The organism is Neptunicoccus sediminis, assembly GCF_001719615.1.
Classification (GTDB): Bacteria; Pseudomonadota; Alphaproteobacteria; order Rhodobacterales; family Rhodobacteraceae; genus Amylibacter; species Amylibacter sediminis.
On the sequence record NZ_MDVX01000011.1, the window covers coordinates 1 to 113,227 of the forward strand.

At 58.5% G+C, this 113,227-nt stretch carries 118 protein-coding genes and 1 riboswitch (1 of these 119 cut by a window edge); of the genes, 59 read left to right on the top strand and 59 right to left on the bottom strand.

What is annotated here, in order from left to right; all coding sequences use genetic code 11:
* The 11 genes from BFV97_RS11085 to BFV97_RS11135 all read right to left on the bottom strand — a co-directional run.
* Window positions 1-1,212: GMC family oxidoreductase (locus BFV97_RS11085; protein WP_245667712.1), on the bottom strand; the 1,212-nt coding region annotated here is incomplete at its 3' end.
* Between the two features lie 345 nt (window positions 1,213-1,557).
* Window positions 1,558-2,331: a hydroxypyruvate isomerase family protein gene (locus BFV97_RS11090; RefSeq protein ID WP_245667713.1), complete on the bottom strand. Its 774-nt coding sequence runs from the start codon at window positions 2,329-2,331 to the stop codon at window positions 1,558-1,560.
* Complete coding sequence (otnC, locus tag BFV97_RS11095) at window positions 2,328-2,975, bottom strand: 3-oxo-tetronate 4-phosphate decarboxylase (protein WP_069300444.1); 648 nt, start codon at window positions 2,973-2,975, stop codon at window positions 2,328-2,330. The genes BFV97_RS11090 and otnC overlap by 4 nt, the downstream gene beginning before the upstream one ends.
* A complete protein-coding gene (otnK, locus tag BFV97_RS11100; RefSeq protein ID WP_069300445.1) occupies window positions 2,975-4,210 on the bottom strand; it encodes a 3-oxo-tetronate kinase in 1,236 nt (411 codons plus the stop codon). Before otnK ends, otnC begins: the two co-directional genes overlap by 1 nt.
* Window positions 4,210-5,094: an L-threonate dehydrogenase gene (ltnD, locus tag BFV97_RS11105; RefSeq protein WP_069300446.1), complete on the bottom strand. Its 885-nt coding sequence runs from the start codon at window positions 5,092-5,094 to the stop codon at window positions 4,210-4,212. Before ltnD ends, otnK begins: the two co-directional genes overlap by 1 nt.
* Before the next feature lie 3 nt (window positions 5,095-5,097).
* Entirely contained in the window at window positions 5,098-6,378 is a 1,281-nt protein-coding gene (locus BFV97_RS11110; protein WP_069300447.1) for a TRAP transporter large permease, read from the bottom strand.
* Window positions 6,375-6,881 carry a TRAP transporter small permease gene (locus tag BFV97_RS11115; protein ID WP_069300448.1) on the bottom strand — a complete coding sequence of 169 codons (507 nt, stop codon included), beginning with the start codon at window positions 6,879-6,881 and terminating at the stop codon, window positions 6,375-6,377. The genes BFV97_RS11110 and BFV97_RS11115 overlap by 4 nt, the downstream gene beginning before the upstream one ends.
* Before the next feature lie 72 nt (window positions 6,882-6,953).
* The gene (locus tag BFV97_RS11120; RefSeq protein WP_069300449.1) at window positions 6,954-7,925 is read right to left on the bottom strand and encodes a TRAP transporter substrate-binding protein; all 972 of its coding nucleotides are present in this window, start codon (window positions 7,923-7,925) and stop codon (window positions 6,954-6,956) included.
* Window positions 7,926-7,999: 74 nt separating this feature from the next.
* Window positions 8,000-8,974: a D-erythronate dehydrogenase gene (gene denD, locus BFV97_RS11125; RefSeq protein WP_069300450.1), complete on the bottom strand. Its 975-nt coding sequence runs from the start codon at window positions 8,972-8,974 to the stop codon at window positions 8,000-8,002.
* Window positions 8,971-9,723 (bottom strand): FadR/GntR family transcriptional regulator, encoded by a 753-nt coding sequence (locus BFV97_RS11130; RefSeq protein WP_069300451.1) that lies wholly within the window; start codon window positions 9,721-9,723, stop codon window positions 8,971-8,973. The genes denD and BFV97_RS11130 overlap by 4 nt, the downstream gene beginning before the upstream one ends.
* A gap of 121 nt (window positions 9,724-9,844) precedes the next feature.
* Window positions 9,845-10,909: a saccharopine dehydrogenase family protein gene (locus BFV97_RS11135; RefSeq protein ID WP_069300452.1), complete on the bottom strand. Its 1,065-nt coding sequence runs from the start codon at window positions 10,907-10,909 to the stop codon at window positions 9,845-9,847.
* 156 nt (window positions 10,910-11,065) lie between these two features.
* Between BFV97_RS11135 and BFV97_RS11140 the strand changes: the two genes are divergently transcribed.
* A complete protein-coding gene (locus BFV97_RS11140) occupies window positions 11,066-11,488 on the top strand; it encodes an Lrp/AsnC family transcriptional regulator (protein ID WP_069300453.1) in 423 nt (140 codons plus the stop codon).
* A 7-nt stretch (window positions 11,489-11,495) separates the two neighbouring features.
* On the opposite strand, the gene BFV97_RS11145 is transcribed toward BFV97_RS11140, so the two are convergent.
* The 3 genes from BFV97_RS11145 to BFV97_RS11155 form a co-directional block, all read right to left on the bottom strand.
* Window positions 11,496-12,176 carry an RES family NAD+ phosphorylase gene (locus BFV97_RS11145; protein WP_245667715.1) on the bottom strand — a complete coding sequence of 227 codons (681 nt, stop codon included), beginning with the start codon at window positions 12,174-12,176 and terminating at the stop codon, window positions 11,496-11,498.
* Between the two features lie 20 nt (window positions 12,177-12,196).
* Window positions 12,197-12,607: an MbcA/ParS/Xre antitoxin family protein gene (locus BFV97_RS11150; protein ID WP_069300455.1), complete on the bottom strand. Its 411-nt coding sequence runs from the start codon at window positions 12,605-12,607 to the stop codon at window positions 12,197-12,199.
* A gap of 61 nt (window positions 12,608-12,668) precedes the next feature.
* On the bottom strand, window positions 12,669-13,943 hold the full coding sequence (locus BFV97_RS11155) for a flavin-containing monooxygenase (protein ID WP_069300456.1): 1,275 nt from the start codon (window positions 13,941-13,943) through the stop codon (window positions 12,669-12,671).
* Window positions 13,944-14,211: 268 nt separating this feature from the next.
* On the opposite strand from BFV97_RS11155, the gene BFV97_RS11160 reads away from it, so the two are divergent.
* The 10 genes from BFV97_RS11160 (at window position 14,212) to BFV97_RS11205 (ending at window position 24,519) form a co-directional block, all read left to right on the top strand.
* Complete coding sequence (locus BFV97_RS11160; protein WP_069300457.1) at window positions 14,212-14,628, top strand: RidA family protein; 417 nt, start codon at window positions 14,212-14,214, stop codon at window positions 14,626-14,628.
* The gene (locus BFV97_RS11165; protein WP_069300458.1) at window positions 14,625-15,299 is read left to right on the top strand and encodes a DUF1028 domain-containing protein; all 675 of its coding nucleotides are present in this window, start codon (window positions 14,625-14,627) and stop codon (window positions 15,297-15,299) included. The genes BFV97_RS11160 and BFV97_RS11165 overlap by 4 nt, the downstream gene beginning before the upstream one ends.
* Before the next feature lie 93 nt (window positions 15,300-15,392).
* Window positions 15,393-16,334: a LysR family transcriptional regulator gene (locus BFV97_RS11170; protein WP_069300459.1), complete on the top strand. Its 942-nt coding sequence runs from the start codon at window positions 15,393-15,395 to the stop codon at window positions 16,332-16,334.
* Window positions 16,335-16,434: 100 nt separating this feature from the next.
* Window positions 16,435-18,504 (top strand): oxidoreductase, encoded by a 2,070-nt coding sequence (locus BFV97_RS11175; protein WP_069300460.1) that lies wholly within the window; start codon window positions 16,435-16,437, stop codon window positions 18,502-18,504.
* A 241-nt stretch (window positions 18,505-18,745) separates the two neighbouring features.
* A complete protein-coding gene (locus BFV97_RS11180; protein ID WP_069300461.1) occupies window positions 18,746-19,837 on the top strand; it encodes an ABC transporter ATP-binding protein in 1,092 nt (363 codons plus the stop codon).
* Window positions 19,837-20,766, top strand: coding sequence for an ABC transporter permease (locus tag BFV97_RS11185; protein ID WP_069300462.1), 930 nt, complete (start codon window positions 19,837-19,839; stop codon window positions 20,764-20,766). Before BFV97_RS11180 ends, BFV97_RS11185 begins: the two co-directional genes overlap by 1 nt.
* Window positions 20,767-20,769: 3 nt before the next feature.
* Window positions 20,770-21,579 (top strand): ABC transporter permease, encoded by an 810-nt coding sequence (locus BFV97_RS11190; RefSeq protein ID WP_069300463.1) that lies wholly within the window; start codon window positions 20,770-20,772, stop codon window positions 21,577-21,579.
* Between the two features lie 24 nt (window positions 21,580-21,603).
* On the top strand, window positions 21,604-22,638 hold the full coding sequence (locus BFV97_RS11195; RefSeq protein WP_069300464.1) for an extracellular solute-binding protein: 1,035 nt from the start codon (window positions 21,604-21,606) through the stop codon (window positions 22,636-22,638).
* A gap of 65 nt (window positions 22,639-22,703) precedes the next feature.
* A complete protein-coding gene (locus BFV97_RS11200) occupies window positions 22,704-23,741 on the top strand; it encodes a histone deacetylase family protein (protein WP_069300465.1) in 1,038 nt (345 codons plus the stop codon).
* Window positions 23,742-23,745: 4 nt separating this feature from the next.
* On the top strand, window positions 23,746-24,519 hold the full coding sequence (locus BFV97_RS11205) for a nitrilase-related carbon-nitrogen hydrolase (protein ID WP_069300466.1): 774 nt from the start codon (window positions 23,746-23,748) through the stop codon (window positions 24,517-24,519).
* A 58-nt stretch (window positions 24,520-24,577) separates the two neighbouring features.
* Here the strand turns inward: BFV97_RS11205 and BFV97_RS11210 are convergent, their stop codons facing one another.
* Entirely contained in the window at window positions 24,578-25,006 is a 429-nt protein-coding gene (locus tag BFV97_RS11210; RefSeq protein ID WP_069300467.1) for a YqaA family protein, read from the bottom strand.
* Window positions 25,007-25,210: 204 nt separating this feature from the next.
* Between BFV97_RS11210 and BFV97_RS11215 the strand changes: the two genes are divergently transcribed.
* Complete coding sequence (locus tag BFV97_RS11215) at window positions 25,211-25,705, top strand: hypothetical protein (RefSeq protein ID WP_069300468.1); 495 nt, start codon at window positions 25,211-25,213, stop codon at window positions 25,703-25,705.
* A 3-nt stretch (window positions 25,706-25,708) separates the two neighbouring features.
* Here the strand turns inward: BFV97_RS11215 and BFV97_RS11220 are convergent, their stop codons facing one another.
* Together BFV97_RS11220 and BFV97_RS11225 are read right to left on the bottom strand one after the other, a co-directional pair.
* Window positions 25,709-27,334, bottom strand: coding sequence for a Na/Pi cotransporter family protein (locus BFV97_RS11220; protein ID WP_245667717.1), 1,626 nt, complete (start codon window positions 27,332-27,334; stop codon window positions 25,709-25,711).
* A gap of 292 nt (window positions 27,335-27,626) precedes the next feature.
* Window positions 27,627-28,316 carry a hypothetical protein gene (locus tag BFV97_RS11225; protein WP_069300470.1) on the bottom strand — a complete coding sequence of 230 codons (690 nt, stop codon included), beginning with the start codon at window positions 28,314-28,316 and terminating at the stop codon, window positions 27,627-27,629.
* 376 nt (window positions 28,317-28,692) lie between these two features.
* Here BFV97_RS11225 and BFV97_RS11230 point away from each other — a divergent pair, with 376 nt between their 5' ends.
* On the top strand, window positions 28,693-29,043 hold the full coding sequence (locus BFV97_RS11230) for a PRC-barrel domain-containing protein (RefSeq protein ID WP_069300690.1): 351 nt from the start codon (window positions 28,693-28,695) through the stop codon (window positions 29,041-29,043).
* Between the two features lie 68 nt (window positions 29,044-29,111).
* On the opposite strand, the gene BFV97_RS11235 is transcribed toward BFV97_RS11230, so the two are convergent.
* From BFV97_RS11235 to BFV97_RS11320, 18 genes are all read right to left on the bottom strand, one after another.
* Complete coding sequence (locus BFV97_RS11235; protein WP_069300471.1) at window positions 29,112-29,867, bottom strand: ABC transporter permease; 756 nt, start codon at window positions 29,865-29,867, stop codon at window positions 29,112-29,114.
* The gene (locus BFV97_RS11240) at window positions 29,864-30,589 is read right to left on the bottom strand and encodes an ABC transporter ATP-binding protein (protein WP_069300472.1); all 726 of its coding nucleotides are present in this window, start codon (window positions 30,587-30,589) and stop codon (window positions 29,864-29,866) included. The genes BFV97_RS11235 and BFV97_RS11240 overlap by 4 nt, the downstream gene beginning before the upstream one ends.
* Window positions 30,586-31,269: a thiaminase II gene (tenA, locus tag BFV97_RS11245; protein WP_069300473.1), complete on the bottom strand. Its 684-nt coding sequence runs from the start codon at window positions 31,267-31,269 to the stop codon at window positions 30,586-30,588. The genes BFV97_RS11240 and tenA overlap by 4 nt, the downstream gene beginning before the upstream one ends.
* A complete protein-coding gene (locus tag BFV97_RS11250; RefSeq protein ID WP_069300474.1) occupies window positions 31,266-32,204 on the bottom strand; it encodes an ABC transporter substrate-binding protein in 939 nt (312 codons plus the stop codon). Before BFV97_RS11250 ends, tenA begins: the two co-directional genes overlap by 4 nt.
* 4 nt (window positions 32,205-32,208) lie before the next feature.
* Window positions 32,209-33,213: a HesA/MoeB/ThiF family protein gene (locus BFV97_RS11255; RefSeq protein ID WP_069300475.1), complete on the bottom strand. Its 1,005-nt coding sequence runs from the start codon at window positions 33,211-33,213 to the stop codon at window positions 32,209-32,211.
* Complete coding sequence (locus tag BFV97_RS11260) at window positions 33,192-33,788, bottom strand: thiamine phosphate synthase (protein WP_069300476.1); 597 nt, start codon at window positions 33,786-33,788, stop codon at window positions 33,192-33,194. Before BFV97_RS11260 ends, BFV97_RS11255 begins: the two co-directional genes overlap by 22 nt.
* Window positions 33,785-34,558 carry a thiazole synthase gene (locus BFV97_RS11265; protein ID WP_069300477.1) on the bottom strand — a complete coding sequence of 258 codons (774 nt, stop codon included), beginning with the start codon at window positions 34,556-34,558 and terminating at the stop codon, window positions 33,785-33,787. Before BFV97_RS11265 ends, BFV97_RS11260 begins: the two co-directional genes overlap by 4 nt.
* Before the next feature lie 3 nt (window positions 34,559-34,561).
* Window positions 34,562-34,759: a sulfur carrier protein ThiS gene (thiS, locus tag BFV97_RS11270; protein ID WP_069300478.1), complete on the bottom strand. Its 198-nt coding sequence runs from the start codon at window positions 34,757-34,759 to the stop codon at window positions 34,562-34,564.
* The gene (locus tag BFV97_RS11275) at window positions 34,743-35,738 is read right to left on the bottom strand and encodes an FAD-dependent oxidoreductase (protein WP_069300479.1); all 996 of its coding nucleotides are present in this window, start codon (window positions 35,736-35,738) and stop codon (window positions 34,743-34,745) included. The genes thiS and BFV97_RS11275 overlap by 17 nt, the downstream gene beginning before the upstream one ends.
* Window positions 35,735-36,544 (bottom strand): bifunctional hydroxymethylpyrimidine kinase/phosphomethylpyrimidine kinase, encoded by an 810-nt coding sequence (gene thiD, locus BFV97_RS11280; protein ID WP_069300480.1) that lies wholly within the window; start codon window positions 36,542-36,544, stop codon window positions 35,735-35,737. Before thiD ends, BFV97_RS11275 begins: the two co-directional genes overlap by 4 nt.
* A gap of 62 nt (window positions 36,545-36,606) precedes the next feature.
* Window positions 36,607-36,708: riboswitch (TPP riboswitch) on the bottom strand.
* A gap of 84 nt (window positions 36,709-36,792) precedes the next feature.
* Entirely contained in the window at window positions 36,793-37,572 is a 780-nt protein-coding gene (locus BFV97_RS11285; protein ID WP_069300481.1) for an SDR family NAD(P)-dependent oxidoreductase, read from the bottom strand.
* Window positions 37,569-38,936 (bottom strand): TRAP transporter large permease, encoded by a 1,368-nt coding sequence (locus tag BFV97_RS11290; protein ID WP_069300482.1) that lies wholly within the window; start codon window positions 38,934-38,936, stop codon window positions 37,569-37,571. The genes BFV97_RS11285 and BFV97_RS11290 overlap by 4 nt, the downstream gene beginning before the upstream one ends.
* Window positions 38,924-39,475, bottom strand: a complete 552-nt coding sequence (locus BFV97_RS11295; RefSeq protein ID WP_069300483.1) for a TRAP transporter small permease subunit — start codon at window positions 39,473-39,475, stop codon at window positions 38,924-38,926. The genes BFV97_RS11290 and BFV97_RS11295 overlap by 13 nt, the downstream gene beginning before the upstream one ends.
* A gap of 66 nt (window positions 39,476-39,541) precedes the next feature.
* Window positions 39,542-40,573: a TRAP transporter substrate-binding protein gene (locus BFV97_RS11300; protein WP_069300484.1), complete on the bottom strand. Its 1,032-nt coding sequence runs from the start codon at window positions 40,571-40,573 to the stop codon at window positions 39,542-39,544.
* 44 nt (window positions 40,574-40,617) lie between these two features.
* A complete protein-coding gene (locus BFV97_RS11305; protein WP_069300485.1) occupies window positions 40,618-42,354 on the bottom strand; it encodes a thiamine pyrophosphate-binding protein in 1,737 nt (578 codons plus the stop codon).
* Complete coding sequence (locus tag BFV97_RS11310) at window positions 42,351-43,325, bottom strand: alpha-ketoacid dehydrogenase subunit beta (RefSeq protein WP_069300486.1); 975 nt, start codon at window positions 43,323-43,325, stop codon at window positions 42,351-42,353. The genes BFV97_RS11305 and BFV97_RS11310 overlap by 4 nt, the downstream gene beginning before the upstream one ends.
* On the bottom strand, window positions 43,325-44,320 hold the full coding sequence (locus tag BFV97_RS11315; protein WP_216635957.1) for a thiamine pyrophosphate-dependent dehydrogenase E1 component subunit alpha: 996 nt from the start codon (window positions 44,318-44,320) through the stop codon (window positions 43,325-43,327). The genes BFV97_RS11310 and BFV97_RS11315 overlap by 1 nt, the downstream gene beginning before the upstream one ends.
* Window positions 44,317-45,096, bottom strand: a complete 780-nt coding sequence (locus tag BFV97_RS11320) for an IclR family transcriptional regulator (RefSeq protein ID WP_069300487.1) — start codon at window positions 45,094-45,096, stop codon at window positions 44,317-44,319. The genes BFV97_RS11315 and BFV97_RS11320 overlap by 4 nt, the downstream gene beginning before the upstream one ends.
* Before the next feature lie 92 nt (window positions 45,097-45,188).
* Here BFV97_RS11320 and BFV97_RS11325 point away from each other — a divergent pair, with 92 nt between their 5' ends.
* On the top strand, window positions 45,189-45,980 hold the full coding sequence (locus BFV97_RS11325) for a hypothetical protein (RefSeq protein ID WP_069300692.1): 792 nt from the start codon (window positions 45,189-45,191) through the stop codon (window positions 45,978-45,980).
* Here the strand turns inward: BFV97_RS11325 and BFV97_RS11330 are convergent.
* The 6 genes from BFV97_RS11330 to BFV97_RS11355 are packed head-to-tail and all read right to left on the bottom strand — an operon-like array spanning window position 45,977 to window position 51,323.
* Window positions 45,977-46,756: an aldolase/citrate lyase family protein gene (locus BFV97_RS11330; protein ID WP_069300488.1), complete on the bottom strand. Its 780-nt coding sequence runs from the start codon at window positions 46,754-46,756 to the stop codon at window positions 45,977-45,979. The genes BFV97_RS11325 and BFV97_RS11330 overlap by 4 nt on opposite strands.
* Window positions 46,757-46,765: 9 nt before the next feature.
* Window positions 46,766-47,566 (bottom strand): 2-oxo-hept-4-ene-1,7-dioate hydratase, encoded by an 801-nt coding sequence (hpaH, locus tag BFV97_RS11335; protein WP_069300489.1) that lies wholly within the window; start codon window positions 47,564-47,566, stop codon window positions 46,766-46,768.
* Window positions 47,563-48,417: a fumarylacetoacetate hydrolase family protein gene (locus BFV97_RS11340; protein ID WP_069300490.1), complete on the bottom strand. Its 855-nt coding sequence runs from the start codon at window positions 48,415-48,417 to the stop codon at window positions 47,563-47,565. The genes hpaH and BFV97_RS11340 overlap by 4 nt, the downstream gene beginning before the upstream one ends.
* An 11-nt stretch (window positions 48,418-48,428) precedes the next feature.
* Window positions 48,429-49,412, bottom strand: a complete 984-nt coding sequence (gene hpaD / locus BFV97_RS11345) for a 3,4-dihydroxyphenylacetate 2,3-dioxygenase (protein WP_069300491.1) — start codon at window positions 49,410-49,412, stop codon at window positions 48,429-48,431.
* Window positions 49,412-50,923, bottom strand: coding sequence for a 5-carboxymethyl-2-hydroxymuconate semialdehyde dehydrogenase (hpaE, locus tag BFV97_RS11350; RefSeq protein ID WP_069300492.1), 1,512 nt, complete (start codon window positions 50,921-50,923; stop codon window positions 49,412-49,414). Before hpaE ends, hpaD begins: the two co-directional genes overlap by 1 nt.
* 10 nt (window positions 50,924-50,933) lie before the next feature.
* Window positions 50,934-51,323: a 5-carboxymethyl-2-hydroxymuconate Delta-isomerase gene (locus BFV97_RS11355; protein ID WP_069300493.1), complete on the bottom strand. Its 390-nt coding sequence runs from the start codon at window positions 51,321-51,323 to the stop codon at window positions 50,934-50,936.
* A gap of 196 nt (window positions 51,324-51,519) precedes the next feature.
* Between BFV97_RS11355 and BFV97_RS11360 the strand changes: the two genes are divergently transcribed.
* From BFV97_RS11360 to arsJ, 5 genes are all read left to right on the top strand, one after another.
* Window positions 51,520-51,885 carry a hypothetical protein gene (locus tag BFV97_RS11360; RefSeq protein WP_157888316.1) on the top strand — a complete coding sequence of 122 codons (366 nt, stop codon included), beginning with the start codon at window positions 51,520-51,522 and terminating at the stop codon, window positions 51,883-51,885.
* Between the two features lie 88 nt (window positions 51,886-51,973).
* On the top strand, window positions 51,974-53,398 hold the full coding sequence (locus BFV97_RS11365) for a multicopper oxidase family protein (protein ID WP_108721675.1): 1,425 nt from the start codon (window positions 51,974-51,976) through the stop codon (window positions 53,396-53,398).
* A 60-nt stretch (window positions 53,399-53,458) separates the two neighbouring features.
* Window positions 53,459-53,938: a DUF411 domain-containing protein gene (locus BFV97_RS11370; RefSeq protein WP_069300495.1), complete on the top strand. Its 480-nt coding sequence runs from the start codon at window positions 53,459-53,461 to the stop codon at window positions 53,936-53,938.
* Window positions 53,939-54,082: 144 nt separating this feature from the next.
* Window positions 54,083-55,081, top strand: a complete 999-nt coding sequence (locus BFV97_RS11375) for an ArsJ-associated glyceraldehyde-3-phosphate dehydrogenase (protein WP_069300496.1) — start codon at window positions 54,083-54,085, stop codon at window positions 55,079-55,081.
* On the top strand, window positions 55,078-56,343 hold the full coding sequence (arsJ, locus tag BFV97_RS11380; RefSeq protein ID WP_069300497.1) for an organoarsenical effux MFS transporter ArsJ: 1,266 nt from the start codon (window positions 55,078-55,080) through the stop codon (window positions 56,341-56,343). The genes BFV97_RS11375 and arsJ overlap by 4 nt, the downstream gene beginning before the upstream one ends.
* 25 nt (window positions 56,344-56,368) lie before the next feature.
* On the opposite strand, the gene BFV97_RS11385 is transcribed toward arsJ, so the two are convergent.
* Complete coding sequence (locus tag BFV97_RS11385; protein WP_069300498.1) at window positions 56,369-57,154, bottom strand: 2-keto-4-pentenoate hydratase; 786 nt, start codon at window positions 57,152-57,154, stop codon at window positions 56,369-56,371.
* Window positions 57,151-57,930 carry a hydroxypyruvate isomerase family protein gene (locus BFV97_RS11390; RefSeq protein WP_069300499.1) on the bottom strand — a complete coding sequence of 260 codons (780 nt, stop codon included), beginning with the start codon at window positions 57,928-57,930 and terminating at the stop codon, window positions 57,151-57,153. Before BFV97_RS11390 ends, BFV97_RS11385 begins: the two co-directional genes overlap by 4 nt.
* 98 nt (window positions 57,931-58,028) lie before the next feature.
* Here BFV97_RS11390 and ilvD point away from each other — a divergent pair, with 98 nt between their 5' ends.
* From ilvD to BFV97_RS11420, 6 genes are all read left to right on the top strand, one after another.
* Window positions 58,029-59,753 carry a dihydroxy-acid dehydratase gene (gene ilvD, locus BFV97_RS11395; protein ID WP_083225610.1) on the top strand — a complete coding sequence of 575 codons (1,725 nt, stop codon included), beginning with the start codon at window positions 58,029-58,031 and terminating at the stop codon, window positions 59,751-59,753.
* Window positions 59,753-60,640, top strand: coding sequence for an NAD(P)-dependent oxidoreductase (locus tag BFV97_RS11400; RefSeq protein ID WP_216635958.1), 888 nt, complete (start codon window positions 59,753-59,755; stop codon window positions 60,638-60,640). The genes ilvD and BFV97_RS11400 overlap by 1 nt, the downstream gene beginning before the upstream one ends.
* A 52-nt stretch (window positions 60,641-60,692) precedes the next feature.
* Window positions 60,693-61,739 carry a TRAP transporter substrate-binding protein gene (locus BFV97_RS11405; RefSeq protein ID WP_069300501.1) on the top strand — a complete coding sequence of 349 codons (1,047 nt, stop codon included), beginning with the start codon at window positions 60,693-60,695 and terminating at the stop codon, window positions 61,737-61,739.
* Between the two features lie 61 nt (window positions 61,740-61,800).
* Window positions 61,801-62,313, top strand: a complete 513-nt coding sequence (locus BFV97_RS11410) for a TRAP transporter small permease (protein ID WP_069300502.1) — start codon at window positions 61,801-61,803, stop codon at window positions 62,311-62,313.
* The gene (locus BFV97_RS11415; protein ID WP_069300503.1) at window positions 62,313-63,614 is read left to right on the top strand and encodes a TRAP transporter large permease; all 1,302 of its coding nucleotides are present in this window, start codon (window positions 62,313-62,315) and stop codon (window positions 63,612-63,614) included. Before BFV97_RS11410 ends, BFV97_RS11415 begins: the two co-directional genes overlap by 1 nt.
* A gap of 2 nt (window positions 63,615-63,616) precedes the next feature.
* Window positions 63,617-64,156 carry a MarR family winged helix-turn-helix transcriptional regulator gene (locus BFV97_RS11420; RefSeq protein ID WP_083225611.1) on the top strand — a complete coding sequence of 180 codons (540 nt, stop codon included), beginning with the start codon at window positions 63,617-63,619 and terminating at the stop codon, window positions 64,154-64,156.
* Window positions 64,157-64,193: 37 nt separating this feature from the next.
* Here BFV97_RS11420 and BFV97_RS11425 read toward each other — a convergent pair whose 3' ends face one another.
* From BFV97_RS11425 to BFV97_RS11435, 3 genes are read right to left on the bottom strand one after another with little or no spacing between them, the layout of a single operon-like run.
* Complete coding sequence (locus BFV97_RS11425) at window positions 64,194-65,324, bottom strand: RuBisCO large subunit C-terminal-like domain-containing protein (RefSeq protein ID WP_069300504.1); 1,131 nt, start codon at window positions 65,322-65,324, stop codon at window positions 64,194-64,196.
* Window positions 65,324-66,328 (bottom strand): transketolase family protein, encoded by a 1,005-nt coding sequence (locus BFV97_RS11430; protein WP_069300505.1) that lies wholly within the window; start codon window positions 66,326-66,328, stop codon window positions 65,324-65,326. Before BFV97_RS11430 ends, BFV97_RS11425 begins: the two co-directional genes overlap by 1 nt.
* A gap of 14 nt (window positions 66,329-66,342) precedes the next feature.
* Window positions 66,343-67,269, bottom strand: a complete 927-nt coding sequence (locus tag BFV97_RS11435) for a transketolase (protein ID WP_083225627.1) — start codon at window positions 67,267-67,269, stop codon at window positions 66,343-66,345.
* On the opposite strand from BFV97_RS11435, the gene BFV97_RS18775 reads away from it, so the two are divergent.
* Window positions 67,250-67,498, top strand: a complete 249-nt coding sequence (locus tag BFV97_RS18775) for a hypothetical protein (RefSeq protein WP_157888317.1) — start codon at window positions 67,250-67,252, stop codon at window positions 67,496-67,498. The two genes, BFV97_RS11435 and BFV97_RS18775, sit on opposite strands and share 20 nt — an antisense overlap.
* A gap of 46 nt (window positions 67,499-67,544) precedes the next feature.
* Here BFV97_RS18775 and BFV97_RS11440 read toward each other — a convergent pair whose 3' ends face one another.
* From BFV97_RS11440 to BFV97_RS11450, 3 genes are read right to left on the bottom strand one after another with little or no spacing between them, the layout of a single operon-like run.
* Complete coding sequence (locus BFV97_RS11440; RefSeq protein ID WP_069300507.1) at window positions 67,545-68,585, bottom strand: substrate-binding domain-containing protein; 1,041 nt, start codon at window positions 68,583-68,585, stop codon at window positions 67,545-67,547.
* 23 nt (window positions 68,586-68,608) lie between these two features.
* Window positions 68,609-69,625: an ABC transporter permease gene (locus tag BFV97_RS11445; RefSeq protein WP_069300508.1), complete on the bottom strand. Its 1,017-nt coding sequence runs from the start codon at window positions 69,623-69,625 to the stop codon at window positions 68,609-68,611.
* Window positions 69,626-69,627: 2 nt separating this feature from the next.
* Window positions 69,628-71,136 (bottom strand): sugar ABC transporter ATP-binding protein, encoded by a 1,509-nt coding sequence (locus BFV97_RS11450; RefSeq protein WP_069300509.1) that lies wholly within the window; start codon window positions 71,134-71,136, stop codon window positions 69,628-69,630.
* Window positions 71,137-71,284: 148 nt separating this feature from the next.
* Here BFV97_RS11450 and mtnK point away from each other — a divergent pair, with 148 nt between their 5' ends.
* From mtnK to BFV97_RS11500, 10 genes are all read left to right on the top strand, one after another.
* Entirely contained in the window at window positions 71,285-72,541 is a 1,257-nt protein-coding gene (mtnK, locus tag BFV97_RS11455) for an S-methyl-5-thioribose kinase (RefSeq protein ID WP_069300510.1), read from the top strand.
* Entirely contained in the window at window positions 72,538-73,635 is a 1,098-nt protein-coding gene (gene mtnA, locus BFV97_RS11460) for an S-methyl-5-thioribose-1-phosphate isomerase (protein ID WP_069300511.1), read from the top strand. Before mtnK ends, mtnA begins: the two co-directional genes overlap by 4 nt.
* Before the next feature lie 2 nt (window positions 73,636-73,637).
* Entirely contained in the window at window positions 73,638-74,633 is a 996-nt protein-coding gene (locus tag BFV97_RS11465) for a sugar-binding transcriptional regulator (RefSeq protein WP_245667719.1), read from the top strand.
* Entirely contained in the window at window positions 74,630-75,289 is a 660-nt protein-coding gene (locus BFV97_RS11470) for a class II aldolase/adducin family protein (protein WP_069300512.1), read from the top strand. Before BFV97_RS11465 ends, BFV97_RS11470 begins: the two co-directional genes overlap by 4 nt.
* Before the next feature lie 287 nt (window positions 75,290-75,576).
* The gene (gene dctP / locus BFV97_RS11475) at window positions 75,577-76,587 is read left to right on the top strand and encodes a TRAP transporter substrate-binding protein DctP (protein WP_069300513.1); all 1,011 of its coding nucleotides are present in this window, start codon (window positions 75,577-75,579) and stop codon (window positions 76,585-76,587) included.
* A gap of 10 nt (window positions 76,588-76,597) precedes the next feature.
* Complete coding sequence (locus BFV97_RS11480) at window positions 76,598-77,131, top strand: TRAP transporter small permease (RefSeq protein WP_245667721.1); 534 nt, start codon at window positions 76,598-76,600, stop codon at window positions 77,129-77,131.
* Window positions 77,131-78,423 (top strand): TRAP transporter large permease, encoded by a 1,293-nt coding sequence (locus tag BFV97_RS11485; protein WP_069300514.1) that lies wholly within the window; start codon window positions 77,131-77,133, stop codon window positions 78,421-78,423. The genes BFV97_RS11480 and BFV97_RS11485 overlap by 1 nt, the downstream gene beginning before the upstream one ends.
* A 12-nt stretch (window positions 78,424-78,435) precedes the next feature.
* Window positions 78,436-78,840 carry an OsmC family protein gene (locus BFV97_RS11490; RefSeq protein WP_069300515.1) on the top strand — a complete coding sequence of 135 codons (405 nt, stop codon included), beginning with the start codon at window positions 78,436-78,438 and terminating at the stop codon, window positions 78,838-78,840.
* A 43-nt stretch (window positions 78,841-78,883) separates the two neighbouring features.
* Window positions 78,884-80,059 (top strand): cytochrome P450, encoded by a 1,176-nt coding sequence (locus tag BFV97_RS11495; RefSeq protein ID WP_083225613.1) that lies wholly within the window; start codon window positions 78,884-78,886, stop codon window positions 80,057-80,059.
* Between the two features lie 118 nt (window positions 80,060-80,177).
* Window positions 80,178-81,614 (top strand): aminotransferase class V-fold PLP-dependent enzyme, encoded by a 1,437-nt coding sequence (locus BFV97_RS11500; protein ID WP_069300516.1) that lies wholly within the window; start codon window positions 80,178-80,180, stop codon window positions 81,612-81,614.
* On the opposite strand, the gene BFV97_RS11505 is transcribed toward BFV97_RS11500, so the two are convergent.
* Together BFV97_RS11505 and BFV97_RS11510 are read right to left on the bottom strand one after the other, a co-directional pair.
* Window positions 81,611-82,060, bottom strand: coding sequence for an Lrp/AsnC family transcriptional regulator (locus tag BFV97_RS11505; protein ID WP_069300699.1), 450 nt, complete (start codon window positions 82,058-82,060; stop codon window positions 81,611-81,613). The two genes, BFV97_RS11500 and BFV97_RS11505, sit on opposite strands and share 4 nt — an antisense overlap.
* A 100-nt stretch (window positions 82,061-82,160) precedes the next feature.
* A complete protein-coding gene (locus tag BFV97_RS11510) occupies window positions 82,161-83,234 on the bottom strand; it encodes a zinc ABC transporter substrate-binding protein (protein ID WP_069300517.1) in 1,074 nt (357 codons plus the stop codon).
* Between the two features lie 56 nt (window positions 83,235-83,290).
* Between BFV97_RS11510 and BFV97_RS11515 the strand changes: the two genes are divergently transcribed.
* From BFV97_RS11515 to BFV97_RS11525, 3 genes are read left to right on the top strand one after another with little or no spacing between them, the layout of a single operon-like run.
* The gene (locus BFV97_RS11515; protein WP_069300518.1) at window positions 83,291-83,809 is read left to right on the top strand and encodes a transcriptional repressor; all 519 of its coding nucleotides are present in this window, start codon (window positions 83,291-83,293) and stop codon (window positions 83,807-83,809) included.
* A complete protein-coding gene (locus BFV97_RS11520) occupies window positions 83,806-84,567 on the top strand; it encodes an ATP-binding cassette domain-containing protein (RefSeq protein WP_069300519.1) in 762 nt (253 codons plus the stop codon). The genes BFV97_RS11515 and BFV97_RS11520 overlap by 4 nt, the downstream gene beginning before the upstream one ends.
* On the top strand, window positions 84,567-85,358 hold the full coding sequence (locus tag BFV97_RS11525) for a metal ABC transporter permease (RefSeq protein ID WP_069300700.1): 792 nt from the start codon (window positions 84,567-84,569) through the stop codon (window positions 85,356-85,358). Before BFV97_RS11520 ends, BFV97_RS11525 begins: the two co-directional genes overlap by 1 nt.
* Window positions 85,359-85,373: 15 nt before the next feature.
* Here BFV97_RS11525 and BFV97_RS11530 read toward each other — a convergent pair whose 3' ends face one another.
* Together BFV97_RS11530 and BFV97_RS11535 are read right to left on the bottom strand one after the other, a co-directional pair.
* Window positions 85,374-86,222 carry an IclR family transcriptional regulator gene (locus BFV97_RS11530; RefSeq protein ID WP_069300520.1) on the bottom strand — a complete coding sequence of 283 codons (849 nt, stop codon included), beginning with the start codon at window positions 86,220-86,222 and terminating at the stop codon, window positions 85,374-85,376.
* Entirely contained in the window at window positions 86,219-87,433 is a 1,215-nt protein-coding gene (locus tag BFV97_RS11535; RefSeq protein ID WP_069300521.1) for a CaiB/BaiF CoA transferase family protein, read from the bottom strand. Before BFV97_RS11535 ends, BFV97_RS11530 begins: the two co-directional genes overlap by 4 nt.
* Window positions 87,434-87,525: 92 nt before the next feature.
* Between BFV97_RS11535 and BFV97_RS11540 the strand changes: the two genes are divergently transcribed.
* The 8 genes from BFV97_RS11540 (at window position 87,526) to BFV97_RS11575 (ending at window position 97,027) form a co-directional block, all read left to right on the top strand.
* Entirely contained in the window at window positions 87,526-88,797 is a 1,272-nt protein-coding gene (locus tag BFV97_RS11540; RefSeq protein ID WP_069300522.1) for an acyl-CoA dehydrogenase family protein, read from the top strand.
* A gap of 2 nt (window positions 88,798-88,799) precedes the next feature.
* Window positions 88,800-90,719 carry a TRAP transporter permease gene (locus BFV97_RS11545; RefSeq protein ID WP_157888318.1) on the top strand — a complete coding sequence of 640 codons (1,920 nt, stop codon included), beginning with the start codon at window positions 88,800-88,802 and terminating at the stop codon, window positions 90,717-90,719.
* Window positions 90,720-90,733: 14 nt separating this feature from the next.
* Window positions 90,734-91,759, top strand: a complete 1,026-nt coding sequence (locus tag BFV97_RS11550; protein ID WP_069300524.1) for a TAXI family TRAP transporter solute-binding subunit — start codon at window positions 90,734-90,736, stop codon at window positions 91,757-91,759.
* A gap of 77 nt (window positions 91,760-91,836) precedes the next feature.
* A complete protein-coding gene (locus tag BFV97_RS11555; protein ID WP_069300525.1) occupies window positions 91,837-93,015 on the top strand; it encodes an acyl-CoA dehydrogenase family protein in 1,179 nt (392 codons plus the stop codon).
* Window positions 93,016-93,025: 10 nt separating this feature from the next.
* The gene (locus tag BFV97_RS11560) at window positions 93,026-94,072 is read left to right on the top strand and encodes an acyl-CoA dehydrogenase family protein (protein ID WP_069300526.1); all 1,047 of its coding nucleotides are present in this window, start codon (window positions 93,026-93,028) and stop codon (window positions 94,070-94,072) included.
* A gap of 2 nt (window positions 94,073-94,074) precedes the next feature.
* The gene (locus tag BFV97_RS11565) at window positions 94,075-94,875 is read left to right on the top strand and encodes an oxepin-CoA hydrolase, alternative type (protein WP_069300527.1); all 801 of its coding nucleotides are present in this window, start codon (window positions 94,075-94,077) and stop codon (window positions 94,873-94,875) included.
* A gap of 12 nt (window positions 94,876-94,887) precedes the next feature.
* Complete coding sequence (locus BFV97_RS11570; RefSeq protein WP_069300528.1) at window positions 94,888-96,057, top strand: acyl-CoA dehydrogenase family protein; 1,170 nt, start codon at window positions 94,888-94,890, stop codon at window positions 96,055-96,057.
* 43 nt (window positions 96,058-96,100) lie between these two features.
* Entirely contained in the window at window positions 96,101-97,027 is a 927-nt protein-coding gene (locus BFV97_RS11575) for an AEC family transporter (RefSeq protein ID WP_069300529.1), read from the top strand.
* On the opposite strand, the gene BFV97_RS11580 is transcribed toward BFV97_RS11575, so the two are convergent.
* Window positions 97,024-97,563 (bottom strand): carboxymuconolactone decarboxylase family protein, encoded by a 540-nt coding sequence (locus BFV97_RS11580; RefSeq protein WP_069300530.1) that lies wholly within the window; start codon window positions 97,561-97,563, stop codon window positions 97,024-97,026. The genes BFV97_RS11575 and BFV97_RS11580 overlap by 4 nt on opposite strands.
* A 164-nt stretch (window positions 97,564-97,727) precedes the next feature.
* Between BFV97_RS11580 and BFV97_RS11585 the strand changes: the two genes are divergently transcribed.
* The 4 genes from BFV97_RS11585 to BFV97_RS11600 all read left to right on the top strand — a co-directional run bounded on the left by BFV97_RS11585 (window position 97,728) and on the right by BFV97_RS11600 (window position 101,950).
* A complete protein-coding gene (locus tag BFV97_RS11585; protein ID WP_069300531.1) occupies window positions 97,728-98,933 on the top strand; it encodes an MFS transporter in 1,206 nt (401 codons plus the stop codon).
* A gap of 126 nt (window positions 98,934-99,059) precedes the next feature.
* Window positions 99,060-100,223, top strand: coding sequence for an NAD(P)/FAD-dependent oxidoreductase (locus BFV97_RS11590; protein ID WP_069300532.1), 1,164 nt, complete (start codon window positions 99,060-99,062; stop codon window positions 100,221-100,223).
* A 110-nt stretch (window positions 100,224-100,333) separates the two neighbouring features.
* The gene (hpaR, locus tag BFV97_RS11595; protein WP_069300533.1) at window positions 100,334-100,774 is read left to right on the top strand and encodes a homoprotocatechuate degradation operon regulator HpaR; all 441 of its coding nucleotides are present in this window, start codon (window positions 100,334-100,336) and stop codon (window positions 100,772-100,774) included.
* A gap of 12 nt (window positions 100,775-100,786) precedes the next feature.
* Complete coding sequence (locus BFV97_RS11600) at window positions 100,787-101,950, top strand: mandelate racemase/muconate lactonizing enzyme family protein (protein WP_069300534.1); 1,164 nt, start codon at window positions 100,787-100,789, stop codon at window positions 101,948-101,950.
* A 6-nt stretch (window positions 101,951-101,956) separates the two neighbouring features.
* Here the strand turns inward: BFV97_RS11600 and BFV97_RS11605 are convergent, their stop codons facing one another.
* Window positions 101,957-102,547, bottom strand: coding sequence for a LuxR C-terminal-related transcriptional regulator (locus BFV97_RS11605; protein ID WP_245667723.1), 591 nt, complete (start codon window positions 102,545-102,547; stop codon window positions 101,957-101,959).
* A gap of 112 nt (window positions 102,548-102,659) precedes the next feature.
* Here BFV97_RS11605 and BFV97_RS11610 point away from each other — a divergent pair, with 112 nt between their 5' ends.
* From BFV97_RS11610 to BFV97_RS11635, 6 genes are read left to right on the top strand one after another with little or no spacing between them, the layout of a single operon-like run.
* Window positions 102,660-103,859: a substrate-binding domain-containing protein gene (locus BFV97_RS11610; RefSeq protein ID WP_069300536.1), complete on the top strand. Its 1,200-nt coding sequence runs from the start codon at window positions 102,660-102,662 to the stop codon at window positions 103,857-103,859.
* 58 nt (window positions 103,860-103,917) lie between these two features.
* Complete coding sequence (locus tag BFV97_RS11615) at window positions 103,918-104,685, top strand: ABC transporter ATP-binding protein (RefSeq protein WP_069300537.1); 768 nt, start codon at window positions 103,918-103,920, stop codon at window positions 104,683-104,685.
* Window positions 104,682-105,386 carry an ABC transporter ATP-binding protein gene (locus BFV97_RS11620; protein WP_069300538.1) on the top strand — a complete coding sequence of 235 codons (705 nt, stop codon included), beginning with the start codon at window positions 104,682-104,684 and terminating at the stop codon, window positions 105,384-105,386. Before BFV97_RS11615 ends, BFV97_RS11620 begins: the two co-directional genes overlap by 4 nt.
* An 8-nt stretch (window positions 105,387-105,394) precedes the next feature.
* The gene (locus tag BFV97_RS11625) at window positions 105,395-106,387 is read left to right on the top strand and encodes a branched-chain amino acid ABC transporter permease (protein WP_069300539.1); all 993 of its coding nucleotides are present in this window, start codon (window positions 105,395-105,397) and stop codon (window positions 106,385-106,387) included.
* Complete coding sequence (locus tag BFV97_RS11630) at window positions 106,388-107,470, top strand: branched-chain amino acid ABC transporter permease (RefSeq protein WP_069300540.1); 1,083 nt, start codon at window positions 106,388-106,390, stop codon at window positions 107,468-107,470.
* A complete protein-coding gene (locus BFV97_RS11635; RefSeq protein ID WP_069300541.1) occupies window positions 107,467-108,309 on the top strand; it encodes an alpha/beta fold hydrolase in 843 nt (280 codons plus the stop codon). The genes BFV97_RS11630 and BFV97_RS11635 overlap by 4 nt, the downstream gene beginning before the upstream one ends.
* A gap of 16 nt (window positions 108,310-108,325) precedes the next feature.
* Here BFV97_RS11635 and BFV97_RS11640 read toward each other — a convergent pair whose 3' ends face one another.
* The 3 genes from BFV97_RS11640 to BFV97_RS11650 form a co-directional block, all read right to left on the bottom strand.
* Entirely contained in the window at window positions 108,326-109,249 is a 924-nt protein-coding gene (locus BFV97_RS11640; RefSeq protein WP_245667725.1) for an HAD-IIA family hydrolase, read from the bottom strand.
* Window positions 109,246-109,680 (bottom strand): nucleoside diphosphate kinase regulator, encoded by a 435-nt coding sequence (gene rnk, locus BFV97_RS11645; RefSeq protein ID WP_069300542.1) that lies wholly within the window; start codon window positions 109,678-109,680, stop codon window positions 109,246-109,248. Before rnk ends, BFV97_RS11640 begins: the two co-directional genes overlap by 4 nt.
* A 99-nt stretch (window positions 109,681-109,779) precedes the next feature.
* A complete protein-coding gene (locus BFV97_RS11650; protein WP_069300543.1) occupies window positions 109,780-110,244 on the bottom strand; it encodes a hypothetical protein in 465 nt (154 codons plus the stop codon).
* A 378-nt stretch (window positions 110,245-110,622) separates the two neighbouring features.
* Here BFV97_RS11650 and BFV97_RS11655 point away from each other — a divergent pair, with 378 nt between their 5' ends.
* Together BFV97_RS11655 and cls are read left to right on the top strand one after the other, a co-directional pair.
* Window positions 110,623-111,336: an endonuclease/exonuclease/phosphatase family protein gene (locus BFV97_RS11655; protein WP_069300702.1), complete on the top strand. Its 714-nt coding sequence runs from the start codon at window positions 110,623-110,625 to the stop codon at window positions 111,334-111,336.
* Window positions 111,327-112,763, top strand: a complete 1,437-nt coding sequence (cls, locus tag BFV97_RS11660) for a cardiolipin synthase (RefSeq protein WP_069300544.1) — start codon at window positions 111,327-111,329, stop codon at window positions 112,761-112,763. Before BFV97_RS11655 ends, cls begins: the two co-directional genes overlap by 10 nt.
* Before the next feature lie 13 nt (window positions 112,764-112,776).
* Here cls and BFV97_RS11665 read toward each other — a convergent pair whose 3' ends face one another.
* Window positions 112,777-113,227, bottom strand: partial view of a GlxA family transcriptional regulator gene (locus BFV97_RS11665; RefSeq protein WP_245667727.1) — the 3' end only. 482 nt of this gene lie beyond the right edge of the window; only the last 451 of its 933 coding nucleotides appear in the window; the start codon falls outside the window, past its right edge; the stop codon is at window positions 112,777-112,779.

Consider the following 113,227-nt stretch of genomic DNA (forward strand, 5'->3'; position numbering starts at 1 on the left):
GTGGAATTGCAGATCAGGGGCGGGAGCATCCTCCATCACGGTCAGATAGCCGCCCCCTTCCCCGATGTTGGAGGTCAGCAACCCCATCCCCTTGCCCAGCAGTTCCGCCTGTTCCGGCTCTTGCGCGTGGGCCAGTGTTACGGGTTGCGTACACACATGCGCCACTGGAGCCATGAGGTGATCTTGCAGGTTCTTGCCCACACCGGGTAGATCATGGGCCACGGAAATGCCAAGGCTTTCCAAAGCGTCCTTCGGACCGATCCCCGAAAGCATCAGGATTTGCGGCGACCCGATCGCACCAGCGGAAAGGATAACTTCCGCATCGGCCATAACCTCGTGTATTTCGTCGCCCGCTTTGAAGCGTACGCCGGTGCAGCGCCCGTCCTGCAGGATCAGGTTCTGCACATGGGCTTCTGCCTGAATCGCCAGATTGTCCCGTTCCAGCGCAGGATGCAAAAACGCCACCGCTGCCGAATTCCGCATGCCGTTCTTTTGCGTCACCTGATACAGCCCAAAGCCTTCCTGATCGCGACCCGCGTTAAAATCGGACTGCGCCGGATAGCCTGCTTCGACAGCGGCATCGACGATGGCCAGCGACACCGGATTTGGATCGCGCAGATCAGCCACATTCAAAGGTCCGCCCGTGCCGTGGTTGTCATCCGCGCCCCGTTCGTTGTTTTCGGACCGTTTGAACAGGGGCAACACGTCCGCGTAGCTCCAGCCCGGATTATCCTTGCCCCACGCGTCATAACACGCCGGATTGCCGCGCTTGTAGATCATTGCGTTGATCGAACTGCTGCCGCCAAAGACCTTGCCCCTTGGCATATATAGCTGCGTGCCGTCGGCGTGTTCCTGCGGGGTAGACATATAGGCCCAGTCAAGCGGTGTCTGGAACAGGTTCGGAAAAGCGGCGGGAATGTGAATAAACTGGTTCTCATCCGCAGGTCCGGCCTCTAGCACCAGCACGGTTTTATCTGCATCTTCGGACAGGCGCGCAGCCAGCGCACAACCGGCAGAACCTGCGCCGATGATAACATAATCATACCGTTCAGCGGCTTGTGCTTTGGCATGACCCGCACCAAGCGCAAGCGGTGCGCTTACAGCAACGCCAAGGGCGGCAGATGTGCGCATGAAATCGCGGCGCGAGATTTTGCCCGCCGCAAACGCACGGGCGACGGATTCTTGTTTGGATGTTTTTTTACGAATGCTCATGTGTGACTCCTCCCAGTCAATTTTTTGATCGGGACCGCCCCTCCACTGACAATCGCAGATCATGTAGAGAGTTGAGCAGAAATTTAGGGCATTTGTCCAGTTTTTTTGCGCGACACTAAAGGGCGGTCGTTAACCCGCTGTTTGGGATGAAGAAAATGTGAAAAGACTGCTCTCGCGCCGGAATATCCGGCACGCGTCTGACAAGTCGGTTGGAGGGTTACAGGGTCCAAACGGTCAGGGGATAACCGCCTGACCTGCCACACTACCGCGAATTAAGCGCACCGATTCTGAATGGATCGGGACTGGTATGCAACCTGCCCGGTGTCAAAGACGGGTACAGTGCCGCTAACGACCGGAGAGGTGTTTCATCCAGCCGAGACCGGCCTTGGTTGTGGTTTCGGGCTGATATTCCGCCCCGACCAAACCGTCATACCCGCAGTCAGCGATCCGCTGTAACAGCCAGCGATAGTCGATTTCGCCGTGATCCGGCTCTGCCCTGTCGGGGACTGCCGCAATCTGGATGTGACCGATTTTCGGCAAAAGACGCTCCAGCGTTTTGGCCAGATCGCCCTGCATGATCTGCATGTGATAGCAGTCAAACATGATCTTCAGATTGGGCCGTGCCAGCGCGTCTATGATCCGCTCTGCGTGGGGTATTGTGGACAGATGATACCCGTCCACATCGCGGGTGTTGATCGGTTCGATCAGAACAGTGATCCCCTCAGCTTCGGCCAGATCACAGGCGTGGTTGAGGTTCGCGCGAAAGCAGTCTTCCGCCGCTTGGCCACCATCCGTGCGCCCTGCCATGACATGCACCGCCTCTACCCCTGCCGCAGCCGCATAATCCACGGCGCGGGCGATCTCGCTGCGGGCTTCCGCGACACGGTCCGGCAGCGCGGCAAGCCCGAAATCCCCCGCACTGCGGTCTCCGGGCCAGGTGTTGAGACCCAACATCCGCAGGCCGGTTTCTGCAAGCGCCTCTTTCATTTGCGCTGGCAATGTGTCGTACGGGAAATGGCATTCCACCGCATCAAAAGCCGCAGATTTAGCCGCGCGGATGGCTTGGGGGAGGTCCATTTCTGTGAATAAAAACCCCAGATTGGCTGAAAATCGTGTCACGCGTCCCATTCCACTTCAAATTTAGTGACCAGCGCCTGAACCTGATCATCTGTTAACGCCCTTGCGTTCAGTCCGCGCAGCATCAGGGCGAGCCTTGCAGTGTCTTCCAGTTCCTCAACCGCATTGCAGGCGGCCTCTACATCCTTACCGGCCACCACAGGCCCGTGATTGGCCAGCATGACCGCAGAGCGTTTGCCCGCAAGTCCGCGCACCGCATCCCCCATCGCCGGATCACCGGGCATAAAATAGGGCAGCAATCGTACCTTGCCGAGCTTCATAATGCCATAAGGGGTCAGCGCCGGCAGAAAGTTGTCAGGGTCCGCATCGGGCAACATCGACAGGGCCACAGAATGGCAACTGTGCAGATGCACCACCGCGCCGGCTGTGCTGCGGGTGTCGTAAAAAGCTTTGTGCAGGGGCATTTCCTTGGTCGGTTGATCGCCACCGATCAGGGTGCCTTCGGCATCAAAACGGGACAGTCGCCCCGGATCAAGCCGCCCGAAACTGGTCCCTGTAGGCGATACCAGCAAGCCGCCGTCTTCGGTGCGCGCCGAAATGTTGCCGGTGCTGCCGCCTGTCAGACCACGGTCGAAAATGGATTTGGCCAGTAGGCAGATATGCTCTCGCAGCGCTTTTTCCTGCATCAGTTTTGTCCCAACACATTTGCTGCTTTTTCAAAGTAATCCTGCGTGCCAAAGTTACCGGATTTCAGCGCGATGACCAAATCATTGCTGGCCCGCAACGCCGGAACGCCGGGGTCAATTTCGGGTCCGATTTCCAAGGTTTCGATGCCAAGCGCTTCAACCACAGCGCCAGAGGTTTCCCCCCCCGCAGTCAGGATACGCGACACGCCCAGTTCTGCCAGACAGACGGCGGTTTGCCCGAAAAAGCTTTCCAGTGCATTGGCTGCTGTTTGGCTGCCGAATTTTTCCTGCACCGCTGCCACGTCATCAGGATCAGCAGAGCTATAGGCGAGGGGAAGACCCTCTGCCGCGAACAGCCACTGTGCGGTGGCTTGCGGGGTTTGTGCGCCGCTGATCACATCGGCCGGATCAATTTTCAGGCTCGGGTGGCGGGCGATGTGATAGGCAATCTGCCCCCGCGTTGCTACGGAACAGGAACCGGACAGCACCGCCGCCTTGCCAGTTTGCGGAGTCCAAGGCACCTCTGACGGCGCGATACCGAAATTCGCGGGCAGGCCAAGCGCCACACCGGACCCGCCTGTAATCAGCGGCAAGCCTTTGGCGGCTTTACCGATTTCCATCAGGTCACTGTCCCGCAATGCATCGACGATCAGCATGCGATGACCTGCGTTGTGCTCGGTAGCCATGCAGTCTCGGATCGCAGCGGCCCCGTCAAAGACCACGCTCGCGGGCACATGCCCGACAGTGTTCTTGCTTTGCGCGGCCATCAGACGGCGCAGGTTTGCATCCTTCATCGGCGTCAGGGGGTGGTTTTCCATGCCGCTTTCGTTCAACAGCATGTCCTTGACGAAAAGATACCCCTGATAGACCGACCGCCCGGCCCCCGGAAACGCCGGACAGACAATCACGTTATGGGCATCAAGCGCATCGGCCAGCGCATCGGCGACAGGGCCGATATTGCCCTCGGCTGTGCTGTCAAAGGTGGAACAGTATTTGAAGAAAATCTGCGCGCAGCCCTGTGCTTGCAACCATGCCAAAGCCTCTAGCGATTGGCAAATCGCGTCCTGCGGGTCAATGGAGCGGGATTTCAGTGCAACCACACCGGCCTGAACATCCGCGCCGGCAGGGTCTGTTGGCACGCCGCTATACTGCACCGTGCGCATACCCGCCTTGGCCAGCGTGTTTGCCAGATCGCTTGATCCGGTGAAATCATCGCCTATACAACCCAGTAACATTATTCATCCCCCGGAAGTTTCACGCCGCCCTGACGGGCGAAATATTTTGCGATAGCCGCGTCGTCTTCATCGCCAAGCCCTGCCGCAGAAGCGGCCCTGAACTGTTCCAGTGCATTGGCCGAAACCGGCACTGGCAGATCGGATGCGGCTGCAATTTCCCCGACAATGCCCAAATCTTTCAGCCAGATGTCCACCTTGGAGCGGGGCGTGTAATCGCCTTCCACCACATGGGGGCCCCGGTTTTCAAACATCCACGATGTTCCCGCAGACACTGAAACCACATCCACCACCTGCGCAGGGTCGAGCCCTTGGGACGCGCCAAAGGCCAGCGCCTCGCCCATTGCGGCGATATGCACCCCCGCAAGAAGCTGGTTCACTGCTTTCATCGCAGACCCGGGCCCCGCGCGATCCCCCAGACGGTGCACGGTTTCCGCCATTGCCGCCAGCGCAGGTTCTGCCGCTGCGAAGGCCGCTTCCGATCCCGAGGCCATGATGGACAAGCGACCTTCAGCCGCCTTCACCGCGCCGCCGGAAATAGGCGCATCGAGATACAGAAGACCAATATCCTCTGCCTCGGCTTCCATCTCGCTGGCAAAGGCCGGAGCGACAGTGGCGCAGGAGATGATCACCCCGCCCTTGCGCAACCGCGCCGCAGCACCATTTTCCCCGAACAAGGCAGCGCGGGTCTGATCCGCATTGAGAACGGTACAGACCACCACATCCGCAGGGGTATCACCCTTGGCAAACGGTTTGCCCCCAGCCTCTGTCAGCAGATCGACGCGGGCAGCGGCGGGATCAAACCCGCGCGTTTCAAATCCGGCGCGTACAAGGCTTGTGGCCATCCCCAGCCCCATCGAGCCAAGACCTACACAATCAATCAACATCCGTTACCCTCCAAAAATCCATTGCACCGGCCACAGCGTGATTGCGGGTACGTAAGTAATCACCATCAATGCGGCGAACACCGTCAGCACGAACCAGATCAGTTGCGGAATGATCTTTTCCACCTTCAACTGCGCGACCGAGCAGGCCGCGAACAGGTTTACCCCAAGGGGCGGTGTGATCATCCCCAGAGCGAGGTTCACCACGATAATCAGTCCGAAATGCACGGGATCCACCCCGTAGCTGAGCGCAATGGGCGTCAGGATGGGGGCAAGCACAAGGATCGCCGCCGAGGTTTCGATGAACATACCAACGATCAGAAGAAGGATATTTACAGCCAGAAGAAAGGCGATGCGGCTCTCGAAAATTTCCTTGAACCACTGGGCGATTTCATTGGGCAGGCCGGAGCGTGTGATCAGAAAGGAAAACAGCGATGCGGCGGAAATGATGATCATAATCGCAGATGTCGAAATCACGGTTTTTTTCAGGATTCCGGCCAGATCGGCAAATTTCAGTTCCTTATACAGCCCCATGCCAACAATCAGGGCCGCCGCCACCGCCGCAGCACTGGCTTCGGTCGGGGTGAAAATGCCTGTGTAAATGCCGCCAAGGATCACCACGGGAACCAGCAGCGCAGGCAAAGCGGCTTTCAGCGCGGCCCCAGGACTGGCGCGGCCCATGCCGTCATCCTTGCCGATGCCCCTTATGCGGCAAATCACAAGCACCAGTGCCATCAGCGAACCGGCAACGACAACGCCCGGACCAAGCCCCGCGACGAACAGTTTGCCGATAGAGGTGTCAGTGGACACGCCGTAAAGGATCAGCGGGATTGACGGCGGGATCAGCACGCCCAGTTCCGCAGAAGACGCCTGAATAGAGGCCGCCAGTGGTTTGGGGTAGTTGTGCTTCACCATCGCGGGAATAAGGATTGCACCAATGGCAAAGGTGGTTGCCACGGACGATCCGGAGACCGACGCGAACAGCATGCAGGTCAGCACGCAGGTACAGGCCAGCCCGCCCTGAATCCCCCCGACCAGCGATTTGGCCAGTTCCACCAGACGGTGGGAAATTCCCCCTGCCGACATCAGGTTCCCCGCCAGAATAAATAGTGGAATCGCCATCAACGGGAAGCTGTCGATGCCGGTAAACATACGTTGTGCAATCAGCAGCAGGGGCAGACGGCCCTCTGCCTGAATGCCGATGATCGATGCCAGACCGATCGAAACCGCAATCGGCACGCCAAGGACGAACAGGATTGCAAGGGAAAGACCAAGAGCGCTGTTCACAGGGCGTCCTCCTCTTTGCGGGCCACCAGCCAGTCCCCTTGGACAGCGCGGATGATGGCACCCAGAATAGCGATAAGAATAAAGCCCGATCCGATGGGCAGCGCCGCATAGACCCAGGCGATTGAGATTTCCAGTGCCGACAGGCTTTGCGGAATGACCCGCAGGGTCATCAGATACCCCTGCCACAGCAGGAAAGAGAAAAAGATCAGCGAGCCGATGCTCGCCAGCACGTATAGCGCAAGACCAAGGCGCGGAGGCAGGGAGTTCTGGATCATATCAACAGAAATCATCGCCCCGTGCTTAAACGCCACTGCCACCCCCAGAAACACCGACCAGATCATGGCTGAACGGGTGATCACCTCGGACCATGTGGAGGGGGCGCCAAAAACAAAGCGGGTGATGACCTGATAAAGTGCCAGACTGGCAGCGATCACCAGAAAGGCGATGGAGAGCCTGAGCGCGACTCCTGTCGTAAAGTTTTCGAGGCGCAGGAAATAGCGCATGTCGGAGCCTCTTGGATATTTTGGGAAGGGACAGGCAGGCGCGGTTCGGACCCGCGCCTGCCGTTTTGACGATTACTCGACGTTCTGGATACGTGTCACCAGCTCGGTGCCGTATTTGTCGGTGTAAACCGCGTAAGCCGGCTCTGCCAGTTTGGCGAAGGGGGCTTTATCTACATCGGTGATCACTTCCATGCCGTTTTCACGCAGCAAGGCGACGCCTGCTTCTTCCAGACGGTTCACTTCCGCCCGTGTTGCCGCGGCGGATGCTTTTGCTGCTTCTGCAAACCAGCCCTTTTGCTCGTCTGTGAGGCCGTCCATCAGGATCGGAGAAGCCAGAACAACCGCAGGGGAATAGACGTGTCCGGTCAGGGATACGTGGTTTTGCACTTCCCAGAACTTGGAGGATGTGATCACGGTTACAGGGTTTTCCTGACCGTCAACAACCCCTTGTTGCAGCGCTGTGAAAAGTTCGGGAAAGGCCATCGGGGTTGGGGATGCGCCCATGCCGGAGAAGGCTTCCATGTGGACCTTGTTTTCCATTGTGCGCAGCTTCAGACCGTCCAGATCGGCAGGTGTTTTCACCGCGTGCTTGGAATTGGTCACATGGCGAAAACCGTTTTCAGACCAGGCCAGACCGACAAGCTGGTTCTCACCGATCTTGGCCAGCAATTCCTGACCGATTTCCCCGTCGAGCACCTTGCGTGCGTGGTCATAGCCACGGAACAGGAACGGCAGGTCGAGCGCGAAAACTTCGGGAACAAAGTTGCCAAGCGGTCCGGTGGAGGTGATCACCACATCCATAGAGCCGATTTGAAGACCCTCGATCATGTCACGCTCACCCCCAAGCTGACCTGCCGGAGCTTGCGTGCCGGTGAATTCGCCGCCCGAAAGTTCTTCGAGTTTTGCGATGAAGGCATCTGCGCCGACACCGTAGTGGGACGTGGGCGACAAAGAGTGGCCGATCACGATGGATTGCTCCGCCTGTGCGGGTGTGAAGCTCAGCGCGGTGAGCGCAGTTGCCACTGCGAATACGGTATGTTTCATTTTGGTTCCTCCAATGGTATTAATGTCTTAGGGTCTTTGTGACGCGTGGTGTAATATGAACGCGCCCCTCCCAGTCAGGCCGGTTGGCCCATCTCATCCTCGAGATAAATCCTGATGATTTCCTCGAAAGAATTCTCGGCACGGAACCCTGTTTCAAGGGCACGTACGGTGTCAAAATCACGGGGCCAGCCCGCAACGATGCTGGCAATCGTCGCATCGGGTTCACGGCGGATCAGGGCGACGGCCTCGTCTCCGGCCACTGCGCGCAGGGCCTCGATCTGTTCGGCCACAGTTGCAGACACGCCGGGCATGGTCATGCAACGTTGCGCGCCTAGCGGGGCCGTGTCCATTGTTGCGGCATGTTCGATATACCCAACAGCCGCGCGGGGGCTGGCAAACCAGTGGCGTACGTCATCGTCAACCGGCAGGATTGCTTCCTGACCGTTCAACGGCTCTCGCAGGATACCCGAGAAAAAGCCGGACGCGGCTTTGTTCGGTTTGCCCGGGCGGATGCAGATGGTGGGGAAACGGATACCGACTCCGTCCAGAATACCGCGCCGCGAATAATCGTTCAGCAGAAGTTCGCCCATCGCCTTTTGCGTGCCATAGCTGGTCAGCGGCGTGAGGTTGAAATCGTCGGAAATCTTGCTCGGGAAAGGTGCGCCGAATACGGCCAGCGACGAGGCATAAATCATCCGTGGACAATAATCCGGCAGTGCCGCAATCGCCTCCAGCAAGGCCCGTGTACCGTCCAGATTGACGCGGTAGCCTTTGTGCATATCGGCCTCGGCCTCTCCGGAGACAATCGCTGCGAGATGCACGATCACATCCGGCTTGTCAGCGACCAGCTTGGCAGCAACTCCGGCTTCGGTCAGGTCTGCGGCATAGGACACGCGCGGGCCTTTGAAATCGCTGGCGACGTCGGGTGCAACCACATCCACCAGCGTCAGGGCGTCGACCCCCTGCCCGCCAAGTGCACCAGTTTGCGCGATACGTTCTGCCAGCTTGCGGCCGATCATGCCCGCAGCGCCAATGATGGTAACTTTCATTCGGAAGCCTTCTTTTGTGTTGTCGCAAGCACGGCCCGCGTGCTGTCGTAGATTCGTCTTTCGTGAACGCCCAAGCCATTGGCCAGCGCATCCGCATCCCCCGCCTGTAACGCGGCAAGGATGACGCGATGATCCGCGATGCTTTGGGCGATGGCGCCGGGTGCACCGATTGCACGGCGGCGGTGATCCAATTGGTATGAATAAAGGGTCGTGGCGAGATCGGATAAAACCGCATTGCCACAGGATTGGTAAACGGTTGTGTGAAACGCACGGTCGGCAATCAAAAAGCGCACTGGATCGCCCGTTGCAGCTTCTTGTGCGTCGATCAGCTTTTCAATGGCAGCCAGTGTTTCCGGCTTCACCCGTTGTGCCGCCAATCGCGCCACACGTTCTTCCACCATCAGGCGGCCTTCGTGTACGTCTTCCAGCGCGTATTCCGTGACCAGACCGTTGAAGAAAGCGGACAGGCCAAGCCCGCCGACATCATCGGACACGACCTTGGTGCGCGCGCCCTGCACAACGGAAACGATTCCTTTGGTGGACAGGATCAACAAAGCGCCGCGGATGGTTTCGCGGCTGACACCCATTGTAGAGGCCAGTTCCCGCTCGCTTGGCAAGGCATCCCCGACGTTCAGCACACCAGAGGCAATCAGCGTTGCAAAACGCTCTGCCACCTCATCCTTGACGGAGCGGTGCGTGACCTTCTCCAAAGGGGTATTCTGTCCAGCCAAAAGAGCGTTTTCGCCCATCCGAGTCCTCCGCCAAAGACCAGTTGCACACCAACTGGTCTGGTTACTAGACCACTAGACCAGAGCGGAGTCAAACGGATTCAAACGAGCAGAGGACTGGAATTTACGTCGGTCACATCCCCTAGCCGTCCCGACGGAACACAGCGCCGGTTTTTGTGGCCAGAAATGAGTCCAGCGGAATGTCTTCCTGTTTGAGAAACCCGCTTTGTCGCAATGTGCCATCGCGCACCATTTCCATGACCGCCACGACAGAACAGGTGGTGGTCCATGCGATTGCCGTGCGTGTCGATCCTGCCAGTTCGCGGGGCTTGTAGGCGCGCACGAATTCTTCGCGGGCCAGATCGGCGCCGCGCCATCCTTCAGCGGCGGCGTGGACGTAAACCACATCATCGCGCACCGGCGGTTTTGCATTCACAAGGATTTCGCCCGCTTCCTTACGCCGCTCCCGCATCAGCAGTTCATGAAAGAAAAAGTTCATCTGCGCTGCGTGGCCGGGGTAACGCATGGTCTTGTAATCCATATTCGGCACACGCCCGAGGTAGGTCTCGCACATGGTCCCAAGCCCGCCGGAGGTGGTGAAGGCTTCCAGTTCGACGCCGTTAATATAGTGCTTTTCCATCCACTCCATCGCGGAGACGGATTTGATCTCGCCGTTCTCCAGAACTTCGCAGTCGTTCAGGTATTCGTTGACCACCCCTTCGGGCGACCAGTTAAAGGAATACCCCATCAGCCCCGTCGGGTTCTGCGGCAACGCCCCGACCCGCATTTTACAGGACCGGCAATCATCCAGTCGCGCGATCAGGTCGGCACCGACAATCCCGATGAACCCCGGCGCCAACCCGCATTGAGGGGCCATCAAGCGGTTAGAGGATTTTGACATTTCCAGAATAGCCTTGGTGGTCGGCACGTCTTCGGTCAGATCAAAATAATGTATATTCGCTGCCAGTGCGGCGCGGGCAAGCTTGGCATTCAGATGATAAGGCAGGCAGGACAGTACCGCGTCCACCTCGTTGAAGGCCGATTTGATCGCGGCATCATCCTGAACATCCGTGGCACGCACCTCAAACGGCAGCTCCCGATTATTCATGCGCAGGTCATGGGCGATGACAGTAAACCCCGCATCGTGGAGCAACTCCGCCGCCAGCGTTCCGATTTTTCCCAATCCTAAAACCGCGATTGTTTTCATGATGTTCTGTCCTTTAACCCTATGGCGGGTTTTTCCCCGCCTGCCTGTTTTCCGCCCCTAAGCTCAAACATTCCGGCGTTAGACAAAAGACACATATTTATAGCAATTCGCCAGATTATTGGCATAATGTCAGAACGATAGAGGACAGGACCGGATATGGACGACACGGATCAGAGGCTTTTGACCCTGCTTGCCACAGATGCCCGCGCCAGTGCGAGCGATCTGGCCGCGCAGTTAAACGTATCGCGCGGAACGGTGCAGAACCGGATCGGGCGGATGCAGGATCAGGGGATTATCAAACGCTTCACGGTTGAGCTGGGCGATGGGCCGCAAGACCGGCAGATCAGCGCCTTTACCCTGATCCGTGTCGCGGCAGATGATGGAAAACTTGCCATCGCAACTCTAAAGCGGATCGAAGGGGTGATGGATATTTCCACCCTGAGCGGTGAATTTGATCTGGTGGTGGAATTGCGCACCGGCTCCCTGCGGGAGCTGGATAGCTTGCTCGACAAAATACGCGCGATCAAGGATGTGGCCCAAACCCAAAGCCATATTCGCCTGATGACGGTGGCCCGCTAATCTCGGATCAATCCACCCGAAACACAGTGCCATCCCCCGCGTCACGGATAAGATCAACGGTAGCTCCGTCCCAATGATAGTCCAGATGCCGCCCCTGCACCGGCGGCGCGGCCAGATCGGGGTAAAACAATCCGGCGCAATCGCCTTCACCGCGTACACTCGGGTAGACGATACCTGAGCCGCCCGCGGCCCGCACCGCTGCGCCGAAATTCTGCGCCACCTGATAGCTGTCAGGGTTAAGCAGCGCATCCGCCCCCTGCCCCCGCAGATCGTAAAGATCGGCGTGCACATCCAGTATCAGTTCGCGGAATTGGGATGTCCAGCCCGGCGGTTGTGCCGTAGCCGCCATGAACCGCGCGTGGTGGTGGATTGTCTCGTAAACCGCCGTTTCAAAATCGTCTGCTACGTAGAGCACACCACGACGGCCGTCTGAAAACCGGCTGGGTCGGTCGGTGCTGGTATGGGTGAAAGGGGCCATCAGATAGCTGGCGCCCGGCCCCCCGACACGGCGGTTGGCGGGGATCAGGTCCAGATTTCCGATGGTTTCCATCAGTCGGGGATTGGTTTTCTGCTCGGCAGAGATCAGCAGCGGCCAGTCCTCGGGGGCGGCGATGTCTTCAAACAGATCAATCGGGGGATAGACGCTGCGGATGATCCGCACCGCGCCGGTCCAGTCAATCCGGTTCACGGGGACATCCTGCGGCAAGATCACCAGGCGCCGCGCTCTGCATCAAGGTAGCGGCGCACGCGCATCAGGTCTGTCAGTTCACCACCCAGCATCACAGAAAGTGCCGACTGGCCGTTGAACGCTGCATTGTCGGCTTTGATCCAGTCGTAACCCCGTTGCGGTTCACTGAACAGCAGGCGCAGGGCTTTGTGGATGCCAAGAAGATTGGACAACCGCGCCTTGGTGTCCCGATCCAGCCGCCCAAGCTGCCCCGATTTCCAGCGACGATAGGTTCGCACCGGAAGATCGAGCAGTGTCGCGGCCTCCTCATCAATCACGCCCCATTTTTCAAACAGGGTCAAAACCGCACGCAACATCGCGGCAGCCTCGGCATCGGTGATCGGGTCGGGCGCAAAATCCTGCGCTTTGGTTTCCAACTGGTGCAGCGCCATTGAGGGCCTCCTTTATGGCATTATATAGCGCATATAATGCCATTTGGCAAGATCCGCTCTCCTATCCCGCCTTCGCCGCCAGCGTTTCCGGCGGGTGATAGGCGTCATAGGCGCGCTGGATCGCGATTTGATCCGCAACATATTTCGCATCATGCCAGACTCCCCAGATAAAAGAAGATCCGCGACGGGACTGCCACGGCAAGCCGACAAAATAGACGCCCCGTTCGGGTGAGACACCGCGCTGGTGGATCGGTTTGCCGTTGTCGTCAAAGGCGTCAATTTCGAGCCAGCCATAGTCCACCGAAAATCCGGTAGCCCAGATGATCGACGTAATGCCAGCCTCTGCTAAATCCAGTTCTGTGATTGGATCGGTCAGACAAGCCGGATCAGGCCAGCGTTTGCGCTCTTGCGGGTCTTCGGGCAGGTCAAGCCCGTGACGTGTCACATAGGCGTCCGCCTCATCCAGAACTGATGCGTGGTTCGCATCACCCCGCGCAACGTTCTCGATTAGATCAGGGGCAAAGTACAGCTTGCCGTCCTCAAACCGCTCGGTCCGCCCGACAAGCCGCATTCCACCCGCAGCAAACCGGCGGAAATCCACGGTTTTGCCGCCCTTGGCGCCGCTTACCGCGATGGTGACATGTTCGGTTCCCGGCCCGGGTGTCTGCATATCCCATTTGCCCAGCACGCCGAGCCACCACACGAAATCCCGCCCCCGATAACTGCGGGGCGGACGGTCGTGGGGACCAACAGAAAGATAAACCTGACGACCGGAATCCATCAGTTCCTCTGCGATTTGCGCACCGGACGAACCTGCCCCGACCACCATAACGGCCCCTTGGGGCATCTGGTCGGGATTGCGGTAATCGTGAGAGTGGATTTGCGTCAGCCCCGCGCTTTGCGGCACCAGTTGCGGGATCAGCGGTTTCTGGAACGGTCCGGTAGCAGCGACGATCCGTTTGGTTTCAATCTCTCCTGCGCTGGTCTCGACCAGAAAGGCGGAGCCGTCGGCCGTGCGGCATGCGCGATTGACCTCGACGCCACAGCGCACGGGGGCGTTGATCTGTTTGGCATAGTCCACAAAATAATCCGCCACGCCTTCTTTTGGCACAAAAGCCTCGGGGTCATTTCCCGCAAATTCGCGGTTGGGAAAACGGTCATGCCATGCCGGTCCGTTGGCCACCAGAGAATCCCAGCGCGCAGTGCGCCAGCGTTCTGCGATGCGGTCCCGCTCCAGAACAATGTGATCCACCCCAAGCGCACCGAGATGTTCGCTCATGGCGATTCCGGCCTGACCGGCACCAACAACCAACGTGTCTGTCTTTTCTACGGGCATTCCGGCATCCTTTGTCCTTTTTGGCAATGAGGGCACCCTAGGCGGCGGGCCGGAAGCTGAAAAACAGTAAATCTTGCAGCATTGCTTAGGCTGAAGCTAAATCGACTGCCCGCGTGAACGGCTCTGATCTGCTTTAGATTAGGCAACAGCTAATCGGGGGTGAGGCACTCCGTACTTTTCGCCGCAGGATAATCCCATATTGCTAAGGCCATAGTACGCAGGGGACTGGGTGGACCCGCCCCCGCCTGTCAGTTGCAGAGGATCTTTCATGGCCCACACACGTATTCGCAAATTCAACACCTCGGACACCTACCCAGAACAGAAACTCGACAATGATCTGTGTCAGGCGGTGGTCACTGAGGGCGGCAAAACCGTCTGGTTGCGGGGGCAGTGTCCGCAAAATCTGGACGATGCCAAAAACATCGACAGCCACGATCCGGTTGAACAGACCCATAAGGTCATGCAGAACATCCGCCAGCTTATTCAGGAAGCCGGCGGCGAGATGGAGCATCTGGTCAAAGTGGTGGTCTACATCACCGACGTGCGCCACCGCGAGGCGGTTTACCGCACGATGGGGGAATACATCAAAGGGGTGCATCCGGTGTCAACGGGTCTGGTGGTACAGGCACTGGCGCGGCCCGAATGGCTGGTGGAAATCGACGGCACAGCGGTGATACCGGAATGACCTTTTCGCTTGTTGCCCGCTGTCCTGATACCGGCATGTTCGGTGTTGCCATTTCATCATCCTCTCCGGCGGTTGCGGCGCGGTGTTCTTATGCCCGCTCCGGTGTCGGTGCGGTCGCCACGCAAAATGTCACCGACCCGAGCCTTGGCCCCCTTACGCTTGATCTGATGGGACAAGGGCTTGGCGCGGAAAAGGCAATTGCGCAGGTTAAGGCGCGGGGGAAGTTCATCGAATACAGACAAGTGCTCGCCGTGGATTATGAAGGGCGCACGGCCATTCACTCCGGTCCGAACTCTCTTGGCATCTGGACGCAGGCGATGGCTGAAAATGTTGCGTCCGGGGGCAATCTTCTGTCCAATGACACGGTGCCGCAGGCCATCGTGGACGGCTATCTTGCAGCGACGGGGCATATCGGGGATCGCCTAATCGCCGCGATGCGGGCAGGTCTGCAAGCAGGGGGCGAAGCCGGACCCGTCCATTCCGCAGGCATGATGATTGTGGATAAGGTCAGCTGGCCCGTTGCCGATCTGCGCTGCGACTGGACCGATGAATGCCCGATTGAAAATATCGCCACCGCTTGGGAGATCTACAAACCCCAGTTGGACGCCTATGTGCAGCGCGCACTTGATCCGCGTGAGGCCCCGTCCTACGGGGTGCCGGGAGACGATTGAGCGCTGAAAGCGGTGTCTTCCCCTTGCAAAATCCCGCCCTTATAACAGGGGCATACCCGCTGCGCGATGCAGCGTTTGAGGACTGGAAACCCCATGCTGAGATTCACCCTGCGCCAGCTTGAGTATTTTGTTGCCGTTGGCGAAATGGGCAGCATCGCTATGGCGGCTGAAAAGGTGAATGTGTCCTCGCCGTCTATTTCCGCCGCTGTGAACCAGCTTGAAAAAGAGTTCGGCCTGCCCCTGTTTGTGCGCCAGCATGCACAAGGCCTGTCCCTGACGCTGGCAGGGCGCGAGATGATGAAGCAAGCCAAGCTGGTGCTCGACAATGCCGAAAAGCTGGTTGATCTGGCGGCGGATGTGTCGGGCAATGTGCAAGGGCCGCTGTCCATCGGTGTTCTGCTGACCTTTGCGCAGATGGTGGTCCCTGCCCTGCGCGCGAGTTTTGAGGCGCTGTTTCCCGATGTGCGCGTCACCCAGCACGAACTGGATCAGGCGCAGATTTTCAGCAAATTGCGGCGCGGCGAAATCGACATTGCCTTGACCTATGATCTGGACCTGCCGGGAGATCTGAAATTCCAGCCGGTTGCCACCCTGCCGCCCTATGCGATCCTGCCGCCTGATCATCCCCTTGCGGGTCGCGCCAGTGTCAGTGTCGATGACCTGTTGCCCTATCCGATGGTGCTGCTGGATCTGCCGTTCAGTTCGGAATATTTTCTGTCATTTTTCGGGGCATCCGGTCTCAAACCAAAGGTGGCGGAACGCACGCGGGATATGGCGGTGATGCGCAGCCTTGTGGCCAACGGCTTTGGGTTTTCCATCGCCAATGTGCGCCCCTTGAACGATCTGTCGCCCGATGGCAAACCCCTGCGGTTTGTGCCGCTCGACGGAGAGGCCAGACCGATGCAACTGGGGTTGTTGGCGTCAAAGGATGCGGATAGCGCCAGCGTAATCCGTGCCTTTATGCAGCACTGTCTGACCGAATACCGCGACGGGCGCTTGCCCGGTTTGAACGTCACCTCTCTGCACAGCCCCTAGCCGGATTAGGCGCGGCCTAAGCAGCGGTTTTGCAAGCCAGACTGTTGCCCGCTTCACGCCAAGGCTAATCTGCGCGCAATTGCAGCCTTAGGAGGTGCCCGTGCGCGATCCCCGTTATGATATTCTGTTTGAGCCGATGGACATCGGCCCTGTAACTTCCAAAAACCGTTTCTATCAGGTCCCTCATTGCAACGGCGGCGGGTATCGTGACCCGTCTGCAGCGGCAGCGATGCGCGGGATCAAGTCCCAAGGCGGCTGGGGCGTGGTGTTCACCGAACAATGCGAGATGCACCATACATCGGAAATCACCCCCTTCATCGAATTGCGGCTTTGGGAAGATAAAGACATCCCCCAGTTGCGCAAGATGTCGGAAAAGATGAAGGAACACGGGGCGCTGGCGGGTATCCAACTGGCCTACTCCGGTATCAACGGGCCGAACCTTTATAGCAAAGAGGTTCCGCTGGCGGTGTCCGCCATGCCGATCCGCACCTTTACCAATGATCCGGTGCAGGCCCGTGCGCTCGACAAATCCGACATCCGAGACCTGCGACGCTGGTTTGTGAATGCGGCCAAACGCTCCAAAGACGCGGGCTTTGACCTGATCTGTCTTTACGGGGCGCACGGGTTTGGCATCTTCCAGCATTTTCTAAGCCGCGCCACAAACCAGCGCAGCGATGAATACGGTGGCAGTCTGGAAAACCGTGCACGTTTCGTAAACGAGGTCATCTCGGACATGCGCGATGCGGTGGGGGATACGATGGGGATCACCCTGCGGGTCAGTTTGGATGAAACCATCGGGGATCTGGGCTTTTCCAACGCCGAAGTGCGCGACTTTATCGAAATGAACCGTGACCTGCCGGACCTTTGGGATCTGGCGCAGGGCACGTGGGAAGATTGCTCCGGCCCGTCACGGTTCAAGGAGGAGGCTGCGCAGGAACAACTGGTGCGGGGCATTCACGATCTGACCGAAAAACCGATCGTCGGGGTCGGTCGGTTCACCTCTCCGGATGTTATGGCCAAAATGATCCGCAGCGGCACGCTGGACTTTATCGGCTGCGCCCGTCCCTCCATTGCCGACCCGTTCCTGCCCAAAAAGATCGAGGAAGGCCGCATCGAAGACATCCGCGAATGTATCGGCTGCAATATCTGCATCACCGGTGACATGACCATGTCCATCAGCCGTTGCACCCAGAACCCGACCTTTATGGAGGAATGGCGCAAGGGCTGGCATCCCGAACAGATGAACGCCAAAGGGGGCAGCAGTTCCGTGCTGGTCGTGGGCTCCGGTCCGGCAGGACTTGAGGCGACCCGTGCTTTGGCGGAACGGGGCTATGATGTGGCACTGGCCGAAGCCAAGACGGTTCTGGGCGGTCGCGTCACCCGTGAACGCCAGCTTCCGGGCCTAAGTGCTTGGGGCCGTGTGGTGGATTACCGCGAATACCAGATCAGCCAGAAACCGAATGTGGAAACCTATTTTGACAGCGCGCTCGACGCGGGCAGCATTCTGGAATTCGGCTTTGAAAATATCTGCATCGCCACCGGCGCAAACTGGCGCGACGACGGGGTTTCACGCCAGCATGTGGTGCCGATGGCTATTGACAGGAATATGCCGGTTTATACGCCGGATCACATCATGGATGGGAAAATCCCCTCGGGTAAAGTCGTGATTTACGACGATGACCATTACTATATGGGCGGCGTGCTGGCCGAACTTTTGGTCAATGCGGGCTGTGAGGTTACGATCATCACCCCTTCGGCCTATCTGTCAGACTGGACGGTTAACACGTTGGAACAACATGCGATCCACAAAAAACTGGCGGGTATGGGGGTGAATGTTGTGCTGAACCGTGGCGTCATCCGGATTGCGGCGGATCATGTGGTGTCCGACTGCGTCTACACCGGCACGGAGCAAAATTTCGACTGCGGGTCTGTGGTCATGGTGGCCAGCAAGCTGGAAAACAACGAACTTTACCACGCCCTTAAATCGCGGGAGTCTGAATGGGCGGATGCTGGGATCAAATCGGTGCAGATCATCGGGGATGCCAATGCCCCCGGACCGATTGCTTGGGCCACATATGCCGGACACCGTTATGCACGGGAACTGGACGGGGAAGACATCGCAGACGCACTGCCCTTCCGCCGCGAAATCACCGAACTGGCGGTGGACTAAGCATCACTCAACCACAGGGGGCGGCATCCGTCCCCTGTGCCGCGTTAAGGGACGGGCCGGGCTTTGGACGCGCGACAATCATCGATTCCAAAAGCGATTGAATTCAATGCATTGCGCACTGGTTCCGCCCGATTATGCGGCATTAGGTTTTCCCTAATACGGGCTGAGGGAGACAATTCTTACCAACTGCTCAAGCCTCTCTTACTGTCCTTTTCAACACCACCGCCACCGGGGAGCGCCTGTGTCTTTAGAAAATCCGAACGCCATTGAAGTCCGCGAAGCCGTCAAGCGGTATGGCGATTTTACTGCTTTGAAAACTATCTCTCTGTCCATCAAGGACAATGAATTTTTCACCCTGCTTGGTCCTTCGGGCTGTGGTAAAACCACGCTTTTGCGGATGATTGCGGGGTTTGAGGATGTGACCGAAGGGGCGATCTATCTTTATGATGAGGAAATCGCCGGTCTGCCGCCCCACAAACGCCCCGTGAACACGGTTTTTCAGAACTACGCCCTGTTCCCCCATAAGACCGTGCTCGACAATGTGGCTTTCGGACTGCAAATGCGCGGAAACTCCAAAGCTGACTCCCGCAAACGGGCGGGCGAGATGCTGGAACTGGTGCAGCTGTCGCAATTTGCAGGCCGCAAGCCTTCGCAGTTGTCGGGGGGCCAGCAGCAAAGGGTCGCACTGGCCCGCGCATTGGCCCCGCAGCCAAAGGTTCTGTTGCTGGACGAACCATTGTCGGCCCTTGATCTGAAACTGCGCAAGGCGATGCAACTGGAATTGAAACACCTGCAACGGGAAACCGGCATCACCTTTATTTTTGTGACCCACGATCAGGAAGAAGCCCTGACCATGTCCGACCGGATCGCTGTCATGTCGTCGGGCGAATTGCAGCAACTGGGGGACGCCAGAGAGATTTACGAAAGCCCGCGCAATATGTTTGTCGCGGATTTCATCGGAGAAACCAACCTGTTGGGGGTGTCGGTAGACCGCGTGGAAGCCGGACAGGCGGTGTGTCATCTGGGGGGTGGTCACGCGCTGACCTGTGCAGCGGTCGAAGACGTGGCTGCCGGATCGGATGTCCATCTTTCGGTCAGACCGGAGCGACTGTTCCTGACCCCCGAAGCGGAATCCGCCGATGGCATGAAGGCCACTGTGCGTGAGAATATCTTTGTGGGTACCGACATCACCACCCTTGTGGATCTGGCAGACGGACCGCAATTCACCATCCGCACCTCTAATTCGGAGCGGGGCAACAAACGTATCTTTGAACCCGGCACCCCCGTATTCGTTAACATGGAGCATGGGGCCGCACGGCTCTTGGTAGACTGATGGCAGGCGGCGCAACTTCAGGCGGCAGTGCCGTCACCGACACCTACAAAGAAGCCCGCAACTGGCTGTTGCTTCCGGCATGGATCACGCTCGGCTTTTTGGTGCTGGCGCCGGTCCTTTTGATGCTGGTCTATTCCTTTCTGACCAAAGAATTCAGGGGCGGCGTCATTTGGGAATTTTCACTGGCGGCCTATGACCAGTTTTTCTTTGACCGTGGTCTCTTCGGGGATGATCCCGCGCAGATCGAGTGGACCTATATTGCGATTTTCTGGCGCTCTATCTGGCAGGCGGGGGTGGCAACGCTTCTCAGTCTCGCCATCGGGTTTCCGACCGCCTATTTCATCGCCACGCGGCCTGAAAAACAGCGCGTGATCTGGGTGTTTCTGATCACGATCCCCTATTGGGTGAACCTGCTGATCCGAACCGTTTCTATGCGGTTTCTGTTACGCGACGAGGGGCCTCTGAACTCTTTCTTCATGGCCACAGGGCTGGTGGATGGTCCGATTCATATGATCAATACAAATTTCGCGGTGCAGGTCGGGCTGTTCTATTCCTATCTGCCCTTCATGGTGCTGCCAATCTATGCCGCGGTGGAGCGCTATAATTTCACCCTCAGCGAAGCGGCGGCGGATCTTTATGCCAACAAATGGATCACCCTGCGCCACATCGTGTTGCCCGCAGTGAAACCGGGGGTGGTTGCGGGCTGTATTCTTGTGTTCGTGCCCTCGCTGGGGTCGTTTCTGGCACCTGATCTTCTGGGGGGTGCGAAGAATTTCATGATCGGCTCTTTGATCGAAGAGCAGTTCAAAGGCAACGCGGGCAACTGGCCCTTTGGTGCGGCAGCGTCGATGATCCTGCTGACGATGGTGCTGATTATTCTGGTGATCTATGCACGGGCGCAGGCCCGCAGCGACAAAGAGGCGGGCTAAGCGATGGCAACACGCAGGTATGACATTAAATCCTACTCCGGCTTTTTGCAGATCACGCTGCTTTGTCTGTTCGTGCTTTATGCGCCGCTGATCGTCGTAGCGGTCTACAGCCTAAACGCATCGGAATCCATCGCTGTATGGGAAGGGTTTTCCCTGCGATGGTATGCGGATGTGTTCACCGGCTCGGAAAGTGCAAAGTTCAAAGTGGCGGCGCGCAACAGTTTTGTCATTGCGATTATCGCGGCGAGTGTGGCCACCACGATTGCGACCCTTGCAGCAACAGCCATGGTGCGCGGTGGTAAATTCCGGCTGCGCGCCTGGTCTTTCGGGTTGATCTCCTTGCCGCTGATGGTGCCTGAAATCGTTACTGCGGTGGCCACGCTGATCTTCTTCAACTCCATCGGGTTTGAGCGGGGTTTGCTGACGATCCTGCTGGCCCATATCGCCTTTTGCATCCCCTTTGCCTATTTGCCGATCTCTGCGCGGATGCAGAGTATTGAGGACACTTACGAACAGGCGGCCCAAGACCTTTATGCCACCAAACGACAGGCGTTTACCAAGATCCTCCTGCCGTTGATGCTACCGGGAATAATCTCGGGCTATCTGCTGGCCTTTATCATTTCCCTTGATGATTTCATCATCACGAACTTCGTCAAAGGGGCCGGCGTCGAGACCCTGCCAACAGCGATTTTCGGGGCAGTCAAACAGGGGATCAAACCCAATATCATGGCCATTTCGACGATGCTTTTGGGCTTTTCCATCCTGATGGTGCTGATTTCCTATCTCGTCAGCCGAACCGACAAAAAACCTTAACCAAAACCAACAGTGGAGACAAAAATGAAAAAACTACTTACCACCACCGCAGCCGCTACCGCGCTTTTGATGGGGGCGTCTGGGGCGCAGGCGGAAGGCAAACTGGCGATCTATCACTGGTTTGAATACATCCCGCAGGAGCTTCTGGACAAGTTCAGCGCCGAGCATGATGTAGAAGTCATCATGGATACCTACGATTCAAACGAGTCCATGCTCGCCACGCTTAAGGCTGGCGCAATCGGTACCTATGATGTGGCGGTCCCGACCGATTACATGGTTTCGATCCTGATCTCAGAGGGTCTGGCCGATGAAATCGCGCCAGGTGAGTTGAAGAATATCGGCAACGTTAAGGATGCCTTCACCGATCCGGCCTATGACCCCGGTCTGAAACACTCAATCCCCTATCAGGGGGGCACAACCAGCTTTTCCGTCGATACCGCTGAATATGCCGGTGACGTGAACACCACGGATGTTATCTTTAATCCGCCGTCCGAATTGCACGGCAAGATCAACATTCTGGACAGTCAGGGCGAGGTTCTGGCACTGGCTGCGGTCCACATGGGCATTCCGCAATGCTCTACCGACCGCGAACAGCTCAAGGCGCTGAACGCAATGCTGCAGGCGGCGAAACCCCATTGGGCGTCGTTTAACTCTGACACCGCCAAAGAGGTTCTGGCGGCAGGCGATGTCACAGTCGGGATGATCTTTAACGGCTATGCCGCCAAAGCCGCAGAAGCCCGCGACACGCTACAATATGCTTTCCCGAAACAAGGCTGGGTGAACTGGATGGACAGTGTTGTCCTGCTTAAAGATGCACCAAACCGCGAGAATGCGCTGAAGTTCATGGATTTCCTGCTGGAACCGGAAAATATCGCAGCGGTCACGAATTTCGCGCGCTACCGCGATGTTGTGACGGGCAGCGAGGCGTTTCACGATCCGGCCCTTGCTCAGGAACCTGAAGGCAACCCGCCAGCGGGGATTGAAGGGGTTTTCGTGCAGGCCTGTGATGCGGAAACACAGGCGGTCTACGACAAGATCTGGACCAATCTGAAGAAATAAAGTCAAGTCGGGGCGCGGATCGACCAACAGGCGAACCGCGCCTTTTACGGTATAGGGAATGGGCGATGGAAACGATTTTCACAGAGAAGCACCGGCTGCGGGATGCCAAAACCGAACTCTTCGGCGGCGAGTTGGTGTCCCCCCATGAGCGGCCAAGCCGCGCGGAATATGTGATACAACGGGTGCGCGATGTTGCGCTGGGTCCGGTTAGTGTTCCGGCGGATTTCGGGCTCGACCCGATCCTTGCCATTCACAAACCGGATTTTGTCAGTTTCCTGCAAACGGCTTGGGAACGCTGGCAGGACGCGGGTTTCAAGGGCGAGGCGATGCCGACCACATGGGTCGGGCGGCGCATGTCGGACAAGCGCCCCAACTTTATCGAAGGTCAGGTCGGGTATTACGCGCTCGCCGGAGAAACCAGCATCAGCGGTGGCACGTGGGAAGCCGCCTATGCCAGCGCGCAAGTGGCGCTTACAGGGGCGGATCGCATTAACAAAGGTGCGCAAACCGTGTTTTCGCTGTGCCGTCCCCCCGGCCATCATGCCACGTCGGATATGTATGGCGGTTATTGTTTTCTCAACAACGCCGCGATTGCCGCGCAATTTTACCGGGATACGGGTGCCAAACGGGTGGCGATATTGGATGTGGATTTCCACCACGGCAACGGAACGCAGGACATCTTTTATGATCGGGATGATGTCTTGTTTGTATCGCTGCACGGGGACCCTCTGGAGACATTTCCCTATCAGCTTGGCCATGCCGATGAACAGGGCAGCGGTGCGGGCGAAGGGTTTAACGTCAATTATCCCATGCCCCCCGACACGCCGTTTGCGGTCTGGCGTCAAGCGCTGGCCAAAGGGCTGGAGCGGATCGCAGCGCATGCGCCGGATGTGCTGGTTATCTCGCTTGGCGTTGATACCTTTGAAAATGATCCAATCAGTTTCTTTAAGCTAAAGAGCGACGATTTCACTACGATGGGTGCCGATATTGCCCGCGCCGGATTGCCCACCCATTTTATCATGGAAGGCGGTTACGACGTGGAAGAAATCGGCGTGAACGCGGTGAATGTGCTACAGGGATTCATCGCGGAACGGGGGGCGTAAGATCATGCGCATCGGGGTTTGGCAGGATGAAACGCCTTCTGGCGGGGTCGCGGCGGCACGGCAGGTAATCGCCACCGCGCTTGGGCAGGCGCAGGCAGAGGGGGTGGAGATTCTCGTCTTTCCCGAATGTTTCCTGACCGGATATTTCCGCGACGCACAGCAGGTCGCCCCCTGTGCTGGTGCAGTGACAGCAGAGGAAATCGCAGCGCTGCAAAATCTATGCGATGATACGGGCGTTGCCTTTGTGCTGGGCAGCTATCTTCCGGTTCAGGACGCCACCGCAAACGTGGCTTTGGTCTTCCGGCCCCAGACAGGGACTCCGCTGACCTATCACAAACGCGCCCTTTACGGGGATTGGGAGAAATCTGTTTTTCAGGCGGGCCGCGGTCCGTTGCTTTTCGACTACAAGGGCAAAACCTTTGCGGTGCTGATATGCTTTGATGTGGAATTTCCCGAACTGGTACGGGAGGCAGCACAGCTTGGGGCGGAGGCGGTACTGGTGCCCACTGCCCTGATGGAGCCGGACCACTGGGTGCCCGATCTGATGGTCCCCTCCCGCGCCATCGAGAATAATGTGATGCTGGCCTATGCCAACCGCATCGGGGTTGAAGGGCACCTGACCTTCATCGGCAAAAGCCAGCTTTGCGATGCGGACACGTCCCACCGCGTTGTGCACAGCGAAACCGGAGTCGGATTGATCAGCGCAGAGTTGCAAGTGAACCCCGCAGCGACCGATTACCTCCGCGAGATCAACACGCAAGGATTGCCAAAACCCTGATGACGTCAGGAGGGGGCGGTCTACGGGGGCGGTTCTGCCATGAAACGCCCCGAACTGGCTACATCCATGCCAGTGTTGCCCCGATCAAAACCAGATACCGTCCCGCTTTGGCAGTGGTGACAAGCAAGACAAACGGCAGCAGCGGTTCGCGCATTATACCTGCCACCACCGTCAGGGGATCCCCGACAATTGGCAGCCAACTGCCAAGCAATGACCAGCGTCCGTAGCGGTGATACCACGCTTGCGCCTTAGCAAGCTGGCGGGGATTTGCAGGAAACCAGCGCTTGTCCTGAAATCGCAGCAGGAACCGCCCCAGATACCAGTTGATCACCGCGCCAAGAACATTGCCTATTGTGGCCACAATAAACAAAACCGCCACGGGATAATCCTGCGTCAGCAACAGCCCCACCAACACCGCTTCGGATTGAAGCGGCAAAATGGTAGCTGCGATCAGGGCGGCGGTGAACAGGCCGAGATAGGCAATCATCCGGCGGCTGCCGTCGGGGTATTTCGGGGTTTCAACATATCTTCACAAGGCTGCGGGTCGCCCACTCCCTACCCTCTAAGCACCTGCGATACCACAGAAACCTTAAGCTGTCGAAAAAGTTATCCACAGGCAGAGGGAACCATTTTGCGCCCCGAACGTTCTTTTCCCGAGCAGAGGTTCAATAAAAACCGGAAAGGTAAGAGTATGGCTTTGCAGGCGGATTATTCACAAACACCCGATCAGGACAACACGAGCAATCACAAAACGGATGAGGGCGGTGCAGTGCGCTTTGCCACTTTGGTTGTGATTTCTACGGGTGTCATGTTTGGCATTATGCACATGAACTCCTTCGCGCTCGATCACATGCAGGGGTCGCAAACGCTGCTGTGGCTGGCGGTTTACATCGGCGGCTCGGCGGCGCTGGTGTCTTTGGGGTTGCTTGCGGGTATATTCACCCACCCGAAGGCCAATATCGCAATTGTTGCCGGCTCTTTATTGGCGCTCGGTATCGGGCTTGGGGCGGAGCGGTTCAACCCGTCAGCGCAGATGCTGGCCCAGACAGAGGCGGACAGCCAGTTGCGACAACAGGCCGAGAGCAACGCCCACCGCACCCAGATCGAAAAGATCGAAAGCTACGTTAAAGGCGCAAATTACAACATGCGTCCGGCACCTGCCGCTAACCTGACGGTGCCGGGGTAACGGTCACTTGTCCCGGTCCATTTTTTCAATCAACCGCGTTTCAAGCAGTTGACCGTCCCGATAAAGGATCGGATAGGCCACTGCTGAAACATGGCTGTTAAATTCTTTCAAAGCCCGCGTGGTTTCCAAGTGGATGTCGCTTGATTCAAAGCTTTTGGCGGTGCCCTCGCTCAACCGACGCAGGTGTTTCTTGCGGCTGCTGCGCTCCATCCGCGTCATCTCTGCCTTTTCCTCCAGCAGCAAACGGGCGCTTGCCAGATCATCAGACACCAGAACATTTGAGGCAAGTTTGAGGTTCGCCAGAACCCTTTCGTGCATGCTCACCAGTTCGGCCTGTCCTGCCACCGAAAAACTGATCCGGTCCTTGTTCTTTTCTTCGGCCAGCGGCAGCATCGTTTTGACGATAATATCCCCGGCCGATTTCAGCGCGATGGCGTATTCGGTCAGTTCGCGGGCCTGTTTGTTCTCCTTCTTGCGCAATGTGTCGCTTGGTATCGCGGCGACATAGTGGCGGATACTGTCAAGCGCCCCGTTCAGCGCGTCATCCTCATTGGCAATATGAACCACGCGGTCCGCATCGTAATTGCCGTAAATATCCATCACTGGCAGCATCATGCCTTCCAGAATTTGTGTCATCCGCAATGCTTCCCGCTTGAGCGAAGCCAGCGCGAGGCTGGGCGTCACGGGGGCCTGATCGTCCAACACGCTGCGGTGCAGCACTGGCGTGACGGCTTCGGGGTCGATCTTGTCCGGCAAAAGCCGCAGCATCGGGGCTTCCATAAAGCGGCAGAAGGGCAGTACGGCCAGTTGCGCCAGATTAAAGGCGATATGAACATTCACCACCGTCTGCCCCGCCTGCCCGCTGGACAGCACAGCCAGCACTGGAAAGTTGTTCACAAGGATCACCGCCAGAACAGCCCAACTGCCCCGAATTACCAGATTGGCCATCGGCACACGGCGGGATCGCGGAGACATGCCACGGCTGAGCCAGACAGGGATCACAGACGACCCGAGGTTTGCACCAAGAACCAGAGAGACGCCCGCTTCAACGGGAACGGCGCTCAGACTGACCAGCGTGACACACATCAGCACCACCGCAAGGGACGAATGCATCACTAACGCCAGTGTCGCCCCGACGATGAAGGCGGTCACATAATCCTGCGCCAGATAGCCCGCAATTGCAGGCAGAAAATGACTATCGCGGATCGGATCCATCGTTTCGCGCAGGAACCGCAAAGAGATCAGGATAAAGGCGATGCCTAGGATGATCCGCCCTGCCTGTTTGACGTTGCGACTGCTGGAATGGATGAAAGACGCCCCGCCGATAGCCAGCAAAAGCGGCACCAGCCAGTCAAGCGGGAAGGACAGGATCTGGATCAGCAAGGCCGAGCCGAGATCCGCCCCAAGTGTCATCGCCAGCCCCTGCCCGAAACCAAGCGCCGCAGTTCCGGCAAATCCGGCCACCAGCAGACCCACCGCGGCAGAGCTTTGCAGGATGATCGCCAGCACAAGTCCGGTAGCAGATGCCCCCATCACATTAGAATTACGGGTCATTATGCGCTGGAACGAGGCTCCGAAGGCGCGTTCGATACCTGTGCGCACCAAACGTACCGCATAGAGCAGGAGCATGGTCGCACCGGCGAGATGGATGAGGAAAGAAAGAATAACCAACTTGTTAAAATAACTCCGCTAATGTGGCCTGACCACTTATCACCTGACACTTAACTGTGCGGTTTTCAATGCTCTAGATCGGCTTGCAGCGGCGCTCGGCCCTATCCTGACAAAAAAGCCGCCCCGGAAGGGACGGCTTTTAGATTTTCAAAGGTGAAACGGGGGTTTCACACCAGCAGTACCAGCAGGATCACTATCCAAAGCGGGACGCCGATTAACCAGAGTAGTATCGCACCCATCTGTCTTCCTCCTATGTCCAGCGGCCAAAGCGCCCGAAAACGCGGCCCTCGTCACGGTGTTGCCCGCCCATACCAGCGGCCCAATAGGCACCGGAAGCAGCGATCAGCAGGGAGGCCCCTGCGATAAATGCAGAGATGACGGAATAAATCCGCGCAGTCTCGGCGGCTTCTTTGGCTTCGGCTTCGCTCATGTCGGTTGCGGCGGCGGCCTGTTGTGCAGGCTGCTCTGTCGCGGCTTCGACGTTCACAGCGTCATCGGCCACGGTTGCAGCCGCGGTGGCAACTTCGCTGGTAGCCTTAACCGCTGTATCCGCAGTCGAGCCCAGCAGAAACGCGCCGAGCAACAGGGCAACGCCCCAAACGGCCAGCCCGTGAATACCGTCACGCACAGAGGCTTCGTCATCGTTTACCGGATCAATCCGGCGGCGCATCCGTCCCGCGATATATCCCCCGACCATAAAGCTGGAGATGGTGGTCCACAACATCCAGGACCCCACTGCGATCATGGACGCCATTGCCGAGCCGTCACCCTCATAGGGGGAAACCAGCGACAATCCGAGGGCTGCGCCGAATGTGGTGAACACAAACGCGATACCCGATGCAACCACAGAGCCGGCGATAATGGACGACCAGTCCACATAGCTTCCGTCATGCTGGTAAGCGACGGGAGCAGCAGCCAAACCTTCAGTTCGTTCTGTCATGTGCTTATCCTTTTATTAAAATGAATTGGCGACCTCAGCCGAGGCCGAGCAGTGAAAGAACAGCCAGTACAACGACGACCAGTCCGACAAGATAAATAATTCCGTGCATGTTAACTCTCCATTTAGTGGCTACGCCATTTCGGGGCGTAAAGTGCTCGTGGTGAATTAACGCGCAGCTCACTAAAAAGTTCCCAAAGGTGATTGGAAAGGGTTTGGCAACCACGCCAGACGGCGGAAAAGCGCAGGTTGTGCAGTGGAAAACAAAGGTAAAGCGGAGGATTTCCGCCAGTGCTGTGGCGTGGTGGATCAGGCCGGAACCAACGGGGGCGGTTGTCCGTTGTTCCGGTACCAACGCTTAACAAAGGAGGATTATCAAATGACCACTTCATCCCACAGTCTGGTGTCTTCAACAGATGTAAACGGAACGAATGTCTATGGCTCTGACGGGACCAATATTGGCACGATTGATCACCTGATGATAGACAAGCAATCAGGCAAGGTTGCCTATGCTGTGATGGGTTTCGGCGGGTTCTTGGGACTTGGCGAAGAACACCATCCGGTGCCTTGGGGCAAGCTGAAATATGATCCGGCCAAAGATGGTTTTGTAGCCGATCTGACCGAGTTTGAAGTCAAGGGCGCACCGGACCGGCACGACACCTGGTATGCGGATCGGGACTGGGAGCGGCGCACCCATGATCACTACGGCGTGCCGACCTACTGGTTCTGACCCTTCTTAAGCCGACCTAAAATTCAGACAACTGGCAAACGGCCCCGTATCGGGGCCGTTTTATTGTTTCAGCCACGGCGCGGCGACTCTCCGCCCGCGTAACGGGCCAGCCGTATGGCCAACCATCCCACCGCAATGTGCAGCAGAACCGTCAAACAGGCGAGCACGATCAGGCTGGCAAACATCAGATCAATCTTGGCCCGCCCGTTGGCCAGCAGCATCAGATACCCCAACCCTTTGGACGCGCCGACCCATTCCCCGATCACGGCACCGATGGGCGCATAGACCGCTGCCAGCTTTAGTCCTGTGCCAAGACTGGGCAGCGCATTGGGGATCTGGATCTGGCGCAGGAACTCGTATTTCCCCGCCCCCATACTTTGCGCTAGATCGCGGTAGCCCTGATCTACGCGGGTCAGCCCGTCATAGAAAGCCGAAGTGACAGGGAAGTAGATGATAAGCACTGCCATCACGATCTTTGATCCCATCCCGTACCCGAACCAAAGCGTCAGAACCGGCGCCAGCGCGAAAACCGGAACGGCCTGTGTAAAAACAAGGATCGGCAGCATGATCCGCTCGGCACTGCGGGAAAGTGCGAGTTGAATGGCCGTTGCCACCCCGAGCAGGGACCCAAACACCAGACCGAGCGCCACCTCGCTGGCGGTGACAAGCGCATTTTCCGCAATGACAGCGCGACTGTGCCACATCGCCTGCGCCACCCGCAGGGGTGAGGGCAGGATAAAATGGGGCGCATCGGTCAGGATCACCAGCCCCTGCCACAGACCCAAACCGACCGCAACCGCCAGAACTACATCCAGAACCCTCATGCGGGCACCCCGCGCAGATGGTCAAGCAGACGGGACTGACAGGCCAGCGTCTCGGGGTCGTGCAAACTGCGCAGCGGCGGGCTGGCTGGTACAGGCCAGTGCTGCGCACCATCCGACGATAAAACAACGATCTGATCTGCAAGCCGCGTTGCCTCGGCCGGATCATGGGTGACAAGAAGAACCGTCCGCCCCACCAGCATCTCTGCCGCAAGCTCTTGCATATCTGCCCGTGTACCCGCATCAAGCGCTGAAAAAGGCTCGTCCAGAAACACAACGGGGCGGTCCTCCATCAAGGTGCGGGCCAGTGCTGCACGCTGGCGCATCCCCCCCGACAGCGCAGCAGGTTTCGCCGCCGCCCGATCCGACAGACCGACGCGGTCAAGCAAGGCGCGGGCGCGGTGCAGGTCGGGGGACACACCCCGCAGCCGAGCGCCGATGCAGATGTTTTCCAACACACTCAGCCACGGCAGCAGCAGATCGGATTGCGCCATATACCCGATGCGCCGGTCCAGCGGTGCGCCGTCAGTGGCAGTGATGCTGCCTTCAAACGCCCCGCCGGTTTCCAGCCCGAGGATCAGCCGCAGGATGGTAGATTTGCCCACACCAGAGCGCCCCAACAGGCAGGTCCATCGCGCGGCAGGCAGGTCCAGTTCGGCCGAAAACAAAAGCTGCCCGTTCAACTTGTGCCGCCCTGACAGACGTATCCCCGGAGGCTGGTTCATTGCGGCGAGAGCCCCATTTGCCAGAAGCCGACCTCTAGTGCGGTGGCTTTGGTGAACCGCGCCTGAACGGATGCGCGGCGCGGCGAAGCGGTGAAATCCCCGATGCGGCGCGCGACGGCGGCATCCAGCATCTCCCCCACTGTGGTGCAAACGTTTTGATAGGCCGGGTCCGCATAGGTCGCGATCCATTCGCTGTACGGTGTATCCGCAGAATTCTCTGTCGCCAGTCGCAGGCCAATTTCGCCGTATCCCATCACACAAGGAGCAAGGGCTGCGATCAGGTCGATGAAATCCCCTTGTAGCCCTGCGTCCAGAACATAGCGGGTGTAGGCAAGGTTCGCATCCGCCTCTGCCGCATTGAACAGCGCGGATTCGTCGATACCAGCGGCGGCGCAGGTTTTTACATGCAGCGCCATCTCGTGATTGACCAGCGCATCGACCGTTTGCGCACAGACCCGCATCTCTTGCTGGGTTTCGGATTTCACCACCCCCAGCGACCACGCACGGGCGAAATGCACCAGAAACACATAATCCTGCACCAGATAATGTATAAAGGATTCCCGCGGCAGGCTGCCGTCCTTTAACCCCTCTACAAATGCGTGGCGGGTGTAATCTGTCCAGGTCTGGCCTGCGCCTGTGCGCAGCAGTCCGAAGGTTTTTCCGTAATCAGGCGCGCTCATTTTACTGTCACGTCGATTGCAATTGCAGGGACAGGGTTTTGCGACGGGATCAGATCGGCGTCCTTCAGAAAACGTTCAAAGGCTGCATAGCGGCCCGCATCCATCGCAGTCGGGCGCAGCGCGAAACGGGGCACGGTGTCCACCCAAGCGCGGGCGTTCAGCTCGTCCTGCAACTCAGCCGACGTTCCGGCAAAGATCTCCCAGCTTTCGGTCGGGTGGTTCACGATATACTGTGTGGCTTTCTCGGTCGCGGCCAGAAAACGCGCGATCATGTCCTTGTCCATCGTGTCGGAGTTGGCCACATAGATCAGCTCGTCATAGGCGGGGAGACCCTGTTCCTCGACAAAGAAACACTTGCCTTTGACACCTTCAATATCCATCTGGTTCAACTCAAAATTACGATAGGCGCCAATCACTGCGTCCACCTGCCCCGACATCAGAGAGGGCGACAGGGACCAGTTTACATTCACCATTTCCACATCATCCAGCGACAAACCGTTGTGGCGCAGGATCGCCCCGAGCACGGCTTCCTCCACGCCGCCCACAGAAAACCCGACCTTCTTGCCTGCCAGATCAGCCGGAGATTTGATCGGACCGTCGTCCAGCGCCAGCAGACAGTTCAGCGGTGTCGCCACCAGCGTGCCAACCCGTTGCAGCGGCAGGCCCTCATGGATTTGAAGGTGCAGTTGCGGTTGGTAGGAAATCGCCAGATCGGCCTTGCCCGCGGCCACCATTTTCGGCGGATCGGACGGATCGGCAGGGGCAACAATTTCGACTTCTAGGTTTTGATCGGCAAAATAGCCTTTTTCCTGCGCAACGATAACCGGCCCGTGGTCGGGGTTTACGAACCAGTCCAAAAGCAGCGTCATTTTATCCTGCGCCAGCAGGGGTGAGGCTGTCAGGGTCAGGACCGCAACAAGGGAGGTCAGTTTCATGGTATTACCTTTCGTTTTCCGGCGTGTCGCCAAGAGCTATTAAACAGATGTCGCCGTCCCAGTAGGACCGCAGGTGTGTCGCCGCATTCCAGGCCCGCAGGCCGGAGCGACAGGCAAAGACGGCCCGTTGACCGCTTTGTGGTTTCGGATTTTCGGCAGCAAACTGCGCCACCGACAGACGCTGCGCAGTGGGGGTGACGGTGGCGGGTGCCTCGTCCTCGCCGCGCAGGTCCACGACGAAATCTGTATGTGTAATTTGCGCTGCCGCGATAAACGTCAGCTCCGCGTCCGGTTCAGGTGCTGTATCAAAGCGAAAACCGCCGCTGTGAAAACGCTGCATGTCAAAGCTGATCACCTGCCCGAGCGGTGAGGGCATTTGCCCGATCATCACTCCCAACGCCATCTGTGCCTGCGCAGCCCCGATCATCCCCACAACAGGCCCCATCACACCGGCAGTGGCGCAGGTGGCGGCGCGGTCCGGCAAGTCGGGAAATACCGCGCGAAGCGATGGCGCTGTGCCACAAAAGCCACCAACATATCCGGCAAAACCGAGAACGGAGGCGCTGACCAGCGGAACGTTGAGGCGCAGGCAGGTATCCGATAACACATAGCTGACAGCAAAACTGTCGGCACAATCCAGAACCAAAGTGCTCTGCCCCACCAGTTCTATCGCATTTTGCGGGTCGAGCACTTTGACAAGCGGGATAATCGTGCAATCCCCGTTCAAACGGCGCAGTGTTTTTGCAGCGGCTTCGGCCTTTGGTCTGCCTGCATCTTCCTGCCGGAACAGGGTCTGGCGGTGCAGGTTCGACAGGGAAACCGTATCGCTATCCACCAGCGTGATGTTCCCCACTCCGGCCCCGACAAGGTATTGCAGCACCGGTGCGCCCAGCCCCCCTGCCCCGATCACCAGAACACGGGCCGCACGGATGGCCGCCTGCCCCTCTGCGCCCACTTCGGGCAGGATCATCTGTCTTTCATACCGGTTCATCGGGTGGCCGCCAGCCATGCACGGACGCGGTCCTCGGGGCTGGCGTTCAGGGTGATGTCTGTCACCGCCGCCACCACATCCGCGCCCGCGTCAAAGGCGCCTGATGCGCGCTCAATAGACATGCCACCAATGGCAATCAGGGGCGTGTCCCCGATCCGGTCACGCCACTTGGTAAGCCGTTCAACCCCCTGTTCATGCCATTTCATCTGTTTCAGAATGGTCGGGTAAATCGGTCCAAGCGCGATGTAATCTGGTTTCAGGTCCAAAGCGCGGTTCAGTTCAGCCCTGTCATGGGTACTGATCCCAAGCCGCAGTCCCGCTGCACGGATGGCGGCAATATCTGCGGTGTCCAGATCCTCCTGCCCCAGATGCAGCCAGTCGCAGCCTTCCTCGATCGCGATTTGCCAGTAGTCGTTGATGACCAAAGCGCAATCATGGGCCGCACAAACCGCTTTCGCACGGCGGATCTGATGGCGGATTTCATCAGGGGTTTGATCCTTAATCCGCAGTTGCACCAGCTTGATCCCAAGGGGCACCAGCCGTTCCAGCCAGTCGGCGCCGTCAAAGATGGGGTAAAAACGGTCGAGTTTCATGACAGAAACGCCTTTCCGATTACGGGGGTTGAAGGGGCGGCCATGTCGCGGGGTTCCATCGGGTCCGCAGCGGCGGCAAGCTGGCCTGCGCGGATTGCGGTGGCAAAGGCTTCGGCCATTGCGGCGGGGTCTCCGGCCTTGGCAACAGCAGTGTTCAGCAGCACCGCATCAAACCCCAGTTCCATCGCTTGGGCTGCCTGTGACGGCAGGCCCAGACCCGCGTCAATGACCAGTGGCACGTCGGGAAAATGGGCCCGCATGGCCCGCAAGCCGAACAGGTTGTTCAACCCCAGACCCGACCCGATGGGCGCCCCCCAAGGCATCAGAACCTCGCAGCCGGCGTGCAGCAGACGGTCCGCCACCACCAGATCTTCGGTGGTGTAAGGGAAGACCTGAAAGCCGTCTTCGGTCAGGATACGCGTGGCCTCCACCAGCCCGAAGACATCCGGTTGCAGGGTGTCCTCCTCGCCAATTACCTCAAGCTTGATCCACTTCGTATCAAATACTTCCCGCGCCATATGGGCGGTTGTGACAGCCTCTTTCACGCTGTGACATCCAGCGGTATTGGGCAGGATATGCACGTCCAGCGCACGGATCATCTGCCAGAAGTCCTGCCCCGCCCGATCCTGTCCGCTTTCACGGCGCAGGGATACGGTGGCAACGCTGGCACCGCTGCGCCGGAAGGCATCCGCAAGGATCGCAGGGGACGGATATTGCGCCGTGCCCAGCATAAAGCCGTTGGCAAGGGTGGTTCCATAAAAATCGAGCATGTCCTAACCCCCCTGCATCGGGGCGAGCACTTCAATCCGGTCGCCATCGTTCAGGGATTGCGCGGCCCGTAACGCGGCTGGCACAAATTCACCGTTCACGGCCGTTGCGATTTTCGCGCCGGTGAACCCTTGTTCTTGCAGCAATCCGTCCAGCATTACCGCCTGCGTTTCGATCATTGCGCCGTTAAGTTGCAGTTTCATCCATCACCTCCGGTGTTGTGTTGTCAAAAATCCGCTCTGTCACCATTCGCGCCAGCGCTGGCGCCAGAAGAAAGCCGTGCCGGTACAACCCGTTAGCGCGGATCAGGTTGCCGCTCTGACGGATACGGGGAATATTGTCGGCAAAGGCAGGGCGGCTATCGACGCCGATCTCCAGCACCTCGGCCTCGCCAAAGGCAGGGTTGAGGGCATAGGCCGCGCTGAGCAGTTCCAGCAGGGCGCGGGCTGTTACATGTCGGCCCGCCTGACCTTCGATCATCGTTGCGCCCAGCATAAAAACCCCGTCACCACGCGGCACGATATAAAGCGGGATGCGCGGGTGCAGCAGACGGATCGGACGGGACAGAGACACGTCAGGACAGGAGAGCACCAGCATTTCGCCTTTAACGCCGCGCAGGTCCGGCAGATCGGCGCGGGCCTGAAACCCGCGACAGTCCACCGTCAGGCCACGGGTGGCATGGTCCGCAGGGTCGGCATCGGCCTCAACGAACTCCGCACCGTCCGCAAGAACCGAAGCCCGCAACCGTTGCAGGGCTTCGCGCGGGGCCAGATGGGCCTCACTCTCAAAGAACAGCCCCTTGGAAAAACGGCCGCCCAGATCGGGTTCCAGTGCGTCGATCTCGGGCGCCGAAACCTCACGAAATCCGCTGGTGCGGCGGGCAAAGCGGGTCAGCTCTGATCGGTCCCGCGCTGGCGAAACGACCAATGACCCGTGACGGTGGACTGCCTGCGTTTTGGCCTCCCACCAATCGGCCGCTTCCTGACCCAGCCGCACCACAGGTTCCTCGGCACTTTCCCCTTCGCAAAAGGGGGCGAGCATTCCGCCCGCCCACCATGAACAGGCCGCCGGACCAAGGTCGCGCTGGCGGTCGATGAGGGTTACACGCGCCCCGCGATCCAGCAGGGTGCGTGCCACACAAAGCCCTGCCACACCCGCGCCGATGACGGTGACATTCTTCATGTCCAATAGCCGTGGAAATGGTGCACCGGACCATGCCCCGCCCCGATATAAAGCCGGTCTGCCGCTTTTATCGCCGCATGCAAATAATTGTGCGCCGCTGTCACTGCGCCGGACAGTTCAGAACCTTTGGCGAGATGGGCCGCAATCGCAGCGGAATAGGTGCAGCCGGTGCCGTGGGTGTTGCGGGTGCGCACACGAGGCGCTGAAAGGGTCAGCGGCGCACCCCCTTGTGCGATTAAAACATCCGTACAGGTGTCACCGCTGGAATGTCCCCCCTTCATCAATACGGCCTGCGGGCCAAGCGCGCTCAGAGCCTTCGCCTGCTCAGCCATTGCTTGCGGAGTCTCTGCCTCTGCTACACCAAGCAGTGTTGCCGCTTCTGGCAGGTTCGGGGTCAACACAGTTACGAGGGGCAGGATTTTGTCGCGCATCGCATTGATCGCAGCGTCTTGCAGCAACGCATCGCCGGATTTTGCAATCATTACCGGATCAACCACAATCGGCCCTTGGAAACCGGAAAGCTGATCTGCCACCGCATCAATAATGCGCGGTGAAAACAACATGCCAAGCTTGATCGCATTCACCGGAAGGTCTGCCAGAACTGTTTCGATCTGCGCGGCGACCACATCGGCAGGCACCTCATGCACCGCAGTCACTGCTTGCGTGTTCTGCGCGGTGATTGCGGTGATCACGCTCGCGCCGTAAACGCCATTGGCGGAAAACGCTTTCAGGTCGGCCTGAATGCCTGCCCCACCACCACTGTCGGAACCTGCAATGCTAAGGGCTATGGGTGTTTTGCCGGTCACTGGTCTGTCTCCATCGTTAAACGGGATGACCAGCGAAAGAAAGGACTGCGGGCGGTGTTCGCCTGTGCAGTGTACCCGTTCCCTACGCCGGTATGACCCGGATCAGGTTCGACGGGTCGGTGCGAACACCTCTCAGCCCGATGTGGGCTCCCCGACGGATAAAATTGTCTGCGCCAATGGTTAGGACAGTTCGCACTGCCTTGCAATGGGCAATTCGGACCGATGTTCCGACCCTTCATTCTGCTGTTTCAGGCGGTCAGTCCGCCGTCCACTTTCAGGGACTCCCCTGTGATATAGGCACTGTCATCGGACCCTAGAAACAAGGCCGCCCGCGCCACATCCCATGCGCTGCCCTGACGGCCCATAGGGACCATCGCGGCACGGCGGCGGGCCAGTTCTTGGGGGTCGGTTTGCGAATCCACAAAGGCTGTTACATGGGGCGTGTCGATGACACCGGGCAGAATCACATTGGAACGGATCTGGTAGCTGGCGTTTTCGCGGGCGACAGAGCCGGCAAAGCGCACCAGCGCCATTTTGGACACTTCGTAGGACACATAGCTGTAGGGCGCGGAATACACCGCCGCCAGCGAAGAAACATAAATCAGCGATCCGCCGCCCTGATCCCGCATCAGGGGCAGCACCGCGCGGGTCATCCGCAGAGCGCCTGTCAGGTTGATGTCAAACACACGGTCCCAATCGGCATCCGTTGTTTCAAGCACGCCACCTTGCTGGCTGATCCCCACGTTATAGTCGAGCACATCAAGCCCGCCCCAGAGTTCAACAGCCCGCGCAGCAACCTGTTGCCCTGACGCTGCATCCGTCACATCCACAACAAAGGTTTCAGCGATGCCGCCCTTCGCGCGGATCAAGTCGGCGGTTTCCTCGGCAGCCTCTGCCACGCGGTCCACACACAGCACTTTCGCGCCTTCCCCTGCAAACAAAACGGCGGTGGCCTTTCCGTTGCCCCAGCCCGCGCCGGAAGATCCTGCGCCGATAATGGCGACCCGTTTGCCCTTGAGCCGGCTCAATTCCCCAACACCTTACCCGGAAGCCACATGGCCAGTTCCGGTTGCCAGATCAGGATGAACAGCACCGCAACCTGCAACAGAACGAAGGGAATAATACCGCGATAAATGTCGCGCATTTCCACAAGATTCCCAGCCGCACCTTTCATGTAGAACAGCGCAAACCCGAAGGGCGGCGTCAGGAAGGAGGTTTGCAGGTTCACCGCGACAAGAATGGTAAACCAGTAGACCAGATCCTTCTTGTCAATGTGATCCCCGAGATCCATCAGATCGACGATCGGGGCGAAAATCGGCAACAGGATCAGGGTGATTTCGATCCAGTCAAAGAAAAAGCCGAGCACAAAGACCATGATCATCATCATGAACAACAACGCCCAATCCCCGAGGTTCAGGCTGCGGGCAAGTTCAACGATCAGATCATCCCCGCCTACTTTGCGGAAGATGTAGGAAAACGCAGTGGCGGTGGCAAAGATGAAGAACAACAGCGCAATGGTGCGCAGGGAACTGTCGGTCGCCTCGCCCAGAACGTTCCAGGTAATGCGGCCCCGGATCAGCCCCAGAAACAGCGCCGCAAAGGCCCCTACGCCGGAGGCTTCGGTCGGGCTGGCAAACCCACCGATAATAGAGCCGAGCACGGCGACGATCAGGATCAGCGGAAAGGAAACCGAAACCAGCGCCTCGCGCCAGAGACCCGATCTCTCTTGCGTGGTCAGGCCACGGGGCACGGGTGTTTCACTGGGACGCAGGATTGAACGGGTCACAAGGTAGATCAGGTAAATCGCTGCAAGAAACAGACCGGGCAGGAAAGCGGCCACGAACACTTTGGCAAGGTTCAGGGACAACAGATCCGACATGAACACCAGCATCACAGAGGGCGGGATAAGAATGCCAAGTGTTCCTGCGCTCGCCACGGCTCCGGTCGCAAGGGGTGCGGAATATCCCGCCCGCATCATGGTTGGCAGGGCCATAACTGTTAGCATGACAACCGATGCCCCGATGATCCCTGTAGCAGCGGCCAGAATTGTTCCCATCAGAACCACCGCCAGCGCCAGACCGCCCGGCACCCGCACCAGCAGCTTTTGCAGGGTCAGCAGCAGGTCTTCGGCAATGCGGGTTTTTTCCATCACAACGCCCATGAAGATAAACATGGGCGCAGCCACCAGCACCGCGTTGTCAATCACCCCGCCGTAAATCCGCGTCGGCACAAGGGACAGATGCACGAACCGCATCTCGCCCAAGGCAAGGGCGATGATGGCAAAGATCAGCGTCACAGCCGCCAGTACAATCGGCACCGGCAAGGCTGTGAACAGCCCTGCGATCAGGCTTAGAAACATGATCGCGGGCAGGAATTCGGTCAGCGTTTCCATAGGCCTCTTTCAAGGAAGGTCTTTGTAATCAGATCGGGGCGTTTCAGCGTGGCCAGAATGCGCAGGGCCACGGCAGTGCATCCGGCAACGGTCAGCAGGGCCGAAATCGGCACGGCGGATTTGATGATCCAGCGATGGGGCAAGCCGCGCCCGCCGTTGGCGCCCTCACCCCGCTCAAACGCGCGGGCGGCAAATTCATAGCCGTGCCATGCAATAAACAGAAAGAAAGGAATGACCAGCAGCACCACCACCCAGAATTCCAGCCAAAGCCTAAAGCGCGGAGTCATCTTGGCGGCAACAACATCAATGCGCACGTGGGCGTCACGGGTATAGGCATAGCCGAATGCAAACACCGCAATAACCCCGTGAAGGTGCCATTCCAGTTCCTGCAACATGGTTGATCCGGTCGAGAAGAACTTGCGCCCGATCACGTCATACATGATCACACCGACCAGAACGAAGAGCAGCACCGCCGCCAGCCGTGCGGCCCAATCGCATATAGTCGTCAGCGCCGAGGCGATTTTCAGACTGGTGTGCATCTTCCCCCCTATCGTTATTCCGGTCCGGCGGCTCCCCCCACCGGACCGGTTATTCGGTTTACTGACTTACTTCAGATAACCGATGTTTTTCCATTCGGAGTAATTCTCGCGGAACGTCTGGATGCTTTCCCAAGTGGTTTTGAAATCCTCATCCGCTGCGGATTTTTCGGCGGCTACTTCGGTCCATGCGGCTTCGTAAGCGTTCAGAATTTCCTCTGGCCATTCGTGAACGATCACACCGTTTTCAGCCTGCATTTTCGCCAGAGGCTCCAGTTGCACCGCTTCGCCTTCGGCCATCGTTTTCAACACTTGCGCTTCGCAGGCGGTTTCGATGATAGCGCGTTCCTGATCGCTCAGGTCGTTCCAGGTATCCAGATTGATGATCACGCTCAGGAAGCTGGTTTGCTGATGCCAACCCGGGAAATAGTAGTGTTTGGCGTGGTCATACATGCCAACCATATTATCAAGGAACGGAAAGCCCAATTCCGCACTGTCAATCGCACCGGTATTCAGTGCAGACATTGTATCGGCCAACCCCATTGACTGGGCCTCTACGCCAAGCTTGCCCATCACGGACGCGCCAAGGCCAAAGAAGCGCATCTTCTTACCCTTCAGATCATCCAGCGATTTGATTTCGTCGCGGAACCAGCCAGAGGCTTCAGGCACCAGCGTGGAACAGTGGATGGTTTTGATGTTGTATTTGGACTCGGTCATTTCGGACCATTTTTCCTGACCGCCGCCGTAATACCACCAAGCGGCATATTCCTTGATGTCAGGACCAAAAGGGAATGTGGTGAACAGCGGTGCGGCAGGCACCACGCCTTCGGCAAATCCGATGGAATACCATGAACTTTCAACGGCACCTGTGGACACGGAATCCCAGACCTCGCCTGTGGAAACAATCTCGCCGGGTGCTTTCACGTCGAACTTGATCCCCCCTGCTGTCAGCGTGTCTACCCGCTCGGATACATCCCACGCCGGTTTGCCGAGCAATGGCAGGGACTGCGGAAAAATCGACTGCATTTCGATGTCCTTGGCCCCTGCGGTTCCAGCCAGTAACGCGGCAGCACAGGCTGCCAGTGTAAAGTTGCGTTTCATATTGATCTCCTCCCAATCAGTTAAAGTCGTTTGTCTGTCGTGTATCAGGCCACACGGTCGCCTTTCTTCACCTGTACCGTCCGGTTGTCCACTGCGGGCAGCATTTTCGCCGGATCGCGCGTCACCATCACGTCGATCACGCTTGGCCTGTCTTTTTCCGCAAAAGCCGCTTTCAGCGCATCCGCGATTTCTGCGGGGTTCTCCACCCGAATGCCGTGGCATCCCATCGCATCGGCCAGTTTTGCATAATTCGTTTCCGCCAGATCAGAGCTTTGGTAATTCCCTTCCCCGTACATCAAATGTTGCAGCGCCTTTACATATCCGGACGCGGCATTGTTCACGACGATCACTGTGACGCCCAATTTCATCCGCCGCGCTGTCTCAAGCTCTCCAAGTACCATGTTAAAGCCGCCATCGCCGGTCAACCCCACAACCACCGCATCGCGGTTGGCAAGCTGGGCGCCCATTGCCCCGGGCAGCCCGTACCCGATAGAGGCAAAGCCGCGATCCGGCACAAAAGTGCGCCGCGCTTTTTTGGAATTGAACAACAAGCCGCCCCAATGCGCCGCAAAACCGCCATCGGCAATCAGGTGGCCGTCTTCGGGCAGGTGGGTGTTCAACTCGGTAATCAGACGCGCCATGTTGATCGGCGTTTCTTCGGAATACAGCCGCTCTGCTGCGACCTCGTCATGCCAGACCTGCATTTTGGCAGGGATTTCCGCCAGATAGTCCACCCGCGCCTTGCGTTGCTGTTCTGCGCTATCCGAAAGCGCATCGCACAGATCGTTCAGACCTTCCCGCGCATCCCCCCACAGCTTCACGGTCGGTTGATAGGTGCGGCCCATTTCCTCGGCCACGTTGTCGAGATGGATCACCGTTTGGCCTGCTGTGGGGATGGTAAACCGCTTGGTCGCAATCTCGCCCAGCTTGCAGCCTGCCACGATGATACAATCAGACGCCGCGATCAGATCATTGGCAATCCGGTCGTAGCGCCCGAACAGTCCGGCGGACAAATCAGAGGTACAGGCAATCGCGCCCTTGCCGCTCATGGTGTGGGCAACGGGGATGCTGTTTTCCTCGGCAAAGCGGGTGACGGCTTCGGTTGCCTGAGAGATATGGATACCACCGCCGCACAAAAGGATCGGGCGTTTGGCCGCGGCGATCAGTTTTGCGGCTTTCGCCAGCGGTTCCGCCGCAGGGCGGCACCGGATGGCAGGGGCAGATTCATGGGCGGGATCTACCTCGAAATCGGAGTCTTCAAACCCGTAAAGCCCGTGGGCAATGTCTTCGGGCACATCCACGATCACCGGACCGGGGCGACCCGAAGTGGCCACCTCAAAGGCGCGGCGCATGATTTCGGGGATGCGCTGGATCGCCTCGACCCGCAACAGTTCCTTACAGGCAGGGCGCAGAATTGCGACCTGATCAGTTTCCTGCGTCATATTCTTGCCAGCGTGATCCCGCTGCGCATCGCCAATGATCGCAACCATCGGGCTGCCCGCGTTCAGTGCCTCAACCAGTCCGGTCACAAGGTTCGTCGCCCCCGGCCCCAGTGTGGCATCCACCAGACCGACCCGCCCCGAGACCTTGGCATAGGCATCTGCGGCAAACACCGCACAGCGTTCGTCGTTGATCAGATTGTGGTCCAGCCCCAGACGCCGCGCTGCATCATAAAACGGAAGCAACTGAAAGCCACCCATGCCAAACATCGGTCCTGCGTTATGGGCCAGCAACATCCGGACGAGCGCCTCGCCCCCTGTCATTTCATTGGTATTACTCATGCGGGTTCATTCTCCATCATGTCTTGCGCGGCTGTTGCAATCATCGGTGCAGTGACCCGCATTTGATCTTCAAGGTTCGGCGCATAGGCGATCAGCCCGCGCGGGCTGCCCAGACGTTTGGGCAGGGTTTTCATCGGGATATTCTGGGCCACGGTCGCCACCACTTCGGCCCCGAAGCCGGCAACTGACACCGCTTCATGGGCCACCAGCAGACGACCCGTCTTGCGCACGCTGTCAAACACCGCCGCCTTGTCCCAAGGCCAGAGGCTGCGCAGGTCCAGCACCTCGGCCTCTATGCCTTGACTGGCCAGCGTATCGGCCGCTTCTGCGCAAAGGTTCGCGGTGTGGGACCAAGACACCAGCGTCACATCGCGCCCAGAACGGCGCAGGGCCGCCTTGCCGAAGTCCACAGACTTTGTGGTATCCACTTCTCCTTCGTGCGACCAGATGTTCTTGTGTTCCAGATAGACCACCGGATCATCACAGGCGATGGCGGCTTTCATCATGGAATAATTGTCCTGCGGCGTCGCTGGACAGCAAACCACAAGGCCCGGAATATGGGTGTACCAGCTTTCAAGTGATTGGGAATGCTGCGCTGCCGAAGACCGCCACATGCCCATAGGCTTGCGGATCACCATGGGCGCACGGCTTTGACCGCCAAACATAAACCGCGCCTTGGCGATCTGATTCACCAGCTCGTCCGTGGCACAGAGCGCGAAATCCGCAAAGCGCATTTCCACGATCGGGCGGGTGCCTGCCATTGCCGCACCAAAAGCCGCGCCCATAATCGCCGCTTCGGAGATTGGCGCATCGGAAATCCGCTGCGGGCCAAATTCTTCCACCAGTCCGGTATATTGTTTGAACACACCACCACGGCCCAGATCCTCGCCCACGCACCAGACCGTTGGATCGTCGCGCATGGCTTCGGCTACGGCCAGTTTCGCGGCATTGGCATAACTCATCACTGGCATCAGAACGCCTCCTGCAGGGGGGAGCCGATGTCTTGCACATCGGCAAAGGCTGTTTCATCCGCAGGCCACGGCGCTTCCCGCGCTGCATCAAGGGCGCGGTCCATTTCTGCGCGGGCCTCCTGTGCCAGCCCGTCCAGTTCATCCGTGGAGACACCCGCCTCGGCAAGGGCTTCGCGCAGGCGGGCAATCGGGCAGGTTGTGGCCTGCATCCGCTCTGCCTCCCCTTCGGGTCGGTAGGTGGCGGGATCGAAATAGGTGTGGCCACTGATCCGGTAGGTCTTGGCCATCAGAAACTCCGGCGTTCCGGTTTCGCGGATACGCGCTGTGATCTCTGCCGCTGTCGCCGCCAGTGTTGTCACATCATTCCCATCCGCCTCGGTGGTGCGCAGGCCAAGGGCGCGGGCGCGGTCGGCAATGCTGCCAGAGGTCATGTCACTGGTCAGGGTAGAGGCAGAATACTGGTTATCCTCACAGACAAACAGGATCGGCAGATTGAACACCCCTGCCCAGTTCACGCCTTCCAGAAACGGCCCCCGATTAGAGGCGCCGTCCCCGAAGAAACAGACCACAATCTGATCCCCGCCAAGAAGTTTGATCCCGTGGGCTGCCCCCGCCGCAATGGTGATATTGGCACCGACAACGCCATTTGCGCCCAGCATCCGCACCCCGAAATCCGCGATATGCATGGACCCGCCCTTGCCGCCACAACAGCCGCCCTCGCGCCCCAGCAGTTCCTTCATCATCGCATCCGCCTGCGCACCTTTGGCCAGCGTATGGCCGTGGCCGCGGTGGGTGGACAGGATGTAATCGTCGCGCCGCAGATTCTCGATGATCCCTGTCGCCACCGCTTCTTGTCCGATGGACAGATGGATCGCGCCAAGCACCAGTTCCTCGTCTATCGCAGCGCGGCAGGCGGTTTCCTCAAAGGCGCGGATACGTTCCATCATGCGCAGACGGTCCAACCCCGCCTTTTGATCGAAATTTGGCAGGCTCAAAGCAAACCCTCCTGATCCAGAATTGTAAATTTATCTGACAACACCTCGACCTCGCGGCGCAGCAGGGGGATCAATTCCCCTTCGATCCGCGCGGTGCTCATCCGTTCGTTGATTGCGCCGATGCCGAAGGCCGCACAGACCCGTCCGCTTTTGGTCAGGATCGGCAGGCCGACCGCGCTCATCCCCGGCACGGGAATAGAGGGGTTCAGCGCGTAACCGCGACTGTGAAATTCTTCGGCCAGCGCCTCTGCCCGTTCCGGGGTGTAATTGTATTCTGCCATCCATGCGACATTGGCCCGCGCTGCTGCGCGGCGTTTGGGTTTGTCCGTCACCGCATATAGCGCCTGACCCGATGCGCCGACCCCAAGGGGAAGGCGGCTGCCCGCGTCCAGTGTCAGGGTACGGATCGGAAATGCGCCCAATTCGCGGCAGACACAGATCGAGGCGGCCCCTTCGGGGGCGGACAGGAACACGGTATCCTCGCAAGCGTCGGCAATGCGGCGCATGCTGCGCTTGGCCAGTGCCGCCAGATCGGAACGGTTCGCCATCCGCGCCAATGACGCCAGCGCATGGCCAAGGTGATATTTCCGCGTGTCAGGGTCCTGATAGACATAATTTACAGCCAGTAGCGAGGCGAGCACGCGGTGCGTGGTGGTTTTGGTGAATTCGGTCTGCGCCATAATCTCGGTCAGGCTCGCCCCCAAGGGCTGGGACGCCAATGCACCAAGCACAATCCGTGCCCGTGCGATCGAACCTACCGGCGCCTCCGTTGTCACGATTTATCCCTCCCCATTCCTTTTATCGGAACGTTTGTTTTGATAGTAGGAACATATTGCGGGCGGCTGTCAAACAAAATATCGTTAACCGCATGACTTCAGAGCTTCGATTCTATGACTCGATTACCGATGCGGACGCAGATGCGCAGGGCCAGATCGGGATCAGCGGTTCCCATGGCGGACTGTTTGCAGCCGCCTGTGCATCGCGCGCAGGGTTGCGGGCTGTTGTGCTGAATGATGCAGGCATTGGCCTCCATGACGCTGGTATTGCAGGGGTGCAGGCGCTGGCGGATCAGGGTATGGCCGCCTGTGCGGTAGACTGTACGAGCGCGGAAATCGGATCGGCGCGGGACAGTTTTGAAAATGGTTTTGTGTCTTATGCCAATCCACTTGCCATACGTCTGGGGGTACGCACCGGACTGTCGGTGAAAAACGCTGCGACATTGCTTGTTAACGCGCCAGAGCCTACCGGAATTATGGCCGCTGTTCCCGAATCAAGGAACCTAATCAGGGTCGGAGATATGGAGGTGCTAAGCGTCGATTCCGCCTCTCTCATCACACCAGAGGACGCAGACCGCATTATCGTAACAGGGTCACACGGCGGGTTGATCGGGGGAGATCCGGCGCGGGCCTGCAAAGCCGCCGCACGGTTTGTCAGCTTCTCTGACGCAGGCATCGGTAAAAACGCCATCGGCCTGTCCCGCCTGCCCGCGCTCGACCAGCGGGGCATTGCGGCAGTGACACTCGATTGCCAGACCTGCGAGATCGGCAACAGCGCATCAGCATTGCAAACCGGATTGGTCAGTGCGACCAACCGCACGGCAGAGGCCCTTGGAATACAGCGCGGGATGCCCCTGAGCGACGCGATCCGCCAGTTAGCCTAACCGTTGCGCAGCTTGGCCGCTGCTTGCGCACTTGCCCGCATGTTCCGCGCAAACAGGGTCACGTCTATTTCCGTGGCAATGAATGTTGCGCCCAGATCACGGCACTGTTGCTGCAACTCTGTATCCAGCGTCAGGATACCCGCAGCCTTGCCGCTCGCCACGATCCGCTTCATGGCATCCAGCACGGCCTCTTTCACCGCCGGTGCACCTGCCTGTCCGATGTAGCCCAAATCCGCCGCCAGATCTGACGGACCGATGAACACGCCGTCCAGACCCTCAACCGCCAGAATATCATCCAGCGCCTCCATACCCTTCTGGTTCTCCACCTGTGCGAGCAGGCAAATTTCCTCCCGCGCGGTGGTCAGGTAATCCGCGATCCCCGAAAAATCGGAGGCACGGGCCAGTGCGGAACCCACCCCGCGCAGCCCGTGGGGTGGATAGGTCACAGCAGCCACAAGTTCGCGCGCCTGCTCCGCCGTTTCCACCATCGGCACCAGCAGGCTTTGTGCGCCAGCGTCCAGCAGCTGCTTGATCATCCAGACCTCACCGATGGGCGGGCGGACGACCGGAAGGGCAGGCCGCCCCGCAATCACCTGCAATTGCGCCACAATAGAGCGCAGGTCGTTGGGCGCGTGCTCCCCGTCTATCAGAAGCCAGTCAAACCCCGCCCCCGCGCTAATCTCGGCAATATAGGGGTCGGCCAGACCGAGCCAGCAGCCGAGTTGCAGCTCGCCGTCTTTCAGGGCCTGTTTGAAAGTGTTCTTGGGGGCTGGCATTGGCGTTTCCTATTCAAATGTGACGCTGACAGAGCCGAACCCGGCGAAATCGGCGGTTATTTCAGACCCTGACGGGCATTCAACAGGCCGGATAAAACTGCCTGACAGAATGATCTGACCCGGTTCAAGGCTTTGCCCGTATTGCGCCATGCGGCGGGCCAGCCAGACAACGCTTTCTACCGGATCGTTGAGAACCCCTGCCCCGAGTCCTGTTTCCTCTACCTCTGCATTGCGCGAAGTGATCGCCCCGACCCAGCGCAGATCAAAGGCGTCCACCTTGTGCCGCTGCGCCCCGAGCACAACACCCGCGTTGGCGGCATTGTCGCTGATGGTGTCGAACACCTTGCGAGTCTGTCCGGTTTCAGGGTCCGCGCGCAAAATGCGCGTATCAAGGATTTCCAGCGCGGGGGCAACATAATCGGTTGCCGCCAGAACTTCATCGCGGGTTACATCCGCGCCACCGATTGCGGTGTTCAGGACAAAGGCAATTTCCGTTTCAATACGAGGCTGGATAAACCGGCCCTTGGGCACTATTGCGCCGTCCGCAAAAACCATATCGTCGAACAGGATTCCGCTGTCGGGAATGTCTATGTTCAACGCGGATTGCATCGCCTTTGAGGTCAAGCCGATTTTCCACCCGACAACCTTGCGCCCCTGTTCCAGTTTGGCGCGATAGATTGCGTTCTGAATGGCATAGGCGTCATCCATGCCCATTTCGGGAAAGGCTTTGGTCAGCAGGCCAATCTGTTGGCCAGTCGCTTCAGCCTGCAACAGATCGGTCGCCGCCTGTGCGTGATCTTCAGGGGTCATTGTACTTCGTCCTCAATCGTATTGCGCAGGGTGCCGATCGTGTTCACCTCTACCTCTACCACGTCGCCGGGTTTCAGGTATTGCGGCGGATCAAGCCGGGCACCTGATCCGGTCGGCGTTCCGGTGACGATAATATCGCCGGGCTGCAAGGTCATGAAAGTGGAGATATATTCGATCTCGCGCCGGATCGGGTGCATCATGCGGGAAAGCACATCGTCCTGACGCATCTCTCCGTTAACGCGGGTAATGATGCGGGCGTCATCCAGTTGCGCCGCATCGGTGAACGGCACCAGCCATGGCCCGATGGCGCCAGAATTGTCCCAGTTCTTGCCCTGCGTTACGTTGAATTTCGCGTGGCGCACCCAGTCACGGATAGTGCCTTCATTACAGATCGTCAGCGCTGCGATATGATCATAGGCATCGGCCTGTGCGATCCGCCGCCCCCCTTTGCCGATGACGATGGCCACCTCGCCTTCATAATCAAGCTGCGGGCTTTCGGGCGGGCGGACCAGCGGGCGGTTGTGGCCTGTGAAACCGCTGGCAAAACGGGGAAACAGCGACATATATTTCGGCTGCTCCGATCCGTCTTTATATTCCGCGTTCCGGTCGGGGAAGTTCACCCCGACACACAGGATACGCGGCGCATTGGGTAGCACCATTTCGAACTGGTATTCGGTATGGCTTGGCCTGCGTCCCTGCGCGTCCTCTGCCAATTCGCCCAAACCACCCGCTTTGATCGCATCCAGCAGGGTCGGCCATTCCGGGAAAGTGTCGTTCAGAGGGATCATTCCGGCATCCGTCACTGCGCCGTAATATGTGTTTCCCTGCGATGTGTAGGTTGCAAAACGCATGGATGTCTTCCTTATGGCGCGATGATCGGGCTTGCTTGGATGTCGGAGTCGCGGGTGTCGGCACCGACAAAACTCGTACCATGCTCAAACCAGCTGCGCGGTGCGGCAGCCCCCCAAAGCGTCTGGCGTTGCGGGTCTTTGAGATCCCATTTGATCGGTTCCATATCCGGATCGACCGTCTGGTAATCCGAACAGTAGATTTCGATCCGGTGCCCGTCAGGATCAAGAATATAAAGGAAGAAAGCGTTCGAGATGCCGTGCCGTCCCGGCCCCCGTTCGATGTTGTCCACATAGCCCGTGGTCGCCATCAGATCGAGCAGGTCAATGATGTTGAGCGGTGTCGGAACCCAGAAGGCAACGTGGTGCATGCGCGGTCCGGTGCCATTGGTGAAAGCCATATCATGCACGCCGCCCTTGCGGTGCATCCACGCCGCCCAAAGCTTTTTGCTCTGCTCATCCTCGGTGTATTCGGTTACGCGAAAGCCGAAATCGTTGTAGAACGCAACCGAGGCGTCCACATCCGGCGAAAAGCAGTTGAAGTGGTCGATGCGCAGCGGCTTTACCCCGCGATAAAGCGCATATTTCTGGTGGATCGGCTCCAGACGGTCCATCTTGTGATAGAACTCCAGCGGGATGCCGATGTTGTCAGAGGTCAGCAAGGTACGGCCCTGATAGGGGCGCTCCACCCATTCGGTCGGGCGACCTTTCGCCTTGAAGTAGGTTTCTGCCTTGTCGAGATCGTCTTCGTCAAAGGTTTTGAATCCCATCACTTCGACCGTGCCGGGCTGGTCGGATTTTTGCAGGATAATGCAGTGATGCCCCCGCTCTTCCATCGCACGCAGATAAACGTGGGTGTCGCTTTCATCCGTCACCTGAAGGCCGAGGATTTCGGTGTAAAACGTCTTGGACGCCGCCAGATCCTTCACGTTCAAGCAGACGTGGGACAGACGGATGGTGTTGAAATCGGGGTAGAGATTTGGTGCGGGTACAGGCATCAGTTTGCTCCCAGTTTGGTAATTTTATGCTGTCCGGTGGCGAAACCGATGTGTTTTTGTTCCATGTAGAATTCAAAAGACCAATCGCCGCCATCGCGCCCTATACCGCTGGACTTTACGCCGCCGAACGGGGTTGGCAGGTGGCGCACGTTTTCCGAATTTACCCAGATCATGCCCGCCTCCAGCTTGTCCGTAAAGCGCAGGGCGCGGGTGAGATCATTGGTCCAGACATAGCCGGTCAGACCGTATGGAATGTCATTTGCGATTTGCAGGGCTTCATCTTCGGTGCTGAACGGAATGGATGTCAGAACTGGGCCAAAGATTTCTTCCTGCGCGATCCGCATCCCGTTGTTCGCATCGGTAAACAGGGTCGGGCGCACGAAATAGCCTTCATCCCCGACAGCTTCCCCGCCGGCGGCCACGGTCGCGCCATCCTGTTTGGCAATCTCAAAGTAGCTGGTGACTTTGTTAAAATGTTCCTCCGTCACCAGAGGCCCGATCTCTGTCGCGGGATCGAGCGGATGGCCCACTTTGATCCGGTTCACCCGCTCGATCAATTTGGCCTCAAAGTCTTCGCGAATGGTGTCCTGAACCAGCAGGCGAGAGGAGGACGTGCAGCGTTCCCCGTTGATCGAGTAGATCATGAAAATCGCAGCATCAAGCGCACGGTCCAGATCCGCATCGTCAAAGACGATCACGGGATTCTTGCCGCCCAGTTCCAGATGGTTGCGTTTAAGCGTATCCGCCCCCTGTTTGGTGATCAGGCTTCCGGTGCGGCTTTCGCCCACAAAAGCAATCGCCTTGATCTTGGGATGTTCACACAGGGCTTTGCCAGCCTCTTCGCCAAATCCGTTCACCGTATTCAGAACACCCGCAGGAAGACCCGCTTCTTCCGCGATTTCCACCAGCAGGCGCGCGGTCAACGGAGAGGCTTCGGCTGGTTTATGCACCACCGTACAACCAGCCGCCAGCGCCGGTGCAATCTTCCATGTGGACAGCATGAAAGGCGTGTTCCACGGCGTAATCACCCCCACCGGACCGATCGGAACGCGGGTGGTTATGTTCATCAGCGTCGGGGATTTCAGGTGCTGCCCGTCCCGCGCCTGTACCACCTGATCGGCAAAATAGCGAAAGTTTTCGGCCCCGCGCAGGGCGGCTTTGGACATGAATTTATAGGCTTGTCCCGTGTCCCAGCATTCGCAAAGGGCGATTTCCTCGGCCCGCGCCTCGATCCCTTCTGCAATCCGGATCAGAATTTTCTTGCGCTCCAGTGCTGGCAGGTCGCGCCAGTCCGCAAAGGCTTTATTTGCCGCGTTTGCTGCCTTATCTATATCGGCCGCCGTGCCATGGGCCACGTCACAGATCACGCTTTTGTCCACGGGAGAGGTAGACTGGAACACGCCACCGCTTCCAGCGGTGTCCTGTCCGGCAATCCGGTTGGCAATGCCACCCTCGCGAAAACGTTTCAGATAGCCGTCAAGTTTCCGGATATTGTCTTCAAGCATGCTCATGTCAGCTCCTTCAGTCGGCTGCGGTCAGATGGTCGCGGATGGTTCCGCATTTCGGGGAAAGCGCGGCATCAATATCGCGCATTTCGGCAGAAAGGGCGATGGAACGGGTCGCCATTGCGGGGGCTAGAAAATCTTTCATCGCCTCGAAAATTCGCGCAATTGCGTCCTGCTTCACGTCCAAGGTACGCCCTTCGCGCAAGCGCACGGAAAGATCGACAAACCCGTGTTTTGCATCCCCATCCGCAATGGCAAAGTGATCGACGCGAATGGCCCGAACGCGGATGCCCGCAAGCGGGAAGGTGTCAATGCCAGCAGCCGTTGCGCGAACCGCCTCACACAATGCGCCCATGTCCACTACATCTTCGAGATTAGCGGAATATTCTATGTGAAAATGCGGCATGATTGTCCTTAATGCGTTAATTATTGTTCTGTTAACTAAATGGCGTTTTACTGTCAACCCTCACCGCCGGTATTTCCCTCTACTAGATGCCAGTCCTGACAGGCAATCAACAGCGGCCTGCGACAAAATTTCTGCGGGTCCGCGCCAAAAAAAGATGCGCGTCACTTGACCTTCCCCCACTGGAAGCCCCTATTTATTGTCAATGAAAACCGTGATCTGCCTGATACTCAGCCTTGTGCTGGCCCTCACAACGCTGACCGCTGCGTCGGAGCTGCGCGCATCGGCGGCTGTCAGCGGCATGGCACAGATGGATCACGCCGCCAATGCCGGAACCAGCGCAGAGTGCGTTGGCTGTGATCCGGCACAGGCGGACAGGATGCCGGCCTGTGAGGACGGCTGTCCGGTGAATTGTATGGCAGGGGGCCTTGGGGCCTGCACCCTTGGCGCGGGTCTGACGTTTCTGACCGCGCCCCCGAACGGGCAGGCACAGTCCGGTGAAAGCCCGCGACAGTCCGGCATGACTGCCCCGCCAGATCCTTTCCCGCCAAGATCCAGTCTTTGAACCTGACACCGCCGCCCCCGTTGGTGGCATTTTACAGCGCGGCTTTGATGCTGGAAGCGCGCGTTTCTGACAGTTCAAGGACGAACATATGTTCAAGACTCAATTCCTCAACCGGCGGCAGTTTCTGGTCTCCGGTGCAGCCTTTGCTGCCTCTATGCAAACAGGTGCCGCCGGGACCGCCGCGCCTGCTGCCCCCCCGATCACACTGCGCGCTGCCGCAGGTCAGGCCGCGCTCCGCCCTGCGCCGTTCGGCATGACACCCGTGTGGCAGTATAACGGTTCTGTTCCGGGCGCCGAAATCCGTGTGCGTCAGGGCGAACGATTGCGGATCGAAGCGCAGAACCAACTGCCTGCGGACACGACGATCCATTGGCATGGCATCCGAACACCAAACGCAATGGACGGTGTGGCAGGGCTGACGCAAGCGCCAATCAAATCGGAGGATAAGTTCCTCTATGAATTTGACGCGCTTGATGCCGGAACATTCTGGTACCATCCCCATCACAACAGCGCCGAACAGGTGGCCCGCGGTCTTTATGGTCCGCTCATCGTTGAAGAACACGATCCGATCCGCGTGGATCGAGAGGTCACGTGGATGCTGGATGACTGGCGTCTGACAGAGGACGGCGCGATCGCCGGCGGCTTTGGTGCGATGCATGACGCCGCGCACGGCGGGCGGATGGGCAATACAGTGACGATCAACGGCAGGATGGCGCAACAGTTTGCTGTCAAACCCGCAGAGCGTATTCGTCTGCGGTTGATCAACGCCGCCAATGCGCGGATTTTCGGTCTGGATTTCGGGGCACTGTCGCCTGTTGTCATCGCGCTCGACGGGCAGCCGGTGACGCCCCATACACCGGACAGCGGCGTGGTTGTGATCGGGCCTGCAATGCGGGTGGATCTGGTGCTGGACATGACCGGCCCCGCCGGAGCGGTGATGCCGGTGACGGACGTGTTCTACAACCGGATGGAATACAAACTGGTGGATCTGGTCCATGACGCCACCCCCCTGCGCAACACGGTGCCCGACTGGTCTATGGAACTGGCACCGAACCCTTTGTCTGAACCCGATCTGGCCAAAGCCACACGCCACGAGGTGATCTTTAACGGCGGAATGATGGGTCAAGGCATGATGGGTGGCGGCATGATGTCGATGATGAACCAGATGCGACAGGGCAATATGTGGTTTATCAACGGTGTCGCCGCAAAAGGTCCGGTGAAGGAGCCGTTCCTGACACTGGCACAGGGGACCTCTCATATTCTGAGCATGGAAAACCGCACGGACTGGCCCCATCCGATCCATTTCCACGGTCACAGCTTTCGCGTAATCGCGCGGAACGGACAAGCGACCCGCTATCAGGAATGGCAGGACACGGTTATGATGGCTCCTGACGAAAAAGTGGACATCGCCTTTGTCGCAGATAACCCGGGCGACTGGATGTTTCATTGCCACATTCTGGAGCATCAGGCCGCAGGTATGATGGGCGTAATCCGCGTTGCGCCGCAAGCCTGACCTTTTGAACTTAAGAAAACTCTGTCGGGACGATCCGGCAAAACCGAAGGAAACATTAAGATGAACGTTCAACCCACCAAATCCCGCCGACTGACACATCTGGGAACTGCGGCTGCCACGCTCGCGTTGTTCGGCGCTGTGGCTTTTGTCACCCTACCCTCTGACGTGTCAGCCGATGAGGTCAAACTTTATAAAGATCCGTCCTGTGGATGCTGTGAACTCCATGCTGAGTATCTGCAAGAACACGGATTTGACGTAGAGATCATTCCCACCCACGACCTGAGCGAAATCAACCGCAAGGCCGGTATCGCTGAAGGTTTGCAGGGCTGTCACACGGCCATTATCGGGGATTACGCGGTCAGTGGACACGTCCCTGTAGCGGCTATCGAAAAGATGCTGACCGAAAAACCGGACATCGCCGCGATTTCCTTGCCGGGGATGCCGCAGGGCTCGCCCGGTATGGGGGGGACCAAGCAGGAACCCTTTACCATTTACAGCATGAAAAAGGGTGCGGCACCGCAGGTTTACATGATTGAGTAAATCTGGATCACGAAAAATTCTGCGAAGGGTTCGGCACTGGCGCAGGGTTGGACCCTACAGGACTGACTTGTCTGTCATAATAGTTTTACATATCCATGCCATAAACTCCGCGCGCGACCGGCGGATCAGGAATGGATTGAAGCGATGACGACATATGCAATCAACGGCTTGGGCCGGATGGGGAAACTGGCGCTGCGCCCGCTGCTGGAAAAAGGGGCAAAGATTGCCTTTGTAAATGATGCAGAAGGCGATCCGACCATGCACGCCCACCTGTTGGAGTTTGACTCCGTACACGGTCGCTGGCCTGCCGAATTTTCTGCGGACGACAGTGCAATCATCATCGACGGCACCCGCATCCCCGTCACCAAGACCCGCACGCTGGAAGACCTTCCGCTGCGTGGTGTGGATGTGGTCATAGATTGCACCGGCGCTTTCAAAACCGAGGCAAAGCTCGCCCCCTATTTTGAGGCGGGCGTTAAGAAAGTCGTGGTGTCTGCGCCCGTCAAGGACGGGCCGACCGCCAATATCGTCTACGGGGTGAACACCGACGCGTATGACCCCGAAACCCACCGGATCGTGACAGCGGCAAGCTGTACCACCAATTGTCTTGCACCCGTCGTAAAGGTTCTGCTGGAAGGGATCGGGATCAAACACGGCTCTATCACCACGATCCACGATGTCACCAACACACAAACAATCGTCGATCGCCCTGCCAAGGATTTGCGGCGGGCGCGTTCTGCCCTGACGAACCTTATTCCAACGACCACCGGATCAGCCACGGCGATCACGTTGATCTATCCGGAACTGAAGGGCAAGCTGAACGGACATGCGGTCAGGGTGCCGCTGTTGAATGCTTCCATCACCGATTGCGTGTTCGAGATGGCCCGCGACACGACGGTAGAAGAGGTTAACGCCCTGTTCCAAACCGCCGCCGAAGGGCCGCTTGAGGGTATTCTTGGCTATGAAACGCGGCCTCTGGTGTCATGCGATTATACCAATGATCCGCGCAGCGCGATCATCGACGCGCCGTCCACAATGGTTGTGAACGGCACGCAGCTGAAGGTTTATGCGTGGTATGATAACGAATACGGCTATGCCCACCGGCTGGTGGATGTGGCGCTGATGGTGGGCTCTTCGGTGTGACACGGGCTGCCGGTTTTTCCGCTTATGTTACGGTAACGGCGGCCTATTGGGCGTTCATGCTGACCGATGGTGCCTTGCGAATGCTGGTGCTGTTGCACTTTCACACGCTGGGGTTCTCGCCGGTGCAACTGGCCTATCTGTTTGTGCTCTACGAAATCGCAGGGGTTGTTACCAATCTGTCTGCCGGCTGGATTGCAGCGCGGTTCGGGCTGACCTCGACACTTTATGCGGGGCTGACCTTGCAGGTGGTTGCGCTGCTCGCGCTGACGCAACTGTCACCGGCCTGGTCGATCACAACCTCGGTGATCTTTGTGATGCTGGTGCAGGGTCTTTCGGGTGTCGCCAAGGATTTGTCGAAAATGAGCGCGAAAAGCGCGGTCAAAGTGCTGGCCCCTGACGGCGACAGCGGTCTGTTCCGCTGGGTGGCACTGCTGACAGGTTCCAAAAACGCGGTCAAAGGGGCGGGGTTCCTGCTTGGGGCGGCCTTGCTCGGACTGGCCGGATTTACCGCATCGGTTCTGGCAATGGCGCTGGTGCTGTTTATCATTCTGATCGCCGTTTTAGTGGCCATGCCCAAAGGTCTGCCAACGGGACGCCGCGATGCAAAGTTCCGCGAGGTTTTTTCCAAGAACCGCAACATAAACTGGCTGAGCGTGGCCCGTCTGTTCCTGTTCGGAGCCAGAGATGTCTGGTTCGTAGTCGGCATCCCGATCTATTTCTATGCCGTCCTGTCCGACGGCAGCGACGCGGGAAATCGCGCTGCCTTTTTCACCATCGGCAGTTTCATGGCGGTCTGGACCATTCTTTACGGCATCGTTCAGGGCAGTGCGCCGCGCATCCTGAACGCCGCGACCCGCAACAGATCAGACCTGCTGGTGCTGGCGCAGAAGTGGGTCGGGGTGCTTTGCGTGGTGCCTGCAATCCTCGCGCTGGTTCTTTGGCTGGCGGAAGAGCCTGCACCGCTTCTGACGGCAACGGTGGTGATCGGCCTGTTGGTCTTTGGTGCGATCTTTGCGGTCAATTCGGCGTTGCATTCGTTTCTGATCCTCGGCTTTACCGATACGCAGCGGGTGACGATGGATGTGGGCTTTTACTATATGGCAAATGCGGCGGGGCGATTGGTGGGCACGCTGCTGTCAGGTCTGACCTATCAGCTTGGCGGCATAGCGGCCTGTCTGGCCACAGCCGCTCTGATGCTGGCCCTCAGCTGGCTGGCCACAGGGCAATTGCGCGACGACCAACGCCCGCAGGCAGCCCCCTAAAGAGCACACCTGCCCGACCGATTGATCAGCCGAGCGTTAACGTCACGCTGCCAAGACCGGACATGGACACCTCGATCTCTCCGGTGCCCTCGTGATACCAGATCGGGCTGTGGGTGCCGCACATCACAATCTGTCCGGCCTCCAGCGCATATCCCCGCGCTGCCAGATGGTTGGCCAGCCACGTCACAGCGCTTAGCGGGTCTTGGGGTGCCGCGCCGGTGACATCATGCTGGACCTCTCCGTTGATGCGCAAAACCGTGCGGATCGCCGCAGTATCAAGCGCTCCGGGTGGAACACCCGGCCCGCCGGTCACAGCCCCCGCGTTGGAAATATTCTGGGCAATGGCATCGGGAATATGGGTGTTGGGCATATCTGTTTGCCGCATGTCGAGCAGTTCGATCCCCGGCACGAAACGCGCAATCGCAGCCGCGACCTGATCGGATGTAAACGGCGCTTTGTCTACTGCCAGCGTGTCCTTCATCACTGCGACAATTTCCGGCTCAAAGGCAAACTGGGAATAATCCGCCGCCGTCAACGCAACACCGGAGTCCTTACGTTGCTTGGAAAACACCCGCCCCGTGGCGGGTTCCTTCAGCTTGAAACGCTCCATCAGTGCTTGGGAATTTGCCGCGATCTTCCAGCCTGCAACCGGCCCGAAAACCTCGGGGTTTTCATAATGACCGGTCAGGAGGTCCTGAATTTCATAGGCAGACTCCACGCTGCGCGGCGGCGTTTCGCTATAGGGTTTGAACGGCACGCCCGATTGCACATCTCGCAGGATATTCTGCGCCAGTTTTTCGTTCAACGTCATGTCAACATCCTTTTGAATTCGGGCATCCAGTCCAGCCCTTTGGTCGTATGGGTTGCAGGGTTATATTCAGCCGAAACCGCACCTGCGTAGCCGGTGTCGCGCAGCGCGTTCAAGGCTGCGGCAAAGTCCACTGTACCCGAGCCCGGTTCATGGCGTCCGGGGGTGTCGGCAAATTGCACATGGCCGATGTGCGCTTTGGCCTGCGCGATGGCTTCGGGCAGGTCCGGTTCCGTTATTGCCATGTGATAAAAGTCAAATTGCAGCGCGAGGTTCGGGTGGGACAGATCGTTCAGAATTTCCAGTGGTTCGGAAAGTCCGGTCAGGAAAAATCCCGGCACATCCCCGCGATTTACCGGCTCTATCATCACCTTGACGCCAATCCCTGCCATAATATCTGCGGTGTAGATGAGGTTGCTTTTGAACACCTCCAGACACGCCGAACGGGACGCATCTTGCGGCGGACGTCCGGCCAGCACATTAACCTTGCGCACCTTCAAAGCCTCTGCCTGTTGTGCGCAGCTTTGCACCGCCGCGCGGTAGGCCGTCTGTTGGTCCGGCAAACAGGCCAGCCCCACCGCATCATTCGGTCCGCGCGGCACATTGATCAGTTCAACCAACATGCCGCTTGCTGTACTGGCAGCAGCAATTTTTGCGGTATCTGCGGGGTCGGGAAACTGGATTTCCACACCCTCAAACCCCGCTTTCGCGGCGGCGGCCAAGCGCTCCGTCAATGGCAGTTCGGTGAACATCATGGAGATATTGGTGATCAGTTTCATCGCTAAACCTCGAATTCAATATTGACACAAAACGGGATTCGGGTGTCTTGTTCAAGAATAAACCTTCTACTTTGCAACTTTCTTTGAGGTTCCTACTGATGGCGTCCCCCCCGAAAAAGCCCCTCCGCTCTCGTATTACGACCGACGGTCTGGACCGCAGCCCCCATCGGGCGTTCATGCACGCGATGGGGCTGGATGATGCGGCCATCGCCAAACCTATGGTCGGGGTTGTCAGTCAAAAGGGGGAAACGACCCCTTGCAACATGACCCATTACACGCAGGTGGAATACGCCAAGGAAGGCGTCACTATGGCTGGGGGCACACCACGGGAATTTACCACGATTTCCGTGTCGGACGGTATCGGGATGAACCACGAAGGAATGAAGTTCAGTCTGGTCAGCCGCGAGTTGATTGCGGATAGTATCGAGGCTGTGATCCACGGCCATGCCTATGACGGTGTGGTCGGTTATGGCGGTTGCGACAAGACATTGCCGGGCGTCATCATGGGGATGGTGCGCTGTAATGTGCCTTCGGTGTTTGTTTACGGCGGATCGGCGCTGCCCGGTCGTTTTCAGGGCCGCGATGTCAGCGTTCTGGACACGTACGAAGCTGTCGGCGCGGTGCAGGCCGGCACCATGACAGAGGACGAACTGACCCAATTGGAAGAAGCCTGCAAGCCCACGATCGGGTCTTGTGCGGGGCAGTTTACCGCCAACACAATGGCAATGGTGTCCGAGGCTTTGGGCCTGACGGTGCCCAATTCCTCTATGATCCCCGGTGTTTATTCCGAACGTAAGGGCGTCGGCCACCGCGCCGGCGCACTGGTGATGGACATGATCGAACGGGGCGGCCCCCTGCCCCGCGATATTGTTACCCGCAAGGCGCTTGAAAATGCCTGCGCCATTGTGGCGGCAACCGGCGGATCGACCAACACGGCACTACATATCCCTGCCATCGCGAATGAGGCGGGTATCCCCTTTACCGCCGATGATGTGGCCGAGGTGCTGCAACGCACGCCCTTTATCGGCAACCTGCGGCCGGGCGGAAAATATCACGCCAAGGATGTTTACGAAATCGGCGGCGCGCATGTGGTGATCAAGGAACTTATCGCCAACGGCTTTATGCACGGCGATACACTGACGGTCACAGGCCGCACCCTTGCTGAGGAGGTTCAGGACGCCCCTGCTCCTGACGGGGAAATCATTCGTCCGGTTAAGGATGCGATCATGGAATCCGGTGGTGTCGTGGTGCTGAAAGGCAACCTCTGTCCTGACGGTGCTTTGTTGAAGGTGGCCGGGTTGAAGTCCCTGACCTTCACCGGAACCGCCCGCGTGTTTGAAAGCGAAGACGATGCGGTAGAGGCGGTTCACACCCGTGACTACAAGGAAGGTGAAGTCCTGATCGTGCGCAATGAAGGCCCTGTCGGTGGTCCGGGCATGCGCGAGATGCTGGGGTTGACGGCGCTGATTTACGGTCAGGGCATGGGCGAGAAAGTGGCGCTGCTGACGGATGGACGGTTTTCGGGCGCAACGCGGGGCATGTGCATCGGTCACGCCGCCCCCGAAGCCGCGACAGGCGGACCGATGGGGCTGGTTGAAAACGGAGACACAATCACCATCGACGGTGCAGCCGCAACGATTACCCTGAATGTGTCGGACTCTGAACTGGCAGAGCGCCGCAAGAACTGGCGTGCGCCGGAAACCCGCCACAAGGCAGGACTGCTGTCGAAATACGCCGCAACCGTCGGACAGGCCCACAAGGGGGCCGTGACCCATGCAGGAAACGCGCAATGGCCGGACTCCCGCCGGAAAGGAATGGAATAATGCAGCATACGCCAACAGTCGGATATATCGGAACCGGGTTGATGGGCGCGCCTATGGCGACCCGCCTGATTGATGCAGGTTATGACGTGACGGTCTGGAACCGCACCGCGGCCAAGGCGCAACCGCTTGTCGAAAAAGGCGCGACAATGGGCAAGGACGCCGCAGATGTGGCAACCCGTTCGGATATCGTCTTTATGTGCCTTACAGACACCAAAGCGGTAGAGGCCGCGGTGTTCGGTGACAATGGCGTGGCAAGCGGCGCGAAATCAGGCTCGGTTCTGGTGGATTTCTCCTCCATCCAACCCGAAGCCACCCGCGCTATGGCCAAACGGCTGAAGGAAGAGGCCGGAATGGACTGGATCGATGCGCCGGTATCGGGCGGTGTTCCCGGCGCCGAGGCGGGCACGCTGGCGATCATGGCCGGCGGGGAACAGGATGTGTTCGACAGGGTCGAAGACGTAGTGCTGAAAATGGCAGCGCGTTTTACCCTGATGGGGCCGTCCGGCGCGGGGCAGACCACAAAACTGTGCAATCAGGTCATTGTCGGCTGCACCATGAATATTCTCGCCGAGGCCGCACGGCTTGCCACGAATGCAGGGGTGGATGCGAACCGACTTCCCGAAGCGCTCGCCGGTGGGTTTGCGGATAGCAAACCCTTGCAGATTTTCCTGCCCCGTATGGTGAACGCCCAGCACGAACCGCCACTTGGTCATGTGGAAACCATGCTGAAAGACCTTGATTCCGTTTGCGAACTGGCGAAATCATGCGGTTCGCCGGTGCTGTTTTCCGCACTGGCCGCCGAACAGTTCCGATTGCTAAGCGCACGGGGCGGCAAAGAGGCAGATGCGCTGGAGATTTATAAACTGAGCGGACCAAGCAAGCTATAACCGCTCTGACAACAGGCACTTTTATTGTACCAAATCAACAAGGGAGACTGAAATGAAAATACTCGCAACCTTCGGACTGGCGCTGGCATTGGCGGCAGGGTCGCTTCCGGCCACGGCGCAAGACTCCAAGACACTGCGCGTGGGCTCGTGGCTTCCGCCCCATCATCTGATTGTCGCAGGCATCCTGAAGCCTTGGGCCGCTGCGATTGAGGATGAAACCGGCGGATCGCTGAAATTCGAGATCATGACCTCGGCGCTTGGCCCGCCGCCCGCACAGTTCGATCTGCTGCTGGATCAGGCGTTTGACGTCGGCTACGGCGTTTCCGGCCATAACGCGGGCCGGTTCACCATGACGCAAGTCATGGACCTGCCCTTTATGTCGCCCGACCCTTGGGCCGGTTCCGCAGCGGCGTGGCTGACCTACGAGAAATACGGGGCCGACTACGGCGAACATGACGGCGCCCATGTTGTGGGGCTGTTCACCCACTCCAACCCGAATATCAATATGGCCAAGGGCCGTGTGGATACGCTTGAAGACCTGAAAGGCAAGACCATCCGCGTTGGCGGCAATGTGACGGGGCGGATCATGTCCGAACTCGGGGCATCCCCTGTGCAACTGCCTCCGACCGAAGCCCAGACCGCCATGTCGCGCGGCGTTGCGGACGGGATTACCTTTCCGTCTGAATCCATCGACTTTTTCGGCATCACGCCGGTTATTTCGTCGATCACCCGCATTCCCGGTGGTCTTTACACAGATACTTTCTGGGTCGCTTTCAATCAGGACACATGGGACAGCCTGAGCGAGTCCGAACAGGCCGCTGTCAACAAACATTCAGGCATGGCCATTGCGATGCTGTCGGGGTTTGCGTGGACAAACGGCGACAAACACGGTGAGTCCAAGCTGAACGAAAAGGGCGTCGAATTCGTCACCCTGCCCGAAGCGGATGTGACCTCGGCCCGTGAAACGCTAAAGCCGCTGGAAACCGAATGGTTGGCACAAGCCAAGGAAAAGGGCTTTGACGGCGAGGCGATCCTGTCCTACGCCCGCGACATGGTGCAGAACTACCGCGCCGACACGCAAGTAAACGTGGTCAAGTAAATCCCTGTCTGCGGCATCCCCGAACGGGTGCCGCAGATGCCCTCCCCAAGTCGAGACCGTAATGACATCTGCAATCTCCGTCTTTGACAGGCTTTGCCTTGCCCTTGCATGGCTCTCTGGTCTGATCGCGTTTTTCGTCATGTCCGTCACCTTCGCAGGGGTGGTGATGCGATACGGATTGCGCAGCCCGCTGGCGGGCGGGTTTGAGATGATCGAGATCGGCATGGGGCTGATCGTCTTTACCGCCGTGCCGCTGATGATCCGGCGCCGCAGCAATATCGCCGTAACCATTCTTGTGGATCGCTTCCCGCCCGCGCTGTTGCGGGCTACCGGTTTCATTTCCGACCTGACCGGCGCTGTGCTGATGGGGTTCATCGCGTGGCGGGTCTGGTTACAGGGGGAACGGTTGCTGACCTACGGAGAGGTCACAATGGAACTGCGGGTGCCAAAAGGTCTGATCGCACAATCCATGTCGGTGCTGCTGGTCGTGGCCGCCATTGCCTTTCTGCTCTGCGCAATCGAAGCCTTTTTGCGCAGCCAATCGGTCCAATCCAATAATCCGGGGAGCCTCTGATGGGCGTTTGGGAAATTGCCACGATCTCTTTTGCAGGCGTGTTTGTGCTGATGATGGGCGGGATGCCTATTGCGCTGGCCATGCTGCTGGTTGGGCTTTCGGGCATCTGGATCAACCTGTCGGAACGCACCGCGATGGGGATGATCGGACAACTGCCGATCAACGCCACCATGTCCTATGAACTCTCGGTGCTGCCGATGTTCATCCTGATGGGGGTATTTGTAACACGGGCGCGCATGTCCGAAGACCTTTACCGACTGTGTCACGGGTTTGTCGGCCATATGCGCGGCGGGCTGGCAGCGGCGACGATCCTTGCCTGTGGCGGATTTTCCGCCCTCAGCGGGTCCTCCCTTGCCACGGCTGCAACAATGGCCAAAGTCGCGGTGCCTGAAATGCGGCGTTACGGGTATAAGGACGGGTTCGCGGCCTCGGCTGTGGCGGCGGGGGGGACCCTTGGCATCCTGATCCCGCCTTCAGTTATCCTTGTGCTCTACGGCATTGCCACGGGAACCGACATCGGCTCACTGTTCATTGCCGGTATCCTTCCCGGTATCCTTGCGATCCTGTTGTATCTGGCGGCGATCCGCGTCGCCGCGCAGCTTGATCCGGAACGCGCCCCTGCTGCACCCCGTGCCGGATGGGACGTGCGTTTACGCTATCTGCGCAGCGTCGGGCCGATCCTCTTGCTGTTTATCGGGATCATTGGCGGGCTCTATAAAGGTGTGTTCACCCCGACCGAGGCAGGCGGTGTCGGCGCCACAGGAGCGCTGGCCTTTGCGCTTTGGCGGCGGTCTTTGTCCTGGCGCGATCTGGTGGAGTCCCTTGTGGAGACTGTCCAGACCACCGCGAGCCTGTTTCTGGTGTTGATCGGCGCATTGGTCTTTTCCAATTATATGAACCTGATCGGCCTGCCGTCTGCCCTGTCCGACCTGATTACCTCGCTCGGGTTGGGTCCGATGGCGGTCATTCTGGCGATCCTTGTGATTTACCTGTTTTTGGGCATGTTCATGGAGAGCCTCTCGATGATCCTGCTGACCATTCCGATTTTCTTTCCGATTGTCACGCAACTGGGCTTTGAACCGGTCTGGTTCGGAATTTTTGCGGTGATGGTGACAGAACTCTCGCTGATTACGCCGCCGGTGGGCTTGAACCTGTTCGTCATCAAATCGGTCATCGACGATCTGTCGGTGGGCGAGATGTATCGGGGTATCCTGCCGTTTGTTCTGGCCGATATTTTGCGGATCATCATTATCATCGGCTTTCCCTGGATTGTGATGGTCCTGCCGGAAATGGCGAGGTGACTATGGCAAAGCTTCAAAAATCGGCCCATGCGGACGATGCCCCGCTGGAGTACGGAACGGATGTTGCACCCGATGGGGCATCCATTGATCAGGGTCTGTTACAGGATTTCATGGGCATGTATCTGCGCCGCGCCTATGAAGTGGCCTATGAGGATTTCCGCCGCCGGCTTGGCAAGGATGCGATGCAGCCGGGCTATTTCACCATCCTGACGCTGATCGTGCGCAATCCCCGCATCAGCCAGACCCAGATCGGTGCAGCCTCGGCGCGGGATAAATCTAGCGTGACCAAGGCTTTGCGGGCAATGGAGGATGCAGGACTGATACAGCGGCTGCGCTCGGGCAGCGACCGGCGCATCCATCTGAGCGTGGCAACCGAGGAGGGTATCGCGATGCAAAAGCAGATGGAGATCAAAGCCGCGGACCACGTCAAAGCCCTGCACGATGCAATCGGGCCGGACCGCTACGAGGCGTTTCTGACGACGATGAAAGACATGATCCGCACCTTGGAAGAAACCGCAGTCGCCAAAGACGCCAAGCTGTAAACCGGCGCGAATGTGCGCGCCGGTTCGGATCGGACCGTCAGTTTGCGGACAGGGCCGTTCGCATTTCGCGGATCGCATCGCCAATGTCATCGCCGTAGCGCAGCAGACTGCCGCCCAGCAGATAGACGCAATCCTCCCCGTAATGGGACATCATATCGCCAAGCCGGTCGAGCGACATACCACCCCCCGGACTGGGCAGTATCGCCGGACCGATGTTGGCGGGATCACGACAGGCATCTACAATTGCGCTGCATTCCTGCTTGGAAAAGCCGAAGCGTCCGCCGTAGTTGGGAAAGACGGAAACATCCGCCCCTGCCAGTCGCATCAACTGGCCAAAAAGCATCCCGTGGCTATAGCCGTGATCCGGCGAGAGCACATAGGGTCCAAGGTGGCTTGGATGGGCCATGATCGGCAACCCGAAATCCGCATCCTGCGCCAGACTGTTTATGGCATCAAAGCCAACCAGCCCCGGAATGAGCAAAACACCCCCCGCGCCTGCATCCTTGGCATAATAAGCCAGATCGCGCAGGTTTTCACCGTGCCCCCCAATGCTCGCGAAATAGAGCGCGCGGCTGGTGTCGCCCTGATCCGCACGCTCTGCGTTGGCCTGCTTCACCGCTGCAGCACAGGCTTTGGCACGGGTCTTGAATGGCGCAGCGTCCTGATTGCACAGGCCGTGGTCTTCTTTCACGATGTCCGCACCCGCCACTGCGGTCAGGTAACACAGTCGTGCAAGGGTTTCTGATGAACTGCCCTGTGGCTTGATCACCGGACAGACATAGCCCCCTGACTTGCGCCCTGTCAGTGCTCGCAATCCCGCCGCGCCAAATCGGGCGCCGGGAAACCGGTCTGTCAGATCGGCGTTTGGGTTCAGGTCGATGGCTTTTACACCGCGCAGGATAGAGGCATTGCCAAGGATCACATTCAGCAGTTGGGGCAATTCGCGCCCCACCGCATCCACGTGATACCCGATCCGCCCGACCCAGACTCCATTGCCACAGGCCGTGACCGCTTCGACGCGGCCAAGCACAGTATCCTCGACATAGCCCGACGGGACCACATCGCGGGGGATTTCAACCGTGTCCTCCAGCGCGATGGCTTCGGCGCGGGCCATCGCATCGGCATCATCCTCTGCAACGATCCGGTAGGTTACAGAAAACCGGTCCATTACAGACCCTCCGCCTTGGCCAGAGAGTGTACCGCATCCACACGGGCTTCCGCCAGATCAGTTTCGGTAATGCCGAGTTTCTGGCCCAACAGATCCTCAACCCCTTGGGTCAGCGCCAGCGCATCCAGCCCGTAATACCGCATAAGATAGGCGCGGCTGCCCCCGTGTGCGTAGGTGTCTTTCAGACCCAAACGGCGCAGTTTCTTGCCAACACCATTGTCCGCCATGACCTCTGCCACCAATGACCCGATACCCCCTTCGGTAACGTGGTTTTCCAGCGTGATCACCCCGCCTTTCACCGCGTTGATATGGTCAAGGATCGCTTCGGCGTTGAAAGGTTTGATGGTGTGCAGATGCAGGTGACGCACGGAAACGCCCGCCGCTTCCAGCGCTTTGGTTGCACGCATGGCTTCTTCGGTGGTGATACCGGCGGTGACGATCAGCACATCGTTTCCAAGACTCAGCTCGCGCATCTCACCGACTTTGATCGGCGTGTCGAACAGGCGGGGCATGGAGCCGCGCAGAACGCGGCAATAAACCGGACCGTCAATGCTGTCAGCCGCTTCACAGATGCTCTCCACCTCGGTCGCATCGCCGGTTTCAAGGATCGTCATGTTCGGCATGGAGCGCATGACCGCAATATCCTCAATCGCCTGATGGGTCATCCCCCCGGGCGTGGTGATACCGGGCAAAAACCCCATGATCCGCACCTTGCGCCGTGGATAGGCAATCGAGGCCATCAATTGGTCATAGGGACGACGGTAGGTGAAGACCCCGAAGGTGTGGATGAAGGGACGATACCCCGCAAGACCAAGCCCGCCACAAAAGCTCATCATGTTTTGTTCGGCCATCCCCATCGACAGGAACTGGTCGGGGTGGTTGTCGCGGAATTTATCAATCTCGCAAGATGATGTCAGATCCGCAGAGATACACAGAACCTCGGGATTGGCGAGTGCGTGTTTTTCAAAAGCCCGCTCATAGGGGCGGCTTACCATTTCTACCATTTTAACGGCTCCGGTCAGTGGGCGTAGTCGATGGGATCAACACCCAAGGATTCAGCGATTGAGATGTTCATGCGGGCGCGTTCTTCTTCGGATTTGAAACGCACGTAGTGGAGGCGCGGGAAGCGTTCTTCCAGAATCGGCATGGCGTGGAACGGGTTGGAATTGGCCAGAATGATCAGGGGTTTACCATCATGTTTGGTCTTGGCCGCCTCGCGCATGTCGTTCACATTATGGGCGTCTACCTCCACAACAACCGCGCCGAACGTTTCCATCTTGGCCTTGATGTCCCCCACTTCCATGACGGAATCCATCGCCCCGTCACATTGCTGGCGGTTCACATCCATGATTGCCTTGACGTTGTCGATCCGGTGGTGCGCACAGCACTGGATCGCTTCCCATGTCTGGCCTTCCTGCACCTCTCCGTCGGACATATAGACCCAGACGCGGCCCTTTTCGCCCTTGCGTTTGCGCGCCCAAGCCAGACCTGCGGCAGTGGACAAACCAATGCCAAGCGTGCCGTTATGCACCTCCATGCCGGGGCTGTGCTCTGCGCCGATCATCTCAACGCTGGACCCGTCCTTGTTGAACATCTCCAGACCTTCAGCCGCCATACGGCCTGTTTCGATCAACGTCGCATAAGCCACCAGCGCATAATGGGCGGGGGCGATAAACAGACGGTCGTATTCCGGTTCAAACGGACCGTTGTAACCGGCCCCTGTGTGATAATCCGGATTGTCCGCATGGGGCACACCGCCGAAAGGTTTCGGGATCATCGGCAGGGTCGGCGCCCCAAGGTTCAGCTCCTCGTTATAAAGCCAGGCCAGTTGTTCGGCAGAGGAGCAGGCTTGCGACAGATACCCGCCATTGTTGCGCATCGCATGTTCAAACACGCGGCGGCGGATTCCAAGGGCGATGTCTTCGGTGGTTCGTTCGTTCTTCACGGCAATATTCCACATTGGCCGGCGCAAGCGCCGACAGGTTGAAGGGGACCGGCAGGTCGGTGTTGGGGCGCAATGCTCGGTGGGATCACCACCGCTTTACGCAGAAAAGTCAGGCAGTGGGGCGCATCTCGGAGCATTTCGCAACAGCGCAAACACGGGCGGGTCGCTGGAAAATGACGGGCGCGGCAGTCTGGGCAAGGCAGATACCCTCGGGGCGTTGGAACTGTAAATGGGGTGTCCGGCCCGCCACGTCAGCAGGCCGGACAGGGATCGGTTTAGCGTTTGGGCAATGGCATCCAGTCGGCCATCGCAACATCTGCATGCTGGAATTGTGGCATCTTGGCGCCCAGTTCTTCCATGTTGCTGACGTCCTGTTCGTTCAGGAAATCCTGCGTGATCAGGGTCGGTGGAACCACTACGGATTTACCGGGATTTTCGCCTGTCAGCTGAAGCGCCAATGTGCGCACCGAAACCTCGCCCACAACAGACGGGTTGGTAGCAACGGTCGCGACCCAAGCGGAATCCGGTTCCCGCATGGCGGAAATATCAGCGGTAGAGACATCGGCAGAATAGATTTTGATGTCCTGTGTCAGTCCGGCCTCATCCACCGCGATTTTCACCCCTTTGGCAAATTCGTCAAACGGCGCAAACATCACGTTGATGGTCGGGTTGGCCTGCAAAATGGAGCGGGCTTGGTTGGCAACCGCATTGGCAATCGGATTGTCGAGCGTGCCGAACACAGCCGCTTCCTTGATGCCCGGATTTGCCTGTTTCACTTCTTCCCACGCCACATCGCGTCGGTCCAGCGGCGCGATGCCCGGAACATAGACATAGCCGGCAGTGAATTCGGTGCCGTTATCCGCAATCGCCTGATCCAGAGCCAGTTTACCCAGCAGATAGTCAGACTGTTCAATCTGCGGAATAGCCTCGTTTTCCACATCCACGTCGAAGGCAACGACTTTGATGCCCGCGTCCACTGCCCGCTGTGCAGCTTCTTTCATGGATTCAGTCAGACCGTGCTGGATGATGATCCCGTCCACGCCAAGCGCGATAGCCTGATCCACCATATCCGCCTGCAACGCCGCATCCTGACGGCTGTCAAACACCCGCAGGTCCATGCCAATCGCTGCGGCTTGGGTCTCCACGCCGGACAGATAGGACTGGAAAAAGTCACCTGTCGAGAGGTAACGCACCAGCGCGATTTTAACGTCCTCGGGTTTGTCCAGAGGTGCGGGCATCTGCGCAAGCGCGGCGCTGCCCAGACCAGTCGCAAGGGCTGCCAGCCCGGCGAATTTGATAAAATGACGTCTCAACATGATTTTTTCCTCCCATCAGTTGATCAGGTTTTCCCACCGGCGCCCCGCTTGGCGCTAAGGTAGAAGGTAAATACAAGCGCAATCACCAGAACCGCGCCTTTCACGAAATCTTGGGTGTAATAGGGTGCGTTCATCATGGTCAGCCCTTGCAAAAGGATGCCGACAAACAACGCGCCAACCGCTGTGCCAAAGGCATTAGGGCGGGCCGCGCCAAGCACGGCAAAGCCGATCAATGCCGCCGCCACACTGTCCAGCAACAGGTTGTTTCCGCTGGCAATATCACCGCGCCCCAGACGCGCCGCCAACAGGATGCCCCCGATAGAGGCGGTCACGCCAGAGATCATATAGGCCGCAATTTTGTAGCGGTTCACATTTGCACCGACCAAGGCCGCCGCCCGCTCGTTCGAGCCAATCGCATACATCAGACGCCCGTGACGGGTCAGTTCCAGAAACACCCAAATTGCAAAAGCGGTGATCAGGAAAATGACGACCGGAACCGGAACCAGACGCTCTACCACCAGATCAAAGCGGTGCCGCCCGAGCCACAGGAACGCCTGCGAAAACGCGCCTTCCGCTACGCTGCCGTCGGGCAGCTTCATGCCGGTCGCGATGGAATTGCCCTGTGTCGGGATACGTTGCAGGCCGATCAGCAGAAACATCATCCCCAAGGTGGCCAGCAGGTCGGGCACCTTGAACTTCACGATCAGCAGACCGTTGATCAACCCCACCACAGCGCCCATCAAAAGGCACAACATCACAGCGGAAAAGGCCGACATTTCAAGGATCACCATCGCATAAGCCGAGAGCATCAGCGACGTTGTTGCCACCGATCCGATCGACAGGTCAAACCCGTCCACCACCAGCGTACAGGTCACGCCAAGCGCCAGAATCCCCGTGATCGCTACCGACTGCAGGATGAAGGCCGCTGATCGGGGAGAGGCAAATCCGCTGGCAGACAGGCTGAAATACAGCACCAGCCCCATCAACAGGATCAAAAAGCCGAAGCGGATCGCAAAGTTCAGGATTTTCTCGTTGGTCATAATCAGTTCGCCTGTATTCGGGCGTCTTTGGCCCCTGAGACCTGGGCAATCAGCACGTCCAGATCAATATTGGAATTGGAATGGGTGCCAACCACAGCCCCTTCGTGAAGGACGATGATGCGGTCCGCAATTTCGAGGGCTTCGTCCAGCTCGGCTGCGAACACCAGTGTGGCGCGGCCCTTGGCGGTGGCGCGGATGTGGCGGCCGATGTCGCGGCGTGCGCCGATGTCTACACCCTGAAACGGTTCATCCAGCAACAACACGCGGCTGTCTTCCAGCAGCCAGCGGCCGATCATCACCTTTTGCTGGTTGCCCCCCGACAGGGTGCCGATGCCGTCATAATCGGACTGGCATTTGACTCCGATCTGCCGGATCATATCATTCGCCGCCCCGCGCTGTTTGCGTTTGCTCAGCAGGGACAAGCGGCTGAAACTGCCCAGAAACGGCAGCGTCATGTTATTGGCGATGTCAAAGGCGGGGATCACGGCGTTGGTGCTGCGATCCTTGGAGGACATAAACACCCCTGCGGCCACCGCATGGGTGGCGGATCGGGGCGCATAGGGCCGCCCGTCAAGCCGCAACTGGCCCGATTTGACAGGTCTCTGCCCGAAAATCATATCTGCAAGCTGGCTTTTCCCACTGCCGAGCAGTCCGGTAATGGCGACCACCTCGCCGTCATGGGCGGTAAAGCTGACCGGTGTATCGCCACCGTCAAGCCGCACCTGATCCACCTCAAGGATGGCAGGACCGCCGGAGACAACGTCAATATCCACATCGGTCATCTTATGGCCAAGCATCGCCGTCACTGCGCCATCATAATCCAGCGGCGCCTGATCGAAAACGCCGGAAATCCGACCGTCCCGCATACAAACGATCCGGTCGGCAATGCGGCGTATATCGGACATGCGGTGGGAAATATAAAGAATCGCCACACCCTGATCCCGCAGCCTGTCCAGAAGCGCGAACAGGCGGTCGGCCTCGGATGCAGAGAGGGATGACGTCGGCTCGTCCAGAATAAGGACTTTCGGCTCATAGGCCATTGCGCGGGCAATGGCGATCATCTGGCGGTCGGCTACGGACAGATCCGCCACCCGCGCCCGCACATCCAGATCAAGCCCCATATTGTCTGCCACTTTACGTGCCGCGACCCGCAGCGCACGGTCACGCACCAACAGCCCGGCCCCCTGCTCTGTCAGCCGGTTCAACATCAGGTTTGTCGCTACGTCCAGATCGGGAATCACCCCGTCATCAATGGACTGGTGCACCGTCACAACCCCGCGCGAAATCGCATCCGCCGCATCCAACGGCTGGAACGGTTGGCCCTCAAGCTGTATCGAGCCTCCATTGGCCCCCTGAAACCCGCAAAGTATCTTAACCAGCGTAGATTTCCCCGCGCCATTGGCCCCCATCAAAACAACAACTTCGCCCGCAGACAGGTCCAGATCGATTCCGCGCAATACGTGATTGCGACCGAAAGATTTCTCCAGACCTCTGATTTCACAGGCTTTCATACACTCTTCCCAGATCTCGTTCCCTAGCCGCCACCGGATGGCGTGTTCCTTCGATAGTAACCATTTCAACAGTTGTCAAACCATTTGTCTATTGACTAGAAAGCGCACCGCCGCGATAAACATCTCATCAAAAACGGGAGACTGCGGGATGGAGTACGCGAATTATGAGGCCCTGACGCCAGAGACACTTTCTACACGGTTGGGCAGCCTGCCGGCGGTGACGAAACACCTTGGAACCGACCCATCGGGCTGGCAGGTCAGGGAAGTCGGTGACGGAAATCTGAACCTTGTGTTTATTGTGCAAAGCGATCAGGGCAGCGTTATTGTCAAACAGGCCCTTCCTTATGTGCGCCTTGTGGGGGACAGTTGGCCGATGCCGCTGTACCGCGCCTTTTACGAATATCACGCCCTGACCCGTCAGGCCGCCCGTGATCCTGGAACCGTGCCGGAAATTTATTATTTTGACGCGGATCAGGCGCTGATCGTGATGGAGTTTCTTTCCCCCCATGTGATCCTGCGCAACAAGCTGATTGCCGGTGAAAAAGTCAAAGGACTGGGGGCGTTCTGCGGCAAATTCTGTGCACGCACGGCGTTTCGCGGTTCTGAACTCTCCCTGAAATCCGCTGACAAAAAGGCCGATGTGGGGCTGTTCTCGGGCAATGTGGAAATTCCTGCGATCACCGAAGGATTGGTCTTTACCGATCCCTATTTTGAGGCGGAGCTGAACAATCACACACCGGGACTGGAACCGGTGATAAATGAGCTGCGCAACAATATCGAGCTAAAGCAGATCGCCCAGCAGATGCTGACTAAATTTGCCTCTAACACGCAGACAATGGTGCATGGTGATTTGCACTCCGGTTCGATCATGGCCACCGACAGCGAAATCCGCGTCATTGATCCCGAATTTGCACAATATGCGCCGATGGGTTTTGATATTGGGATGCTGACCGCCAATTACCTGATGGCCTTTTTCAGCCAGCCCGCCCATCGGGGCAGTGATCTTGACAGCTATCAGGACTGGATACTCTCGGTCATCACGGACTGCTGGGCCAGTTTCGAGGCAGAGTTCCGCAGCCTGTGGGACAGCGAAAGAACCGGTATGCTTTACCCTAAAACGCTGTTTGAGGATCAGGGCCACAGTTCGGGCGCTGCCTGTGACGGGGTTCTGGCGGAAATCTGGCGCGATGCGCTGCGGTTCTGCGGCATAGAAATGCACCGCCGCTGCCTGTCGCTGGCCCATAATGCGGACTTTGAGACCATCGAAGACACCGCCGTTCGCGCCCCTCTGGAGGCGCGGAACCTGCAAATGGGCGCGGAACTGGTGCTCAAATCCGATACACTGAAAGATGCCAAAGCGCTGGTAGCGCTGGCACGGACTTATAACGCAAGGAACATCCTATGAAAGTAAACGGCACCCATTACCGCTCTTTGTGGTGGAATGCACAGGATGACGTGTTGGAAATCATCGACCAGCGCTCCCTGCCTTACGAATTTATCACCCAGCAAGTGAAGACGTTGGAAGATTTTGAAGACGCAATCGTGGAAATGCGCGTGCGCGGGGCGCCGCTGATCGGGGCGACAGCCGCTTATGGCATGGCGCTCGCACTTAGGCTGGACCCCTCCGATGCCCATATGGATGCAGCATGGGAGCGGTTGAACGAGACCCGCCCAACAGCAATCAACCTCCGCTGGGCCTTGAACCGGTGCCGCGAGGCAATGCGACCGCTGCCCGAAGCAGACCGCGCCGCAGCCGCCCTGAAACTGGCCCATGACATTGCGGATGAAGACGTGGAAATCTGCCGCCAGATCGGGGAGCACGGATTGAAACTGATCAAAGAGATCGCAGCGAAAAAACCGGCGGGCGAACCTGTCCGGCTGCTGACCCATTGTAATGCGGGCTGGATTGCGACCGTGGATTGGGGCACCGCCACCAGCCCGATGTACCACGCCCATGACGCAGGAATCCCGCTGCATGTATGGGTCGATGAAACCCGTCCGCGCAACCAGGGGGCATTGACCTCTTGGGAATTGGGCAGCCACGGTGTACCACATACCTATGTGACAGATAACGCCGGAGGCCATTTGATGCAGCACGGACAGGTCGATATGGTGATCGTCGGCACCGACCGCACCACGCGGCGCGGTGATGTCTGCAACAAGATCGGCACCTATCTAAAGGCGCTCGCGGCCCATGATAATGGTGTGCCTTTCTATGTGGCCCTGCCCTCCCCTACGATTGACTGGACGGTGGATGACGGCGTTGCCGAAATCCCGATCGAGGAACGCAGCCCCCGTGAGACCACCCACATCCAAGGGACAATGGAAGACGGTTCTATCGGTGTGGTTCAGGTCACACCAGACGGCACACCGGGGGGCAACCCTGCCTTTGATGTGACACCGAACCGTTTGGTCACAGGTCTGATCACCGAACGGGGCATATGCGAAGCGACACCCGAGGGTCTTGCCGCACTCTTCCCCGAAATGGCAGGCGCATAAGCGTGGCGCCGGCCTCTGCCTCCTCTGCGCGTCCGGGCGTTGATGCAGCCGGACGCGGGTCGCGGCAGGACGATCTTATCATCGAAACCGCATGGCTTTATTTTCACGACGGGTTGAACCAGAATGAAATCGCCAAGCGGCTCGATGTCAGCCGCGCCTCTGTCGTGAACTATCTGGCAGAGGCCCGACGGCGCGATTACGTGCGCATCACGCTGGACAGCGACGTGTTTCGCAACAACCGATTGGCGTCCGAGTTGCGGGCGAAATTCGGTCTGGTGGATGTGCTTGTTGTGCCCGAAGACGGAAGCTCTGCGCAGCGCACGGCAGAACGGGTGATCCGCGCCGCATCGGACTGGCTGCCCCATCTTCTGGAACCGGGGGACCATCTGGGTATTGCCTGGGGGGAAACCATTTACCGGCTGGCGCAGATCGCACCCAAGCTGATAATGGAGGATCTGACAATCGTGCAACTGTTGGGGTCCAAACCGTCCGACATCGGTTTCGCCGCAGAAAATTGCGCGGCAACACTGGCGCAGCGGTTCGGGGCCTATTGTGCCAACCTGCATGTGCCCCTGATGCTGTCCACACCGCAGCTTTGTGACAGCCTCAAGGCGGAACCGATGGTGGCGGCGCAGTTGCAGATGGTAGCGGATTGTAAAAAGGTCATCTTTGCGGCCGGAACAACCGATCCGGACAGCCATATCGCCATGACCGGCCTGCTGGACGCCCCGACCCTGTCGCAAATGCGCAAGGACGGTGCGGCCGCTGTCATTTGTGGCCGTGTGATTGATGTTGAGGGCACCCCGATGCCCGCCCCGAATGAGGACCGTTTGATCGGTGTCACGCTGGAGCAGATGCGCAACAAGGAGATGGGCATTCTGGTCTCCGCAGGGCTGGACCGCGTAGATGCCGCCGCCGCCGCAATTCGCGGCGATTACGTGACCCATTTCATCACATGCTCGGCCTCTGCCGAGAAACTACTGGACGACACACCATGACCCCCGCCAAAGACACCGCCCTGCGCCAGAGCATCATCGACGGATGTTTATGGATGAAGAACAGCGGTCTGAACCAAGGCACCTCTGGCAATATTTCCGTGCGATACAAGGACGGGATGCTGATCACCCCGTCCGGTGTCCCCTACGAAAAGTTGCGGCCCGACATGCTCTGCGCCATGCCGTTGGAGGGTGAACCGGATCTATCGGGCGACATCCGCCCGTCAACCGAATGGCGCTTTCACCAGTCGATCCTGCGCAGCAAGCCGGATGTGACGGCGGTGGTGCATGCCCATCCGGTCCATGCCACAGCAATCGCCGTGCAACGCCGCGCGATTCCGGCCTGCCACTATATGATCGCCGCTTTTGGCGGTAATAGCGTGCCACTGGTGGATTACGCGTTGTTTGGCAGTGACGATCTGGCCCGTATGGTTGCCAAGGCAATGGCAGAGCGGACCGCATGTCTGATGGCCAATCACGGCGCGGTGGTGGCGGGGGAAACCCTTGACCGCGCACTCTGGCGGATGGAAGAACTGGACAACCTGGCGCGGGTCTATCTGTTGGCGCTGTCAACCGGAACGCCCGAAATCCTGACCGATCCCCAGATGCAAGAGGTTGTCGCCGCCTTTGGCAATTATGGCCCTAAAGACATGGATTAAACCGCGATCAAGCCTTAACCGGACGCGCGCCCGTGATCAGCCGTTGAACCTGCAAGCTGCATCGCGCGCACGCACCCCACCCAAGGTTGTACCCCGCCCTGCCAACGCGCATTTTTATTGCAAGAAATTGCCAAAACCCGTGGTATTTATTTTGATTTCCCCCCGACTCTTGGGTCATAAGCTGTTACAAACACGACAAAACCGTCCGGTTTTGGTGTAAAATTTGACGTGAGCGCGGCTAGGGTTTTGGCGATTGCGCTGACACAGCTTCCACAGGAGGAACTACAATGAAAAAACTGATCCAAACGCTCGCACTCGGTGTGACGGCCCTCGGGACATCCCTGTCGGGTGTCAGCGCGGAAGAATGGCGGTTTAACAATTTTCTGCCTGAAACCCGTCCTGAAACAGCCGAGATCGAACAGTTTGTCAAAGACGTGAATGCTGCGGTTGACGGCGACTTTGAACTGAAACTCTACAGCGGCGGGTCCCTTGGCCTGCCCAACACCGACACGCTGCGCTTCCTTCCTAAAGGCGCAGTAGAGATGAGCCTGATGTGGGCGAACTATCTGGGCCGCGATGCACCCGCGCTGAGTTCGGTTGTCGTGCAGGGCACCATCGGGTCCATCGACGAGTTTGAAAAAGCCATTCCCGCGGTTCAGGAAATCTATGAAGAGGAATTTGCTGACTGGGATGTAACCTCTGTCGGGTATGTGGCGATTCCGATGCTGTCTGTGTCCGTATTCTGCCGCGATGAACCCGTACGCACTATCGAAGACCTGAAGTCCAAGAAACTGCGCGTCTGGGCGCGGGATCAGGTGGAAACCTTCACCCGTCTTGGCGTTGCAGCACAGATCATTCCACAAGAAGAAATGTATGTGGCGATGAAAACCGGCGTTGTGGATTGTGCGCTATATCCCGCACTTTATGCCCACACCGTTTCCCTGCAAGAAGTGGCCAGCCATGCGTCTTTCCTTTATCCGATGGCATCCGGTCCTTACGTGATCGGTGTGGCCACCGACCGTTGGGAAAAAACAGACGAGAACATCAAATCCGCCATCACCACTGCGGCTGATGATCTGTGGAACCGTACAAACCAGTACGAAGATGATCAGGCCCGCGAAATGGAAGCCCGTGAAAAACTGGCCGAGCAAGGCGTGACATGGGCCGAGGATTTCTCTGATGCGGACCGCGAGTTGTTTGTCTCCTCTGTGACCGAAACATGGGCGATGCTGGCAGAGGAAGCCGGTGGCAATGCCCCCGCCTACCGCGAGCGTGTTCTTAAAGCTTTGGGTCGTTAAGTCGGATCTGATGCAGAAGATCAAACACATCATTGCGCAAGGGCTGAACGGTTTGGCCCTTGCCTGTGCAGTTGCGGCGGCACTTGGGATGGTGTCCATTGTGGGCATCATCATGTATTCCGTGCTGATGCGCAAATTTGCCAATGCGCCGGTTCACATCACCGAAGAGGTGGTCGGACTGTTGCTGAGCGTTTCGCTGTTTCTGGGTCTGCCTATGGTCACGCTGAACGCCAAACACGTGCGGGTTGCGCTGCTGGCGGACCGTCTGAAAGGGTCCCTGCAGACCGTCATTCAGATCGCGGCCCTGCTGGTTGGCATCCTGTTTTTTTCATGGCTGATCTACGAGACAATCCCCTGGTTTGAATTTGCCTACAAACGCAGTCTGAAAACCGAAACCTCGCGGATTTTGCTGTACCCGTGGATGGCGCTGATGCCGCTGTCCCTGTTCCTGACGCTGGTCATTTTCGTGGCGCGGTTGTTTGGAGTGATCGACCGGATACCTCAATCCGACCCTGACCAAACCCTTAGCGGATCCGCACACTGATGTCTTTCTGGCTTACCTTGATCGGCGGTCTTCTGGCCACCGCCAGCACCGGCGTGGCTTTGGGCGTTGCCCTTGGCCTGACCGGTCTGACCATCCTGCACTTCTTTTCCAATGGCGCAACGTCGCTTGCGATTGATGCAATCTGGAATGTATTCAACTCTTTCACGCTTAGTGCTGTGCCGATGTTCATCCTTCTGGGGGAAATCCTGCTGCGCAGCGGCATCAGCCAGAAAGCCTATGCCGCGTTTTCGCCCCTGTTCCGCAGGGTTCCGGGCGGACTTTTGCACACAAACATCGCCGTCTGCACCCTGTTTGGCGCAGTCAGCGGGTCGAGCCTGTCGACCGCTGCCTCTGTCGGGCTGGTCGCCTATCCGGAGATGACGAAACGGGGTTACGACAAAGACACCATCACCGGCAGTCTGGCGGGTGGTGGCACCCTTGGCCTGTTGATCCCGCCAAGCCTGTCATTCCTGATTTACGGGGCGCTGACCGAAACCTCGATCGGACGTCTGTTCGCGGCGGGGATTATTCCCGGACTGCTCGCCGGATTGCTGTTCATGGCCTATCTGCTGGTCAAAAGCATCCGCAATCCCCATATCGCGCCCCGCGATGACACCCCTGTGGGCTTTTGGCTGGCGCTGCGCGGTTTCCGTCAGATCTGGCCGCTGCTGGCGCTGATCTTTGCGGTGATCGGCAGCATCGTTGCAGGGCTTGCCACCCCCACCGAAGCTGCCGGTGTGGGGGTTGTCCTTGCGGTGATCATATCGTCCATTTGGGGCGAACTGACCTTCCGGAAACTGGTTGAGGCGGTCTACCAATCCGTACTGTTGTTCACCTCGGTCGGGTTTCTGGTGCTTGGTGCCACGATCCTTGCCCAATCGGTCAGCGTGTTGGGCATCCCCCAGCAAATCCTGTCCACCGTGGCGGACAGCGGGCTTGGCACCTATAGCGTGCTGCTGATCGTCGTGCTGGTGTATCTCGTGCTCGGCTGTTTCTTTGACGGCTTGTCGCTGATGATCATGACCCTGCCGGTGGTGTTTCCGCTGCTGACGGGCCTTGGTTTTGATGCGATCTGGATTGGCGTTATGATTACCATCGTGATTGAAATCGGCCAGATCACCCCGCCGGTGGGATTGAATCTTTCGGTGCTCAGCGCACTAACAAACGGGCAGGTCAGTCTTGGCCGCGTGGCCATTGCCACCATACCTTATTGGGTGATCCACCTGTTTATGATCTTCATCCTGACCCTGTTTCCCGCGATCGCGCTCTTCCTTCCTGACCTGTTATTCTAGAAAGGCCCAGAAATGGCTTTGAAACTGAAACCGAAACCCTTTGGTCCCGTCTTTGTCATCTTTGAAGGCAGCGATAGTTTCCTTTATGCCTACGGTGATCCGGACAAGGCCACACCGCATCCGCCGGTAAATTCGCCAGTGGATACGATGCTGGCCTCGCTTGGCTCTTGCATCGTGAAATCGGTGCAATGGGCGGCAGACCAGCACAAGGTAACGCCGCAGCCGTTTCAGGTTAAGGTGGAAGCGTTGAAATCCACCGATCTGCCGGGGCGGGTTGAATCCGCTACAATTACCGTGATCGGTGCCATTGTTGAGGATGCGGAACTTGCAGAGAAGATCGTCAAACAGGCGAAATCCGTTTGCACGGTCAGCAACTCCCTGACCACCAAAGTTGAAATCGTCATCGCGGCTGGATAATCCTGTCGCCCGCATTCCCCCATTCCGACCAGAGGCCCCCCCTGTGAGCAAGACCGTTCCGATTGATACAATAACCACGCTCGACATGCTGGATCGTGATCCGGAAGCCGTCTACCGGCGACTGCGCCGTGAGATGCCGATCGCGCGGATTGCGGCGATTAACCGGATCATTCTGACCAAGGCGGATGACACCTATCTGGCCAAGACGGACACACAGCATTTCGGCTCCAGCGATACGACAACGCCGATGCAGCGGGCCTTTGGCGGGCATACTCTGATGCGCAAGGACGGTGAGGCCCATCAGGTGGAACGGGCCGCCATGACGGAAACCTTCCACATTTCCGCCGCGCGCAGCCATTGGCAAGGCGTCTTTGATGCAATCGCACAGCAGGCGGTTGACGCGCTACCGCAAGGGGAAACCGTAGACCTGCGCAGCGCCCTTGCCGTGCCCATGACGGTGGCGTTTCTGAAACAGGTTCTCGGCATCGAACCAAAACCGGACAGGCAGTTGTTTGACTGGGCCAATGCACTGATCACAGGGGCGATGAACGCCGGTTTCTCTGAAGATGTGTTTGCGATCAGTGATCGGGCAAACGACGAGATGAACGCCTGTTTTGACAGAATGATCGAACAGCACCGCGCAGCCCCCAATCCTTCGGTGCTGGCGGTTATGGCCAATGCGGGGGATGCGCTGCCGCTCAGCCAGATCCGCACGAATATGAAAATCTGCATCGGCGGGGCCGTTGTTGAAACCCGCGATGCGCTGCTGAGCACGCTACACGGTTTGCTGCAAAACCCCGATCAGATCCGCTATTGTCAGGAAACCGGTCGCTGGGATCTGGCAACCGAGGAAGGTCTGCGCTGGGTCGCGCCGATCCAGACCAGTCCGCGCATTGTACAACAAGAGTACAGCTTGCGCGGTGTCACCCTGCCCGCCGGTGAAACCGTCCTCGTCAGTCAGGCCTCTGCCAATTATGATGAGGATTACTGGCACGAACCGGAACGTTTCGACATCCACCGCACCGGCCCCGCAAACCAGACGTTCGGACTGGGGCCGCACCGCTGTATGGGGGGTGGCATTTACCGCCAGTTTATCAGCGGATCGGTTTTGCCAGCTCTGTTCGACCGATTCTCGCAGATGCAGCCTGTTGCGGGATCAACGGTAGAGTTCCGGGGCTTTGGTTTCAGAGGTCCGACAGCCCTGCCCGTACAACTGTAGATTTGATCGACAAAGTACCTCACTTTTCGATGGGTGACACATAGATAGACCGTAGGCGCGGTGTATTTGGGTCAAAAACCTGCAACTCTTTGGGTATTTTACCCAAAGGAGGTGCCCCATGTCTTTATCTACATTCCGCGATGCCCTGAAATCCGACGATCTGGTCGCCCAACTGCGCAACAGCGTGATCGGGGACGGTATGAAAATCCCCGGCCTGTTCGCGGATGTATCGCTGGTCTATGCGGATTACGTGGCATCGGGACGCGCCCTTGCGCCGGTAGAGGATTACATCCGCGACCACGTCCTGCCTTATTACGCCAATTCCCACACCGAGGCATCCTATTGCGGGGCTTACATGACACGCCTTCGCGCCGAAGCGCGGGCGGAAATTGCGCGGCTGACCCGTGCAGACAAATGTAGCGTGATCTTTACCGGTTCCGGCGCAACGGCCGGATTGAACCGGCTGGTTTCTCTGTTCGGGGTGAACTCTGCACGCAAAGCGGTGGTGTTCGTCGGGCCTTATGAACATCACTCCAACCTGCTGCCGTGGCGCGAAAGTAATGCAGAGATCGTGGAAATCCCCGAAACCGCGCAGGGTGGACCTGATCTGGCGGTGCTAGAGGCAGAACTGCTGGCCCGCAGCGATGCGGATCTCAAAATCGGCAGTTTTTCTGCCGCCAGCAACGTGACGGGCATTGTGACCGATCCGATGGAAACCACCCGTTTGTTAAAAGCCCACGGCGCTTTGTCGGTTTGGGATTACGCCGGCGGCGGGCCTTATCTTCCGATTGATATGAACAGCACGCCGGAGTGTTTGATCGACGCAGTGGTTGTTTCCACCCATAAATTTCCCGGCGGTCCGGGGGGCAGTGGCGTGCTGATCGTGCGAGACACATCTGTTGTCCGCGACACCCCCACCTGGCCGGGTGGAGGCACCGTGACTTTTGTCTCGCCGTGGGACCACGCCTATTCCACCAGCATCAGCGCGCGGGAAGAGGCCGGAACCCCCAATGTGATTGGCGATATACGCGCGGCATTGGCCTTTATGGTGAAAGATGCCATCGGACAGGATTTCATCACACGACGAGAAGCAGAACTGAACCGGATGGCTTTTGACGGGTGGCGCGACAATGCGCAGCTGTCCCTGCTGGCCCCTGACCAGCAAGAGCGTCTGCCGATCTTTTCCTTCCTCGTAAGTCGCGCTGATGGCACCCCGTTTCACCACCAGTTGTTCACCCGTATGCTAAGCGATGTCTACGGTATCCAGACCCGTGGCGGCTGTGCCTGTGCCGGACCTTATGCGCATCGGTTGTTGAAAATCGCGCAAGCGGAGTCGCAAGACCTGTTTAACGACCTGCAAGCGGGTAAGGAAATGCGCAAACCCGGTTGGGTGCGGTTGAACTTCAGCTATCTGATGGATGACGCACAGGTGCGTTACGTTCTGGACAGCGTAAACGAATTGACCACCCGTCTGGAAGAACTGGAACAACACTATACCGTCGATGCCTCGACCGCCCGATTCTCGATCAAACCGGACAGCCGCGCCGTAGCCTAAAGCGGTAACGCGCGGTTGTTGGCGATGGCCTCCATTGTGATCAGCGAGGTGACGGATTCCAGCGCTTCGTCCACGATCAGTTTCTGGTACACCCGATCAAAATCGGTTATGTCAGCGGCCACGACCTTTAGCATATAGTCGTACTCCCCTGCGATCCGGAAGAAATCGACTACGTTCGGGATCAAAAGAACGCGGCGGCGGAAATCCTGCAACCAAGTCACCGAATGCTGGCGCGTTTTCAGCATGACAAAAACCGTCAGCCCCATGCCCAGCTTGGCAGGATCGAGCCGCACGGTTTCCCCGACGATCACGCCTGCATCCTTCATGGTTTTAATCCGCCGCCAGCAAGCGTTTTGCGACAGACCGATCTGATCGGCAAGCTCCCGTTGCGGAATTGACGAGTCTTCTTGCAGCTTTTGCAGGATTTTGAGGTCGATATGATCCATGTCCGGCACCTTTTTTGGTGCTTTATACAGAAAATGACCCGATTGTCGGGTCATTTCTTTTGGTATCAGGCAGGTTTTCGCAAGAAACCTTGCACAGCGATCACAGACAGCCCGCCAAAGTCCGCGCCAGATTGCGCAGCACCTCGGGGTAAAGCGCAGCACCCGGTTCAAGATCAGCGCCAAGGGGATCAAGCACGCCGGTGTTGACCTTAGCCCCCTCCATCACAGCCTGAATGATTCCGGGGTTGAACTGGGGTTCGCTTAGCACACAGGTGACATTCTGCTCTGCAACACGGGCCTGAACCTGCGCAATGCGGGCCGGACTCGGGTCCGAAGCATCAGACAAAGAAATCGCGCCGGATGCGGGCAGTTCGAAGGAATTCTCGAAATACTGGTAGGCATCGTGGAACACGATGAAATTCCGGCCGCGCACCGGTTCAAGCAGCCCGCTGATTTCCGTTTCCAACGCGGCGAGTTCCGCTTGTCCTTCTTGCGCGTTTGCTTGATAGGCTTCGGCGTTTTCCGGATCAACGTCGGACAGTTGCGCCGCGATTACGTCAAGCCAATGCGCCCCGTTATCAATAGACAGCCAGGCGTGGGGGTCTTCTGAACCGTGCGCATGACCGTGGTGCCCGTCTTCAGCATGATCTTCATGATCATCGTGTTTTTCATCGTGGGCGTGGTCTTCGCCGTGATCGTGGTCGGCATGATCTTTATGGTCGTGGCCCTCATGGTCATGGTCCTCATGATCATGTTCGTCGTGGTCGTGATCCTTATGATCATCATGTCCCGCCTCTTCCCCATGATCATGAGAGAACAGCGCATTCTGGCGGAACGGCAACCGCAGCGTGCCTTCCGTTTCCAAAAGCTCCACCACCGCCGCGTTTGTTGCCAGCGTCTCCACCCCGTCCTTCAGCCAAGGCGTCATCCCGCGACTGACCCAGAACACCACGTCCGAGTCTTGCAAGGCGCGGGCCTGAGAGGGGCGCAGGCTGTATTCATGGGGGCTGGCACCGGGGGAAACGATCAGGGAAGGCGTGCCCACCCCCGCCATAACGCGGGACACAAGCGAGTGGACCGGCGCAATATCCACCGCCACGCGCGGCATTTCTGCCAGCGCGGCACCGGCAGGCATCATAGCGGTCAGGAGAAGGGAGAAGAGGTTTCTGGACATCAACGGCTCCATGTGATTTTATTACATTACAAAACGAGTAATGGAAATGTAATAACATGACAAGTGCGGCACCGCAGAAAAAAGCGACCGGCCCGGATACGGTCGGGTTTGAACACCACGATCACAGCCATTGCATCACCGAGGCCGTGGCCGCAGCAGAGACTTATTGCGCACAGAAAGGGTTGCGTTTCACGCCCGCCCGCCGCAAGGCGCTGGAGATATTGTTGCAGCAACATCGCGCCCTTGGTGCCTATGAAATGCTCGACAGATTGCGCGAGTCAGGCTTCGGCTCGCAGCCCCCTGTGGCTTACCGTGCGCTTGAATTTCTGGTCGCCAACGGGTTTGCCCATAAGATCGAACAGCTCAACGCGTTCATTGCCTGCGCCCACCCCGGTGCCAGCCACACCCCTGCCTTTATGATCTGTCGCAAGTGTCAGTCCGTGGCCGAGGCGAAATCCACACCCGCCCGCGGTGCCCTTGGCGATGCTGCACGGGCCGCAGGGTTTCAGATCGAACGCACTGTGGTCGAAGCGGAGGGCATCTGCCCCTCCTGCGTTGAGAAAGCGCCCGCATGAGTCTGGTTTCCGTTGAGAATGTCAGCGTCGGTTACGGCGCAAATACCGTGTTGCGCAATGTCAGTTTTGCCGTCACCCCGAAAGAGATTGTCACCATTGTCGGGCCGAACGGATCGGGGAAGACAACGCTGCTGCGCACATTGATCGGGGCCGTACGTCCGTCCACGGGGCGGATCAACCAAAAGGCGGGCTTGCGGATCGGCTATGTCCCCCAAAAACTGCACATCGACCCGACCCTGCCAATCACCGTGGACCGGTTTCTGCGCCTGACAGACCGCAAGGCGGATCGCGCCACCTGTGCGGCTGCGCTGGAACGGGCGGGCGTTCCCGACCTGACCAACCGCCAGATGTCGGCTTTGTCGGGGGGGCAATTGCAACGGGTTCTGCTGGCCCGCGCCCTGATCAATCGACCGGATCTTTTGCTGCTGGATGAGGCCACCCAGGGGCTGGACCAGCCCGGATCGGCCGCGTTCTACCGCCAGATCGAAGAGGTCCGCCGCGACACCGGCTGCGCGGTTGTGATGATCAGTCACGAACTTCATGTGGTGATGAGCGCGTCGGACAGGGTGATTTGTCTGAACGGGCATGTGTGCTGCGAAGGGACGCCGGATATTGTTTCTGCCGCACCGGAATACCGCGCCCTGTTTGGCACGGGCACCGGCGGGGCGCTGGCGCTTTACCGGCATGAACACGACCACAACCACGATGAAAACTGCACCCATGACCACACCCACACCCCGACCGAGGCCGCTGAATGATGCTTGATGATTTTATGACCCGCGCCGCCCTTGCAGGCATTGGTGTCGCCTGTGCCGCTGCCCCTCTGGGCAGCTTTGTGGTCTGGCGGCGTATGGCGTATTTTGGCGACGCCACATCCCACGCAGCAATTTTGGGGGTGGCGCTCTCGCTCGCCCTGCAGATGTCGATTTTTGCAGGGGCGATGGCGGTTGCACTGGGCATGGCGCTGACTGTGACGCTGCTGGCGGGGCGGGGTTATGGCATGGACACGCTTCTGGGGGTGCTGGCCCATTCCGCGCTGGCCTTCGGTCTGGTGGCCGTGTCCTTTTTGTCAGGCGTACGCATTGATTTGATGGCCTATCTGTTCGGGGATATTCTGGCGGTGTCGCGCAGTGATTTAATGGTGATCTGGGGCGGCGCACTGCTGGTGATCGGCCTGATTGCATGGCGCTGGTCGGCCCTCCTGACCGCTACGCTGAGCGAGGAGCTTGCCTATGCCAGCGGCATTGATCCCAAGCGGGAGCAGTTGATCCTGACCCTGTCTCTCGCTGTGACCGTCGCGGTGGCGATCAAGGTGGTAGGTGCTCTGTTAATTGCTGCGATGCTGATCATCCCTGCCGCTGCGGCCCGCCCGCTGGCGCGCACGCCCGAACAGATGGCCTTTGTCGCCGCGCTAACCGGCGGGGCGTCAGCCGTGATTGGCTTGCAGGCCGCCTACGCGCTGGACACGCCAGCCGGTCCGACAATCGTTTGCGTGGCGGCAGTCACCTTTGTGCTGACCAGCCTGCTGCGGCCTATTCTGCGGTCCTGATCGGGGGCAAAGAGGTCACTTCAGATAGAACGGAGTCTCAAATAGTCCGGTCATGCGAATGGACTCTGCCGCCTTGGCCATGCGGGGACCGAGATCGTTTTCCACATAGTCCTCTCGCGCGCTGAAACGGGGAAGACCGCAGGCAAGTGCCACATAAAGTCCGTCAGAGGTCAGCCCCAAAGGGGTCCCCAGTGCAACGATATTCGGGCGCCAGTCCCCATAGGATGCACAGAAGCCTTCGGTCCGGCACCGTGTAATCGCATCTGCGGTCAAACTGGAATGTTCCTCAAATTCATCGGGGAAATTGTGCCGCAGGTTGGCCAACATGTCGTAAAGATCCTGCCCTTCGAGTAAGGACAACAACGCCCGCCCGCTCGCAGACCGGTGCAGCGGGCCGGTGATGCCCGGTTCGGGCACATGGGGGAAGCTGGACGGGTTCCCGACCGAATAGACCTGCACGAACTGGTCGCCCGAAATTACCGCCAACGTGCAATTCCCCGAGCTCATTTCTGCGATTTCCCGCATCGGCCCGACAAGCTGGTGCCGCCAGCGGGTGGCCGACAGCACCGGATAGGACAGGGCCAGAATGCGGGGCGCCAACAGGAACTGCCCCTTGGGATCGCGCCGCAAATACCCCATATGGATCAGGGTTTTGCACAGCCGCGACACGGTCGCGCGGTTCAACCCCAACTGGCGGGCAATTTCTGCGTTTGAAAGACGATCCACGCTGTCATTGAACAGGGCCAGAATCTCCAGCCCGCGCATCAGGGTCGATGAAAGCGCATGATCGACAGCATAAGATGCTTCCGGCTCTACCGCGCCTTCATCCGCCCATTGGTTGAGGATCGTCTTGCTGTCCGTCAAAGGATTTCTTGCTCCCGATACTTTTCGATTTCTTGTTCGGTCAGATTCAACAACCTATTATAGATGTAATCATTGTCGGCTCCCAGCGATTTCGCAGCCCAGCGGATTTCTCCGGGGGCGTTGCGGAACCGCGGCACAAGGCCCTGCATGCGGACCTCACCGAAATCCTCATCCTCAACCGGAACGATTGCATTGCGGGCTTTGAACTGGGCGTCTTCAAATATCTGGTCGATGCTGTAGATCGGGGCAATCGTGCCGTTTGCTTTGTGAAATGCGTCCAGAACCTCTTCTAATGTATGGGATGCGATCCAGCCGCCAAAGATCCGGTCCAGCTCTGCCGTATGGGCCACGCGGGCGGCATTTGTGGCAAAGCGTTCGTCGTCCACCAGTTCGGGCTGGCCGATGGCGATGGAGTTATAACGGAAGGTGCGATTGGTCGATCCGGCGAGAGAGACATAGCGTTTATCCGCAGTCATATAAACATCCGAGGGCGCGGAATACGTGTTCTTGTTGCCGACCCTTTCGCGCACATCGCCCAGTTGGTCGTATTCAATCGCCAGTGATTCGAGCGTGCGCAGCACCGCCTCTGTCAGCGCGAGATCAATCTCTTCCCCTTCATCCTTGCCCGACAGTTTCACCTTCAAAAGCGCAGCACAGATTGAGAAGGCACCAAAGATTCCGCCAATGGAATCGGCCAGCGGATAGCCGGTGTGGACAGGGGCACGATCCGGATCGCCGGTGATATGGGTCAGCCCGCCCATAGCCTCAAAGATCCGCGCGAATCCGGGTTGGGTGGCGTTCGGGCCGTCCTGCCCGTAGCCGCTCACCCGCAGGACCACCAGCTTGGGGTTGGCCTTCCAAAGTGTATCAATATCAAGCCCCCAACGCGCCAATGTGCCGGGGCGGAAATTTTCAATCAGAACATCACTTTGTGCCACCAATTCAAGGAACAGCTTCGCGCCGTCCGGCTTGCGCAGATCAAGCGTGCCGTGGCGTTTGCCGCGGTTGGTCACTTTCCACCACAGGGATTTGTTTTCCTTGAACGGAGGAAAGCCGCGCAGCCCATCGCCCACTCCGGGCAGTTCCAGCTTAACCACTTCTGCGCCGAAATCCGCGAGAAGTGACCCCGCCATCGGACCGGCAATAATCGTAGCAATATCAAGAATGCGAAGACCGGAGAGCGGCCCGGACCCTTTTTCAGTAGTCGTCATTTCTTTCCTCCAAATGAAACTTATTTGACAAACGTTACGATATTTGAAATACAGAGGTCAAGAAGTACGAATATTTAACCTTGGGAGGGGCTATGCACTTCGGACATTCTCAGAAAATGCTTGATTTTCAGGAACGGGTTTCGCGATTCTTCAACGCGGAGGTGCTGCCCCGACACAGGGACTGGGTGCAGCAGGTGATTCGCGACGGCAAGGAAGCAGACTTCCTCCCTGCGCTGCGCCAAAAGGCCCGCACCGAAGGGTTATGGAACCTCGCCCTGCCGGAACTGGCGGAAACCGAGCCGGGCACCCGTCTGAGCAATCTGGAGTTCGCACCACTGGCCGAGATCATGGGCAAACTGCCTTGGGGATCACAGGTTTTTAACTGTCAGGCCCCCGATGTGCCCAATATGGTGATGCTGCAATCTCTGGCGACACCCGAGCAAAAACGCAGCTGGCTGAACCCGCTGCTGGACGGGACCACCCGCTCCGCTTTTGCCATGACCGAACCGGATGTGGCCTCGTCTGACGCGTCCAACATCGCAACGCGAATGGCTTTTGAAGGCGACAACATCCGCATCAACGGTCGCAAGTGGTTTGCCACCGGCGGCGGGCATCCGGACTGTTCCTTCCTGATCGTTATGGGCGTCAGTGATCCCGATGCGGCCCGCACAGCGCGGCAAAGCATGGTGATCGTTCCGACCGACACGCCGGGTGTGAATATCACCCGCAACCTGCGTTATCTCGGCTGGGAAGATCACGTGGCCCCTATTGCCCAGATCGAACTGGAAGATGTTGTCGTCCCCGCAAGCAACCTGATCGGGGAACGGGGCAAAGGGTTCAAGGGCGCACAGGTCCGCCTAGGGCCGGCTCGGGTTCACCATGCAATGCGGTGCATCGGTATGGCGGAAATGCTGGTGGAACTGATGATCGCCCGCGCAAGGGAGCGCACGGCCTTCGGGCGGGATGTGATTGACTACGACACAACCCAGCGCTGGGTTGCCGAGGCGCGGGTCGAGATAGATATGAACCGGCTGGCCGTGCAACACGCCGCATGGCTGCTGGATCAGGGCGGCGAGAGTGCAAGCTGGCGCCCCGTTTCCATGATCAAGGTTTCGGTTCCCAACATGCTGCAAAAGATTGCCGACCGCGCCTTGCAGATTTTCGGGGCGATGGGCGGCGTGGATGATGTGCCGATCCACCACGCCTTTAGCTACGCCCGCTGGTTCCGCATCGGTGACGGTCCGGACGAGGTCCACCTGCGCCAGATTTTCCGCACCGAACCACAGCCGGACTGGACCATCGCGACCAGCCCCTATGTTTCGATCCCCGAGATTGCGCAAGCACAGATGAAAGCGGCGGAATGACCATGACCAGATCCCTCACCCCCAGAAACATCGCCCTGTTCATTGCAGCCACCCTTTCGGCGCTGCTTGCAGTTCAATCGGTCTATGTGGCCTATGCCGGTCCGTGGGACATCGCATTCGGGCGCAACATGCTGCTTGGGGCGGCGGTCGTGATTACGCTTCTGGCCAATCCGCTGTTCACAGAGCTGGACGCCCCCAAAGCCAAACGCATTTTCGGGGGCATAATAGATATGGCGTTGATCGCGCTGGTCATTGTCGCTGCGATACGCTTCACCGAAGTAGAGCGACTGACCGCCCTGACCTTTTATATCTTCACGCCTTATGATGCGTGGATTGCCCTTGGCGGCAGTGTTGTGCTGCTGGAGGCAACCCGCAGGCTGTTCGGTCTGCCTATTGTCATTATTGCCGCGCTGATGCTGGCCTATTGTTTTTATGGCTATGTGCTGCCCGGTTTCCTGAACCATGCGGGCGTTGATCTGAACCGCGCCATGCAGAATATCTGGTACGGCTATCAGGGTGTCTTTGGCATGCCGACCGGCGTTGTGATCCGCGTCGTTCTGGTGTTTGTGGTCTTTGGTCTGATCCTTGAAGGCACCGGCGCCAGCGATGCGCTGATCCGTACCTCGGTGGCGTTGACGGGCGGTACACGGGGCGGTCCGGCCCATTCGGCGGTTGTGGCCAGTGCGCTGTTCGGGTCCATGTCCGGCAGTGTAACGGCCAATGTTGTCGGCTCCGGCTCCTTTACAATCCCGATGATCAAGCGGCGCGGGTTTTCTCCGGCGATGGCGGGCGGGATTGAGGCGGCGGCCTCTACCGGCGGGCAGATTGTGCCGCCGGTCATGGGGGCTGCTGCCTTTCTAATGGCCGATCTGACGGGCGAGCTTTATGTGACCATCGCGCTCGCCGCGTTGATCCCGGCGCTGTTTTTCTACGGCTCCCTGTTTGCAGCGATTTCCGTGCAGGCCGCCGCCAATGGCATCCAGCCGATCCCCAAGGAAGAGCGCATCCGCCTGAACCGCGCGGATTATATCGCGTCCCTGCAATTTGCCCTGCCGATCCTTGCGATTGTGGCTGTGCTGGTGACGGGACGTTCCCCCGCGATGGCCGGTTTCGTTGCGGTGATCCTCGCGCTCGTGCTTGGCCTGTTTCGCAAGGACAACCGCCGCGACCTGACGCGCTATTTCCAGATTGCGGCCAAGGCAGGCAAGTCCTGCGCGGCCATTCTGGTAGCAGTTGGCTGTATCGGGATCATCCTTGGCGTGCTGAACCTCACCGGGCTTGGCCTTACCTTTGCCTCGATCATCTCTACCTTCAGCGAGACATGGCTGTTCGGTTCCCTGCTGGTCACTGCATTTGCCTGCCTTGTGCTGGGGATGGGGATGCCGACCCTGCCCGCCTATCTGATCATTGTGCTGGTGCTTGGCCCTGTCATGACCAAACTGGGCGCTGAAACGCTCGCCGTGCATATGTTTGTCTTTTACTTTGGTGTGCTCTCCGCGATCACACCGCCCGTGGCCATTGGCGCCTTTGCTGCGGCCCCGATTGCGCAATCCAATCCGATGCGCACCGCATTCGTGGCGGTCCGCCTTGCACTGGTCGGCTTTGTGATCCCGTTCATCTTTGTCTACGAGCCGTCGCTTTTGCTGATCGGAGAGTTTGATCCCCTCGGCTTTATGCGGGTCTGCGTGGCACTGGCGCTTGCTATCTGGTTGCTGAACACGGGGCTGGTCGGCTTTGCCGCCGAACGCCTGACACCAGCCAGCCGTGCCCTGCGCATCGCAATCGCTGCCGGTCTGGTGGTGCAGATACCGCTTCTTCAATACGCGCTGATCCTGATTGCAATCGGGATACTGGTTCTGCCAGGCCGCATTGGCACCAACGGGAGTGGTGCCGCAATTCCAACATCAAATATCAAATCCTAGGGAGGACTATCAGGATGAAACAAACGATTAAAACCACAGCGCTGGCGGTGGCCACAGGGGCGGGCCTGCTGCTCGCCGGTGTGGCCGCACAAGCCGAGACATTGCGCATGGCGTCACTCGGTCAGGCTTCGCCAACGACAGTGTTTTCCATTGCGGCATCGCAGATCATCAAAAAGGAACACGGATATTCAACGCAGCTTTCCACAGGGTCTTCTGCGGTCCGTCAGGCTGTCGAGGCGGCAAACCAGCAGCTTGAACTGTTCGTCACGGCGGTGTCCATCAACGGCTACCTGAAAAACGGGACGCGGATGTATAAAGACATGGCCAACGCGCCAGAGCTTTTTGGCAATCTGCGCAGCATCCTGAATTATCCACTGGGCGCCTATCACGGGATCGCTTGGGCGGATTCCGGCATCAACAGCATGCAGGACATTAAGGGTAAGAAGGTCTTTATCGGCCCGCCATCCAGTGCAGGCCGCACCGTTATCACGCAAGTGATCGAAGGTGTGACAGGGTTCAAGGAAAATGACGACTTTGAGCCGGTGAACCTTGATTGGGCCTCTGCCGAGCAAGCCTTTCAGGACCGTCAGCTTGATGTCTACTTTGTACCTACCCCGATCCCGAGTTCCGAATTGCAGCAGTTGTCCGCCCTTGGCAAATTCCGTGTGCTTGGCATACCGGACGACAAGATCGAAAGTGACGGTGTGAAAGCCGCCTCGAACGTTCCGGGACGGGAATTCGACTTTCTTCAGCCGGGCACCTATTCCGGTCAGGTGAACGAGGAACCGGTGCGTATGGTCAGTTCTATCGTTGGGCTTGGCACCAACAAATGGATGTCCGAGGACGTCGCCTACAACATCACCAAATCCATCTTTGAAAACAGCGCCGATCTGGTGGCAGCGGCCAAGTGGATGGAGATCATCACCCCGGAAAACGCGCTGAACCAGATGAATGCGCCGCTGCATGTGGGGGCGCTGAAATACTACCGCGAAATCGGTATCGAGGTTCCCGAAGACCTGATCCCGCCGGAAGCGAAATAAACCTTTACCGCACCCCCTGCGGCGCGGCCTGTGCCGCAGGGACTATTTGACCGCCCAAGCCTGCTGAGAGACCGGACATGGACCTTTTCTACACCAAAGCGGATATCGCGTTTCGCGATGACGTCCGCGCCTTTCTGAACAGCCATCTGCCACAGGAACTGTCGGAAACCTTTTTCAACTTCAAGCGTCACAGTTGGGAACAAATGATCCGCTGGCACAAGATACTTGCGCAAAAGGGTTGGGTCGCAGCCCATTGGCCGATGGAACATGGCGGCACCGGCTGGACGCCGATGCAGCAGTATATATTCGACTCCGAAGCGATGATGGCCGGCGCCCCGCGTCTGCGCCCCTTCGGGCTAAAGATGATCGGTCCCGTTCTGATGCGCTTTGGCACGGATGAACAGAAACAAAGGTTCCTGCCCCGCATCCTTTCTGCCGAAGATTACTGGTGTCAGGGCTTTTCCGAACCCGGCGCCGGGTCCGATCTCGCCAGCCTCAAAACCCGCGCCGTGCGGGACGGTGAGGATTACATCGTGAACGGTCAGAAAACATGGACGACGACAGCACAACACGCCAACTGGATGTTCACGCTGGTGCGCACCGACCCGCAGGCGGAAAAACCACAAGCCGGAATTTCGATGCTGTTGATCGACCTCAACAGCCCCGGTGTCACCGTGCGCCCGATCCGCACGATTGACGGCGATCACCACGTAAACGAAGTCTTTCTGGAGGACGTGCGCGTTCCTGCAAACCTTCTGGTCGGTGAAGAAAACAAGGGCTGGACCTGTGCGAAGTTCTTGCTGGGCAATGAACGGGTCAGCATCGCCAATGTCGGGCAGAGCAAGGCCGAGATGTCCCTGCTTAAACGGCTGGCGCGGGATCGGACTGTCGATGGCGTGGCCTTGATTGACGATCCGGTTTTTGGTGCGAAACTGGCCGATCTGGAAGCGGATTTTCTGGCGCAGGAAGTCACCAACCTGCGCATGCTTGCTGGTATCAAACCGGGACAAGAGGTCGGCCCGCTGTCGTCCTTGCTGAAATTGCGCGGCTCTGAAATCCAGCAGCGGATTCAGGAACTGTCGATGGAAGCGGCTGGTGCCGATGCCGCCCCGTGGCGGGCGGATCGCGCAGCGGGCGGCGGGAAAGGGGACGGTTACGGCGTGCACGGCTGGCTGACCTCCCGCGCCTTCACAATCTTTGGCGGTTCCAGCGAGGTGATGAAAAACATCGTCGCCAAACAGACACTCGGGCTTTGAGGAGAGCGTGATGGATTTTACACCCAACAGCGAACAACAGATGATCGCAGACAGTTTCGCCAAAGTATTTGCCGCCGCCAATGAACCACGCAGGGTCTGGCAGGAACTGGGCGAACTGGAACTGCTGCGCCTGACATGGCCTGAAGACTTTGGCGGATTTGGCGCGGGTTGCTCTGATCTGGTTCCGGTTCTTTGCGCGGCCGGTGCCAGCGGCGCCCCCGAACCACTGATCGGTGCCGCCGCCCTGCCCGGTCTGGCCCTGACCCGCGCGGGCACTACGGCCCCTGCCGTGCCGGACGGCGAAATTAGTCTGGTCCTTGCGGAGAGCGACTTGCACCTCGTAGACGGACGGTTGAGCGGCTTGGTCAAAGTCGCACCCGGCGCTGATGTGGCGAACACGCTGCTGCTGTGCCTGCCCGATGACCGTCTTGTTGCGCTACCTGTTGACGCCAAGGGCTTGTCCCGTGAAGTTTACGAACTGCTCGACGGGCGCGGTGCGGCGGATCTTCACTTTCAGCAGGTAGAATTGACTCAAGGGTCCGTCGGCGGCTCAACAGCCGGTTTGCACGCATGGCTTTGTGATGCGGCGGCGATGGCATTTGCGGCAGATGCGCTTGGTGCGTTGTGCGCTATTCGGGATATGACACAAGAGTACCTCAGAACACGCAAACAATTCGGCAAAACCCTTTGCAGCTTTCAGGCATTGCAGCACGCGATGGTGGATATTTACCACGACACCGAGCATTTCCTGTCTCTGGTTCATCTCGCCGCCAAAACCTGTGACAGTGATGATGTTGCGATGCGGAAGCGGGCCGTTTCATCGGTGAAACGCTATCTTGGCGGGCGGATGCGGGATTGCATCGCCTCGGCCATCCAGCTTCACGGTGGCATCGGTGTGACCGAGGAGTATCCGCTCGGCGCGCTGGCCAAACGGGTGATTGTCGCGGATATTCTGAACGGCAGTAGCGCCAGCCATGGCGCAAGGCTCGCCCGGTTGATCGCAGAGGAAACCCGTGCGGAACTCAACGTAACAGGACAAGAAAAGGACGTCGCCTGAACATGAACACCCCACCCGAAACCGAAGTCCGCACCGAACGGAACGGCAGCGTTCTGATCCTGTCTCTGGACGGCGCAAAGACCCGTAACAGTATTTCGCCTTCGGTCTATAAGGACGTGCAGACCGCCATCATTAACGCTGGCAATGATCCCAGCGTCCGCGCAATCGTGCTGACCGGTCTTTACGGATTTTTCAGCTCCGGTGGCAACATCGCCAACCTGCGCAAAAGCGCGGAGAGCAGCCTTGCGGATGTGTCCCGCAACACGGATGCGCTAAATTCGATGATCCTGTCGATCCGAAATTGCCCCACGCCTGTTATTGCTGCCGTGGAAGGCGGAGCAGCAGGGGCGGGCGCGTCCCTTGCGCTGGCTTGTGACATGATTGTTGCAGCAGAGGATGCGAAATTCACCGTGGCCTATGTCAAAGTCGGACTGGCACCGGATGGTGGTATCACCCATTTCCTGAGCGAGGGCCTGCCCCGTCAGCTTGTCTCTGAAATGTGCCTCACAGGGCGCCCTGTCGAGGCGACACGCCTGTATAATTTGGGTCTCGTCAACAGTATCGCCTCACCGGGCGGTGCGCTGGAGGCGGCACAGAAACTGGCGGCATCACTGGCCGCAGGCGCGGTTGGGGCGATGGCGGTTATCAAGGCGGAAATCGCTGCCGCTCCCCATAACGATCTGGCCAGCCAACTGGTGCTAGAGGCCAAAGGCATCAATGCCGCCCGCTACGGGGATGAAGCCGCCGAAGGGCTGGCTGCTTTTCTGGAAAAACGCAAACCGGATTTTACGGACAAGGGATAGCGGGTTAAGGTCATGATTACCGACAAAACAAAACTCGACAGGTTGCTGTCAGATGTTCACGCTTGGGTGCGCGATGTGGCCCATCCGAACGAAGACCGCGTGGCAGAAGCCAATGAAGTCCCCGCTGAAATTGTGGCAGACATGGCAGAACGCGGCTTTTTCGGCTGGTCCATCCCGAAAGAATACGGCGGCGCAGGACTGACCACCGAGGAACTGGTCATGGGCGCGATGGAACTGTCCCAATGTGCCGTGGCCTACCGCGCCCGCGTTGGCACCAACACGGGGATCGGCTCTGAAGCACTGGTCGCGGATGGGACGGACGCGCAGAAACAAAAATACCTGCCTGCTATGGCGCGGGGGGAACTGACGGGGTGTCTGGCGCTGACCGAACCGAACGCCGGATCAGAGGCAAGCAACATCGAAACCACAGCGCAGCGTGTCGGGGATCATTACGTGCTGAACGGTATGAAACGCTACATCACCAACGCCCCGATTGCGGATGTGTTCACTGTGTTCGCCCGCACTGATCCGGACAGCAAGGGCGCGAAAGGTGTGTCTGCCTTCATCGTGGAACGGGGCTTTGACGGCCTGTCCACAGGTGCGCCTTACAAGATGATGGGGCAGAGCGGATCGCCCGTCGGGGAGGTCTATTTCAACGACTGTATCGTGCCCGCAGAAAACCTGCTGGGACAAACCGAAGGCACCGGTTTCAAGACAGCGATGAAAGTGTTGAACAAACAACGCATCCATCTGGCAGCCCTTTGTACCGGTCCTGCGATCCGGATGCTGGATATGGCGATGGATCACGCCTGCACCCGACAGCAATCGGGGCAGAAGATTGTGGATTTCCAACTGGTTGCAGCCCTGCTGGCGGATTGCCGCGCTGAAATCGAGGCTGCCCGCCAACTGGTGCTATCAACCGCACGGGCGCGGGACGCGGGCAAAGACATCGCGCTTGAGGCGTCGATCTGCAAATATTTTGCATCAGAGATGTGCGGACGGGTTGCAGACCGCTGCGTTCAGGTGTTTGGTGGCGCCGGATACGTTGCCGACCACAGTTCAATCGAACGCTACTACCGCGACGTGCGGCTATTCCGTCTTTATGAAGGCACAAGCCAGATCCACCAGTTGAATATCGTGCGCCAGATGCAGCGCAGGCGTAAAGAAGACAGTGCAGCGTGACCAGAACCTTCCCCTTTAACCAACCAATCGACCGGAGCCTCGGGTGAGCGATCTCGCCTTCGCCATCGCGCCGGTTTTTGTGCTGGTGATACTGGGGAACCTGCTGCGGCGGGCGGGTATTGTTGAGGAAAGTTTCTGGAGACACGGGGCGCGGCTCGGCTATTGGGTGCTGATCCCCGCGCTGTTGTTTTACAAGCTTTCCACCGCAGAAATCGACATCGGCTTGATGCTGCCCTTTGCCATCACCCTGTGCGGCGCATTCTTTATCGTCGGTGCAATCATCCTTGTGATCACCCGCTGGCTGCGCACGCCTGCGCCTACGCGGGGCTCTGCCCTGCAAGGGGCGGTCCGGCATAATTCCTTTATGGCCCTGGCGCTGGCCGAGAACCTTTATGGCACCGAGGGACTGTCGCTGGCGGCGCTGGCCTCTGCGGTTCTGGCGATGGTGACGAACCTGTCTATCGTGCCAGCGCTTCTACTGATGAAAGAGGATCGGGGTGAGCGGTCCATGCTGAAACAGGTGCTGCGCGATCTTGTGCAGAACCCGTTCATCCTGTCCATTTCCGCAGGTCTGGCAGTGAATTTTCTGGTGCCCGGCCGCATTCCGATCCTGCATGACACGACGGCTATGCTTGGCGCGGTGGCGCTGCCTTTGATGCTGCTCTGTGTCGGGGCAGGGTTGAAGGTGCGGGGCTTGCGGGCGGGGATCGCTCCGCTTGGCCTGTCGGTTTTCGGGCGTTTTGTGCTGTTTCCGTTCTTCGTACTGCTAATGCCCTTCGGGCTCGGCTTTCAGGAAATGATGATCCTGCTGCTCTTTGCTGCGGTGCCAACAGCGCCATCCTCGGTTGCTTTGGCGTCCGAGACCGGCGGCGATGTGCCGGTGATGAATGCGATCATCACCGTGCAAACCGCGATGGCCTTCTTTACCATCCCGCTCACTCTCGCCATCGGCGCTGTGGTTCTGGGCTAGTCGAGCGGGTTTTGCGCCAGTTCTGCTGCGATGTCATCGTCGATCGGCGTGTCATAGGTCTGCAATAGATAACCGAGCACGGAATAAAACCCGACCGTTGCGATCAGATCAATCACCGCCTTGCGCCCGATGGCCTTGGCAAGTTCGGCTTCCTGCGCAGGCGACAGTTTTTTGTCGTCAATCAGGGCATCCACCGCCCGCACGATCAACCCGTCTTCGCCCTCTGGCATGTCCCGCACCGCTGCAATCCGCGCGTCCGTCATGCCAAGCGCACGGGCGCGGCTGACGTGATGGGCCCATTCATAACCCGAACCGAGCCGTAGACCCGTGCGCAGGATCACGATTTCCGAGCGGATCGCCCCAAGCTGGCTGTCCTTGACCACATGCTGACGCAACGGCGCCCAAGCCGCAAGCAGTTCGGGGTGATGCGCCATCGTACGATAAACATTCAACCTGCCTGCAAATCCGTCCCGCAGGTCGGTAATTTCTTCGGGCCAGTCCGCATCGGTTACGGGTGGGCAGGGGGACTTCGTCATGGCGTTTCCTTTCTGTGCTGCTGTCTTCCCTACCCTGAACCGCACTGCAGGGAAACACGGTTTCCCACCACCAGCAGCGCCCTTCGATTTGAGGCACTTGTGAAAGGCGGGGGCTTGTGGTTCGTTACGCTGAACCGTGCCCGGTAATATAAGGTGGCCTCTCCATGACAGCTCTCTCCCGCCCCAGAACACACCTCGCCGTGCTGGTTATTCTGGGGATTACCCATCTGCTGAACGATCTGATGCAATCGCTTATTCCGGCGTCCTATCCGATCCTGAAAGACGCCTACGGGCTGGATTTCACCCAGATCGGTATGATTACCCTGACGTTTCAGGTCGCGGGTGCGATGTTGCAGCCGGTGATCGGGATGATCACCGACAAACACCCCGCCCCCTATTCGCCGGTGGTGGGGATGATGTTCACCCTGTCCGGTCTGGTTTGTCTGGCCTATGCGCCGAGCTATGGCACTATTCTGGTGTCGGTGGCCCTGATCGGCATCGGATCGTCCATCTTCCACCCCGAGGCCACGCGCATGGCACGCTATGCCTCTGGCGGACGGCAGGGGCTGGCGCAGGGCATTTTTCAGGTGGGCGGACAGGCAGGCGGTGCGCTCGGTCCTGTTTTTGCAGCGCTGATTATCGTGCCTTGGGGCCAGCCGAGCCTTGCGGGATTTGCGGTGCTTGCGTTGATGGCAATGATGTTCCTGACATGGATCGGCAGCAAACAGCGTAGTATCAGTGCAGAGTTTGCCCGTCTGCGAACCAGCAGCAGCGCGGCGCAGGGCGGCCCCCGCCACGGGCCTGTAACCATTGGCATCGGTCTGTTCGTGCTGACCTTCCTGATGTTCACCAAGAACACCTATAACGAGAGCTTCCGCTCCTATTACACCTTCTATCTGATCGAACAGTTCGGCCTGTCTATCCCCTCTGCGCAGATCATGCTGTTCATCTTTTTGCTGGCCGCAGCAGCGGGCGTTCTGATTGGCGGCGTTCTGGGGGACCGGATCGGGCGTTACCGTATCATCTGGATCTCCGTGCTCGGCCCGCTGCCCTTTACCCTGATCCTGCCTTATGCGGATTTGTTCTGGACCGGCGTTTTGACTGTGGTGATCAATCTGATCATGGCCAGCGCCTTTGCGTCGATCCTGATCTACGCAATGGACCTGCTGCCAAACCGGATCGGGATGATCGGCGGATTGTTTTACGGCCTGAACTTCGGTTTGGGCGGAATCGCCGCGGCCTTGCTCGGCGGGCTGGCGGACCGATACGGGGTGGAGTCAGTCTATCTGTTCTGCTCTTTCCTGCCCCTTGCCGGTCTGGCCACATGGTTCTTGCCAAGGCTGGACGACGGCAAGGGGCGGACACCTTAACCGAAAACCTTAGCTAAATTCCCCTTAGATGGGGGTAAATTTCGTATGTGAGAATCCGTTGTTGCTTTTTGATAACCGGTGGATAGCTTGACGACCGTAGGAATCGCTGCGAAGGGTCAAGCTTTGATGTCCAATACATCCATCACAGTAGATGTCATTGTCATCGGCGCAGGGATCGCAGGTGCGTCAATTGCGGCTGGCCTGTCCGAACACTGCAGTGTTTTGCTGGCTGAAATGGAGTCCCAACCCGGCTATCACACAACCGGACGCTCGGCCGCTGTATTTGCCCCGAGCTATGGGCCGGCTGGCGTGCGCGCCCTGACACGGGCGTCCCGCGCTTTTTATGATGCGCCGCCCACAGGGTTCTGTGATGGCCCGTTGCTGACACCCCGCGAGATCCTGATGATCGCGCGGGACGATCAGGGTGGAGCACTTGACGCGCTGATTGAAACGGCCTCCCGTGAAACAGTGGTAGAACGCCTAGATGCAGCGGGTATGCAGAACCATCAACCTTTGCTGCGCTCCGGTTACGCGACAGCAGGCATGCTTGATCGGGGCGGTCAGGATATTGACGTCGCTGCCCTGCACCAAGGCTATTTGCGCCAGTTCAAACACCGCAGCGGCACCCTGTTGCGAAATGCCGAAGTGATCTCGTTGACGCATGACGGCACCGACTGGACCGTTGAAACCAAAGCCGGCTTGATCAAAGCGCCGTTGGTCGTGAACGCAGCAGGTGCATGGGCCGACAAGATCGGCGCACTGGCGGGGGCGGAAATTATCGGATTGGAACCGAAACGCCGCACTGCAATGATGATACAGGAACCCGCAGGCTTCACCCGCCGCGACGCACCGATCACCATCGACGTGGACGAACAGTTCTACCTGAAGCCCGATGCGGGGCGGTTGCTGCTGTCTCCGGCGGATGAAACCCCGAGCGAGCCATGCGATGCCCAGCCCGATGAAATGGACGTTGCAATCTGCGCCGACCGGATCATGAGTGCCTTTGATATTGATATCCGCCGGATCGAAAATAAATGGGCAGGATTACGCAGCTTTGTCGCTGACAAGGAACCCGTGATCGGATTTTCTACCAGGGTAGAAGGCTTTTTCTGGATGGCCGGACAAGGGGGATATGGCATCCAAACCGCTCCCGCCGCTGCCAAGCTGGCCAGCGCACTGGCACTGGGCAAAACGGTTCCGGGCTGTTTGACAGATCACAGGTTCGATCCGGGGCGGCTTTCTCCGCAACAGGCAGGACCGGTCGTCGAGAACCTGATTTCCACCCGATAATCATCAGACGAACAGTTTTCCGCCAGATCCGCTTTCCTGCTGCAAAGCCGCTGGTCTTATCTGACAAAAAGAGAGAGAATGAACAGGTAATTCAATAACCGGTTTTTCCTATGACGACAAAAATTCCCTCCACGTCCCGCTCTCTGCCTATTGCCTTGATGCGCGCCCGCGAGGGTGTGATGATTCCGATCCGCGAGATGCTGTCGGACACCGGAATCACCGAGCAGCAGTGGCGGGTTCTGCGGGTGTTGGCGGAATATGGCGCGCTTGATTCCTCGACACTGGCAGACCGTGCCAGTCTGCTGTTCCCGAGCCTGACACGCATTGCCGCTACCATGCGCGACAAAGGGTTAATTACCCAAACCCGTAGCGCAACGGACCGGCGCAAGCAGATCGTCGCAATCGCGCCCGAAGGCCAGAAAATCATCGACGACCGCACCGAAGAAGCAGTGCAAATCGTTGCGGATTTCAAAGCCCGATTGGGGCAGGAGAAATACGAACAACTCTTGGACCTGCTTGGCCAGCTTGATCCGGGTCATCGCAGCGAATAGGGCGGAAACATCATGCGGATCATAGATATTGTCGAAGTCACCAAGCCCATCGCTTCCCCGATCCGCAACGCCTATATTGATTTCTCCAAAATGACGGCCAGTCTGGTGGCCGTGGTCACGGACGTTATTCGCGACGGTCGGCCTGTGGTTGGATACGGCTTTAATTCCAACGGGCGCTACGGGCAAGGCGGGCTGATCCGCGAACGTTTCAGGGACCGCATTCTGACCGCTGATCCGGCCTGTTTGCTGGATGAAACCGGCGACAACCTCGACGGTCACAAAATCTGGGCGGCCATGATGCAGAACGAAAAACCGGGAGGGCATGGCGAACGCTCTGTCGCGGTTGGGACGCTAGATATGGCGGTTTGGGATGCGATTGCCAAAATCGCGGAAAAGCCACTGTTTCACCTGCTGGCAGAGCGCAAGGGGATCACGCCCGACCCCCGTGTCTTTGTCTATGCGGCGGGGGGCTATTACTATCCGGGTAAGGACGACAACGCCTTGCGCCGCGAAATGCGCAGCTATCTGGATCGCGGCTATACAGTCGTGAAGATGAAAATCGGCGGCGCATCACTGGCCGAGGACCAGCGCAGGATCGAAGCCGTGTTGGATGAAATCGGCACCGAGGCGCAGCTGGCGGTAGATGCCAACGGCCGCTTCGATCTTGAAACTGCTATCGCCTACGCCAAGATGCTGCGGAGCTATCCGCTGTTCTGGTACGAAGAAATCGGCGATCCACTGGACTATGCGTTGCAGGCCGCGATCTCCGAATTCTATCCGGCCCCTATGGCCACCGGCGAGAACCTGTTTTCCCATCAGGACGCCCGCAACCTGCTGCGCTACGGCGGCATGCGGCCGGATCGGGACTGGCTGCAATTTGACTGCGCCCTGTCTTACGGGCTGGTGGAATACGAACGCACGCTTGATGTGCTTGCACAGTTCGGCTGGTCCCCGAAACGCTGCATTCCCCATGGCGGGCATCAGATGTCACTTAACATCGCGGCAGGGCTGGGGCTTGGCGGTAACGAAAGCTATCCCGACCTGTTCCAACCTTATGGCGGGTTTCCTGACGGGGTAGAGGTGATTGACGGTCATATCACCATGCCAGAACTGGTCGGCATCGGGTTTGAGGGCAAGGCCGATCTGATCAAGGTCATGCGCGAACTGGCCGAATAACCCAGCTTATTTCCGGTTGCCAGACACCACATGTTCACTGTCGATACCGCCAAGGGAATGGAACAGCCCGCCGGTATTGCTGACCCCGAATTTCTTTAAAAGCTTGGCGCGGTAGACCTCTACCGTGCGATAGGAAATATCCAGCTTCAGCGCGATTTCCTTGCTGGTCAGACCGTCTGACAGATGGCTCAGGATTTCCCGTTCCCGCCGTGTCAGGGGCAGATAGGGACGCACGGCAGACAGATCGGCAAAGCTCCAGACCGCCCGTTCCAGCGGATTTTCCGGCGTGAAAGTATGGCCGCGCACACGGCACCAGAACAGGGTGGCATCTTTACGCGCCATGATCCGTTCGTCCCAATAGGTGTTGGTAGTCCGCAACTGCTGCACCCCGCGGTCACGGATGTTCACAAACTCCTCTTGTGACGGGTATAGGATCGAAAACAACTGGTCGCGCAATTCGTCCCGCGAATAGCCAAACATCAGCGCAAAAGCGGCGTTACATTCGCGAATAACGCGGTTCTGGGTGACGACAAGCCCTACCGGAGCATGAATAAAAGCCAGCTCAGCCAGGGAGTTATCGCCAAATTCCGATGACATACGTATTTCCACCATCTTGTTCAAAGAGGTTCAATGCGGGAACCTTCGGGTTCAAGCTAAACAACGGGTCTGCGCAGGGCAACAGCCGCGCGGCCCGTTATGGGAGGATATTATGAAGTCATTAACTCGACTGGCCGCAGCGCTGGCCGGTGCGGCTGCCTTTGCAGGGGCTGCATGGGCAGAAGACCCGATCAAAATCGCCCTGATCCACGGTTTGTCCGGCAGCAGCTTTGAAGCCTTTTCCAAACAGGCACAGACCGGATTTGAACTGGGTCTGGAATATGCCACCGAGGGGTCCAACACCGTCAAAGGGCACCCGATCGAAGTGATTATCAAGGACACGCAGTTCAAACCGGATGTGGCCCGCGCGGTTCTGGCCGAGGCTTATGGCGACGACGAAGTGCTGCTGGCTGTGGGCGCAACATCGTCCGGCGTGACCAAAGGTATGCTGCCCATTGCCGAGGAATACGAGAAAATCCTGATCGTTGAACCGGCGGTGGCAGACAGCCTGACAGGGCCGGACAGCAACCGTTATGTTTTCAAAACCTCGCGCAACTCCAGCATGGACATGCAGGCACAGGCGCTGGCGCTGAAGCCGGACGAGAACCTTTATGTGGCCACGATTGCGGAAGATTACGCCTTTGGTCAGGACGGTATCGCCGCCTTCAAAACAGCCCTTGAAGGAACGGGCGCCACGGTCGTGACAGAGGAATACGTCCCCCAAGGCACCGCGGATTTCACCGCCGCAGCCGAACGGATGTTCAACGCGCTGAAAGACAAGGAAGGCCGTAAGGTGATCCTCGTTTACATCGCGGGTGGGGGCGATGCGCCGGGTAAAATTCAGGCACTGGACCCGAGCCGTTATGGTATCGAGATTTCCATGGGCGGGCATATCCTGCCGGTTCTGCCAACCTACAAACGTTTTCCGGGTATGGAAGGTGCCGTTTATTACTACTACGAAGCCTACGATAATCCGGTGAACAACTGGCTGGTCAAGGAACATCAGGCCCGTTTTGACGGCCCGCCGGATTTCTTTACCGCTGGTGGTATGGCGGCAGCGCTGGCTGTGGTGAAAGCGATTGAGACAGCCGCCAGCCTTGAAACCGAAGATCTGATTAAGGCGATGGAAGGCATGTCTTGGGACACACCAAAAGGCGAAATGACCTTCCGTCCCGAAGACCATCAGGCGCTGCAATCCATGGTGCATTTCAAAATCCGTGTGGATGAGAACGTGGACTGGGCGATCCCTGATCTGGTGCGCATTATCGAGCCATCAGAGATGAACATCCCCGTAGGCCGTACCAACGACTGATTGCCAAAGGACCGGCGCGCGACAGGCTGCGCCGGTCCTGACAACAGGAATTATATCCATGCCCGAACCATCCCTCGTCACGCGGGATCTGACCATTCGTTTTGGTGGTCATGTCGCCGTCAATCAGGTGTCCTGCGCCTTTCATCCCGGTGAACTGACCGTCATTGTCGGTCCGAACGGGGCGGGTAAGACCACCTATTTCAACCTGATCTCGGGTCAGTTAACGGCGACCTCCGGTCAGGTTCTCAAAGGCGGGCAAAACCTTGTTGGCCTTTCCCCCTCTGCCCGTGCACGCCTCGGGGTCGGGCGGGCGTTTCAACTGACCAACCTGTTTCCCCAACTCAGCGTTCTGGAGAACATCCGCCTTGCGGTACAGGCCCGTTCCGGCCACGGCTGGCGCGTATTAAGTCGCGCCGACAGCTTTACCGAGCTGACCCGAAAGGCAGAACACTATCTGGAGGCCACCCGCCTGTCCGCTGTCGCCCATACCACAGCCGCCGCCCTGCCCCACGGGGATCAGCGCAAGCTGGAAGTAGCGCTTTTGATGGCGATGGAGCCGGATATTTACATGTTTGACGAACCCACAGCGGGCATGTCGCTGGATCATGCGCCGGATGTGCTCCACCTGATTTTCCAGATCAAGGCAGACCCGACGAAAACCGTGCTGCTGGTGGAACACAAAATGGACGTGGTGCGCAAACTGGCCGACCGGATCATCGTGCTTCACAACGGCGAGTTGCTGGCAGACGGTCCGCCCGAAGAGGTGATGACCAGCCAGATTGTGCGGGATGTCTATCTTGGCACCGCAACGGAGGAAACCGCGTGACCCTTCTGAGCCTGAACAATATGAAAACCGACATCGGCCAATACGCCGTGCTGCACGGGGTAACGCTGGATGTTCCCGAAGGCGGCGTCTTTGTCCTTTTGGGACGCAATGGCGCGGGTAAAACCACCACTCTGCGATCCATCATGGGACTGTGGAGCCCGACCCCCGGTTCCGTCACCTTCCGAGGCGCGGATATTACCGGATTGCACACGGCCGACATTGCCCGCAAAGGGATTGCCTATGTGCCGGAAAATATGGGCATCTTTGGCGGTCTGACGGTAGAGGAAAACCTGATCCTTGCCACAGATAAAGGACGATTTGACCAACCCCGCCTGAAACGAATTTACGCGCTGTTTCCCGCACTGGAGCAGTTCTGGACCAAACAAGCGTGGAGCCTGTCTGGCGGGCAGAAACAAATGTTGGCGGTGGCCCGCGCCATTATCGAACCCCGCGCGTTGATCCTGATTGACGAACCGACCAAAGGGCTTGCCCCGTCAATCGTTGCGGCGATGGCCGAAGCCTTTCGCGAGATTTCCCAAAGCGCCACGATCCTGCTGGTGGAGCAGAACTTTCACTTTGCCAAAAGCATCGGGCGCGACATGGCGGTGATTGACGACGGGTTGGTGGCCCATGCGGGAACAATGGCGGATTTTGCCGCTGACACGGAATTACAAGAGCGGCTGCTGAGCCTGTCTGCCTAAGGAGTATCATGGAAAACCTTTCACAGATTTTAGGGCGTTTGGGCGGAGTTTACCTGCTGCCCGTCGGACTCGCGCTCGGGGCGTTTGTGCTGATCGGCGCTCCGGCATCTTGGGCCACGCTGACAATAGCGGGGCTGTCCATGGGGATGATGGTGTTCCTGATGGCCTCGGGGCTTAGCCTGATTTTCGGGCTGATGGACGTGCTGAACTTCGGTCATTCTGCCTTTATCAGCTTTGGCGCTTTCGTGGCCGCTACGGTACTTTCAGCATTGAGCGGTTGGGTCGGGGCCGACAGCGTGTTCCTGAATTCTATGGCGCTGGTGTTTGCGCTGCTTGCGGCAATCTCTTTCGGCCTCGCGGCGGGGTGGTTCTTTGAATCCGTGATTATCCGCCCTGTGTACCATGATCACCTGCGCCAGATCCTGATTACGATGGGCGCATTGATCGTATCCGAACAGATCATTCTGGCCCTTTGGGGTGGCACACCGATTACTGTCTTGCGGCCGCATTTTCTGGAAGGCGCCATCATTCTTGGGAATGTCAGCGTAGAAATTTACCGCCTGTTTGCCTTCGCCTTGGGTCTCGTCGCTTTTATCGGGCTTTATCTGGTGCTGAACCGCTCGCGCATCGGACTGCTGGTGCGTGCAGGCGTAGAGAACCGCGAGATGGTTGAAGCACTCGGCTTTCGCATCGACCGCCTTTTCATCGGTGTCTTCATGGTCGGATCGGCACTGGCTGCGGTGGGCGGTGCGATGTGGGCGGGATATGAAACCCTGATCACCCCTGCCCTTGGCGGTGAGATGATGATCGTGGTGTTTATCGTTGTGATCATCGGCGGATTGGGGTCGATCGAGGGCACGTTATTGGGTGCGATCATGGTGGGGCTAACCGCGAATTATGTAGGCTTTCTGGCACCGAAACTGGCGCTTGCGTCCAACATGATCCTGATGACCATCATCCTTTTATGGCGGCCAAACGGCCTGCGTCCGGCGGTGAAATAAATGTCTGCTCCTGTCTCTAAACCCACTGTTGGTGACATTGCGGTTAAAACTGCTGTCCTGCTGATTGCAGCCCTGCTGTGTTTCGCCCCCTTCCTGTTTCAGGACGTGCGGGCCTTGGAAGTCGCCGCGCGGATCTGTGTCTTTATCGTGCTGGTGGCGAGCTATGACCTGCTCATCGGCTATACAGGTATCGTCAGTTTTGCCCACACCATGTTCTTTGGCTTCGGCGCTTACGGTGCGGCGATCCTGCTGCGCCAGATGGGGCCGGGATGGGATGCTGTAATCCTCGGCGGTCTGGCGGGTGTGCTTGTATCCCTTGTGGTGGCTACGGCAATCGGCCTGCTGAGCCTGCGGGTGAAGGCAATTTTCTTTGCGATGATCACGCTGGCCGCCGCCTCTGTCGCGCTGGTTCTGGCCTCGCAACTGTCCCATTTCACCGGCGGGGAGGACGGGATAACCTACCGCGCTCCGGATGTGTTCAAACCTTCTTTCAAACTGCTGACCGACGAAAACGGCAAGGTGCTGCGCCTCTTCGGGGTTAAACTGAACGGCAAGCTTGCGGCCTATTACTTTGTCTTTGCAAGCAGCCTGATCCTGTTTCTCGTTATGTTGCGGGTGGTGGGTTCGCCGCTTGGCACAGTCCTGAAGGCCATCCGCGAGAACGAGGCCCGCGCCGAGGCGATTGGCTACCGCGTTGTTGCCTACCGGACCTTTGTGTTTTGCCTTTCTGCCGCGATTGCGAGCCTTGCAGGAACGGTTTACGCGGTCTGGTTGAAATACACCGGACCCGACACCGCGCTGTCCTTTGCCATTATGATCGACATCCTTTTGATGGTTGTGATCGGGGGCATGGGCACAATGTGGGGTGCGGTTATCGGGGCGGTTCTGATGGTGATCGCGCAATATTACCTGCGGGATCTGATGGGTGTTGCCGCCGATGCCACCGCCAGCATTCCACTGCTCCCAGAACTGCTTAACCCTGACCGCTGGCTGTTCTGGCTGGGGATCATTTTCATCCTGCTGGTTTATTTCTTTCCCAAAGGCATCGTCGGCACGATCACCCAGAAAGGGGGGCGCGGATGACCGGACCCCGTTTTTCATTTGTTCCGGTGATGGACCATGAAATCCACGTGTCCGAATGGGGCGATCCGGCCAATCCGCCGCTGATTATGTCCCATGCGATGGCGCGGACGGGACGGGATTTTGACGAACTGGCCCGTGCGCTTTCCGACCGTTATTACGTGCTTTGCCCTGATATGATCGGGCGCGGCCTGTCCAGTTGGTCTGCCAACCCCGAGGCCGAATATTCCATCGAATATTACGCCGGTATCAGCGCGGATCTGTTGGATGTGTACGGGCTTGATACGGTGTCATGGTTGGGCACGTCGATGGGCGGACTGATCGGAATGCGTCTGGCCTCGGGGCGGGATGCGGACCGGATCAACCGGCTGATGATCAACGACATCGGACCGGAAGTTCCCAAAACCACCATAGAGCGTATCCTGTCCTATGTGGGCGACCTGCCCCGTTTCGCCGGATATAAAGCAGGTGAGAACTGGTTGCGCGGGGCCTATCATCCCTTTGGTCCGGCAGGGGACAGTTACTGGCAGCGCATGGCACGCACCTCTCTGCGGCGCACCGCCACTGGCGCCCTGACGTTGCATTACGATCCGGCGATCACCATCCAGTTTTCCGCCTCCGCGAATGAGCTTCAAAGCTGGCCCCGATGGGAGCAGATAACCGTCCCGACCCATGTGCTGCGCGGCGGCCTGTCCGATATGCTAAGCCCCGCGATTGCCGCGCGGATGTGTGCCAGCGGACCAAAACCGCAACTGACCGAATTTGCCAGCTGCGGCCATGCGCCCAGCCTGTCGAGAGCCAAGGACGCCATGGTGCTTCGGGGCATACTGTCGGAGTGTTGAACCCGAAAGGGACGGCTTAAATCTGCGGGATGATGAAATCCGGCACGATACCACTGCGCGCGATCAGCGCCTGCGGGTCAGCGCCGGCATGGACGCCAAACCCTGTGACCAGCGCGGTCGATGCGCCGATCAAACCGCCGCCAAGAATGTCCGTGTGCAACGTATCCCCGACCATCAGGACACGGGCCGGATCGAATGGTATGGAATGACGGGCCAGCGCCAGTTCAAACACGCTGTCAAAGGGCTTGCCCAGAAATACCGGTGCTACCCCTGTGGCATCGGCCAGCCCGTGGGCGAAATACCCCGGCTCGCGGGAGAGACCGTTCTCGCGCGGGGCCACAATGTCGGGATTGCCGACGATGACAGGCCGGTTATGCCGCCCGATTGCGTCGATGAGCAGGGACTGGCGGTGGTCTGTCCAACCGTCCGACCCGACCAGCAGAAAGCCTTCGACCTGATCATAAAGCGCAGGATCATCGGCCAGAAAACTGATGTGCTGGTTTTCAAACTCCACAGTTCCATAGGCCGGATTCAGCATCACCCCCCAATGGCGCGGAGGGCTGGTTGACAGATACTGCAGCAATGCCTCGCGACTGGTGACGACTTCTTCGGGGGTGAAATCAAAGCCCAGACGGGCGTAGCGATCCATCATCACTGATTTGGGATAGCCAGCGGAATTTGACACCACCATGACGGATTTTCCCGCCGCCCGCAGCGCTGCAATCCGCTGCGCCGCCCCTGCAATTGCTGTTTCGCCAAGGTTTAACACGCCATAAGCATCAAACAGGATCAGTGCAAAGGGCGCGGCCACTAGCTCCAGTGACGGGGCGGTTTGCGGTGTGGTGGTGTCAAAGGTAACTTGGGGTAATCGCGGGCGCACGGCTTCGTAGGTTTGAAACACCCATTCCGCCCGCGATTGTATATCCGGCAGGTCGATCACGCGTCTGCGGCGCTTTCAGTAACCTCGATCACGGTCAGGGTCCGACGCTCATCACCTCTGGTGTCCCAAAAGAAACTGGCCCCTTCGGAAAGCCCCAGCAAGGCCACGCCAATCGGGGTCATCACAGAGATCCGCTGCCGGTCAATATCCGCATCCTCAGGATAGACGAGCGTGACAGATTTCACCTGACCTGTGGTTTCATCGCGGTACGTCACCTTGCGCCCGATAGACACCACATTGGCCGGCATCTTGGCCGGTTTCACGATCCGCGCACGCCCCAGTTCACCCAGCAGGCGATCGGCAAGATCAGGGTTACGATCAAGCGCACCCTCTGCCAGCGCCTCGATATGGCCGAGCTCATCCTCGTTGATAACAATTTTCGGCGCACGGGGCGTGCGGGTTTTGCGGCTCGCCGCAGGGGATAGGGTCATCGGGTGATCTCCTTGATCGTGTATTAAGTTAAAGTCGACAAAATCCGGCGCAGCACATGCCACACCGGAACGTTGTTTTTCGGTTGTAAGGGGGCCGCGTCAGGCGGTCGGGCTGACGTGTTCCACACGTAGGGTTGCTGTCGTGCCATCTTCACACAACAGGGGGGCTTCTTCACCAGCGCGCATTCCGATCAACGTTGCCCCAAGAACTGAGGACACCGGAATCACACCGCCCCCGACACCGGGTCTGGCGCGATGCACAAGCAAACCGGAGCGTTGCGGACCGTCGTCAATCGTGTAGCTGACCACGCTGCCACCCGTGACCGCATCATTGACCTGCACAGTATCCAGCACCCGCGCACCCAAAATCTTGCGCTTCAGAAGGGCCGTGATCAGCGGAGTCGACGGACGGCGTCCGGTCTCACACTGACGCAGGTGACGCTGAAGCTGCTGGTGTTCCTGATCACTGATTGCACCGGAAAACGGAGGGACTTTGGCAGGCAGGCGGGATGTGGTGCCGTGCGTATCGACGCTGGCTACAGATGGACGACGGATATTGCTCATGTTTACTCCTCGGACGCATTTGCGTCCTGTTTCATAACTGGCTGTTTGAAAACGCCCCAGGAAGCCTTGCAAGCGCACATGCGCCGTCGCCGCCCGGGGTTAAGAGCGGTTGAGTAAAGGAAATCGCGAAAGTTCAGCTTTGTTCAACATATCAAAAAGCTAGGCATTCGGGGGACGATAGTCAATCGCTCTTGGCGATTCCGCTGAAAACAGGCGAGACTCTACCAAGTTTCCGCCTTTCCAGCCGCTTTTGCCGGTGAAGGGTAAAAATTGCTTTGTTGCCAACACCACTTATATAACAGTTTGAAACAGTTACCAAACCCGTCCGCCACGCATTACAGCGCCAGAGACGACCGAAAAGGGGCGATGAACCAGCCGATGCAGAACCGAACACATTTGCGTGTGGCCAGCTATAACATCCGCAAGGCTGTGGGGCTGGACTGGCGGCGGGATTCCGACCGGATCCTGCAGGTTCTGCATGAAATCGACGCCGATGTGGTGGTCCTGCAGGAGTCTGACAAACGGGTCGGCCAGCGCTCCGGCGTGCTGCCTGCCGCGCAACTCAAAAGCGATCTGGGATATGTCATGGCCGATCTGTCGATCCGGCCCCGCAGCCACGGCTGGCACGGCAATGCGATCTTTTACCGTCAGGAAGGGCTGGACCTGAAACAGAGCAACCGCATCCATCTGCCCACGCTGGAGCCCCGCGGTGCCGTTGCCGCGCGGTTTACCCAGCCCGGAGTGGAAATTATCGGCGTGCATCTTGGATTAACCCGACGCATCCGCGCCCGTCAGCTATCAGCGCTGCGGGCCTATATGGAGCGCGCCGACCATCCGGTGCTGATGGCGGGCGATTTTAACATGTGGGCGCGGGGCGGTAAGGCAGGTGATCTGCTGGGGCGGGAATCCGAAATGATCCTGCCCGGGAACAGCTTTCATGCGGCCCGCCCGACTGCGCCGCTGGACCGTTTTGTGCTGCGCGGGGAAATCCGGCAGCTTTCAAGCCATGTCCATCACTCGCCCCTCGCGGCGAGAGCCTCTGACCACCTGCCCGTGGTGATTGACGCCGAGGTATCCCAGACGTGCATGTAAACATCCTTCTCTGGCTCCACGGGATTATCGTATTAATCTTTACACTTCGCATCCTGCTGCGGGACGATCTTTCGCCCCCTGCCCGTCTGGCATGGTTTGTGGTGCTGAACGTGGTCCCCTTTGGGGGCAGCGCCGTCTATTTTCTGTTCGGGGAAATCGACCTGGGCAAAAAGGCAAAACAGGCGCGGCGGCTGGTGACGCGCAACATCTATGACCACGCCGGAGATCTGAAGGGCCGCGAAGAAGACGTGAACACCGACATCGCGCGGCAGTATCGCTCTGTGTTTCGCTACGGGGCGTCCATCAACGGGTTTTATCCTGTCAACGGCAACCGCGCAGCGCTGATGGCAGATGGTGCCGAAACGCTGGAGCGCATGGTCGCGGACATCGACGCGGCAAAACACAACGTTCATATGCTCTGTTATATCTGGCTTGAGGATCACACCGGCACCGATCTGGCAGAGGCGCTGATCCGCGCCACCAAACGGGGTGTGACCTGTCGCGCGGTGGCTGACGGTCTGGGATCGCGGCGGCTGATCAAGTCACCGCTCTGGCAGCGGATGAAGGATGCGGGGGTGAAACTGGCGGTGGCGCTGCCGTTGGACAGGCCGCTCCACACCATACTGACCAGCCGGCTCGACCTGCGCAACCACCGCAAAATTACAGTGATCGACGGTAAAATCACCTACTGCGGCAGCCGCAATTACGCCGATCCGGAGTTTCTGGTCAAAGCCAGATACGCCCCTTGGGTAGATATTATGGTGCGGTTTGAAGGTCCGATCGTGGCGCAGAACCAGCTTTTATTCGTGAGCGATTGGGCACAGGCCACGGGGGAAACGCTCGACGATCTGGTGCAGCCGGTTGCCCCGTTCAAGGACGGTTTCCCCGCGCAGGCGTTGGGTTTCGGACCGGTGGAGCGGCGGGGCGCCACGCCGCAACTGTTTTCCGTCGCCATCGCCAGTGCGCGCGACAGGATCATCCTTTCGACCCCCTATTTCGTTCCCGACGGCACCGTGCTCGACGCGTTATGCACGGCGGCCTTGCGGGGGGTGCAGGTCACTTTGATCTTCCCCAAACGCAACGACAGCAAAATCGTCGCCGCGGCCAGCAAAAGCTATTACCTGAAGCTGCTGGAAGCGGGTTGTGAAATATTCGAGTACAAGGGCGGCCTGCTACACGCCAAAACACTAACGGTGGATGGACGGCTGGGACTGGTCGGCTCTTCCAATCTGGATATTCGCAGCTTTGACCTCAACTTTGAAAACAACATTCTGTTTCAGGACGAGACCCTAGCCGGTGAAATTTATGAGCGTCAGGAGGTTTACCTGTCAGGCTCTGATCCGGTGACGTTGATCCATGTGTCGAACTGGCCCTATCACCGCCGGATCTGGAACAACATTATCGCCACCATCGGGCCGATCCTTTAGGGTCGCCAGCGCCCTAACTGCCGCTGGCCTCCCGCATCTTGCCGCGCCGGCCGTAAGGGGTCTCGTTGAAACGGGCCTTGTAGTGGCGGGTAAACAGACCGTTAGAACTGAACCCCGATGCCATCGCGATTTCCGTCACGTTCAGGTTGGTTTCCGTCAGCAGGGTGCGGGCGCGATCCAGCCGCATATTGCGATAGACGGTGGCAGGGGTTTCATCGAACAGCTTCTTGAACTGGCGTTCCATCTGGCGGCGGGAAAACTCCCCCTCCTCTGCCAGTTCCTCCAGTGTCAGCGGGTCTTCGATATTGGCCTGCATCGCCTGCAACACCGCCAGAACCTTGGGGTCACGGGAATTGATCGCCTTGGCAATAGAAGAGCGCTGTTCCCGAGCAGGGGAAAGGTCTCCGCCGCTCAGACACATATCCGATACCGCAGTGGCAAAAGCCTCACCGTAGTCTTCGAGG

Coding starts and splice junctions, on each gene's coding strand:
- BFV97_RS11535 (WP_069300521.1), bottom strand. CDS start 87,433: ATGACGACTACTGAAAAAGGGTCCGGGCCGCTCTCCGGTCTTCGCATT.
- BFV97_RS11160 (WP_069300457.1), top strand. CDS start 14,212: ATGGCCCACACACGTATTCGCAAATTCAACACCTCGGACACCTACCCA.
- BFV97_RS11500 (WP_069300516.1), top strand. CDS start 80,178: ATGTCTTTATCTACATTCCGCGATGCCCTGAAATCCGACGATCTGGTC.
- BFV97_RS11615 (WP_069300537.1), top strand. CDS start 103,918: ATGCCCGAACCATCCCTCGTCACGCGGGATCTGACCATTCGTTTTGGT.
- BFV97_RS11120 (WP_069300449.1), bottom strand. CDS start 7,925: ATGAAACATACCGTATTCGCAGTGGCAACTGCGCTCACCGCGCTGAGC.
- BFV97_RS11240 (WP_069300472.1), bottom strand. CDS start 30,589: ATGAACCAGCCTCCGGGGATACGTCTGTCAGGGCGGCACAAGTTGAAC.
- BFV97_RS11290 (WP_069300482.1), bottom strand. CDS start 38,936: ATGGAAACGCTGACCGAATTCCTGCCCGCGATCATGTTTCTAAGCCTG.
- BFV97_RS11150 (WP_069300455.1), bottom strand. CDS start 12,607: ATGGCGCTGCACCAGTTGGAAACCAAAGCGCAGGATTTTGCGCCCGAC.
- BFV97_RS11450 (WP_069300509.1), bottom strand. CDS start 71,136: ATGAAAGCCTGTGAAATCAGAGGTCTGGAGAAATCTTTCGGTCGCAAT.
- BFV97_RS11140 (WP_069300453.1), top strand. CDS start 11,066: ATGGACGACACGGATCAGAGGCTTTTGACCCTGCTTGCCACAGATGCC.
- BFV97_RS11520 (WP_069300519.1), top strand. CDS start 83,806: ATGAGTCTGGTTTCCGTTGAGAATGTCAGCGTCGGTTACGGCGCAAAT.
- ilvD (WP_083225610.1), top strand. CDS start 58,029: ATGGCGTCCCCCCCGAAAAAGCCCCTCCGCTCTCGTATTACGACCGAC.
- mtnK (WP_069300510.1), top strand. CDS start 71,285: ATGGAGTACGCGAATTATGAGGCCCTGACGCCAGAGACACTTTCTACA.
- hpaR (WP_069300533.1), top strand. CDS start 100,334: ATGACGACAAAAATTCCCTCCACGTCCCGCTCTCTGCCTATTGCCTTG.
- BFV97_RS11275 (WP_069300479.1), bottom strand. CDS start 35,738: ATGAAGAATGTCACCGTCATCGGCGCGGGTGTGGCAGGGCTTTGTGTG.
- BFV97_RS11585 (WP_069300531.1), top strand. CDS start 97,728: ATGACAGCTCTCTCCCGCCCCAGAACACACCTCGCCGTGCTGGTTATT.
- BFV97_RS11230 (WP_069300690.1), top strand. CDS start 28,693: ATGACCACTTCATCCCACAGTCTGGTGTCTTCAACAGATGTAAACGGA.
- BFV97_RS11340 (WP_069300490.1), bottom strand. CDS start 48,417: ATGCGTTTTGCAACCTACACATCGCAGGGAAACACATATTACGGCGCA.
- BFV97_RS11610 (WP_069300536.1), top strand. CDS start 102,660: ATGAAGTCATTAACTCGACTGGCCGCAGCGCTGGCCGGTGCGGCTGCC.
- BFV97_RS11325 (WP_069300692.1), top strand. CDS start 45,189: ATGACTTCAGAGCTTCGATTCTATGACTCGATTACCGATGCGGACGCA.
- BFV97_RS11400 (WP_216635958.1), top strand. CDS start 59,753: ATGCAGCATACGCCAACAGTCGGATATATCGGAACCGGGTTGATGGGC.
- otnK (WP_069300445.1), bottom strand. CDS start 4,210: ATGTTACTGGGTTGTATAGGCGATGATTTCACCGGATCAAGCGATCTG.
- BFV97_RS11420 (WP_083225611.1), top strand. CDS start 63,617: ATGGCAAAGCTTCAAAAATCGGCCCATGCGGACGATGCCCCGCTGGAG.
- BFV97_RS11225 (WP_069300470.1), bottom strand. CDS start 28,316: ATGACAGAACGAACTGAAGGTTTGGCTGCTGCTCCCGTCGCTTACCAG.
- BFV97_RS11370 (WP_069300495.1), top strand. CDS start 53,459: ATGAACGTTCAACCCACCAAATCCCGCCGACTGACACATCTGGGAACT.
- BFV97_RS11190 (WP_069300463.1), top strand. CDS start 20,770: ATGGCAACACGCAGGTATGACATTAAATCCTACTCCGGCTTTTTGCAG.
- BFV97_RS11130 (WP_069300451.1), bottom strand. CDS start 9,723: ATGGGCGAAAACGCTCTTTTGGCTGGACAGAATACCCCTTTGGAGAAG.
- BFV97_RS11590 (WP_069300532.1), top strand. CDS start 99,060: ATGTCCAATACATCCATCACAGTAGATGTCATTGTCATCGGCGCAGGG.
- BFV97_RS11170 (WP_069300459.1), top strand. CDS start 15,393: ATGCTGAGATTCACCCTGCGCCAGCTTGAGTATTTTGTTGCCGTTGGC.
- BFV97_RS11165 (WP_069300458.1), top strand. CDS start 14,625: ATGACCTTTTCGCTTGTTGCCCGCTGTCCTGATACCGGCATGTTCGGT.
- BFV97_RS11550 (WP_069300524.1), top strand. CDS start 90,734: ATGAAACAAACGATTAAAACCACAGCGCTGGCGGTGGCCACAGGGGCG.
- BFV97_RS11655 (WP_069300702.1), top strand. CDS start 110,623: ATGCAGAACCGAACACATTTGCGTGTGGCCAGCTATAACATCCGCAAG.
- hpaD (WP_069300491.1), bottom strand. CDS start 49,412: ATGCCTGTACCCGCACCAAATCTCTACCCCGATTTCAACACCATCCGT.
- BFV97_RS11115 (WP_069300448.1), bottom strand. CDS start 6,881: ATGCGCTATTTCCTGCGCCTCGAAAACTTTACGACAGGAGTCGCGCTC.
- BFV97_RS11205 (WP_069300466.1), top strand. CDS start 23,746: ATGCGCATCGGGGTTTGGCAGGATGAAACGCCTTCTGGCGGGGTCGCG.
- BFV97_RS11135 (WP_069300452.1), bottom strand. CDS start 10,909: ATGAAAACAATCGCGGTTTTAGGATTGGGAAAAATCGGAACGCTGGCG.
- otnC (WP_069300444.1), bottom strand. CDS start 2,975: ATGCAGGAAAAAGCGCTGCGAGAGCATATCTGCCTACTGGCCAAATCC.
- BFV97_RS11600 (WP_069300534.1), top strand. CDS start 100,787: ATGCGGATCATAGATATTGTCGAAGTCACCAAGCCCATCGCTTCCCCG.
- BFV97_RS11515 (WP_069300518.1), top strand. CDS start 83,291: ATGACAAGTGCGGCACCGCAGAAAAAAGCGACCGGCCCGGATACGGTC.
- BFV97_RS11630 (WP_069300540.1), top strand. CDS start 106,388: ATGTCTGCTCCTGTCTCTAAACCCACTGTTGGTGACATTGCGGTTAAA.
- BFV97_RS11525 (WP_069300700.1), top strand. CDS start 84,567: ATGCTTGATGATTTTATGACCCGCGCCGCCCTTGCAGGCATTGGTGTC.
- BFV97_RS11415 (WP_069300503.1), top strand. CDS start 62,313: ATGGGCGTTTGGGAAATTGCCACGATCTCTTTTGCAGGCGTGTTTGTG.
- BFV97_RS11365 (WP_108721675.1), top strand. CDS start 51,974: ATGTTCAAGACTCAATTCCTCAACCGGCGGCAGTTTCTGGTCTCCGGT.
- BFV97_RS11605 (WP_245667723.1), bottom strand. CDS start 102,547: ATGTCATCGGAATTTGGCGATAACTCCCTGGCTGAGCTGGCTTTTATT.
- BFV97_RS11570 (WP_069300528.1), top strand. CDS start 94,888: ATGATTACCGACAAAACAAAACTCGACAGGTTGCTGTCAGATGTTCAC.
- hpaE (WP_069300492.1), bottom strand. CDS start 50,923: ATGAGCATGCTTGAAGACAATATCCGGAAACTTGACGGCTATCTGAAA.
- BFV97_RS11405 (WP_069300501.1), top strand. CDS start 60,693: ATGAAAATACTCGCAACCTTCGGACTGGCGCTGGCATTGGCGGCAGGG.
- BFV97_RS11310 (WP_069300486.1), bottom strand. CDS start 43,325: ATGCCAGTGATGAGTTATGCCAATGCCGCGAAACTGGCCGTAGCCGAA.
- hpaH (WP_069300489.1), bottom strand. CDS start 47,566: ATGACCCCTGAAGATCACGCACAGGCGGCGACCGATCTGTTGCAGGCT.
- BFV97_RS11390 (WP_069300499.1), bottom strand. CDS start 57,930: ATGAAACTGATCACCAATATCTCCATGATGTTCACCGAACTGCCATTG.
- BFV97_RS11250 (WP_069300474.1), bottom strand. CDS start 32,204: ATGAAACTGACCTCCCTTGTTGCGGTCCTGACCCTGACAGCCTCACCC.
- BFV97_RS11305 (WP_069300485.1), bottom strand. CDS start 42,354: ATGAGTAATACCAATGAAATGACAGGGGGCGAGGCGCTCGTCCGGATG.
- BFV97_RS11235 (WP_069300471.1), bottom strand. CDS start 29,867: ATGAGGGTTCTGGATGTAGTTCTGGCGGTTGCGGTCGGTTTGGGTCTG.
- dctP (WP_069300513.1), top strand. CDS start 75,577: ATGAAAAAACTGATCCAAACGCTCGCACTCGGTGTGACGGCCCTCGGG.
- BFV97_RS11300 (WP_069300484.1), bottom strand. CDS start 40,573: ATGAAACGCAACTTTACACTGGCAGCCTGTGCTGCCGCGTTACTGGCT.
- BFV97_RS11295 (WP_069300483.1), bottom strand. CDS start 39,475: ATGCACACCAGTCTGAAAATCGCCTCGGCGCTGACGACTATATGCGAT.
- BFV97_RS11220 (WP_245667717.1), bottom strand. CDS start 27,334: ATGCTCCTGCTCTATGCGGTACGTTTGGTGCGCACAGGTATCGAACGC.
- BFV97_RS11410 (WP_069300502.1), top strand. CDS start 61,801: ATGACATCTGCAATCTCCGTCTTTGACAGGCTTTGCCTTGCCCTTGCA.
- BFV97_RS11375 (WP_069300496.1), top strand. CDS start 54,083: ATGACGACATATGCAATCAACGGCTTGGGCCGGATGGGGAAACTGGCG.
- ltnD (WP_069300446.1), bottom strand. CDS start 5,094: ATGTTGATTGATTGTGTAGGTCTTGGCTCGATGGGGCTGGGGATGGCC.
- BFV97_RS11385 (WP_069300498.1), bottom strand. CDS start 57,154: ATGACGTTGAACGAAAAACTGGCGCAGAATATCCTGCGAGATGTGCAA.
- BFV97_RS11215 (WP_069300468.1), top strand. CDS start 25,211: ATGGCTTTGCAGGCGGATTATTCACAAACACCCGATCAGGACAACACG.
- BFV97_RS11185 (WP_069300462.1), top strand. CDS start 19,837: ATGGCAGGCGGCGCAACTTCAGGCGGCAGTGCCGTCACCGACACCTAC.
- BFV97_RS11560 (WP_069300526.1), top strand. CDS start 93,026: ATGGATTTTACACCCAACAGCGAACAACAGATGATCGCAGACAGTTTC.
- mtnA (WP_069300511.1), top strand. CDS start 72,538: ATGAAAGTAAACGGCACCCATTACCGCTCTTTGTGGTGGAATGCACAG.
- BFV97_RS11490 (WP_069300515.1), top strand. CDS start 78,436: ATGGCTTTGAAACTGAAACCGAAACCCTTTGGTCCCGTCTTTGTCATC.
- BFV97_RS11545 (WP_157888318.1), top strand. CDS start 88,800: ATGACCAGATCCCTCACCCCCAGAAACATCGCCCTGTTCATTGCAGCC.
- tenA (WP_069300473.1), bottom strand. CDS start 31,269: ATGAGCGCGCCTGATTACGGAAAAACCTTCGGACTGCTGCGCACAGGC.
- BFV97_RS11425 (WP_069300504.1), bottom strand. CDS start 65,324: ATGGACCGGTTTTCTGTAACCTACCGGATCGTTGCAGAGGATGATGCC.
- BFV97_RS11505 (WP_069300699.1), bottom strand. CDS start 82,060: ATGGATCATATCGACCTCAAAATCCTGCAAAAGCTGCAAGAAGACTCG.
- BFV97_RS11430 (WP_069300505.1), bottom strand. CDS start 66,328: ATGGTAGAAATGGTAAGCCGCCCCTATGAGCGGGCTTTTGAAAAACAC.
- BFV97_RS11480 (WP_245667721.1), top strand. CDS start 76,598: ATGCAGAAGATCAAACACATCATTGCGCAAGGGCTGAACGGTTTGGCC.
- BFV97_RS11155 (WP_069300456.1), bottom strand. CDS start 13,943: ATGCCCGTAGAAAAGACAGACACGTTGGTTGTTGGTGCCGGTCAGGCC.
- BFV97_RS11540 (WP_069300522.1), top strand. CDS start 87,526: ATGCACTTCGGACATTCTCAGAAAATGCTTGATTTTCAGGAACGGGTT.
- denD (WP_069300450.1), bottom strand. CDS start 8,974: ATGAAAGTTACCATCATTGGCGCTGCGGGCATGATCGGCCGCAAGCTG.
- BFV97_RS11255 (WP_069300475.1), bottom strand. CDS start 33,213: ATGGCTGGCGGCCACCCGATGAACCGGTATGAAAGACAGATGATCCTG.
- BFV97_RS11650 (WP_069300543.1), bottom strand. CDS start 110,244: ATGAGCAATATCCGTCGTCCATCTGTAGCCAGCGTCGATACGCACGGC.
- BFV97_RS11485 (WP_069300514.1), top strand. CDS start 77,131: ATGTCTTTCTGGCTTACCTTGATCGGCGGTCTTCTGGCCACCGCCAGC.
- BFV97_RS11330 (WP_069300488.1), bottom strand. CDS start 46,756: ATGCCAGCCCCCAAGAACACTTTCAAACAGGCCCTGAAAGACGGCGAG.
- BFV97_RS11565 (WP_069300527.1), top strand. CDS start 94,075: ATGAACACCCCACCCGAAACCGAAGTCCGCACCGAACGGAACGGCAGC.
- BFV97_RS11260 (WP_069300476.1), bottom strand. CDS start 33,788: ATGAAACTCGACCGTTTTTACCCCATCTTTGACGGCGCCGACTGGCTG.
- BFV97_RS11555 (WP_069300525.1), top strand. CDS start 91,837: ATGGACCTTTTCTACACCAAAGCGGATATCGCGTTTCGCGATGACGTC.
- BFV97_RS11580 (WP_069300530.1), bottom strand. CDS start 97,563: ATGACGAAGTCCCCCTGCCCACCCGTAACCGATGCGGACTGGCCCGAA.
- BFV97_RS11625 (WP_069300539.1), top strand. CDS start 105,395: ATGGAAAACCTTTCACAGATTTTAGGGCGTTTGGGCGGAGTTTACCTG.
- rnk (WP_069300542.1), bottom strand. CDS start 109,680: ATGACCCTATCCCCTGCGGCGAGCCGCAAAACCCGCACGCCCCGTGCG.
- BFV97_RS11265 (WP_069300477.1), bottom strand. CDS start 34,558: ATGCTCGATTTTTATGGAACCACCCTTGCCAACGGCTTTATGCTGGGC.
- BFV97_RS11510 (WP_069300517.1), bottom strand. CDS start 83,234: ATGTCCAGAAACCTCTTCTCCCTTCTCCTGACCGCTATGATGCCTGCC.
- BFV97_RS11200 (WP_069300465.1), top strand. CDS start 22,704: ATGGAAACGATTTTCACAGAGAAGCACCGGCTGCGGGATGCCAAAACC.
- BFV97_RS11635 (WP_069300541.1), top strand. CDS start 107,467: ATGACCGGACCCCGTTTTTCATTTGTTCCGGTGATGGACCATGAAATC.
- BFV97_RS11445 (WP_069300508.1), bottom strand. CDS start 69,625: ATGACCAACGAGAAAATCCTGAACTTTGCGATCCGCTTCGGCTTTTTG.
- thiS (WP_069300478.1), bottom strand. CDS start 34,759: ATGAAACTGCAACTTAACGGCGCAATGATCGAAACGCAGGCGGTAATG.
- BFV97_RS11195 (WP_069300464.1), top strand. CDS start 21,604: ATGAAAAAACTACTTACCACCACCGCAGCCGCTACCGCGCTTTTGATG.
- BFV97_RS11210 (WP_069300467.1), bottom strand. CDS start 25,006: ATGATTGCCTATCTCGGCCTGTTCACCGCCGCCCTGATCGCAGCTACC.
- BFV97_RS11355 (WP_069300493.1), bottom strand. CDS start 51,323: ATGCCGCATTTTCACATAGAATATTCCGCTAATCTCGAAGATGTAGTG.
- BFV97_RS11440 (WP_069300507.1), bottom strand. CDS start 68,585: ATGTTGAGACGTCATTTTATCAAATTCGCCGGGCTGGCAGCCCTTGCG.
- BFV97_RS11470 (WP_069300512.1), top strand. CDS start 74,630: ATGACCCCCGCCAAAGACACCGCCCTGCGCCAGAGCATCATCGACGGA.